This window comes from Vibrio sp. B181a (assembly GCF_030248375.1).
Classification (GTDB): Bacteria; Pseudomonadota; Gammaproteobacteria; order Enterobacterales; family Vibrionaceae; genus Vibrio; species Vibrio campbellii.
In genome coordinates, this window is record NZ_JAHGAD010000028.1 from 1 (window position 1) to 115,343 (window position 115,343).

Consider the following 115,343-nt stretch of genomic DNA (forward strand, 5'->3'; position numbering starts at 1 on the left):
GGAATGGGTACCAAAGAATGGCTATAGAAGTTTTCTAGAAGCGAACCAAGCAGTAACGGATTATCTGGTTGGGTATTACAACCAGCATCGTCCCCATCAATATAATGGTGGATTAACACCAAATGAATCAGAACGACAGTTCTGGTTTCCTCATAAAACCGTGGCCAGTTTTACTTGACCACTACACTAACAGTGCCTTGCATTTGAATAGGGAGAACTATTCTTTGCTAACTTCAGCTCGCCGTTCTTCTACTGATCCGGCGAATGCGAACAATGAGCACTGAATTATTCTCGAATGCAGGACCAGTCCCTCCCCTTTGGCTCAGAGTGTTGAGAGCTTGGATGTCAAAAAAAAGGGAGGATTGGAGGGGTTGGTATATTGAATTACCCAGCCGCTTCGCGCTTCTCTTTGGTGACTAACCAACACATCAGCGAACCAACCGTTACCATTACGACGCCTTGCCAGAAGCTGTGACTTAGAGTGACACCTAGAATAATAGAAGAAAACAGAGCAGAAAAAATCGGCGTAAAGTAAGACAAGGTTGCGAGAAACACCATATTGCCGCCAACAATCGCGATATTCCACAATCCATAGCCACCAGCCATTAAAGCCGCAGACGCAATTAAGTACCCCATTGCTTCCCAACTGAATGCCATTGGCGGCTCATCAGTAAAGGCGTATTTGATCCACAAAGAAATGGCTGTCGCGATAAAGAATAAAGTGATCGCATTGTGCTTCGATTGCTGTCTTTGAGTCAGATTGCAATACACCGCCCAGATGACTGCGCCTGCAAATGCCATGAAGTAAACAATCGGATTGCTACTGATATTAGCCACTAACTGCGTTGGTGATAAACCGCTATCACCACTGACCGTCCACGCCACACCAATGAATGCCAACATAACTGCCGGGTACAGTAACCAGTTCGGCTTTTTGTTACTGCCCAACACAGCAAACAATACAGTCAGTGCTGGCCAAAGATAATTGGCGATCGAGACTTCAATCGCCTGAGAACGAGAATTGGAGTAGCCCAATGCCAGCGCGAGGAAGATCTCGTAGCAGACAAACATCGCTCCACCCAGAACTAAATACTTGGGTGAGAAATACGACAGTTTTGGGATGCCAACCACAATCAACAGGAAAATGGCGCTCAGCGAGTAAAGCATGGCTGAGCCCCCTACTGGCCCCAAGCTTTCGGTCACCAATCTTGCTATGCCGAGTAAACAGCTCCAAGAAAGAATGGCGATACAACCGTAGAGGGTGAAACGAAATTGATAGGATTGCATATTATCTATGTGACCTAGTACTCATGGATGCCAAAGGAAACTGCAGCTTAACTCAAAAATGATCCGCTTCAACGTACTCTTTTTCCAAAATAGGTATAAAAACCACTCTATTAAGCGGTTGGAGTCGATATGAAACATTTTCTACCTTCGAGTGTCATGCTGACACCGTTTGTTGTGCGCTACTATGATGAAGACGACGAGAGTGAAAACGTTGAAACACATTCGGAAACGCGTGGTCTAGATAGTGAAGAACAATCTAAGGAACGCTCAGAGTAAAGGAATCCAATCATGAAAAAAGTCGCAGTTATTTTAAGTGGCTCAGGCGTTTACGACGGTTCTGAGATCCACGAAGCAGTATTGGCGCTCTACGCCATCGAGAAAGCAGGGGCAACTTGGCACTGCTTTGCACCTAACATTGACCAACTCCACGTCATCAACCACCTAACTGGTGACGAAATGGATGAAACACGCAACGTCTTGATCGAATCGGCTCGTATCGCTCGCGGTAACATTGATGATGTCGCCAAACTCAACGTTGATGAATACGATGCCCTACTGCTTCCGGGTGGATTTGGTGCCGCGAAAAACTTAACCGACTTCGCCGTCTCAGGGGCGGAATGTTCGATTAATACTCATGTAGCCCAAGCGTGTCGTGCATTCGCTCAAGCGGGCAAACCTGCGGGTTATTTATGCATCGCGCCAACCATTATCCCTCTGATTTACGACCAAGGCGTACAAGGCACAATTGGTAACGATGAAGCAACGGCTGCTGCATTTGGTCATATGGGTGGAGAGCACGTAAACTGTCAGGTAGATGAGATATACTTCGACGAGAAACACAACGTACTTTCAACTCCAGCTTATATGTTAGCGGAGAATATCTCTCAAGCTGCGTCAGGCATTGAAAAACTGGTTGATAAGTTAGTCAAAATCGCCTAAATCGAAAACGTTTGCTTAAAACACACCATAGCAATCCCCGTTGATAAAGAACATATTAATGGGGATTTTTTATACTTTCGCCTCACTTAATCTAGAAACACACTAGCCCTATCATTTTTGCCAATCGTTTGCGTAATAAATGAATCATTTCCCATCTGTTGATTTAATGTTGCACTAGCTCACTGTGCAACAAGACTAGCATCACATTTTCATCCTTAAAGGTACCTCTAAGGGGGTAATCTTGTTCTAGATCAATCTCAACCAAGAATGGAGTATGCAAGAGTAAATGACAGATTAAGAAAGATTATTAAAAATAACGACGGAGCAATCCAATATGACAAGTGCATTTTTTATCCCTACCGTAAACCTAATGGGCGCTGGTTGTTTGAAAGACGCAACAGACAGCATCCAATCTCAAGGCTTTAAAAAAGGTTTGATTGTTACGGATAAGATTCTTAACCAAATCGGTGTAGTAAAGCAGGTTCAAGATCTACTGGCAGAACGCGACGTGGAAACCGTTGTATTCGATGGCACTCAACCAAACCCTACTATCAGCAACGTTAATGACGGCTTAGCACTTCTTACTGATAACGAATGTGACTTCGTTATCTCTCTAGGCGGTGGTTCACCACACGACTGTGCGAAAGGTATCGCACTTGTTGCTTCTAACGGCGGCAAAATCGCAGATTACGAAGGCGTAGACCAGTCTGCAAAACCAATGATGCCACTTATCGCAATCAACACGACTGCAGGTACTGCATCTGAAATGACGCGTTTTTGCATCATCACTGACGAAGAGCGTCACATCAAGATGGCTATCGTTGATAAGCACACAACACCGCTTATCTCAGTAAACGATCCAGAGCTAATGCTAGCTAAACCTGCTTCGCTAACTGCGGCAACAGGTATGGATGCCCTAACTCACGCGATTGAAGCTTACGTATCTATCGCGGCAACACCAATCACTGATGCGGTAGCAATCAAAGCGATTGAACTTATCCAAGCGTACCTACGCACAGCAGTGAAAAATGGTGAAGATCTAGAAGCTCGTGAGCAAATGGCATACGCACAGTTCATGGCGGGTATGGCGTTCAACAACGCGTCTCTAGGTTACGTGCACGCAATGGCACACCAACTAGGTGGCTTCTACGACCTTCCACACGGTGTTTGTAACGCGATTCTTCTACCTCACGTACAGCGTTACAACGCGCAAGTATGTCCAGAGCGCCTACGTGATGTAGCGAAAGCAATGGGCGTAGATGTAGAAGGTATGTCAGCAGAACAAGGTGCGGCAGCAGCTATCGACGCTATCGTAACTCTAGCGAAAGATGTGGGCATCCCTGCAGGTATCAAGGAGCTTGGTGCGAAGCTAGAAGACATCCCAACACTAGCAGACAACGCACTGAAAGACGCTTGTGGTTTCACTAACCCTAAACAAGCAACTCACGAAGAAATCTCTAAGATCTTCGAAGAAGCGATGTAATCTCGCTAACTAAACAATTCTCTATTGCCTTAATTCAATCCCCGATCTCGTATCGGGGATTTTTTACATTCTGATACTACTCATGCTCTGACAAACGTTCTCTTTTAGTGTTAGCTTTTAAGCAATAATACGATTCATATTGGAAGGAACCATGAGAACGATTGCTGCTGCCCTACTCGCTTGTTTATCCTTTTCTGCCAACGCTGCCGAATACCGCGCTAACGAAGTGGCGAATGGATTTCAGATCCCTTGGGGGATCGAGTTCTTAGATAGCCAACGCGTTATCGTCAATGAAAAGAGCGGTACGGTTTCGTTGCTGGATATCACCACAGGCAAACCTCAAAAGCTGTTTAACGTTCCCAATCTGAACGCCAGTGGACAAGCTGGCTTATTGGATGTCGCGCTAGCACCGAATGCCGATAAGCAAAACCCACAACTCTTCTTTACCTACAGCAAGCGCACGAGCAACGGCAATACGGTAGCGTTAGCGACGGCGCAATTGCAAAACAATCAGCTTCTGGGTTGGAAAGATCTCTTTATTGCTGATGCCATCACCGACACAGGGCGTCACTACGGCAGTCGAATTTCATTTATTGACGACAAAGTTTACTTCTCAATTGGTGACCGTGGCGAACGTGATAATGGGCAAGACACTCAAACCCATGCTGGCAGTATTCTTCGTCTCAACCTTGATGGTTCGGTTCCGCAAGACAACCCATTCAAACCTTCCGAAGCTCGTCCTGAGATATGGAGTTACGGGCACCGCAACCCACAAGGTATGTTTTACGATGAAGCAACAAAACAGCTGTGGTCGATTGAGCATGGACCACGCGGCGGCGATGAAATAAACCTAATCAAGAAAGGCGCGAACTACGGCTGGGCAAAAGTCTCTCATGGCAAAGAATATTGGGGACCATTGGACGTCGGGGAAGCCAAATCGCTTCCCGGAATGGAAGATCCCAAGCTGGTTTACATCCCTTCTATCGCACCCAGTAATATGATTTTGTACCGTGGCGATAAATACCCAGAGCTGGACGGAAAAATCCTCGCCGGTGCATTAAAACTGGCGCACATCAACGTGGTTTCTATTGAGAATGGCAAGCTCACCGAATCAAAAAGATTGATGGAGAATCTTGGTGAGCGAGTAAGAGATATAACCATCAGCCCCGATGGTTATATCTACTTTTCTACCGACAGCGGCAAAATCTTTCGTCTTGAGGAGAAATAGTTTTGTCTGAAGGGATAGCCAAAAAAGCTAGCTCTTTAAACTCACTGCCACTGTTTCATTGTCAAAATCGAGCGTCATGGTCGATCCCAATGGAACGGTGAGCATTGGGTGAGTATGGCAGCTATCAAAGTCATACAAAATCGGTAGTGGTTGACCGTTAAGCACTTCTAGCAACACGTCTATAGGTGCTCGTCCTGTGCCTTTATCGTTGAACTTTTCATGCTTGCCAAGAACAACCGCACTGACTTTATCAAACACACCAGAAAGCTTAAGCAACGCAAAAGAGCGTTCGACCGTTTCAATGCCCTGCAAACAATCTTCCACCAGCAAGATATCGCCTTGTTCGATACTCGGCATAAACTCACTTGCCCAGATGCCTGTCATGGTATTAAGGTTGCCACCAATCAAACGCCCAGTGATCTTGCCTTCGCCTTTGAAATGCCAATGGTTTTGCAAGGTTTGCTTTGCGCGGTCTTGCTCGCCCCACTCTATCCATTCATCCGTCCAACCTTGTGGCATTATGTATTGATGCTCCAAGCCAACTAATGTATTCACTATCGATTCGAACGAAGCGAAGGTCTCGTCCACCAATGGCGGGAATTCACCCAGAGAGGCCACCAAAGCAGGACCATAGAAAGTAACGATGCCAGTTTGTGCATAAATGCCCATGAGCAGAGCCGTCACATCCGAATAACCAACAATAATCTTGGGATCTTGCTTCAGCGCCTCGTAATCAATGTAAGGTAGCAATGAGTTACTGTTGTAACCACCAATGGTAGACATAATACAGCGCACTTCGGGATCACGAATCAGCGCATTCAATTCTTCTACTCGCTCTTGAATCGAACCCGAGCGATATTGGTCAGTTTTACCCGTTAAGCAGCCTGCTTTTACCTGGTAACCATGTGCTTCCACATACGCTTTAGCCCGCTCAAAACGTTCTGGAGCAAATACCGTGGCTGGAGATGACGGAGAGAAAAAGCCGATGGTGTCGCCTTTTTGTAATGGTTTAGGAATGATCATGGCTCGTCCTTGTTTTGTGATACATGGTTGATTTATTTTCGTACAATCTAAGCAGAACAATCTAAACTTAACAATAACCTTTTGTTTTTTAAAACGATAGTTCGGTTAAGTTGTACGAGGTCATTATGAATCCATTCCCTTTACAGCTCGATAAAATTAAAGCCGTGGTGTTCGATTTAGACAACACCTTGGTGAGTTCTGATATGAACTTCGGTGAACTGCGTCGACAGCTCGGTTGTCCGCAGAGTGAAGATCTATTAGATTTTGTCGAAGCACTTGAGCACCCTCATCATCGAGAGCACGCTCATAACGTGATATTTGATTACGAGATTTCTGATGCTGAGCAGTCCGCCCCCATGCTCGGCTGTCATGAATTGCTCGCTCACTTGCATCAAAATGAAATCAAAACCGCTATCGTGACGCGCAACTGTCAAATCGCCACGCAACGCAAGCTAGAACACAACCAAATTTCAGTGGAGCGAGTTATCACTCGCGAGTGTTTCCCGCCCAAGCCAGACCCACTATCTTTGCAGGTATTGGCGAAGGAGTGGCGCTTAATGCCAGATGAAGTGCTTTATGTTGGCGATTATCTTTATGACTTACAGGCTGCGTACAACGCGCGGATGCCCTCTTGCCTTGTTCATCACGGTAATCAAGAAACCTTCAATGACTCAGCCTCGTTGGCGCTTAGCGAACTCAGTGATTTGTTGAACCATTTCCAATCCTTACCGCGAACATAAACACGCACATAAAACACGCAAACAAAAAAAGGGGCACCAACGTGCCCCTTATGACTTATTCCCGATTGTTTCATGCGTTCCCAACGATTGCTTGGGTGATGCGTCGCTTAGCCTTGTAGGTAAGCGTTAAGCATCCACATTAATTTTTCTTGCTCACGGATGTAGTCACCCATCAATGCCGCTGTACCTTCGTCATCTGCTTCACCCGCGTTTTGTAGAATCTCACGCTGTTTTAGAAGTAGAACGCTAAAGCCTTGAACCAGACCGTGTACACACTCCTCACCAGAAGTCGCGTTTTGATGTTCTTTAATTTCACTTGCTTCCAAGTAGTTGCTGAATGCGTGTGCTGGAGTATGACCCAAGGTTAGAATACGCTCTGCAAGCTCGTCGATTTTTGTTTGTAGATCCGTGTAGATCTCTTCAAATTTTACGTGCAGTTCGAAGAATTGCTGACCTTTGATGTTCCAGTGGTAACCACGTGAGTTCATGTACAACACTTGGTAATGCGCTAGTAGCTGATTGAGTTGTTGAGCTAGTTGTGCTGATTGTTCGCTGTCTAGACCAATTAGGCTTACTTGTTTATTCATAATCTTGCTCCTAGAAGGATGATACCAATCGTAGTAACGAACGATTCTCTTACCGGGATTGGTATAAAGTTTAAAAATTCTTTTGCAGTATTTGCTGCCGATGGAGTCATATTACGACTCCGCCTCGGTGAAGAAAATTTGGTTTTAGCTATGATTTAAATAGCCAAATCCAATGAGCAAGTAGACGAATACCGGCGTATCATCCAACAAAAAGCCCAGTATCTTATTGCAAGGTACTGGGCTTTTGCTTTTCTAGATAAAGTTTATGCGGTCTTGAAAGTTGCCATCTGTTGATTCAGCTCAGTAACTTGTTCTTTTACTTGCAATGACGTCTCTGATGCACGTTGACTGTTATTCGAAACTTCGTCCACTGATTGAGTAATATCAGACATCAATCCCGTGATCGAATTGGTCGCATGCGATTGCTGCTCTGCCGCTGCCGCAAGTTCTGCCATTTGCTCATTCAAAGAACCGATTTGCTCAGTAGTAGCGAGCAAACGAGTGACCGCTTTTTCAATGTGCTCTGCACCCTGCTCTGCAAGTGATTGGCTGTGTTCAATTTCCTCAACCACTGAATTAGTCGAACGTTGAATCGCATTGATGATGCCGTTGATTTCTGTCGTCGATTGAGTAGTGCGAGTCGCTAACATACGTACTTCGTCCGCCACAACCGCAAAGCCTCGCCCTTGATCACCCGCACGCGCCGCTTCTATCGCCGCATTCAATGCCAATAAATTGGTTTGCTCTGCCAAGCCTTCAATCACTTCAGTAACTCGACCAATGGCTTCGCTCTCTTTGCTTAACTGCGTCACTTGCGTACTCGCGGTTTCAATGCTGCCGTGCAAGCTTTCCATGGTGACTTTGTTTTGCTCTAAAGCATCACGACCTTGTTCAATCTCGCCTTTTGAATCAGAAAGCTTCTGCACCGATTGATTGGCTTGATCTAGGGTGTTACGCGCGGCTAAAGCGATTTCATCCAATTGGCTTCCCATTTCAACAATGCTGGTCTGTTGCTGCTCTACATTCGATGAGGTGACTTGCGCCGATTTCAACAAAGCTCCCATACTGGTATCCACTTGGTTCGCTTTCTCACTTACCCCTGCCACAATGCTCGCTAACGATTGGTTCATGCGGTTAATCGAATCGGTAAGATCTGCCAATTCATCTTTCCCCACAACCGTGAGCGGAGGCTGAGAAACGTCCCCTGAAGCGATCGTCTTTGCTCGCTCCGATAAGTTTTTCACTCGGCGACCAATGGTATTGCCCATGTATTTTGAAATAGCGACTGCGGAAAACAAAACCAATGCCGCCGCAATCAGCATGGTGGTGAGTACGTTCTTGATCGACTGATTAATGCCCTGCCCGCTTTGATCTGCACGACTTTGCTGCGCCAATACGATCGTCTCTAAGCTTTGGTCTAGTGCATCTGCTGCAGGCAACAGTTCGTTCGCCATCAACAAGTTTGATTCGTTCCATTCTGGTGACTGACGTAATGCAATTACCTGCTCTGCTAAAGGAAAGTACAGTTGTTGCATTTCTTTAAACAGTGACCACAATGATTGGTCGTTATCAGTCAGTCTGTCGAGTTTGCTGTCGATTTCCGCGACAGACTGATTGTGGTACTTAATCAAGTCATGGTATTTGTCCAGATGATCTTGCTGCCCGTACAACAGGAAATCTCGCAGAGCAGACAATGCATTGGCGAGCGAGGTATAGCTGTCGGCGTAGACTTTAAACAGACGCTTTCTGTCTCCACCAAATGGGTTTCCAGACTCTTCGTTGATTAAGCTTTGAAGCTGATCAAGTGCCACTTCTGCAATGGGTGCCGCTTCGTTAATAAAGAGGTTGTGCGCGGGTAAGTTCTCATCACTGTGGCTAAGTTCAATCAGCTTGTTTAGAGAAACTTTTACTGCGTCCCACTGGCTTTGGATCGCTTGAAAATCCTGTTCAGAGATCAAAGCCTGCAACGTTGGAAGTGACTCGTCTGTAGATGCCATGATATTGCGTACGTCCTCACTTAGACGTGCGCTCGCCTCTTCATCGCCACCTAGCAACATGTAGGCTCGAATAGAGGACAGCGACGCTTGAACGGACTGTTGGATACCGCGACTAGTGTCTACGGTCGGTAAATCGGATTTAAGTAGCGAAGAGGCGTATTGCTCTACGGTGGTAACGTTGCGATACGTGAATACCGCTGATGCCATAAAAAGTACGGCTAGCAGCACAAAACTGAGCTGCAACTTCCCTGATATCGTAAGGTTCATCCATAAACTCCTGACAACGATGAGCCCTAAATATAACGAGATTAATAAGAATGTTAAATATATGTATCACACGTTAAACAAAAAAGAATGTATCCGGGTGCTTATCGTAAAAATTGGGGAACCTATTGGCGATTTATTTTACTGATAAAGGAACAGTCAGCATCAAAAGCTGTACTTTACGTTCGCAAACAACAGAGTCGCAGGCGCTTCGCCAAACAAGCTACCACTGCTGCCGTTAAAGCTTTGGATTACTGTAAGTAATTGCCAGTCATTAGCGAGGGAGTAGTTACTCGACATACCAAGGAAATAGGAATGGTCATCGTAGTAGCTGGCCGAGAGCGTGACACGATTTAAAGGCGTTAAATCAAAGCTCATATCGGCATACCATGTATTTCGTGTAAAGCTCAATGTTTTTGCATCGAGAGGAAGGTTCAAATACGCCAATGCGCTCGATGCATCTTGCGGTTCGGAGATAAATAACCACGCTGCGCGCCCCATCCAACTGCGTTCTCCGCCAAAGCTGTAATCCGATTCAAAACTGGCAACCGCGGTCTTTTTGGTCGGTTCACCTTCAAATTCTGGATCAATGGGATCAAACCACGTGAGTTCTCCTCGAAAACCCGCATCAAACACATCCGTTGCAAAACCAGCGCCGAGTACGTAATCCATCCGAGCTCGGCCTGCAATAAACTGGTAATCCCATCCCGATTGATTGGCGAAATAACGCAGTGAGGCACTGTTTTGCCCTGATTCACGAGCAGGCGAAAACACCAAATCGACCCCATCGGCAAAACCCAGCTTCCTGCTCAACATGACGGCATCCGTGCCTGCCCGTTCTTCATAATCAAAATCGTAAATCGAATACGCATTGTAGATATCGTTTGGATTCCATATCGTATTCATCGACCAGTTAATACGGAAGCGCCCTAGTTGCGCTCCCCAGTCATCTTGCAGCCAAGTGAGATACAAGCGATCAAGCTGACTGTTGATGATCACATCATCTTCATGCCAGTTTTTGCTTAAATCCATGTAACCAGAATCCAACGCAACCAAATCGGCATAGCCTGGAAAGTTGTTAGAATCGCCCCAGAGTACTCGATTTCGTAGCCCAACATTCACTCGCAAACTAGAAGAAAAACGGTATTCAAAGTTAAGTCGATTGTGTATTAGGTTATCAAACGTATTATCAGCGCCATCAGGAATACTGTAGGTTGCCATGTATTTGATGTAACCATCCAAATCCCATGACTTTTGTGGCTCTAATCCGGGAACCGCAGAAAAGACGCCACCAGCCTGAAGGCTAAGCAGAGAAAGACTTAACGCCTTGATAAACACTGCACTTGTATTCGTTCTTGGCAAGTAAGTATGTAATCGGAGAGCGTTGGTACAAATCGCAGACAAATGGGAAACAGCTTTATGCATGCGACCTCTCTGCGCGATTATCGATATTACTGAAATCACGCGCTAAACGACCGTCTTCAAACACGATAATTCGGTGTGCACGTTTTATCACTCGCGGATCGTGAGTCGAGAAGATAAACGTCGTTCCTTCTTGTTCACTCAGTTGCTCCATAATGTCGAGCAGCTCCGCGGTGCTTTTGGCGTCTAGATTGGCAGTGGGTTCGTCCGCCATGACAAAACGAGGCTTCGGCGCTAAAGCACGAGCAACCGCAACGCGCTGCTGCTGCCCGCCGGACATATTGCCTGGCACCTTATTCATTTGTTCCGCTAACCTCACTTGTTCAAGCAAGGACGTCGCACGTTCACGGCATTCTCGCTCGGTTTTACCTTGCAGCTGCATGACGAATTCCACATTCTCAAGCGCGGTTAACACAGGTAACAAACTGTAGTCTTGGAAGATGAAGCCTATATTATCGCGACGATAGGCAATCAGTTCTTTTTCTGACATCGATGAAATCATACAACCGTCGATTTCCACTTTGCCAGAGCTTGGGGCATCAATACCGCCAATCATGTTCAGCAACGTCGTTTTACCCGAACCAGATGGCCCCATGATCGCAACGAACTCACCCTGCTTAATCTCCAAGTCTACCGACTGCACTGCGTGCACAGGGAAATCACCATCGGCGTTGTAAATCTTAGTTAGTTTTTCTAGTTTGATGGTCATTAGCTTTTCTCCGCCATGGCATCCACAGGTCGATGCTTCAAAATTTGTCGTGCGGGATACAGGGCTGCGATAAGGCTGGCAACAAAAATCGCGACAATGATCATTTGATATTCCGTTATTGATACCCGTGGATAGAGCAAGGTATCTACGCCATAAGCCCCCAGCCCTTCCGCCATACCAGCCAGCGACAATCCAGTAACACTCAGCACCTTGAGCATAATTGCACTCCCGAGCAACCCAAGCGCACAACCGCTTAATCCGAGGAACAAGGTTTCAAAAACGATCAACAAGCGTATCTTGTGTTTTTGCATCCCGACAGCCATTAACACACCGAACTCTCGTGTGCGTTCAAACACCGACATCAACATGATATTGATGATGCCAAGGGTCATCGCCAACACAAACACCACCAGCATCACTTGGTTGGAAACATCCATTGTGCTCATCATGGTCGAGAGCAAAGGTTGGATCTCTTGCCAAGGTCTCACGCTGAGCAAGTCTTTACTTTCCGGCGGCAAAATAGAGTGAGTGAACGCCAGTATCTGCTTGAGCTCAGTATCGTTATTAGAAGTAAGGAGTATCGCGATTTCGTGTGTGCCACTCAGCCCCGCGACCTTTTCAAGATCTGCTTTGCGGACGTAAACATTACCGTCATCAAACCCTGTCGATGGTGTTTTGAATATACCTCGAACACGAAATGCCGCGCCTGCAACCTCCCCATTGACATCAGACAAAGTGAGTACGACTTTGGAGCCGACACGTAGCTTTAATCGTTCGGCTATCTTGCTCGACACCAAAATCGGATTTCTGCCTTCTTCACTCAACCATTCCCCGTCGACAATATGTTTCGAGAGTGGCGTGATGTTTTGCTCTTGCTCGATATTAACGCCGTTGATGCGAATACCACGTGTGCTGCGCGCCGACGCTATCATGCCATCTGCTAGAAATCGCTCAGAAATGACTTTCACTTCTCGATTAGCCGATAACACTTTGCCTATCTTATTCGCATCGGGAATCACATCTTTTAGCTCAGGATTGACCAAGTAGGACTTTTGCTGGATCTGAAAGTGACTGGTTTGCCAAGAGATAGCGTTCTTGATCATGCTATCGACCAAGCCATTCATAAACCCCATCATGGCAACCACGCCCATCAAGCCAAATACCATCGCACCGAGCATGATTGAGGTTCTCAACTTGTTACGCCACAAGTTACGCCAAGCCAACTTAACCAGCATGAGCACCTCCTTTTAACCCTGCCGCAATAGGCATTCGAAGCATACGAATCATTGGGTAAAGTAAACACAACAAGAGAATGAACAGCACGACGGCGATTTGATTGAGCAGTAAGTGTGGGTCGAGCGAAACGGGCACAATAGGTTCAAAACCACTTTCGCGCATGAGCTTGGCAGCATCGCCGGTAATTTCGATTGGATTAAAATAGAAATACCCCAACACAGGAGCACTAACGATAAATCCAATAATGATGCCAATGACGGACATAAACAGAGACTCTATCGTGAGCAGAAGGGCGAGCTTAGAACGCAGCATTCCGGTTGCCAGCATGACTGCGAACTCACGTTGGCGTTCTAATGTTGTCATCAAGATAGTCGCAAACAAGCCAAAACCAACAATGCCGTAGAGAATATAAATCAAGAAAATACCGCCCGCTTTATCTAAGGCGATTTGCTGTGCCATTTCTGGCGACAACTCTTTCCAATCCTTCACAGCGACATTTTTGCCATACTCGGCTTTAAGTTGTTCAACGGTATCAGGTAAGTCTCTTAGACTCTCAGTATTCAAAACCCATGCGGTAACTTGGCCATCCAATGAATACAGGTTTTGCGCAGTATCGAGCGGCATGTACACCAACTGAGAATCAAGCTGCGGCAAAGGAAAATGAAGAATGCCCGAGATTTGATACAAACCTGCCGCGGTCTGTCCTCGATAACCGGCACCATATAGCACCAGTTCATCGCCAACCTTGAGTTGCAAATAATTCGCTAAACCACCACCAACTAACACTGATTTTTGCCCTGATTGGATGTAGCTTCCCTCAATCAATTTGTCGCTGATATTGGAGTACCGATCTTCAGCTTCAGGCTCAACGCCTAGTACCATCACACCCTTTGAGCGTTCATCTTTTGCGGCTAAAGCAAAAGACTCTACCCGAGGTAATACCACATCAATATTGGGATTGTTTTTCGCCGCCGAAATGAAGGTGTTGGTTTGCGGCAAGACATCATCAATGCTGGAAGAGTCACCAAACTCGGGGTTTTGCAGTTGAATCAGACCCGTATAAAACTTGGCGGCATTTTTGATATTGGACGTATAACTGCCTTCTTGAAACGCTCGTGTAATAAGCGAAAGAAACAACACCAATGCCAACGCAGACGCCGTCAGTAGTGTCCTGCGCTTTTGTCGCCAGAGGTTTCGCCAAGCCAGTTTCACAAGCATTGATTCGTATCCTTCCGTTGATGTTTGATTATCCGTTTCTTCTTTTAGCCGTTCATTTACCCAAACTTAGTCGCGCAGCGATTTCATCTGTTGCTGAGAGAAAAAACCGTCATCGATATCAAAATCAAACTGTGCTTGGTGGGTGATGAGTACGGTTTTATTGTCTGGCTTATCAAGCGGCTGCATTTCCATTCTGGTCGCTAATTTCCTCCCACCGAGTTCTTCCACGTCATAAGTCGTCATCACGTTCACTCGCTCATCAAACTCATCGTAGAATTCTACTTTGCGCTGTAGGTAGGTCGATTTGGAAATCCACAATGTTACTTTGCTCCAAACCACTGGGGCATCTGGCTTTGCGAAGGCGTCTATCACCCAAACCTTGTCGCCATCAAACACATCCTCACCTTTTAGTTGATGCTGATAATCGACCACGATAGAAGACTGGTTGATCAAGTCATCATTGGTGAAGTCTGAGCCCATCCACGATTGGCTCAACATAGATGGCGCAATTTTGATGACGCGTTCAATGCTCGGTACCCAATTCCACATTTCTCTTTGTCGTTTTAGAGAAGCGCTGCCTTTATCTTTGGCTGGCGCCGTAACCAACACCAAAGACAAATCCGTCCCTTTGGTCCAGCTTTTCATGGTCATCGACCGAGTCCAATCAGGACGAATGATCTCCATAGTGGATTCGGTATAACTGGAATCGCCGCGCATTGCCTGATCTGATTTTTGCACGATTTCTAAGGCACTTTCAGCAGCAACGGTAAATGAAGTGAACAAACACATGAGAGATAACAAAGCAGTACGCATAACTGTCCTCGGCACTGAATCCCGACACGATTAGCATCAGAAATAACAATAAAAACAGAGAGTTCAGATCAGTATAGCAAGAAGAGAATAGAGGTCAGCGAGAGCTCGCTCAAAGTTTCACTGAGCTTTACGAAGTAATGGCTCAACTTTGTTTCTGTTAATGATTTGGAACACTGCACGATTCTTCCCATTTGCCTTGCCACGGTACATGAGTTGATCTGCATCTTGCAGGCTTGGTTGTTCATCAAATTTTGGATAATACGCACAGCCTAAACTGATACTCACGCTAATCGTTTGTCCATCCAAAGTCACTGGAGAGCAATGCACTTGGGTGCAAATTGTACGTGCGAGTACTTCAGCTTCTTCAGCAGAGAGCGAAGCTGTCACCAAAGCGAACTCTTCACCACCAATGCGTGCCAACGTCATTCTTTCATCGATCACGGTTCTCGCCGTATTCGCAACGGCGATAATGGCTTGATCGCCAACCACATGCCCGAATTGGTCATTGATGGATTTGAAGTCATCAATATCAAACACCATCACGGTCAAGTTTCGCCTTACGTTACTTAACGTCGCTAAACGCTCAATCAAGTGACGTCGATTATAAAGCTTAGTGAGAGGGTCAGTCAGGGTGAGCTCAAAAAGCTGTTGATTCGCCATAGTGAGTTGCCGCGTGCGCAGAGCCACCGTGCGTTTGAGTGAAAAGATATGGAACATAGCCGCGATAATAAGAGCAAACACAGCAAGGGGCGCTAGATAGGCGGGATAAACCGTTTTAACGTGGATCCAACGACTTAAAATTCGATCTTTGTCGGCTTCCAACACCGTTTCAAATTTCTTGGAGATGGCTTCGATCGACTCTGAGCTCGCCTCTCCCGTCGCGATTCTCAAGCTTTTGCTATAAAGGTGTAATGCAGGCAGGAACGTCACTGCATCTGATGTCGTCGCCATATAGAAATTAGACACTTGAGTATCGACCACAAACAGAAATATCTTTTTGTCGGTAACGGCTTTTAATAATGCATCATTATTCGCAAACTGTTTGATTGCGGCGTTGGGATAACGCTTACGAACGAAAGTCTCTTCGTATCCCCCTTTAACTAACCCCACCTCCATCGCAGACTCCCCAGCCAACACCGAATCAACATCGATGCCTAAAAGGTCGCTGTTCACGTACAGTTGGGTATCAATAGGCATGATCACAGTGCCAAAATTTAGGTACTGGTTGCGCTCTTCAGAAAATATGAGCCCTGCATGAATGTCTGCTCTACCCTCTTTCACTGCGAGCAAAGAGTCTTCCCAATCAAGCAGAAGAAACTGAACATGAACATCATTTCTAACGGCATACTCACGCCAAAAATCAATTAAGATGCCCTTAGGCTCACCATCTGGTGTGAGATAAGAGAAAGGCTTCCACGCTTTTGAATTGGCGATAACGAGAGTCTCTTGCTGGGTCTCATGACCATACGTCACAGCACTATGCAGCACGCCCACTATTAATAGAGCAATGCTAAACGTGGTGTTTTTCCAAACATAAGTACTATAACGTATGAGAGTCATTCCTACTTCTCGCCACCCTGTCCGAAAGAGTTATCTAAGACTTAAATCGAACTAAAGATATAGCAGAGCTTTTAGATATGGGAAGAGACTCTTATTGATATGAATCTAAATTAATACACTTCATCTGAAAAACGGTACTTTATTGCTAGAAGTATTTATTAATTTATCGCGAATTATTATGACATTTATATGAATGAAAGTGCGATAGTACCAACCGTTCTCGATGCAAATCCGCGATAAACGAAACAACACCTGACACAGCCCACAAAATCACATCAAAAAAGTAATGATTATTCGCTCGATAAGAATCACTTTGTTAACTTACGCGCAATTTTTTTGTGACCCGAAATTTTCGCTTTCGCCATGCCTTCTCAATATAGAATTAACAAAATCGTCGAAATTGGCGATACCTTGCATCGCAGTGGTTGTGCACCTTACAAAGTAGAGAAATACACTCAGCACTATGCGCAAAAACATGGCGTGGATGTGATGATTCAAGCCACACCAACCGCGATCAATTATCAGTTTCCTGATGACAACAACGCAGTGGTACTCAAACGCCTGAAACCAGCTTCCATTAACTTGAGTTTGCTGGCCAACACCATTATTCGTATCAATCAACCAAGTAGCGAACCTGTCCCTGAACCTGCGGGATATCCTTCATGGATCATCGCATTGGCAAACATGGGTATTCCACCCGCTTACTTAATGTTGGTTGGCAGTACCCTAGAGGCAGTCGGCTTTGCTTTTATTCTCGGCTTTATGGTCTGGGGATGTCAGCAAGTTTGCCGAGCGAGACGTGCAATTGCGGTTGAGTTTATCGCGGCTTTGTTCACTGGCATTATTGTCGCTTACCTATCCAGCACTGGATTGCCGATTCCAGTATGGGCGCTCTGCATCGCTACGATTGTTTTGTTTGTGCCCGGACTTTCGATCGCTAACTCGCTGGAGTGTCTCGCGTTCAACGATTTGGTTTCAGGAACCAGTTTATTGGGGCAATGCGCCCTCACGCTGATCAAACTGTTTGTCGGCATTACCATGGGGCTTAATATCGGTGAAGCCATTTGGGGTCAAGCGCAATCCATCGCCTACACCAATGCAGTTCCTATTTGGATGCACATTAGTGGCTTGTTCATCATTTCAATCAGCCTTGGGGTGATCTTTAATGCCCGCCCTATCGACATTCTACTTGGCTTGCCGGTGGCAATGTTGGGAATGTGGGGGCCATTTTATCTTGGTTTTGAAAGTGGCTGGGTTGTGGGCACTTGGGTTACCACTGTACTGATAACCCTATACGGGACTTGGATTGCGAAAAAGATGGAACTGACGGGCTCTATCTACATTGTTCAAGGCATTATCATATTGGTTCCTGGTAGCCGTGTATTGGTCAGTGCGAGCCAATCCGTCTTTGAGCAATCGATTTTGCCGATCCCAAGCATTGGTTTGTCTGCGCTGTTTATGTTCTCGGCGATCGTTGCAGGGCAAATCACAGCCTATTCCATTTACTCACCCAAAATCGAACGCTAAGACACCGCATCTCCATAACCTTCAGACAAGAAAAAAGCCCTATTCAAAATCCACATTAGTGAGAACTTTGAATAGGGCTCTTTGCCTCTATGCTTCGCTTTCCGGTTGAAGCTGCCTTTGCCTTTTTTCGCTTTTACAACTCGAGTTCTAAACAGTTGACTGGTGACAACGGCTTTCAATGCATTGTCTTTAATTTCGCCTCTGCCAAATTCGGTATCTTGAACCAATTCATTCGGCTGAGGATTAGATTTGTTCTTCGCCATAGATCCTCCTTAATGGTCGAACCAGATTGGACAATAATTAGGGAAAATAGTCAAATTTGTATAATAAATTTCATTTTGCCTCCCAAAAACTTCACAACAACGTCATTTATTTGAAAAAACATCAAAAATACACCGTATAAAAAGTGACTAGATACAAATATTTGCCCTTGAGAGGTCGATATATGTTGACTATACCCGTAATTAACCTAGACTCGAACACGGCTAGAAAGAAAGTTCTTTGTTTTCACATTTCGTTGGATTACTCGTAACTCCCCCGTCCTGTGGTACGCAATAGCAATTTATTTTTCCACGCTATAAGCGCCGATTAGGCGAGATTTACACAAAATTAGATATTTAGGAAATAGACATGTCTAACAAAGCTACTGGTACAGTTAAGTGGTTCAACGAAACTAAAGGCTTCGGTTTCATCCAACAAGAAAACGGTCCTGACGTTTTCGCTCACTTCTCTGCAATCCAAGGTGACGGCTTCCGTACGCTTGTTGAAGGTCAGAAAGTAGAATTCGAAATCACTCAAGGTCAAAAAGGTCCACAAGCTGAGAAAATCACTCTAGTTTAATCCTTTTAAGATTTTGATATGATAGCCAGCTTTTAGCTGGCTATTTTTTTGCCCTTCATTTATTGATACTTCCTATGGCTCTAAAACCAACAATTTACAAGTTTCGTATCGCTATCTCCGATATGAACAACGATTACTACGATTCAAAAAACCTGACTATCGCCCTTCATCCCTCTGAAAAGCCACAGCGTATGCTGGCTCGTATTTTCGCGTTCTGCTTGAATGCACAGGATGATCTCGAGTTCACTAAAGGTCTCTCTACAACAGAAGAGCCGGACTTGTGGCGTGTTGAGGACGATCAATCCATCACACATTGGATTGAGATTGGTGAGCCAGAGCCAGATCGCATCAAGAAAGCGACCCGTTTGGCTAAGAATGTAAAAGTCTACACCTACAACACCAAAGCGTCAGTTTGGTGGGACAAGATGGCTGGCAAATTTGGCATGCTTCCTGTCGACGTGGCAAGCCTAGATTACGATGCTATCGATTTGATTTCACAGCACCTTGACCGTGGCACTAGCCTATCTGTTATGATTACCGGCACCTCTATTTTCGTTGATATTAACGAACAACACGTCGAAGTGACGGTGAAGGAATTGCAAAGTAATGACGCCTCTTAATGAACTGATCCAAGAAATGGGGTTCAAAAACATTCCCTTCGTTGACGAGCATAAAGCAGCAAGGCGACGCTGGGTAAAAGAACAAGCCCCATTGTTCATTAGAGTATGTGAAAACAAGCCTGACACAGCCCCTGCGCTGCATTTACTCGGGCTTTTGACTAAGTCTCACATCGAAGCCAGTGCGCTGTATGAGCAGCACGCCACATCCACTCACAAAATGCAGCAAGTATTCAGTGATACGTTGGGCGAAGAGCATGCTGAGAAGTTCACTAACCAGTCTGCCGAAGACTTAGTATTGGTCACGCACTTATGGCTATACACTCAAGGCTACCTGAATATGGATTTCAGCCTTGCTCATGATCACGCAGAGCAAACGCAAAATACCTTGCAGCATGAGCTGGTGATCAAACGTATGGACTTAGATGCATTCCGTACAGACCTGATGCAAAGCTTTTATCTCGGTAAAGAAGCGAACCCTGCAAAAGCAAGTGGACTCTTTGGTTGGGTAAAACGTCTTTTTTCCTCATAAAAAACATGGTTTTGTCAAAACCAAACACCTGATAGACTACGCCCTCTCATGCATCGGCTCTTTTCGTTAAACGATTTCGTCACGTCGGTTGTTGCATGAAAGCCAAGGACACTCACCCACTGAACATCAAGGGATCATTATGAAGTTTATCCGCTGGATTTTGGGAAAAATCATTCTACTTCTCAACGCAGTATTCTCACCTCGCGGCGTAAAACGCTCAGCAGAGGCACAGAAAAGCGTTGATGACAAAGCGAAGAACTACGCACTTTACCAATTTGAAGCTTGTCCTTTCTGCGTAAAAGTTCGTCGTGCTATGAAGCGTCAATCTGTAAACATTGAGTTGCGTGATGCGAAAAATGACCCAGTACACCGTGAAGCACTAGAGCAAGGTGGCGGTCGCGTGAAAGTTCCTTGCCTTCGCATTGAAAAAGATGGCGAAACGCAATGGCTTTACGAATCTTCAGACATTGTCGCTTACATTGAAAAAGAATTTGCCTAGTTCCCCCTAAGAACATTGGCGGATGTAAAAGAGGCACCAAACGGTGCCTCTTTTCTTTTATCTCAATGGCTTAAAATGGTGGTTATTGATCGACAATCAGCATCAGCTCCACTCGACGATTACATGCTTTACCACTCGCCGTTGCGTTACTACACTGCGGTACGTATTCACCAAAGCCTCGAGAGAACACTCTTTGGCGTGGCAAGCTAGTCGCAAGTAGCTGCTTTTCAACTTCACGCGCACGTTTCTCAGACAACGAATCATTGAAGCTCGCCGCCCCCGTGCTGTCCGCATGGCCATCAATCACCACATCGACGTCAGTGCGTCCGGCAAGATAATGCCCAAGGCTCTGTATCCAGTCTTGAGATTGCGCCGATAACCTTGCAGAGCCTGTTTGAAAATGAACTTGCTCCTTCAAACGTATCATAAGATGTTCGCCACTGATGGTTTCATGGGCGATCTGATGTCTATTTAAGAACATCTCCAATGACATCACGCCCTGTGACTTTTTTTCCATTGAGCTCGGTACCTGAGCGACATAACGAGGCGCAGAAGAGTATGACTTTGCATAACCCCACTCTGGATGTCTAAGCTCTGAATTAGTGCGAGGAGCGGTGTCTAACATGTTGCCGCCCGGAACCATATCTGAATTAATGCTGGTGCATCCGGCTAAGAAACCACATGCAACTAAAAACCAATGCTTCATACCGTTACCAACGTAGAATGAATTCTTGTTCACTGTGTCGGCTTAAATTGCCCAAACTTTAGTGCCCATTGCTATTTATCTTCATTTAGCAAGCACCTATCGTGCCAAAGATCCAATATGCACCTTCATTTTTCCAATTCTGCGGCTTTCGGTGAATGACTACTCTCCTTTGAAGTGGACGAGATTCGTCTTTTTCAAGCATCAGCACCTTTATTTTCTGCGTCATTGCTCTGTTTTGTCTAAACTTTCTTCGATTGTCTCACTTTAGTTTAACAAGCCGTATTAATGGTTTTCGTCGATACCGTTAACCGATAAACTAGCAATAATTCTACTATTTAGAGCTTTACCCATGTTTAAAACTATTTCTAAAGGTGCAGCACTTTTTGCCGCAGTATTTGCCCTAACGGCTTGTGATAACGGCAATAGTCAGCCACAACAAGGCAAGCAATACGAAGTGTTGCCAGTCTCTCTTGCAGAGTACAACCTGGCTCCTGTTACTGAGGTGTTTTCTCTGAACTGTGGTCACTGCCGTACCATGGAACAATTTGTGCCAAAAATCGAATCTTTGACAGAACAAAAAGTCGAGAAAATGCACGTAACCTTCAATGAGAGTGCACAAATCAGCGCAATCATTTTCTACACAGCAGCAATGCAGGTGAACGGTACGCCTGACAAAGCGTTTATGGAAGAGCTATTCGCGGCGGTTCAAATGGGAGCAGAAGCGACTGCTGATGAGCGTCAAGCAGCGGTAGAGAAAGCATTCGAGTCTCGTAATCTAGTGAGCCCTTATCAACTAGACGATGCTCAACAAGCAAAACTGTTTGAATACATCACTACAGCAGAGCTGATCACGACTCGTGGTCAAATCAACTCAGTGCCTGCCTTCATCGTAAATGGTAAGTACCAAGTGATCACAGGTGGTCATGAAACCGTTGAAGCAATGGCAGACACCATCAACTATCTGCTAAAACAACCAAAATAAGACAAGGAGCTATTGTGTCTAAATTTCTGTTTCCTCTTATTATTTTTGTCCTAGCGGCATTCTTTATCTACCGCACTTGGACGAACCACAAAGTGGCAGACGAAAACTTTTCGAAGGGTCAAGAATTTCTGCTAGAAAATAGCAAGAAAGAAGGCGTGATTACCACTGAGAGCGGTCTGCAATACCTTGTACTTGAAAAAGGTACTGGTGACGTTCACCCAGCTGCAAATAGCAAAGTGAAAGTGCACTACCATGGCACACTGATCGACGGTACGGTTTTCGATAGCTCTGTAGAGCGCGGCGAGCCAATCACGTTCGGTCTAAACCAAGTAATCAAAGGCTGGCAAGAAGGCCTGCAGTACATGGTTGTCGGTGAGAAGATTCGCCTATTCGTACCAAGCACACTTGGCTACGGTAAAAATGGTACTGGCCCTATCCCACCAGCAAGCGTGCTGATCTTTGACGTGGAGCTATTGGACATCCAATAATCCTCAGCAAAAACAAAAAAACGCCGCATCAATTGCGGCGTTTTTTTATTGGGTATAATTTTCTGGCCCGAAGTATTACGCTTTCGGATAAAACACTAACTTATTCTCTTCTACCATCACACAATCCATACCCGCGGCGTGCGCAGCTTTCTTGCCTAACTCGGTATCTTCAAACACCACACAATCTTGTGCGCTCAAACCAAGTTGTTCTGCAGCCATAAGAAACGTGTCTGGGAATGGTTTATGGTTTTCAACGTCAGTAGCCGTAACCACCGCATTCAGCTTTTTCAGGATGCCTGCTTTTGCTAGTAGACGCAGTGCGCTATCGCGCTGGCTACCTGTGCCCACGGCAATCTTCTTGTTGCCAAGATGCTCATCCAAAACGGTATTAGTGCATGAGATGATTTCCCCGTGTTGCTCCATCTCAGCAAACGTGTCCATTTTGAAGCGAGAAACGGTTTTTGGATCGAGAGACAAACCATGCTGACGATTTACTTCGCCAACAATTTTGAAGCTTGGCATGCCACCTAAGCTGTGTAACCACTCTTGGTTGAAAGGGAAGTCGAAACGATCCGCCGTTGCTTGCCACGCCGCCAAATGCGCGGGCATGGTATCAATCAAGGTGCCGTCCATGTCGAAAATTAACCCTTTATAGGGGCTTAAATCTATTGTGTTCATGTCAATTCTTCTATTTGTACATCTCTGATGGTAATTTATCAGCCATCATCCCATTCCTTATTGGCATTTAGTTATCATGCTCAAAATTTCGAACTCCGTCACAATTCAAGATTGGGAAATCCAATTATTGCCTATCCGGGCTCAAGGAAATGGTGGGCAGAACGTTAATAAGGTATCGTCCGCGATACATTTGCGCTTTGACGTACGTCATTCCACATTGCCGGAATTCTATAAAGAGCGACTTCTCGCCCTTTCAGACAGTCGGATATCCAAAGATGGCGTGATCATCATTAAAGCGCAACAGTTTCGGACACAAGAGCAGAACAAAGAAGACGCACTAAATCGATTACAAGCGTTAATACAATCTGCAAGCCGACAAGAAAAGAAGCGTATTAAAACCAAACCAACTCGCGCTTCGCAACGTCGCAGACTTGATAGTAAAAACAAGCAAGCGACAAAAAAACAGCAACGCCAGAAAGTGCTGTACTAACAAACGTCAGAGCTAGCCATTGGGAGCCTTGTTGGGTTCCTTACTTTAGTCAACTATTCAGGACAAACTCTATGACTATAAGGCACAAGCTCTACTCCCTTGGAGTAATTGCCATTTTAGGTATTGTGACCCTATTGGGTACCTCGTCACACTTCGCGAACCAAAGCCAAGAGCTCAATCACGCGATTAAATTGGTTGGCGATCTCGAAATTCGTCTCCTTAACCTACGTCGCAATGAAAAAGACTTCTTGTTACGCAGCAACATCAAATACCTCGACAAATTCAATGGAAACGTCGATAAATTTGTCGGGACCGAACAAGAATTGTCTGGCATCCTAAACCGTTATGACCTCCCTTCTAGCCTCCAATTTAAACAAGACTTACTTGCCTATCAAAAAGGGTTCCAGAATTTGGTTTCCGCTTACGAGCGCTATGGTTTAAATGCCGACAGCGGTCTATTGGCAAGCTTTGAACAGGCGTTGTTGGAAGCTGAACAGAATGCAAACCACCAGCAACTGATGGCGTTAACCAAGTTCGCACAAGGCGTCAAAGCCGGGCAAATGGACGAAGGTCTGTTGCAAGGTTTGTATGTTCCTTCATTAATCGAGAATGCGCGCCAACTTGCTACGCAGAAGCAAACAATTGGAGTGGTATACAACAAAGGTTTACTGGGTGACACTCGTGCCTTATCACACGCAGTTGAAGAGCAATTTAAGACCTTCTCATCTGCGTTGAGCCAAGCGGCAGAAGCTCGTGATGCGCAAAACACCATGGTGAAACAAGTCATCACTGCCGTCGTCTTCGTTGTTATCTTCGCCTTGATTCTGCAAATTTCACGCTCAATCAATACCCGTGTTAGCAGCCTACTTGCGACGATCAAAAATATCAGCGAAAGCAACAATATGGGCTTGCGTTCAGAGTTAGCAGGCAAAGATGAATTGGCGGACATCAGCCATCACTTAAACGATCTGTTGGATAAACTTGAGCACTTGATTCACGGCACGCAAGAGAAGTCAGCACAGCTATCAGCAAGCACCGATAATATGCATCGTGAGCTTGAGGGCGTGATGGAGCAATTCCACGCTCAAGCCGATCATACTTCATCAATGGCAACTGCAGTTCAGCAAATGGTCGCCACTATTGGTGAAATCTCGGAAAGTACCTCTGTAGCAGTAGAAGGCGTTCACCAAGCTGCAAACAATGCGGAACAAGGTCGTAGCGTTGTTGAAACCACAGTAACGAATGTCGGTCAATTAACCGGTATTCTTTCGAATAGTCAGCAGTCAATCGGATCGCTTAACGAGCACGTTGCAAAGATTGGCGGTGCAGTGAACATCATCCAAGACATTGCAGAACAAACCAACCTACTCGCACTAAACGCAGCCATTGAAGCAGCGCGTGCGGGCGAGCAAGGTCGTGGCTTTGCCGTCGTAGCGGATGAAGTACGCGCACTAGCCAGCCGTACTCATCAATCGACAGAAGAAATCACTCGCGTGGTATCAGACATTCAATCGCAAATGTCGATGGTGGTATCAGATATCGATCAGTGTAACGAACAAGGTCAGCAAACTCTTCAAGCATCTGAGAAACTCGATTCAAGCCTTCAGCAGATCATCGCAGACATGCATGCAATTCAAGGTAACTCTGAACGCATCGCTTCTGCTATCGAAGAGCAAGGCATCGTGATGAATCAAGTCAGCGACTCGATTACTGAGCTGAACGTGATTTCTGAAAACAACATGCAATCCGCACAAGAATGTCTACATGAAGTCGATTCTGTCTCTGCTCAAGCCCATGACATGGACGATGCAGTCGCGGAATTTAAAACCCGTAGCGCGTAAGCCAAGTTCGCATATTCAGATTTAAATTAATACCAACAAAAAGCCCGAAGCACTCTCATGCTTCGGGCTTTTCTATTTAAGGTAACTTAGCGCTTATTCGTCATCTAGAGGAACAAGCTTAGTGCTGCCGCCGTGGATCTTTTCACGCTTTCTCTGAACCAGAGCATAGAAGCCAGGTATCAGGAAGGTACCCGCTAGAAGCACACATAACAGACCGCCAATTAGGGAAATACCCAATGAGTTCTGACTCACGTGACCCGCACCAGCAGCGAAGATCAACGGGAAGATACCCAATATGAACGACCAAGACGTCATGTTCACAGCACGGAAACGAAGCTTACCACCTTGCACCGCGGCACTATCGATATCCACATCTTTTTCTTCACGCTCTTGCTTGGCGAATTCCACAATTAGGATTGCGTTCTTCGCCGCGAGCGCTATGAGCAGGACGAGACCTATCTGAGCATACAAGTTAAGCGGCGTTCCGGTTAAGTTCAATGCAAGGAAGGAACCTAACGTTGCCACTGGCACCACTAGGATGATCGCTAGAGGAATACTCCAACTCTCGTACTGCGCCACCATGAACAAGTAGATAAAGATCAACGCCAATGCGAACGCGTAAATCGCTTGGTTACCTGCTAATACTTCTTGGTAAGCCATACCCGTCCACTCGTAAGTGTAACCTTGTGGCAGAACTTCAGCCGCGACACGTTCCATAGCTGCAATCGCGTCACCACTTGAATAACCCGGTGCAGGTTGACCTTGAATGATGGCACTACGGTACATGTTATAACGCCATGCGACATCCGGCTCAAACACCTGCTCGTAGCTCACTAATGTACTCAGTGGCACCATATCGCCGCTCGAAGAACGAACGTGGAAACGCTCAAGATCTTCCATGCTGCTGCGGTGTTCGCTGTCTGCTTGCATGGTCACACGGAAGTTCTTACCAAACATGGTGAAGTCGTTCACGTATAGCGAGCCAAGGTTACCTTGCAATGTTTGGAAGATTGACGACAGTGGAATACCTAACTGTTGTGCTTTCTCGCGGTCGATGTCGACATAGTAATGCGGTACGTTTGCACGGAAGGTACTGAAGGTGTACGCGATTTCTGGCGCTTGGTTAGCAGCCTGAATCATTTCCCCCATTACCATCGACAAATCCGTGCGGCTACGACCTAGCGTGTCTTCCAGTACAAATTCAAAGCCAGAAGCTGCGCCCATACCCGGAACTGCCGGAGGCCCCATGGCAAATACCACCGCTTGAGGAAGTTCCATTGCAGCACGACCGTTGATACGGTTTGCAATAGCGTTAGCAGCGTGTTCACCGTCAAGCGAGTTACGCGTGTCCCAATCATGCAGTTTGATGAACAGAGACGCACCGTTTGATGCTGCGGCGCCTGTCATGAATGAGTAACCATTGGCAACCGTCACGCCATCAACACCCGGCTCTTGCTCAACCATCTTCATCAGTTCATTGGTCACTTCTTCGGTACGAGAAAGTGACGCAGAATCTGGAAGCTGCACGTTCACCAACAAAATACCTTTATCTTCTTGAGGTACAAACGCCGTAGACGTTGTTTTCGCAAAGAACGTTACTGCGGCAACCGCGACGAAGAAGAAAGCAATCAGCAACATAGACTTCTTAACCAAGAAGCCAGCGATCTGACCGTAGCGTGCTGTTACACGCTCTAGACCACGGTTGAACGCTTGGAACCAGTTTGCCGTGTTGCCACCACCCTGCTTCAATACCAGCGAACAAAGTGCAGGAGACAGCGTTAGTGCGTTAATAGACGAGATCACTACCGAGATACAGATCGTCAGTGCGAACTGACGGTACATGATGCCGGTAATACCGGGTAGCATGGCTACTGGTAGGAATACCGCCAATAGAACCAAGGTCGAGGTAATGATTGGCCCCGTTACTTCTTTCATCGCCAGCAAAGTCGCTCTACGCGGTGAAATGGTTGGGTCTTTCGCCATGGTGGTATCGACATTTTCGATAACTAGAATCGCGTCATCTACCACGATACCGATGGCGAGGATCAAACCGAACAAGGTTACCGTGTTAATGGTAAAGCCCGTCGCCTGCATGATAGCGAATGTACCGATAAGGGATACTGGAATCGCAACAACAGGAATTAAGGTTGCGCGCGCACTACCAAGGAACAGGTAAGTAACTGCAATTACCAACAAGATCGCTTCAATCAGCGTTTTCACTACACCCTTGATCGACTCAGCAACGAACACGGTTGTGTCATAACTGGTTTCGTAAGCCATGCCTTCAGGGAAGTTCGTGCTTAAGCGCTCAAGCAAATCCATAACTGCTTGACCACTTTCCAGTGCGTTTGCGTCTGACTGCAGTGACAGAGCAACGATCGACGCATCTTGACCACGGAACTTACCGTTACCGTCATAGAACTTCTTGCCAAGCTCAACTCGAGCGACGTCTTTTAGGTATACCGTAGAACCATCTGGGTTTGCACGAAGTACTACATCCTCAAACTCGCTCACGCTCTCGAGACGGCCTTTGGTCACCAAGTTGAATTGAACTTCTTGAGGGTTGTTGTACGGCGCAGCACCGATACGACCTGCCGCCACTTGTACGTTCTGCTCTGCCAGTGCCGAGTACACATCGGTTGTTGTGAGATTCAGGTTAGCCATTTTTTCTGGGTCTAACCAAACACGCATTGCGTATTCACCACCACCGATAACGTTAACTTCACTGATGCCCTTAACACGCGCCAGCTGGTCTTTTACGTTCAGGTTGATGTAGTTGATAAGAAACTTGTCGTCATACTTACCGTCTGGTGAGTAGAAGTTAAGAACCATCAACAAGTCAGGAGAGCGCTTTTTCACCGTTACGCCTACCATGCGCACTTCTTGAGGCAGTTTTGACTCAATCTGCGATACACGGTTTTGCACGTTAACCTGTGCCATATCTGGGTCAGTACCCACATCGAAGGTGACGTTTAGGCTGTAAGAACCATCGTTAGCACTCTTTGAAGACATGTAAATCATGTTTTCAACGCCGTTCACGGAGGTTTCTATTGGGTCGGCTATCGCCTGCTCCACAACCTCAGCACTTGCACCCGTGTAGAATGCTGTCACGCTCACCGATGGTGGACTGATTTTAGGATATTCTGCAACGGGCAAAATCGCTAATGAGATGGCACCTGCCAACGTCAAGATGATCGAAATAACCAGTGCGAATTTCGGTCTTTGAATAAAGAAACGACTTAACATGGCGCCTCCTACTGTTTGTCTTCAGCAGGTGATTGAATGCGCACTTCTACACCGTTACGTACACGTTGTAGACCTTGTGTAATCACTGTATCGTCCTTGTCCAGACCGTCTTTGATGATGATACCTTGCTCGACTTGAGCACCAACTTCAACGTTACGGCGCTCCGCAACATTACCTTCAGCCATCACCATGACAAAGTCACCTTCTAGGTCCGTTTGCACTGCGCGTCGAGGAATCACGATAACGTCTTTCGCATTCTTATCGCGAAGATTTACTTTAATGTGCTGACCAGGAAGTAGCTTCTGATCCGGGTTTGGCACCACCGCACGCATCGCGATCGTACCAGTCTGCGTGTTAATACGGTTACCCAAGAAGTCCAATTGACCTAGATGCTCAAAGTACTCGCCGTTTTCCAGTTCAAGCTGAACCTCAACACCACTCGACTCTGCACTACCGTCGCCTTTAATACCATCCATACCAAGATTTAAACGCTCACGCTCACTTACACTGAATGACGTATGCACTGGGTCTAGGCTGACTAATGTGGTCAAAATGCCAGAAGATGGTGAAAGCAGATCACCCGTACTTACTTTGCTGTCACTGATGCGGCCGCTGAATGGGGCTCGAATTTGGGTGTAAGAAAGGTTTACTTCCGCAAGCTTAAGCTGAGCGTTTGCCGCCTCTAGCTCTGCACGAGCACCCAGCAACGTCGCCGTCAACGCATCGAACTCAGATTGGGAAATACTGCCACGTGGCAACAAGTTTTTACCACGTTGGTGGTCGAGTTCTGCTTTTTTAAGCGCCGCTTTTGCTTGAGCTAGCGCCGCTTTTGCACTCGCCACTTGCGCTTCAAAAGATGAAGGCTCAATGGAGTACAACAACTGCCCTTTCTCCACCATCTGACCTTCGTCGAAATGGCGGGCTTCAAGATAGCCGGAGACTTGTGCCGTGATATTCGTATCTTCTACTGCTTCAATGCGACCGATGTAAGACTTGCTCGGTTGGTAGTCGATAATTGTGACATCCTGAGTCACAACAAGAGGAGCTGGCGCCCCCTTCTGGGCATTGCTTGCTTCTCCGCATCCCGCGAGGATAGCTGTTGCCGCCATTAGTGCGACGAGTGGTTTCTTTTGCATGTATATACCGTCTTTATAGAACAGGGTTCGTTTGACAATACCCTAACCTTACAGGGTGCTTTGTCCGAAAACTTCAAGAGAAACCGGGGAAAGTGTATCAAAGTGTAAGCCGATGAAACGACTCGCAAACATGGTGATCAGCAGGATAAAATTGTTGCGATCATGTACACGAATCACGCTGAAAATCACTGTGATGTTGTGGTGAAAACATACCGATAAATTAGACAATAATTCATCAGCTTCACGTAAAAATCGAAACTTCATAATTACCGCGAGTGTTTTGACTATTTTTTTAAACTGAATGCGTTATCATGCAGACAATTCAAAGCTTTCGACCGAGAGGATGAGTATGATTTCTAAATGGGAGAAACGGTTCTACCAGATGGCTGAACTTGTTGCGTCATGGAGTAAAGATCCATCCACACAAGTTGGCGCGGTAATCACCAAAAATAACCGCATTGTTTCTGTTGGCTTTAACGGCTACCCACACGGCGTATCTGACAGCGTTGATACAGATGAACGCGAACTGAAATATCTAAAAACGCTTCACGCAGAAGAGAACGCAATTTTGTTTTCGAAGCGTGACTTAGATGGTTGTGATATTTGGGTAACCCACTTCCCTTGCCCGAACTGCGCAGCAAAAATCATTCAAACAGGGATTGCACGTGTAAGCTGCCCTGAACAATCTGAAGATTTCTTATCTCGCTGGGGCGACAAGATTCAAGTGAGCCAAGACATGTTCGACCAAGCGGGTGTGGAAGTAAACTGGCTACCAATCAACGAGATCGAAGAGAAAAGCGTTCGTTAAGACGTTACTCAGCTTTTGTGTAAATGTTCAGACACTCTAAACATTTGCCAAAACCAACCAAAAAGCCCAGACACATGTCTGGGCTTTTGTTTATCTCTTTGGTGAGATTAATTAATTGGCACGATTAACCGTGCTTCTTGGCCGTTAGCTCAGCAATCTTAACGATCACTTGAACAGACTTCTCCATCATCTCTACGGAGATAAACTCATGGATACCGTGGAAGTTGTAGCCACCAGTGAAGATGTTCGGACAAGGCAAGCCCATGAACGACAAACGGGCACCGTCTGTACCACCACGAATTGGCTTAATAAGAGGCTCAACATCGCACACTTCCATCGCTTGTTTCGCCAAATCGATAATATGTGGATATGGTTCAACCATTTCACGCATGTTGTAATAGCTGTCAGTGAGCTTCAACTCAACCGAACCGTGCTTCAAGCCTGCGTTCATATCATCGACTAGCTTCTGCATAAAGGCTTTGCGATTTTCCAGACCTTCACGGTCAAAGTCACGAATGATGTAGCCTAACTCACTACGAGCCACACCAAGTTCACCAGATTTTAGGTGGAAGAAACCTTCGTAGCCTTCTGTGGTTTCTGGCGTTTGATCTTCTGGCATCTGCACTTGGAATTTAGCCGCCAAGTTCATCGCATTAACCAGTTTGCCTTTCGCAGTGCCTGGATGAACACTCACGCCATGGAAAATGACATCCGCACTGGTTGCATTGAAGTTTTCGTATTCCAGCTCGCCTTGAGGGCCACCATCAATGGTGTACGCCCATTCCGCGCCGAACTTCTCAACATCAAACAAGTCAGCGCCACGACCGATCTCTTCATCTGGCGTGAAGCCAATACAAATATCACCGTGTGGGATGTCTGGATTTTCAATCAGCATAGCGACCGCAGAAAGAATCTCAGCAATGCCTGCTTTGTTGTCAGCGCCAAGAAGCGTTGTGCCATCTGTGGTAATAAGGTTGTGGCCATGAAGCTCGTGCAAATCAGGATACTGCACCGGAGAAAGCACTTCATCACCTAGACCAAGTGCGATATCGCCACCTTGGTAGTCTTCAATAAACTGTGGGTTTACGTTCTTACCTGAAGCATCAGGGGCGGTATCCATGTGCGCGATAAAGCCAATAGCAGGCACATCATAATCAACGTTCGATGGCAGTTTTGCCATTAGGTAGCCGTTATCACTTAATGTCACATTGCTTAAGCCAAGCTCTATCATTTCTTTTTTAAGCAACTGTGCAAACACCAGTTGTCCGCTGCTACTTGGACAAGCTGATTCATGGGGATTAGATTGAGTATCGAACGTGACGTAGCGAAGAAATCTTTCAACTAAATGCTTCATAATTATTCTCATTGTTTTGAGCGAAGGATGCCACGCACAGGGATGTAAGGTGTGCGAGGATCCTATCCAACATGGTTCGACAAGTCATGTTACGCTCATGCCACAATAAGAATTTGCTTTGAATCAGTTTTTCATTAGAAAGTGCTGACAGGCTCCATCAGCACTCACATTAAGAGGTTGTTTTATAGAGAATTAATTCAATAAGTCTTCAGCAAGCTCTCGCCATTCACGGACTTTCCCGTGGAAGTGTCGCCACTGTTTATCACTCATTGTTTGGGAAATATCTAGGGTGAATTGATCCGTTAGTGCAATATTATGATCAATATTCTTGGTTAGTTGATCACTATAATAACTTTCTGGCTCAAATAAGAGTTTCATGAATACCTGCTGGTAAACCACGCTGTTACTTTTATTTTCGAAAAGGTATTCGAGTTCTTGAATTATAGAAGAGCGATAGTCACGCCATAGTGGACTATTTATGATCACATCTTGAGAAAGCTGTTTGGCGCGTGCTTTTTGTTGTCTTGATAATTTACCAAGCCATTCTTCCATCCACTCTTCAGTATTCTCTAAGACAACTTCTCGCAGCTCTTGTTCCGTTTTACCTGCGTATTTTTCATCCCGCTCTTTGTAACGTTCTTTGATACTATCGATAAACTCGATTTCTTGTTTGCTGTCGAGCTGCATACTCAGTGAAAACAGGTCTGGTGCCGCTTTGGAAACCAAACGTTGATAGTGGTCGCGCATTTGCTCTCGGTTCGATTGCAAGGCGCCCAACGTAACGCTGTCTTTATTAAGCGCTTCTAATTGTTTTAAGTGATCGATATATAAAGGTAATTCCTCTTCTTTATGCCAATCCGCTAATAATAATATACGCTCTTCCAGCAACGCCTCTTGTTCTCCATCTAGGGAGACATAGTCATCTAAATATTCAATCACTACCCAATCAAGATTACTGTATAGAAATTTTTTAGCACACCCGGCTAACACCAAAATAGATATCAAGATGCATCCATATCGAACCGCTTTATTAGATAAACTTTTTAATTTCATCACCGATCCATATTCCCTTTTTTATTGATTAAGTTCTATACTCAATCTAAATCACTTATTATTGCGGCAAACTTTCGTCAGTCCGGCAAAGTGACATTGCCACTCTTGTAGTATATAGAGTTTGAAATTAACTTTTTTATCACAACTATTCGCAAAAAAGTGAGTTAGGGCGCAATTTTAGGCCAAATCTTGAACGATACAGCGTTCTTTAAATGGCATATAAGTTGCATCAATAACAACTGGATAGTTTATGGAGGCGTAGCATGGCTGCTGCTGAGCAACTTGATACGAGTGTAGAGTACGAAATTCGTTACTTCGAAGAGGGGAAAATCCACAGTATGAATGTCGTCGCGGAAGATAAACGCGCGGCACATCATTACTATTTGGAGTGCGGCAAACACAACAGTGACCTGTACTCAATTCGCCCAGACAAATGAAAAACCGCCCTAACTCGGGCGGTTTTTTGTATCTGGCGTTTTTAGAGTGGGCGCTTAAAGGTTATTTAATTTCACCAAATCGCTCTAGGTAAAGCACGGTTGCTGCTGTACGAGAAGGCACTTTTAGCTTCTTGAGTAAGCTCTTCATGTGCACTTTAACAGTCGATTCAGAGATGAACAGACGGTCGGCGATCTGCTTGTTTCGGAAGCCACGTGCGACCTCCTGCAAGATCTGCGTTTCACGGTCGGTCAGCGTATCGAACACGTCTTCTTGCCCTTCTCGCTCATTAAGGTATTTAGCTACCGCTTGGCTGTATGCCTTATCCCCTTCGTGCGCTTGTTTCAGCAATTCAACCAATTCATCTGGCTCAGTATCCTTTAACAGGTAACCATCAGCTCCACTTCGCACAATGGCTTCGATGTCGGCAGGGCTATCCGATACCGTCAGGATCACGATACGAGCTTCACAACCGTCTGCGCGCAGCGCTTTCAGCGTATCTAGGCCTGACATGCCTTTCATGTTCAGATCAAGAAGTACCAAATCCAGTTCTAGTTCGTGAGCTGTAGCAACCGCATCTGCGCCGCTGCTTGCCTCTGCAACCACTTCAAACTCTGGCTCGAAACTGAGAAGCTGATGAATACCACGCCTCATGAGTGGGTGATCATCCACCAGCATTACTTTACACACTGTCAATGTTTACTTCCTTACTATGTTGGAATTCTAGTCTTACGATACAGCCGCTGTTCGTTGCAGCTTCAATTTGCAAATCTGCATGCAATCTTGTTGCTCGCTCTTGCATGATGCTCATACCGTAATGATTTAATTTTTCGTCTTGCTGCTCAAAGCCTATACCATCATCGGCAACCGTCACTGTGACTTTCCCATCAGAATCAAGACATTGAATCTCGATATTGTTTGCTTGAGCATGCTTGATTGCATTTATCGTCGCTTCTCTAATCAACTGTAGTAGATGGACCTGTTGGTGCGCATCTAATTCTGTTGAAGAAAGCTCATTATTAAGTGAGATATTCGCTGCTGTTTGATCATCAAGCATCGAAACCATCTCCTGCAGCGCCTGACCAAAGCTGCCTTCTTTTATCGTTAAGCGGAATGTCGTCAAAAGCTCTCTTAACTGGGTGTATGCCGCCGATAATCCAGTATCCAATTCAGCAATCACTTGATTGGTCTGAGCAATTGCTTTCTCGTCTGGAATATTCTTCACGCTTCTTTTAAGCAGCGATACTTGAATCTTCAAATAAGACAGAGCTTGAGCCAATGAATCATGTAACTCACGCGCGATAGTAGCGCGCTCTTCCATTAGCAGTAGCTGTTCTGCTTGTCTTTGTGCTCGGTTGTAATATACCGCACGAGATAAGATTTGAACAAAGTTATCAATAAGAGACTCATTCGGGCACGGTAGGCCCGCTTTCCAATGTAGATACCCAAGGTGTACGCCATCTAGCGTTAGTGTTTTGGTGTGACATTCACTGTCACATTCATGACGACACTCCTCCCCTTCAGTAAGTATCCAGTTTGGTTCCCCTATTTGGTCTATTTCGAGCTTAACAGCACGAATTCCTTCCAAACTTGCAATATGTTGTAAAATCGCTTGGAAATTTTCTTGATGGATGCGAGAAGCAGTCAACTCTTTCGACGAATCATACAATACTCTAAGCGATTGGTTTGCGTGTTGCAGCTTACGTGTTTTCTCGTCCACCGCTTGCTCCAAACCTCGATAGAGCTTACCAAGATCGTTCGCCATCCTATTGAAAGTTCTGGTCAAAATGCCCATTTCGTTATCACTTGAAACATTGAGCGAAACGTTAAACGAGCGATTCTGAATTTGCTCACTAGCAAACACCAGCGCACGAAGCGGCCTGACGACTTCTAGCCGAACAAAGTGCACAACGAACATACTCACACACAGTATGCCGCCAAGCCCTAACCCACCAATCCAAGCTAAGTTGATCAGTTTTTGTTCTGAATAGTTCTGTAGCTTAAATACGAAGGCATCAATTTGTTGAACAAAACCAGCGACTAAGATCAGATATTGGTCCCTGTCTTGGCTCTTAAGTACCGATTTCAGTTCATGCCAACGAAGAATCAGTCGGTAGTAGTCTTTTGTAATATCTTCTGGCACTGACCAATGTTGAAGCGCCAGCATTGAATGTGAGTAAATTGACTGCTCAAATAAGTCAATATGTGAAGAATAGTCAACAGATTCACTTTGAATATCATGAGCTAAACGATAGCTCTGCATTCGCATTGAGCCCGCTACGTTTACCGCTTCTGCATCATTAAGGCTCGACGCAAGAGTGAAAATAGCAAAGCCAGTTGTCGCCACTGAAAGAAGCAAAATCAACATCATGGCAGATGCGATTGTGCGTGTTACTGACTTTTTCACATTTTTAAACAACTCTGAACTCCGCTCGTTTGATAACCATGTTTGCCTTTATACAACACGCATTATCTTTCAACTTTATCAATATGTGATCACCTGCGTCGGAATTTATTGATCTAAAACAATATAGCATCCCAATTACCTCCTAAGAGGTATTTATACATATATGTCAAAAACTACAATTTCATGTACTTAAATGACAGTTTATTAATGAAATTGTGGACTATGCTTAGTTTGGGTTTCAATTTCCGAGGTGACTAAGTGGTAGACCTTTCTAGAAGAAGACTTTTTGCACGTAAAACGCAACCGGACAATTCGGTACGTCTTCCTTGGTTAGCTAAGCCAACTCAATTCACAGACGATTGCACTCGTTGCGGTAAATGCATCGAGGCGTGCGAAACTAAAATTATAACAAAAAGCGACGGTGGGTTTCCCGCTGTCGATTTTTCTATTGATGAATGCACCTTTTGTTACCAATGCGCCGAGGCTTGCCCAGAGCCGCTGTTTTTAGCGGAAGCGGAACAGCCTTGGCAGGCAAAAGCAAGCATCAATGATAGCTGTTTAGCAAAACAAAATGTCGAATGCCGAAGCTGTGGGGACATGTGCGACCCGATGGCAATTCAGTTCAAGTTAGAGCTTGGCAAAGTAGCACAACCAAATTTAGACCTTGATGAGTGTAATGGCTGCGGCGCCTGTGTCTCAGTGTGCCCAACTTCATCCATCAATGTGAGCAATATAACAGCCTAGCCGTCAGTGGTCGGCACGAAAGGCGATAAAACGAGAGAGATGTATGTCACTAAACGAAGTGCACATTTCGAGTCTGGTAGTCCATGTTCTGCCTGAACATCTGGCTGAAGTGAAAACCCAGATTGAAGCGTACGAAAACGCAGAGATCTACGGTGACAGTCCAGAAGGCAAAATCGTGGTGGTGCTAGAAACTGAGAACCAAGGTTTCATCACCGACACTATCGATGCGATTAATAATTTACCGAATGTCTTGAGCACAGTACTGGTTTATCACCAAATCGAAACTGGGCTTGAAGAAACGGAAGAAAAAGACACTGGAACACAACATTCCCAAATCGAGGGTGAAGTATGAAAATGACAAGACGTGCGTTTGTGAAAGCAAACGCGGCTGCATCAGCTGCTGCTGTCGCAGGTATTACACTACCAGCTTCTGCAACCAACCTGATTGCAAGCTCTGATCAAACCAAAATCACATGGGACAAAGCGCCTTGTCGTTTCTGTGGTACAGGCTGTTCTGTTCTTGTTGGTACACAAAACGGCAAAGTGGTAGCAACTCAGGGTGACCCTGAAGCACCAGTAAACAAAGGCCTTAACTGTATCAAAGGTTACTTCCTTTCTAAGATCATGTACGGTCAAGACCGCCTAACTCAGCCTCTTCTACGTATGAAAGACGGCAAATACAGCAAAGACGGCGACTTCGCTCCTGTATCTTGGGATACCGCTTTCGACATCATGGCTGAAAAATGGAAAGCCTCTCTAGAGAAGAAAGGTCCAACAAGCATCGGTATGTTTGGTTCTGGTCAATGGACAGTAATGGAAGGTTATGCCGCTGCCAAAATGATGAAAGCAGGCTTCCGTTCAAACAACATCGACCCGAACGCACGCCACTGTATGGCGTCTGCGGTAGTAGGCTTCATGCGTGCATTTGGTATCGACGAACCAATGGGCTGTTACGATGACTTCGAGAACGCAGATGCCTTCGTTCTTTGGGGTTCAAACATGGCAGAAATGCACCCAGTTCTTTGGACTCGTATTACTGACCGTCGTCTAAGCCACCCTCACGTTAAAGTGAACGTGCTTTCTACTTACTACCACCGTTCATTTGAGTTGGCAGACCACGGCTACATTTTCAATCCTCAGTCTGACCTTGCGATTGCTAACTTCATCGCAAACTACATCATCGAAAACGATGCAGTAAACTGGGACTTCGTGAACAAGCACACGAACTTCACTCAAGCAGATACTGACATCGGCTACGGTCTACGTGACGATGATCCGCTACAAAAAGCAGCGAAGAACCCGAACTCTGGAAAGCTAACTTCTATCTCTTTCGAAGAGTACAAGAAGTCAGTTGCACCATACACAGTAGAGAAAGCATCTGAAATCTCTGGTGTAGAGAAAGAAAAACTAATCGAGCTTGCGAAGCAATACGCGGATCCTAACACTAAAGTAATGTCTCTATGGACGATGGGTATGAACCAACATACTCGTGGTGTATGGATGAACAACTTGGTTTACAACATCCACCTACTAACCGGTAAGATTGCGACTCCGGGTAACAGCCCATTCTCACTAACAGGTCAGCCATCAGCATGTGGTACGGCTCGTGAGGTTGGTACATTTGCTCACCGTCTACCAGCTGACATGGTGGTTGCTAACCCTAAACACCGTAAGATCGCAGAAGACATCTGGAAGCTACCAGAAGGTACTATCCCACCGAAACCGGGCTTCCACGCGGTACTTCAAGACCGTATGTTGCATGACGGCGTTCTGAACTGTTACTGGGTTCAATGTAACAACAACATGCAAGCAGGTCCGAACATTAACTCTGAGCGTCTTCCGGGTTACCGTAATCCAGACAATTTCATCGTGGTTTCAGACCCATACCCAACAGCAACCGCGCAGGCGGCTGACCTTGTTCTTCCGACCGCAATGTGGATTGAGAAAGAGGGTGCTTACGGTAACGCAGAGCGTCGTACTCAAGCTTGGTATCAACAAGTAGAGACCATCGGTGATGCAAAATCTGACCTATGGCAGGTAATGGAATTCTCGAAACGCTTCAAGATGGAAGAAGTGTGGCCAGAAGAGCTACTTGCAAAAGCACCAGAGTACCGCGGCAAGACTATGTACGACATGCTGTTCAAAAACGGTCAAGTCGACAAGTTCCCTATCGAAGAAGCGCGTGAGATGAACGATGACGCTCACCACTTCGGCTACTACGTACAGAAAGGTCTGTTCGAAGAGTACGCGACGTTTGGTCGTGGTCACGGTCACGATTTGGCACCATACGATGTTTACCACACAGTGCGTGGTCTACGTTGGCCGGTTGTGGATGGCAAAGAAACACAATGGCGCTTTAAAGAAGGCTCTGACCCGTACGCGAAAGCGGGATCAGGTTGGGACTTCTACGGCAATGCTGACGGTAAAGCGAAGATCATCTCTGCACCATACGAAGCGCCACCAGAAGTGCCAAACGAAGAGTTTGACCTATGGCTATGTACTGGCCGTGTTCTTGAGCACTGGCACACTGGTACTATGACTCGTCGTGTACCAGAGCTTTACAAAGCGGTTCCTGACGCGGTGGTTTACATGCACCCTGCTGATGCGAAGAAACGCAACGTACGCCGTGGTGAAGAAGTTCTGATTGCAAACAAACGTGGTGAAGTTCGCGTTCGCGTTGAAACTCGCGGCCGCAACCGTCCACCTGAAGGCTTGGTATTCGTACCGTTCTTTGATGCCCGTATTTTGATTAACAAGTTGATTCTTGATGCGACTGACCCTCTGTCTAAACAGACAGACTTTAAGAAGTGTCCAGTCAAAATCACGAAAGTTGCTTAACCGTCAAATAACGAATGCAAGGGCCGTCTACTCGGCGGCCTAAAAAGAATTTAAGCCATAAGGCGGAGATGAAATGATGAAAAAATACCTTATCGCACTTTTATCTGTAGGTGCTTTATTGACAGGCGTTGCACAAGCAGAACTGGATAACCCAGGCGGCACAGGCGGTCTCGACTCGCTACGTGGCAGCGCGCAACTTGAAGACACGCGTCCTGCAGATGATTTTAAAGACTTTCCAAAAGACCAAATCGTTGCAGACAGCTATGTATATCAGCCGCCACTGATCCCACATAGCATCCGTAACTACGAAGTGTCTTTGAACGCAAACAAATGTCTAGCATGTCACAGCTGGAAAAATGCTAAAGACGCAGGCGCTACCAAAATCAGTGTAACGCACTACGTTAACCGTGAAGACGCGGTATTGGCAGATATGTCACCACGTCGTTACTTCTGTTTGCAATGTCACGTTCCACAAACCGATGGTAAACCATTAGTGGAAAACGAGTTTAAGGCAGTCGATTCGCTTCAGTAATTGAAACGCGAGTACTAAGAGGTTACTTATGAAAATACTTAAAGCGTTTTGGAAGAGACTGTCGAGCCCAAGCAAAGCTGCCGCTGGTGTAGTTTTGTTCTTAGGCTTTGCTGGTGGTCTTCTGTTTTGGGGCGCATTCAACACGGGTATGGAAGCGACCAACACAGAAGAGTTCTGTTCTGGCTGTCACGCTCCTATCGTCGCTGAAATTCAAGAAACGATCCACTACTCGAACCGCTCTGGTGTTCGTGCAATCTGTTCAGACTGTCACGTACCACATGAATGGACCGATAAAATAGTTCGTAAAGTTCAAGCATCTAAAGAGCTGTTTGCCCACTTCGTAACGAAGACCATCGATACGCCAGAGAAGTTCCAAGCACGTCGTGAGCACCTTGCCGAACGTGAGTGGGCGCGTATGAAGAAAAACGACTCTCTTGAATGTCGCAACTGTCACCAGTTCGATTACATGGACTACTCTCAGCAAGGTAAACGTGCCTCAGCGCAGCACTCTACAGCGTTGGCGTCAGGCGACAAAACTTGTGTAGATTGTCACAAAGGTATCGCACATAAACTGCCTGACATGCACGGCGTTGAAGGCTGGCAATAAGGAGAAATACAGACAATGAGTAATCTTGAATCCTTTATCTGGCACTTCCTTGGATACAGTGCAATGCCAGTCATTATTCTTTCCGGCTTTGTCGGAGTAGCAGCAATCTCTCTATGGCTACTCTCACTAGGTAAGGATAAAGAGGTCTAAACCACCTCAAACCAGTCGACATTTTTGCCTATTTTGTTGACGGAAAACGCCAAGCATTTACTTGGCGTTTTTTCATTGTATCCTAAACAACCCTCGTCACTAACAGGCTCTAAAAGCTCCTCTTCTGACCCACATTCAGAAACCCTAAAGCACAATATCACTGTACCCTTCTCTGCTTTACCCTGAAACGTTAGAAACAAAAAAGGCGACCATTATAGTAGGCCGCCAAATGAGACTGCTGTGAGGAGCAGTTTAGGACTCTTTAATAGGCAAAACTTGCTTTACGTATTGGCCAGGCGCTTCATCAATCACAGGGTTCTGCTCAGAACCTACAGGGAAAGGCTCAACTTGCTCTTCTGGATTGAATTGCAACAACCATTGATGCCAATGCGTCCACCAAGAGCCTTCTTGATGATTCGCGTTGTTAAACCACTCATCTGCCGAGTCATCAAGGTTGTCGTTTAGCCAGTAGCCGTATTTGTTTTTTGCAGGGTGATTGACGATACCAGCAATGTGCCCTGATTCACCCAAAACAAAGGTCTTGTTGCCACCTGTGTTTAGTGCGCCGCGATATGTACCCTGCCACAACGCGATATGGTCTTCTTTGGTCGACACAAAGTAGCTTGGGATCTTAATCTTATTCAAGTCGATCCACACGCCACCGATCTTCACGCCCTTGTCTTGGACTAGCTTGTTCTCTAGATAGAGTTCACGCAATAAGAAGTTATGAGAAGCGGCACTCACGTTCGTACTGTCGCTGTTCCAGTAAAGCAGATCAAAATCAACCGGGCTATTACCTTTCAAGTAATTATCGACATAGTAGTTCCAGTACAGACTGTTTTCGCGGAGTAAGCTAAATGTCACACTCAAAGAACGACCGTCCATGTAACCTTTCGCATTATTCTGCGTTTCAATGGCACTAATAATCGTGTCGTTGATGTACGCTCCAACTTCACCCGGTTGAGAGAAATCGAGTAACGTTGTAAAGAAGCTTGCAGACTTAATGCGCTTCTTCATACGCTTCGCCGCATAGTACGCAACCGTGCTAGCCAGAACCGTACCACCGATGCAATAACCCGCTGCGTTGATTTGCTCTTGACCTGTGATGTCTTCAATTGCAGTCACAGCTTTAGCGACGCCTTCCGTCACGTAGTCACCAAACTCAACGTGAGCTTGCTCTTTACCTGGGTTTCGCCACGACATCATAAATACGCTATGGCCTTGCTCTAATAGCCAACGAACCATGGAGTTCTTCGCCGTTAGGTCAAGGATGTAGTATTTATTGATGAAAGGCGGAACGATCAGCAACGGCGTCGCATTGACTTTTTCTGTCAAAGGACGGTACTGAATCAACTCAAACAGTTCGTTTTGAAAAACTACATCGCCAGCAGTCGTTGCCACGTCATCACCGACACGAAACGCATTATTGTTGGTCATGCGCACTTTGAGAATATCCGCACTCGACTCGACATCTTCTTTTAACTTCTCTAAACCCGTTAGGAGGTTCTCACCATTTTGCTCAAGAGTGAGTTTTAGCAGCTCAGGGTTAGTCGCAATGAAGTTTGATGGGGAAAGTGCGTTGATGGCTTGACGAGAGAAGAAGGTAATACGCTCTTTGGTTTTCTCATCCAACCCTTCGATTGAGTCAAGTGTGTCTAGGTAGGTTTTGCTAAATAACAAATAAGATTGTTTGATAAAGCTGTACATGGCTTCTTGCTGCCAAGCATCGTTTGAGAAACGCTTATCACCCTTCTCTGCTTCAATAATCTGTGTTTGATTGCCTGCGAGAGCGACATTCTGCCAAATTTGAAGCTGCTGTTCCCACCACTCTGCTTGCAATTTCAAGATGGCAGCAGGTTGGTTCGCCGCTTGTTCGAACAGTTTAGCAGTATCCTCGAAGTTCACTTCTTGCATAGCCTTATTCAAAGGAGAATTCACGACTGCCTTGTTCACTTCGAAATCATGCCACCACTGTTGATTGGTTTCCTGAAGTTTTACAAGATAGTCCGAAAAGAAGTGTTGAAACATAGTCTTACTCCTATATTCGGAAAAAACAACGCCGCCCAAGAATGCGGGCGGCGATAAGTGGACATATTACGCAGGAGTAACAGTCTTTAGGTTTTCCGAAGTCATTTGCTCAACGTCTTCTTTGAACTCTTTCGCGATAGCTTGCAGCTTGTTGCTGTCATCCATCATCTGCTGAGAAAGCTTAGTAAGAACGGTAAGTTGTTGGCTGTTGAAAGCGGTTAAAGAAGTCACGTCTTTGATTTCTGACGCCGCTTTCATTTGATTTAGGCCAACTTCGCTGTATGTACGGATTGCGTTCAATTGTAGCTCAGTAAGAACCTCTACGTTCTTTGTCACTAGCTTGTTGAACTTCAAGTATGGTTCTAGATTCTTTTCAGTTTGATCGCTAAAAGTTTTGAAGAAATCAGTGTACATGGTTTATCTCCTAGAGAAAGAATTAAAAATTTCCGTTTAAATAACTATTTAACTGCTTTTACAACCACAGCCGTGCCCATACCGCCGCCCACACAAAGTGAAGCAACACCGTATTGACCGTCTTGTTTGTGAAGTTCGTGTACTAGCGTAACCAGAATACGGTTACCCGACGCACCGAGTGGGTGACCCAATGCGATAGCGCCACCATTAAAGTTGGCCTTATCTTGAATTGAGCTCACTGGTACTTGGTTGGTTTCTGCCAGTTTATGAATCACACCTAGCGCTTGCGCAGCAAAGGCTTCATTCAATTCATAAACATCAATGTCGCTGGTTTTCAGCTCGGCTTTTTGCAGCGCCTTGTTGACTGATTCCACAGGACCAAGACCCATAACCTTAGGATCTAAACCTGATTGAGCATAGCTCACCACTTCAGCAATTGGCGTTAAGCCGTGCGCTTGAACCGCGCTCTCTGATGCTAAAATGATGGCACTTGCTCCGTCGTTTATGCCTGAAGCGTTACCTGCGGTTACTGTACCTTCACGGTCAAACGCAGGGCGTAGCTTGCTCAAACCTTCTAGTGTCGCGTTTGCTTTTGGGTATTCATCCGTATCAAATACGACGGTTTCGCGACGCTGCTTGACTTCTACAGGAACAATTTCGTCTTTGAATTTGCCTGCTTCAATCGCTGCCACCGCTTTTTGTTGGCTTGAGAGTGCATATTCGTCTTGTTGTTGACGCGATAGACCCACTTCCTTAGCCACATTTTCAGCAGTTACGCCCATGTGGTATTGGTTGTAAACGTCCGTCAAACCGTCAGCAATAAGGAGATCTTTCAACTCCATGTTGCCCATTTTGTTACCGTCGCGCACAACGCTAGGCACGATGAATGGGATTTGCGACATGACCTCAACGCCCGCTGCTACAACGACTTCTGCATCGCCACTGCGAATATGAGAAACGCCATCCATGACGGTTTTCATACCACTGCCGCAAACCATGTTGACGCCATATGCGGGTACTGACTCTGGAATACCAGCAAACAATGCTGCTTGGCGCCCAACACCCATGCCTTGGCCCGCAGCAATTACGTTACCAACGATCACTTCATCAACCTTATCGGCAGAAAGTGATGCAGCCTCAAGCGCGCCTTTAATCGCGACCGCAGCAAGATTACCTGCTGAGGTATTTTTTAGACTTCCACCAAATGCGCCAATTGGGGTACGTTTCGCAGCAACAATAAATACTTTTTCCATCATCAATACTCCTTAGTGCATGTATAGGCCGCCATTCACCGACAATGTTTCGCCGGTGATGTACGCGCCTGCATCACTTACTAAAAAGCTCACTGATGCAGCAATTTCTTCTGGCGTCGCCAGACGCTTCATTGGAATTTGACTCGTGATCGACTCAAGCACTTCTGGTTTCATCTGTTCAACCATTGGAGTGCCTGTGTATCCTGGAGCAATAACATTTACTGTGACGCCTGAGCGTGCGCCCTCGTAGGCTAATGCTTTGGAGAATCCAATCATGCCAGCTTTTGCTGCCGAGTAGTTTGCTTGCCCAAACTGCCCTTTCAGACCATTCACAGAAGAGATATTGATGATGCGACCACCACCTTTTTCACACATGGCTGCGAAAAGTGGCTGCGTCACGTTGAACAAGCTATTTAGGTTGGTATTGATCACGTCGTTCCAAGCTTGAGCAGTCATCTTTTTGAACACGCCATCACGTGTGATACCTGCGTTGTTGATAACGACGTCTATTGTCCCTTCTTCCTCGAGGATAAGTGCCAATTTCTCGGCACACTGAGCGGTGTCGGTCACGTCTAATTCAAAAAGGCGAACCTGATCTTTGGTAAACCCTTTTTCATTAAACCATTCCAAAGCACACTCATATTTACCAGTAAAATACGTTGCAATAACGCGGTAACCATCATTCACTAGTTGAGAGGAAATTGCAGAACCAATTCCGCCTTTTGATCCAGTGATCAAAGCGACTTTCTTCATTAAAAAGACTCCATTCTTAACGGCATTAAAAAAGCAAATTAAGACACTGGCGAAATTCTTCGCCAACTGACATGTTAATATATTCTTGTGGCAACAAATCCTCTGCCGCCTTTATTTTTAAGTTAACCTAGAATTGTTACATTTCAAATAAAAAACCAAATCATTTGCATAAGATTGATTTAGATCTCACTCAGAATGAAATGTTATAAAAACGTTAATCTAGGTTAAGTCATTGATAAAAAAGAACTTTAAATAAAAATAGATTACTAAGTTAAAATGTAAACCATCATATATTCAATCACTTAGGTGATTTTTCATCTACGTTACATTTACAAGTAGTTTAAGATCATCTTTCTTTTTTTAACTAATAAATCTCAATCAAATCATTAGATAAATACCTTCAAAGCTTATACTACCAAATGTTAAATATATCATTTACTTACCTATATAATACTTAAAAATAGTGAGTTCAACTTTGATCTTTACTGATAAAAAAGAAATCTATTTGATTAACAATTAATACCAAAAATATGATTCGATTTTATAAATAGAAACACAGAGTCTTATCTATTCTTGCCATTATTTGGTGCAAAGGCGCACTAATATGTCGCACGCATTTAATTGCTATTTAGATTTTATTAAATAGCTGAATGTTAGCCCTATGCTACCCATGACTATTTTCTTTAAAGGTGGCATTGAACGTCACTTTGCACTATCTTTGAGCCCTAACTCATAAATTACATAATCATCAATATTCATGAATACCGCTTTGCTAACCATGTTCATCCCTACCTTCTTCTTTGTTTCGATCACGCCTGGGATGTGTATGACCCTTGCTCTCACGTTAGGAATGAGTATTGGGTATCGCCGAACCCTATGGATGATGGCTGGTGAACTGGTTGGCGTGGCACTGGTGTCTGTCTCTGCGGTATTGGGCATCGCTGCAATAATGCTGAATTATCCTTGGTTATTTACCGCCCTTAAATTAATTGGTGGTGGCTACCTTCTCTATTTAGGCATCGAAATGTGGCGCTCACGAGGCAAACTCGCCATCAACGTTGAGAATGTTGATATTCCGACCAGTGGCAACTGGGATTTGGTTTTACAGGGCTTTGTTACCGCAATCGCCAACCCTAAAGGTTGGGCGTTTATGATTTCCCTTCTGCCACCTTTTATCAATCAAAATGCCGCTCTTGCGCCTCAGCTGATCGTACTTGTTTCGATTATTCTGATGTTCGAGTTCATTTGTATGTCGCTTTACGCCACAGGTGGCAAAGGCTTGAAGCGTTTGCTGGGGCAATCAAAAAACGTCCGCTTGATGAACCGAATCGCTGGCACCTTGATGATGGGTGTGGGTGTATGGCTGTTGATGAGTTAAAGAAAGCGTTTTCGATAGAAAGTCCGAGTTATGAAGAAAATTTTAGATAAGCTCAAACAGGCCATCGGTGAGGTATTGGATTTCCATGCTCGAGTATGGGTAGTAAATGTCTACGCCGGTGAACACAAAGGAGAATCTTATGTGGTCAATGAGGACAGCTTCTCTGAGCCGTTACAGTGGATGAAAAAGAAAGGCTACAAAGATTCCATGCTCACCAAAGTAGAATCAATGAAGCGCTCCCAGGTTATCGAGTTTGATTTGGGCTCAGTCAAACATCGACTGATGAGAGTCAAATAACGCCCTCTTCTATTTTGTTTCTCGTTTCTCGTTTCTCGTTTCTCGTTTCTCGTTTCTCGTTTCTCGTTTCTCTAGATAAAAAAGCGCCACTCAAATTGAGTGGCGCAAGCACTTTTACCTTACACACCAAGTATTATGGTGCAGTGTCGATCTCTACTGGTAGGTAGTGTTTTGGTTCTAGCTTCAACCATTCAGGAAGCACCGTACCAATCGAGATAGATGACCACGTACCAGATAGTACGCCGATAAACATTGCAGTCGAGAAGCCAGCCAAAGCTGAGCCGCCCATAATCCACAGCGCGCCAACGGTGATAAGAGTAGTACCTGACGTCACCATAGTACGTGAGAATGTCGCCAGTACTGCTTCGTCGTTGATTTGCTCTGTTTTCCAGTTTTGCTTAGCCACCAGCAGTTCACGAATACGGTCTGCGATGATGATCGAGTCATTCAACGAGTAGCCAAGAATTGCCAGAATCGCCGCAAACACCGTTAGGTTGAACTCCATTTGCGTGATTGCAAAGAAGCCGAGGACTAAGATAACGTCGTGTGCCAGAGCAAACAGCGAACCACTTGCCAAACGCCACTCAAAGCGGAAACACAAGTAACCAAGAATCGTCAGTACTGAAATCAATAGCGCTAAACCACCTTGATCAAACAGATCTTGACCTACTTGAGCACCAACGATGCTGTTACTTACCACATCAACTTGGTGTGAGATTGGTTTAAGCACATCTGCTACGCTCGGTAGTGTTTGACCTTCTGCAGGTGCAGAGTAACGAATCACCCAACGGCCATCTTCACCTGAACGCGTGACTGATGTTGATTCGCCAAGCTTTGGTTGAAGTGCGTTAAGCAGATCATGGTTAGTCAATTGTTTATCGACTTTCACTTCAGTAACCATACCACCAGTGAAGTCTAGACCTAGGTTAAGCCCTTTCATTCCCAGAGCAACAAGAGCAATAATCGTTAGAACTGCCGATACAGCAGTCGTGAAGTAACGAATCTTACGGATATTTTGTTTTAGCATTTCGACCATGATTAAACCCTCACATCACGACGGCCATCGCGGCCCCAAATTAAATTGATCATTGCACGAGAAGCGAATACGCCTGTAAACATACTGGTCATCAGACCCAAGCCTAGCGTTAGCGCGAAGCCTTGGATTGGACCGTTACCAATCGCGTATAGAATCACAGCAGTGATCATGGTGGTGATGTTGGCATCAAGGATAGTTGCGAATGCACTGTCGAAGCCGAGGTCGATCGCTTGAGCGAAGCTGCGGCCTTCACGCATTTTGTCTTTGATACGTTCGAAGATGATTACGTTGGTATCCACCGCCATACCGACAGTCAGAACCAAACCAGCAATACCAGGAAGCGTTAGTACGGCACCAGGAAGCAGTGCGATTAGACCAAGCAAGCAAAGCATGTTTGCACACAAAGCCACGTTCGCAACCCAACCAAGACGACGGTACCAAAGTGCCATAAATGTCAGGGTTAGACCCATACCTAGTGCTAGAGCAGCAAAACCGTTTTGGATGTTTTCTGCACCTAGAGATGCACCAATTGTACGTTCTTCAACGATCGTCACTGGCGCAGTTAGAGAACCTGCACGCAGAAGCAGCGCAAGCTGTTGTGCTTCATCCATGCTACCCGCACCTGTGATACGGAATTGGCTACCAAGTTGAGACTGGATAGTTGCAACACTGATGACGCGCTCACTACGCTCTGTCATACCACGTTCGTCCGTTTTGTACTCGCGGTATACGGTCGCCATTGGTTTGCCGATGTGTGTTGCAGAGAAGTCACTCATCTTCTTGCCACCCGCGTGGTCTAGAGAGATGTTTACTTCTGACATACCCATTTTGTCGACACCAGCACGTGCGTTTACGATGTGCTCACCCGTTAGTACTGGGCGCTTAGTCAGAATTACTGTACGACCGTCGTTGTCTTTCAAGACAAGGTCTTGGCTACTGCGAGCTTGACCTGCGTCTTTTACTTCATAGAACGCAAGGCTGGCTGTTGCACCGATAACGTTTTTCGCTTGTGCTGGATCTTGAACACCTGGAAGCTCAATACGGATGCTCTCTTTGCCTTGGCGTTGAACCAACGCTTCTGTAATACCCAGCTCTTCGATACGACCACGCATGATCTTCAAGTTTTGTTGAAGTGTCGTGGTTTGGAATTCTTGGATGTTCTGTTCACTTGGTTGAAGCTCAAAGCCGCGATCTGAGCCAGTCATTGTCCAACCAGGGTAGTTTTGACGAATGAATTGGCTTGCCGCTTTGAGACCTGCTTCGTTCTCGCTGTTTACTGCGATGTGGTTGTGCGCTTCTGCACGAACTTGAACACCGCGAATACGCTCTTCACGCAGATTTGCTTTGATCTCATCAACCAATGCATCACGTTGTTCCTCGAACGCTTTGTTCACGTCTACGTTTAGTAGGAATTGCACGCCGCCACGAAGGTCAAGACCAAGTTTGATCGGGCTAAAGCCCATTTCGTTCAACCATTCAGGAGCAACAGAAACGTAAGAGAACGTAATGCTGTCGTCTTTGTCTAGCTGCTCGTTAAGCAATGCGCGTGCTTTACTTTGCGCGTCTTCGCCATCAAAAACGATGGTGGTTTTTCCGTCTTTCTCAATGATCTTAGACGCAGGAATATGATGCGTTTTCAACAGTTGGTCTAGCTGGACCACTGACATCGCACTGTTGCTTTGGTCAGCAAATGTGACCTGAATAGAAGGCTGCTCACCAAACCAGGTTGGAATCGCGCTCAAGGTTAAAATAATAACGGTCGTAATAAGTACGACGTATTTCCATGCTGAGTAATGATTCAGCACTTTTCTGTTCTTTTGTGGTTTTCGTGTTTTCTTCATGTAAACATCATCCCTTCACTGATCAGTGAAGCTTTAAATAATTAAATTCAAGACACGACAAAACGCTTACCTGAACGATATGCAGGTACAGAATCCCCAGAGCTTTAGTGGCCCTGTTGAAGAGTTATCGTGTTAAGAACGCACAAGATGTGCAGAGTGATGGTGCTTACGCAGAAAATTGACTATTAAGCGCGACATACATGGCGTTGGTTTCTTTCCAGCCGGAAAGACGATGGTCGCTAACGAAGTGATTAAATACAGATTGGTTTTGACGCCAACTGATGTCTATTAGGCTATAAGCGTAGCCAGCATCAGCATAAAATGGCGCATTTAAATCGCCAATGAAATCAATGTGTTCGTCTTCGATATTCTCACGCAGGTGCGATGTCCAACGTTGAGAATTAAAGATAGCAAGAGAGTCTTGGAAAGCATGGCTTTCAGAAACTGGAGACTGGGTGCTTTCTTCTGTGAATTCCGCAAAATCTACAGGTGAACTTGATGTAGAGCTGGTTGCCGTAAATGGCTGCAACTTGGAGAAGTGAGGCAAATAGGATTTCTGTTCTGCTTGTGCAGCCGACACCTGCAGTGGCGACAAAGCCATTACAAGAAGCAACAAAAGCAGTTTTCTAACGTAAATCCAAGGCATGATAGCTCACTTAAAACAAAACGAGCCGAGTTCTTCAACTCAGCTCGGTGATAGTATTCCTATTGCTTATACTTAACAACTAAAAAGTTATAAATCTCTGTTTTCAACCATGGAAAGCAATTGCCATAGGGGCTGACGCGATATTCATCGGTAAAATATTTCGCCTTTATCGACATCCAAATAGATTTTGTTTTCTTGCTCTAGCCCGCCACAGTAGATGAAGTACACATTCCGCGTCTTGTATGTCACCGAGCGAACCCAGCCGCCCAATTCTTCAAAATCACTTGGGTCACATGTCTCGTCATCCAGTAACTGCTGGGTTTTGTTTCGAAACATATCGAGGTGCGTTTTTAAATCGTCTGATTTTTGTAAGTAACCATCTAGAATTTCTAAACGCTCATGTTCTTTGATAACAGGTTCCGCATCAGACAACCCTTTTGAATCGACCCATTCTGCTGTTTCTTCCCCACCCTCTTCATACACAATGTAATCCGATAATCGAAACCAGCCATCGACCTTTTCCAGTACAGAGACCTTCTCTCCTTTGTACAATGAGTCAACGACTAACGCTTGGTGCTCAGGCTTGTTATAAACATCAATACGTCGCTCTATTACGTAGTATTCCGTGATCTCGGGTGCAGGAGCCTCTAGGTCCATGATTGGTTTCGGCTTCTCTGCTGGCTCATTCGGCTTTTCTGGTTCTTGCTTTTGTTCAGCAACGGGCTCTTCTTTCTGCATAAAGAAAAAGTAATATGCAGCTCCAGCCCCACCAAATAAGAGCAGAATAACCAGTGCTATCAGGGCCTTCTTCATGTTCTATTCCTTTTTGTTCCTTACACAGCATGACTTAAGCAATAAGTATCGCCATAGTAACTATAATGACAGAAGGTGCATAACAGATGCGTCAACTAACCAACGTGAAGAGAATGATGAATAAGTTCAAATGGATATTGCTACTATTCCCACTTCCTGCTTACGCAAGCATCCAGTGTGATCACGCATCTTGGAATGACAATCTTACCCAATTCAACCGTTTAGAGTCCAACTACAATCAGTATGTTGAGACATTCAATGCACTCTTAACCGAGCACAAGCAACGACAGTTACTCTCACAGACCTTCTCACCCCATGAGCTGACGCTCTTATGGCGCGCGCAAATCAACCAACGCGCTTTCCATAATCAACTCGAAGCGTCAATTCAGTACCAAAGAGAACTCACTGACAAAGCCAACACATTAGCAAAACTCAGCAAAGAATCGACATGGATGGCCAACGGCTGGGAAAAACTCGCCGATAAGTGTGAGATTTCGGATGAAAAAGCGAATCAAATTAGCGCAGAGTGGTATCAAATCAACGCCTCCCAGCTTGCTAAAGACTATAAGCAACTAGCAACACAATATTTGGGTTTAGCACAGCTGTACGCTAAAGAAGCCAGCGCGTTGAAATACGCTCAAAATGTGCCTCAATAACCCTATTCATATTGGGATTGTTCCCGTTAATGAAATTGAGCAATTAATAGGCAAACAGGTCAATTTATAGAGAAGTACGTCACAATAACGCTTTACTTGCGACCAGTTTTTGGGTAATTTACCCATTAACAAAATTTAATATAAAGTCACATTTGGCTGGAGATGATACTAAACCAATGGTTATCAATCGATTAAGTAACAGGGATTGTCCTAATGCTACCAAAGCCAAGTTTTTGTCAGTAGTTAGGCACGTTAAAGAGTTCGGTTCAATCAGTGATTTGGACCTATGCAAAATCTTCGGAGAGACAATTTGGAGCGATGGGAGGGAATACCATTCAGCCGCGTTCTCATTTAAGGTTGATAGACACACAGGTAACTGTGAGATCTCAAAATACAAATACCAATAAGGCTTAAAAGAATATTTCAAACGGAGACAGGAAACTGGCTCCGTTTTTTATTGCGCGCTATTTGATCAGCTTAGGCATCACCACCGTGAAATCATGGTCGGAATACCCCTCGATGAGATAACTCCGCTCACTCAACAGCTTACAATAACGCACTATTCCCTCTTTGTTGTGGGACTCCAACATCCTCATACTTGGCAATTTAGCCTCATCCAACAAGTTAAAAGCACAAGCCAAATTTGCCGCATGATACATTTTGTCAATCATCTCGATCGTATGGTTCGGGTTCGTTGATTGATAGTTCAGCGAGCCTGACGCAACCACATAGTCTACTCTAGGCAAGATAAGTTTAGAAAAGTCACCACGCATAAACTGATTTTCTGTTTGGAAGAGACGTCTGCGTGAATCAGCAATAAACTGCCTCTGCTGATCGATACCCACATAAACGCTCGGTCGATGCCCTGCTTGTTCAATGAACGCCAGCAAATCTCCGTAGCCACAGCCAACGTCAAGAATGCTCGCTCCGTCCAAATGCAAGTCACGACAAAGAGCTTCAAAGCGCGTGATTTGGCTAAAGGTGTCTTGCCAACCTAAGGTTCGAGCTTTGTCGGCACCGAACTGCTTGTGTCTTTTTCGGTGGTAATGAGCGATGCGTAATCTATCGAGCCATTTCATAATGCCTTGCTACCTGAGCGTAAGAGTGATCTGTAAACCGTCGTAATTATGAGTAAACCGGTAAGTTACCGTTGCCTTTAACTTGGCGGATGGCCAGATGAGTATGGATGTCTTTGACGTTTTCAAGCCTTTGCAACTTGCGCGTGAATGCTTCGTAACCCGTGAGATCTTTGCTCACAACTTCTAGCAGATAGTCATACGCTCCGGAAACAACATGGCATGAAATGACCTCTTCCATATCGCTGATCGCTTGCTCAAAGTCATCAATCGATGTTGCCTGATGATTATTGAGGCTAACTTCGACAAACACCGTCATTGCAATTCCTGCTCGCTCCCGAGAAATCATCGCTCGATAGCCACTGATCACCCCTTCTTGTTCGAGGCGTTTGATCCTTCTCGCACAGGGAGAAGCAGAAAGCCCCACCTTATCCGCGAGCTCACTGGTTGTCATCGTCGCGTCTTGTTGTATCAAATCCAATAACAGTCGATCAATTTTATCCATTCCGCCTTCCTTGCCAAATTTCACCACATATTATCCATACCAAGATGAAATTCACTAAGTTTAAGTTTTATTCGGTCATATTTTGCCACCATTGAGCGTCACTTTCATTCAATAATTAACACATCATTTACAAACACTCGGAATGCCTTATGGCACTTGGATACGCTGCAATCATTACAACACTTTTTCTTTGGTCAGGTTTTTTTCTCTCTCTGCGCGGAGGCGCGATATCCGATCTTCAGCCTGCAGACATTGCTTTAGCACGCTTTCTTATTCCTGCCGTGGTATTACTGCCGTTTGTGCTCAAGTCCATGAACAAAATACGCGTGGTGCCAAGTAAGTATTTGCTCGGCATCATTGTAGGCAGTGGGCTGCCTTATCTTCTGATTGCAGGTACTGCGATGCACTATGCGCCTGTTTCTCATGGCAGTGCTTTAATCCCAGGGACGTTACCGCTATTTGTCTCTGCTATCGCTGTCTTGTGTTATCAGCAACCATTGAGTCAACATCGCATTATTGGCTTATCAGCCGTATTACTTGGCATTCTGGTGTTTTTATTGTCCAACTTAGGGGCCGAATACAACTGGCTACAACTTAAGGGACACAGCTTATTTTTGGTTGGCAGCCTGATGTGGGCAATCTTTACGATTAGTGCGCGCGTGGCGAACTTAAACGCCTATGTTTGCGCAGGTTTTGTATCGGTCATTTCTTTTGCCATGCTCGTTATCGCCGTGGGGTTTGGTTGGCTTGATAGCTACCTTGCTACAACGCCTATCAAGCAATGGCCTTGGAATGAATTAGTTGGTCACCTACTGCTGCAAGGGGTTGGCGCAGGTCTGATTGCCTCTTTCACCTTTCTTTATGCCGTTAGAACGATAGGAGCGGAAGCCAGTGCTGCATTTGGGTCATTAACGCCCGTATTGGCAACTTTATTAGCGATTCCAGTCTTTAACGAACAACCTGATTCACTCACTTGGTGTGCGTTGCTGCTTGTCACCTGTGGCAGTATCGTCGCAAGTAATGTCTTGATGAAACAAGATCCTAGCCAAAATTATCGGCCCCCTGTTCACAGATAAGAACAAAAATGCATAACTTTTCATCTCGCCTATTGAAAGCAAAAACAGCGATTTGATAACCTACTGCGATAAGAATTTAAAACGTCAGAAGTTATGCCTTCAACTCACACTAATGATGAACTGCATAAGTTCCTAAAAACAGGAATGCGAGTCTCGATTAACTTCGAGTTTGGTCCGGAAGAAAAGTACATTTATGCTGCAACTTATCTTGGCTTAAAAGAAAACGCGTATATTATTCTCGATATACCCACTCGCTTACTCGAAGAGCAAGCACTAAGAAAGCTAAACAATGTGGACGTTGTTATTCGCGGTGTGTCCGATACCGACCTCGGGCACGTTGTTGCGTTTAAAACCAGTGTATTAATGAACTTGCTACGCCCTTCCCCACTGCTGTTTGTGAGGATTCCAGCCACTTTTGCTACGAAGCCAGTAAGAGGGCATGAGCGATATAAATTGCAATTGGCATGTACTATCGATCACATGAGCAATAGGTACGAAAGCAACTTAGTCGATTTCTCGCTCTCCGGTTGTGGCATTTCCACATTGATTGAACCAGAGTTCGCCGTTGGTGACATCATCACCATCGAATCTCCCCTCAGCGGGCATATCGATGAGGAAAACCGCTGCTCTGTGGCCAATATCAAAAAGCTTCAAAAAGGTTGGATTGTCGGCGTAAAGTTCGCTGAACCGCTCAACATGACCGACGATCTCAAGAACGAGCTCTTGGAGCACTCCTTTTCGGCTAGCACAATTTAGCAATAAGCCTTAATAGTCATGAGTTTGCACAAAATAAAAAGGGAGCATTGCGCTCCCTTCTTCACTTTTATTATTTAACTTCAGGCCCTAACTTATCACTGCCATTTAACCGTTAGGTTCTTTCTACCAAGAAACGTTGTTTGAAATCGACAAACGCCTCATGTAACGCATTCTCTTTAATTGGTTTGAGCATGACATAGTTTGCACCTGCCGCCATAAACGCATCACTGGTTTCTTTCGCGGTGTCTGCTGTGCACGCGTAAATTGGCGTTCCAAGCCTCAAGTTCTGGCGAATCTCGTGCGTTGTCTCAATACCACCAAGGTGAGGCAATTGATTATCCATGAGGATCAGATCGTAGGTGGTATCAGAGAGGAGCTCCATCGCTTCCAGCCCATCTTTCGCCCAATCCACCTGCATTTTATACTTCTTGCAGAAAGCCTGAAGGATAAACGCATTGGTATGGTTATCTTCCACCAGCAGCACTTTCAAACTCTCATCAAACAAGAGTTCTGGCTTAACGCGTTGACTGACCTCCAGAGGCCTTAAGACACGCTCACGATCTTTTACTGGAAGTGTTATAACAAATGTTGTTCCCACTCCCTTGCTACTGCGGACCTGAACATCACCTTCTAACATATCGACTAGGTTCTTAACGATGGTCAAACCTAGGCCGCTACCGCCATATTCGCGAGTGGTTGTCGCTTCTTCTTGCACAAAAGGTTCGAACATTTGGTCGAGCTTATCGCTTTCAATACCGATGCCAGTATCAGTCAGTTCCACAACTAACACGCTGTTCTCCGCACCATAGAATTGTTCCAGTTCTGCGTGCAGTCGAATCGAGCCAGTCGGCGTGAACTTGACGGCATTGCTCACCAAGTTAAATAGAATCTGATTCAAGCGGACTTGATCGGTGAAGATTTCAACATTCGGGTCAAGCTCATTCTCGATGACCAAATCAACCCCTTTATTTGTGCAAATCGGACGATAAATATTTTCCAATGTACGCATGGTATCGGTGAAAGAGAATGGGTGTTTCTGAATATTAAACTTGCCCTGCTCTATCTTTGAGAAATCGAGAATATCGTTCAGTACTGCAAGCAAGTGCTCGCCACTGTGGCACAGGACGTCGATTTGATTCTTCTGCTCTTGTGTATCGACAGAATCTTTCAATAATTGCGCGACACCTAAAATGCCGTTGATTGGCGTACGAATTTCATGGCTCATTTTAGCAAGGAAGTCTGCACGCGCTTGCGCCGATTTTTCTGCTTCTCTACGCGCAATGTTACTCTGCTTCTCGGCTTCGATAAGTGTTGTAATGTCTTGGCCTTGCACAATAATGCCACTGATATCCCCATCAACACGAATTGGCGACAAATTCCATCGGTAGATCTTATTACCAATAGGCACGTTCACCCCAGTCAGCGTCGCACCTTGAGCCGCCATTTTAAGGTGTGGGGTCAATTTCTCTTTAAAGCCTTGGAAGACCGGATGCATGATTTCATGATCGTCTTCGATCACTAATTCTTTTCGCGCGGCAGGGTTCATCTGAATCAGGACACTCTCTTCAGACCAAACCATGATGGGTGATAAGGCAAAATTAAACAGATCTCGGAACGACTTCTTCTGCGCTTCAAGCTCTTCGAATGTACTTTCAAGGGTTGAACCGATGTGATCAAACTCTTCAATATCCGAACCGCCAAATCGTTCAAACCCTTTTTCCTCACGAGCAGAACGGGTGTAAGACATCAAAGATTCTAACTGCGCCGAAACTTTACTTTCAATCCATTCCCTACTCATTAAAGCAATCATGATCATTCCGATGATCGATGCAAGCATGGCTAGAATATGTTGGATTTGTAATGTCACCACACTCTGATTGTCTTGTACCGTCAACAAGCAAAGCTCAGTAGTCACTGCATTTACCACAATTGGCGTTTCTATTACCAACAGCTTATCGAGTCTTTTGTCTGAGCTTTTACGCTGCAGTACATCAGCAACGTTATAAGGCTCATCACCAATCAAAGAGTTTGCTAAAGGCACGCTATTAGCGACCAGCACCACATTGTCGACGTTACTTTCACTCTTGAGCTTTTCCATCAAAGCGAAGTTGTTGTCTAAAACGACGGCATTAAATGAGAAACCAAGCACCTCTCCTGTTGAAGGGTCTAGGATCGGTACACGGCGCACGAGCATGTGTCTAGAACCAATGGAGGTCATGACATTAATGTAATACCAGTTGTTACTGAAACTGACCCGATTGGCAAGGCTATCAAGGATAAGGTCGTTTACGCCGTAGAAATGCGCATTTCCATCGTCCCAAATGATGCCTTTGTGATCCGTTAGAAAACGGAATTCTGGTGTGTGCGACGGATCGCTTTGGTCGATACTGAGGAAGAAAAAGTTGAGCGCATCCATGTCGCGATCAGCGTAAAAATCACGAATGACTTCGCTCTTGGAATTACTGTCATGATGTATTTGGATCGCCGCAAAGTGGCTATCAAATATATTGTGGATCAGTGCAGAGGTTTGCTGTTTGGTTCGGTCTACTTCTTGCCAAATGATTTGCTTGGAGAAGTAATAGCTCTGAATGAAAATCCCCAGAATAATTGGGGCAAGAACTAAAATGATGATCTTTGTTATGAGCGTCGCCAGCGAGCGACGCTTTTTAATGTTTGATCGCGTTGTTGTCATCAATTATCTGAATATCTAAATGCGCGCTTTTTCAGCGCTTCGATTCTCTCCGGTGAATCTGCCTTTGTTACGATTTCAAAGTCACCTGAGTATACGGTCGGAACTGGTTTATCTTCCAAGTCCCACTTAATCGCTTCTGCCATGGCTATGCCAGTATCATCATTCATACGCATGACGGTGATGTCTAAATCACCCTTCTGGATAGCGTCTAACTCAGCAGAGCCTCCTCCCCAACCATTGATCATAATATCTTCACGTCCCAACTCGGCCAGTGCGTCTACTGCACCCAATGCAACGTCGGTCGAACATGCATAGATAAAATCAACATCTGGATGTTTTGCTAAACTCGCTTTCGCAGCATCATAGCCGGATTGCTTGGTTGCCTTCGTGTAATACGCTGATTGTAGCTCAAAGTTATTATCACGGTTTACTTGGTGAATAAAAGTATCACCTCTCACATCGCTAATATAACCTTCAGAAAAGTAGAGCACACTGTAATATGTGTGTTTTGGGAAGAACTTTCCGAATTCTGTTGCTAATTCACGACTGCCTTCTGCGTGGTCAAATCCGACATATAAAAACGGTTGATGTTTGTCCCACTCACGGACTGGTGTAGTGATATTTTGCAAGATCAATTTGGTGTTCGTTGAGTCCAAAACGTGCTCAACAAATTTACGGTGTCTTGTCGTATCAAGCGTGAAAATCAAGTAATCCGATTTGCTCTTTAGCGCTTCCATTAATGACAAGCTTTGTTGCTTGATATCAGCATTTGGACGAGTAAACACTTGGTTCAGTTGGTAGTTAATATTCAACTTATCCAAACGTTTTTCGAATGCTGCAATATTTCTTACCCAGTAATCTGAAACTTGCTGTCCTGGGTAAACCACTGATATTTTAAGCGGGCGTTTTGTCGGTTTAGACAGTGGGACCGGCTGTTCTCGTACTGCTTCTGATAAAGCATTGGTGAGATTTCGTTGCTCGGGAAACTCGTCCAAAAACTCTTGATAACCCCAGTACCCATTCAAAACTTGTGTTGCTTGAGACGCTGGAGAAAAACCGACCATAGAAATCAGGGAAAATAGTAACGCTTTCTTCATCTATTGCTCTTTTAGTTTTTATCGAGCATGGATCTGCTCTTATTTTTGCCTAGCCGAGTCATCCTTTACCCTAATCAATTCATCTTCCATAAATTGCCCGTTTCTATATAAATTTTCTTGATACAAAGCCGAACGGGCATCAACGTATTATGTGGTACAACCGCTCGAAATGATACCCACAACTATTAATAATTCGCCCACACGCGTCAAAAATAAACCGCCATTTAAAGGCGGTTTATTTTTTGTCATTTTGGGTATTCATTCGAGGAAAAATACGGAACGAGTCGCTCAAGTTTGCACGTTTTGACTGCCGAGACCTTTATATTGACTGGCAATACATTGCACTTATGACTACTACACCTAAGCCTTCCCAATAAACGAATTGGCGTGCCGAAACTCATTTACGCGAGTAAAAGACGAATGATTGGTCTTCACCAACTTGAATCGCCGCACTTTCTTGCACCAGTAACTCTTTTTTAGTTTTAGTTAACTGTTTGATGAAGTATTCCGCTTTCATAGCCATGCTTTTGTTTTCAAAAGCACAGGACCACTCAAGTACAAGCGGCCCTTTTCCTTTTAGTGCTTTCGCGCCTTTACCACTTTGGTGCTGATTAAAACGCCTTTCCACGTCATTTGTTACCCCGCAATACAAAGCATTGCGGTTGTTGCGAATCAGATAAACACTCCAACGTTGCTCGGCAGTATCACTCATGAAAGCAAAGATTCAACCTGCTCTTTCAAAGCGGCAAGCTCTTCACGTAACTCTGCGACTTCTTGCTCAAGCTGTGTAATACGTTCAGAGCCCGCAGAAGAAGGGGCCGTCGTTGCTACTGCAAGCTCACTGACATCCACTTCACCGCAGAACAAATGCATGTATCGAGATTCACGCTTACCGGCTTCGCGAGGTAGCTTCACGACTAATGGGCCCTTTTCATCATTAGCAAGGTGCTCAAGTACATTTTCAACTTCTTTAACATCGTTGAAGGTCGCAAGACGGTTTGTGCGAGTGCGAATCTCACCTGGCGTTTGTGCACCACGAAGCAGCATGCAGCATACGATGCCTTTCTCTTGTTCCGTTAGTTTTAGATCGCCAAACTCGGTATTGCAGAATCGATGTTGGTACTTGCTCACGCGACTGTTGAAGCCACTTTCGTCGCTCACTAAACGGCGTTCGATCAACGCATCAACCGCGTCCAGTACGTCAGCTTCGGATAGCGACATTACTGGCTCACGATTGCTCTTTTGGTTGCATGCGTTAGTCAATGCGTTAAGGCTGAGAGGATATTGGTCGGGGGTGGTCACTTCTTTTTCGATTAAGCAGCCAATTACTCGTGCTTCAATTGCCGTTAGCTCAACTTTCATAATGCATTTCCTTATTATTGTTGCATTTGAATTTGGGTATCAGGCTAAAGCATAGCGCATGGACCTGACACCCTTTGCGAATCGGGTTAGGTCTTAATGCTCTGAGAGAATCGACACTTTGGTCATCTTCCCATTCTCATCAATCATCATTATCTTTGAACGGTTCAGTTCAACTTCGGTGATTTCGAGTTGCGTCCTCGCCGCCACATATGCGGCTTTGAGCTTCGTTGCCATAGAGTCGTCATGGGATTCGACATCTTGGTTTTCGACTTGCTCCGCAATAGTTCCAGAGTTCATTTCGAGCTTCATATCTTTATCTTGAATGCTATCGATAATATAGCGAAGGCCCCAGCATGACAACGAGTCCCTGCGTTCAAGTGAGCAACATTCACGCTTTTAACGCGCGATTGTTAATACCACATCAAAATTGGTGGATAAATGTTCAACCCTGCCGCGCGTTTGATCTAAAGACTGTTATGCCACGAGATGTTGTGCTTTAATCGAGTCAGATATTCACAAATTAGGAAAGGGAACCATGAGTAGCGTATTTGAAATCGTGAACCAAGCTCGTCGTAAAAACAAACTAAAACGTGAGCTGCTTGATAACGAGAAAAAAGTTCGTGACAACCGTAAACGTGTAGACCTACTAGAAAACCTACTAGACTACATCAAGCCAGAAATGACTCACGACGAGATCGTTGCAATCATCAAAAACATGAAAGCTGACTACGAAGACCGCGTTGACGATCACATCATCAAGAGTGCAGAAATCTCTAAAGCACGCCGTGACATCAGCCGTCGTATCCGTGAGCTAACAGAAGAAGACAAGCAAACTAGCGGTAAAAAATAAGCCGATTTAGTTGCCATATTCAACCCCGAGCAAGCACGCCTTGCTCGGGGTTTCTTTTTGTCTCTTTGTTGTACAGTGTGTACAATAAACACAATTTCCGTTCCAAAAACACCCATATTTTGTATGTCTTCTACTTCTTCTAATGCCCAACCGACGTTAGCGAAACAACTCTTTACAATGACTTGGCCAATGCTGTTTGGCGTTCTGTCACTAATGAGCTTCCAATTGGTTGATAGTGCGTTCATTGGCCAACTTGGTGTTCTTCCCCTTGCAGCACAAGGTTTCACTCTCCCCCTTCAAATGGTGGTGATTGGTATTCAAGTTGGCTTAGGCATCGCGACCACAGCGGTCATCTCAAAAGCACTCGGCGCAAACAACGCTCGCTATGCTAAGCAGCTAGGAGGCCTAGTGCTCATGATTGGCTCTGTTGGTGTTGCGGTCTTTGGCCTGCTTATTTGGCTGCTGCGCTACCCTATTCTCTCGCTGTTGAGCGCACCTGATACCGTGATGCCAATCATCGACAGTTACTGGCCTTGGTGGCTATTGAGTTCTTGGGTAGGTGCGGTGTTGTACTTCTACTACAGTATCTGCCGCGCAAATGGCAACACCATGCTACCTGGCACCATGATGATGGTCACCAGCGGTGTGAACTTAGTGCTCGATCCGCTATTTATCTTCACGTTTGATTTGGGGATTAACGGTGCCGCTATTGCGACAGTGATTGCTTTTGGCTTCGGTATTTTAGTAGTGGCTCCTCGCGTTCAGAGGAATCATTGGGCTAGCTTTGAATGGCACGATTTGAATGTGGTTAAGAGCGTTACATCCATCGGCAATATCATGGGGCCGGCGATGATCAGCCAACTGTTGCCACCACTTTCTTCGATGTTGGCAACTAAGCTACTTGCTGGATTTGGTACCGCAGCCGTCGCTTCTTGGGCTTTAGGGTCTCGCTACGAATTCTTTGCCATCGTTTCGGTATTGGCATTAACCATGTCTATGCCGCCAATGGTGGGCCGATTACTGGGTGCGAAAAACTACGCTGACATTCAATCGCTGATTTCTATCGCGGTGAAATTTGTTCTTGGCTTCCAGCTTCTAATCGCCATCATCACCTTTGTCGCTGCTGATCCACTTGCTCTGCTTATGACCAGTGATGCTGAAGTGACCAGTGTGCTTGAAATGCATTTGATGATTGTACCTATCAGCTTAGGTTCGCTGGGTGTGTGTATGTTGATGGTGTCGATCTGCAATGCTTTAGGTAAGTCGTACACAGCGCTAACCATCTCCGCTCTACGACTATTTTTGTTCTTCCTTCCGTGCCTTTGGATTGGCGCCCAAATGGGAGGTATTAAAGGGCTGCTTATTGGCGCTTGCCTAGGTAACCTCATGGCAGGTATCGCTGCTTATTTAACATACCGTAAAACCATTCATAAGCTCGTTTCTGCTGAAGCTGCGGCTTAAGAGAGCCAAATAAAACAAAGCCCTCACGATGAGGGCTTTGTTCTTTAGACCATTTAGCATGATGCTGTTTTAAAGCTTTAGAAAAGCAAGCGCCTAGTTTAGTGCGACTTTATCCGCAGGGAATACAACGCCTGTTTGTCTTCTTACCTCAGTCAGCACTTTCGCGACCGTCAATGAACGTTGCTTCATTTGAGGGTCAATCGAGCCAAGTTTCAGTTGCTTAGCAAACGCCTGCGCTTCATAGAACATGTGGTTCTCTTCTTGAGGTAACGTGAGTACTTCTTTGTCCTCACCACGCAAAATGCGCTCAACACCACGGCCTGTGGCAATCATATCCACCAGCAGACTACCCTGTTCACCTTGGAATTCACTTGGGATGAGTGAATCACTCACCTTCGAGTGCAATAGGTTCACATTAAAGCCATCGTAAGCGAGCGTCACGCTGCCACAACCATCAACGCCGGAAGGAAGAACATGAGCACTTGCTTGTACGCTATTCGGCTCGCCAAACAACTCAACGGCAGAACCAACGCAGTAGTAACCAATGTCCATGATGGAGCCATTGGAAAACTCAGGATTGAAAGTGTTTGGGTTCTCACCATTTAGATATTTCTGATAGCGAGAAGAGTACTGACAGTAACTGATCGTAGCATGACGAAGAGGCGCGATCGTCGGTAGACTATCTTTCAATACTTGGAAATTCGGAGTGTATGGCGACATGAAGGCTTCAAACAACACGACATTATTTTCTTCAGCCGTTTTAAACATCGCTTGAGCAAGAGAATAATTTGATGCCATCGGCTTTTCACAGATCACGTGCTTGCCCGCTTTGAGCATCTGCACTGCCTGAGGCGCATGAAATGAGTTTGGGCTCGCGATGTATACTACATCAACGCTTTCATCCGCCCCTAAAGCATCGAGGTTATCGTAATAAGCTTCTGCGTTGTAAGGTGAGCCAAATTCGCGTGCTTTCTCTACATCACGAGAGTAGACGGCGTGAAGATAAAACTCTTTGGTCTGAATCGCCGCTTCAACAAATTGTTGAGAGATCCAGTTCGTCCCGATCACAGCAAGTTTGAACATATTACTTCCTTTTCTTTATCGTTCTGGAAGCCGTAAGGAGTCCGGCTCGCAGACACGATTTAAGCAAGCTTTAGTTCATTAAACAACTCAAACAGTTGATTCGATTTGTAAGGTTTCGGTAAGTAAGCATCCATTCCCGCGGCAAAGCAGTTCTGAATGTCTTCTTCAAGCACACTCGCTGTCAAAGCAATAATGGTGGTCTTCCCACTCCCAACTTCTTTCTCCCAACGGCGAATTTCTTTTGTTGCGGTCAAACCATCCATAATTGGCATCATGCAATCCATAAGAATGGCATCGAACTGTTCCCCTTTCGTGATGGCTTCTAAGGCTTCTTGCCCGTTACTGGCAATCAAGTAATCGTAGCCCGCTTTATCCAAGAAGAAGCTGGCGATCTTTTGATTCATCAAATTATCTTCCGCAATCAAAATTCGACGATGTGTACGAGACTGGTTGATATTGTGGACCATTGCTGACTTCGTGACATCGTAACTTTTAGCATTCTGCTCAACCTGCGCAAGCTCATCAATGGCGTGCCTAAAGCGATTACCGAGAAAAGGTAATGTCAGTACCGCGTGAATGCGTTCTGAGTTTGTATACGTGGTTGCCAAGTGGTGCTGACAAATGATCACTCGGCTTACATCAACATGGTTTTCCAGCTCATCCACTATCGGAGTTAACTCAGCTTTACCATCATGACAATAAAAGATGACATCAGCGTCCCATGAGGATTCAGCGAGTGCGTCAATAGTTTCTACCTCGGAGAGCTGTATACTGGCAAGGCGGCATTCTTTAACAATTTGTACGAAATATGCGCATTTATCACCAATAAGAAGACCACTGCGAATGGTTTCGGAATGCCAACCGACACTTGGTAGTGCTTCCACTTCAATTGAGAACTCGAAACTGGTCCCTATTCCTTTGGAGGACGAAGCAGTTAGCTGTCCACCCATCATGGCGACCAATTGTCGACAAATCGCCAGCCCTAATCCCGTCCCGCCAAATTGACGCGAAATGCCTTCGTCTTCTTGGGTGAAAGGCTCAAAGATGGTGTCCAGTTTGTCCTGCTCTATCCCCACACCAGTATCGGACACTCGGAAGGTCAAAAATACGCTCTTTTGTGTGGTAGATTCTTGGTAATTAACGTCGATATTAATGCTGCCCTGCTCAGTAAACTTCACTGCATTAGAGACCAAGTTCATGATGATCTGTTTGATGCGATGGTCGTCAACTTTAATCCGAGTAGGAATACGTTCGTCTAAATTGATGTTGAGTTCCAGCCGCTTGGACGTCGCTTTGGATTGGAATAAAATCACAGATTGATAAACGACTTCACGAATATCAGTCTCGATTAAAGACAATTGCAAGTGGCCCGATTCAATTTTAGATAAATCCAAAATGTCGTTGAGCAAAGTAAGTAGTGTGTGCGACGACGTATCAATGTCACTCAAGACTTCTTTCTGATGATCCGATAGATCGCTTTGCGACAAGATCTCAGTCATTCCAATGATGCCGTTTAGAGGCGTGCGAATTTCGTGAGACATACTGGCAAGAAAAACGGATTTTGCTCGGTTTGCAGAAATGGCCGATTCTTTGGTTTGCAAAATCTCTTCTGTTTGACGGTTTTGCTCTTCCATCATTCGATTAACTTGTTCCGCAAAGATTGTGAACTCATCATTGCCATCAACCACCACCTTCTCCCCTTTCACATGCTCATGAATCAAGGTGTTGAGAGAGTGAATAATGGAGTCCAATTTGCTGTGCACTCGATACCAAGTACCAAACCCCAGCCAACACAGTAGTACAATGATAACCATCACCGCCGATGTCATCAGCATGATACTTTGTTTTTGAGAACTGACTTGAATGAGGAGCGCGTGCTCGACTTGCTGAGTGAATCCCGCAGTCATTACATGCAAACGCTGAACACGGTGATCAAGGTCTCTCAAGTAGCCTACATAATCCGATTGAGACATCTCTCCTGCTAGCAAACGCCCCCGGGCTTCGATGCTCGATAAATAACGGGGAGAAGTGTATAAACTGAGCAGCTTTTCGACCTGTTCGTCTGACGCACCTAGCTTTATAAAGCCTTCTAAGCTTTGCTGTTGACGCTCTATCGCCTGAAAGAACATATTCTGATTCGGCACACTATTAGGTTGTAACAATAACCGATACGTTAACCAGGCTTCTTTTTGTGTCCAATACGATAGCTGCGCGAGGTAGGCGATGAAATCTTGCATCCAGTGCGCTTCATCACTGTCAAATAAGTGATAGTGCTGCACTAACGCTTCAGACATTTCCTGCAACAAACGAAATGACCAATCCCCCGATCCTACCGTGTCACTGAGATCGCCAGAGATTACGTCAAGCATCGCGCGCTTTAAATCATCCGAATACTCCATCGTATGACTGTTTTGAGTGAACTGATCATAAATAGAAAGCGCTTTGTCGCGTTGCACTTTCACTTCAATCGGTAAAGGCTGCTCTTCTCCATATTGGTGACGCTCTTTCTCCATCTCATAGACAAAATGCGATGCTTCAGAAATGAGCTTTAAACCTTGAATGTTACTAACCGTTTGATTGAGTTGTACGACTCTTTGAGAATTAATAAAGAACTGATTAACAGCAAATACTGCAATCACCACCGCAGGTAGCAGTGCAAGTAGAGCTAAACGTAGTTTTATAGAAAGTTTGATCATCCGTTCGCCCGTATTAAGAAAAGGCTCTCGAATTAATACTAGACTACTTTCATAGATTAAATATGAACTTGTATGAAGTGTTTTATTTGCTGTTTAACTCGCCTAAAGTGGTCAAAACGCCAAAATCACTATTCATTGCCCTGATGTAACCCAAAGTTATGTGAGACAAAAGTGTGATAGCTTGCAAAATTTTGCAGCATCAATTTTAAACAGATTTCGTTAAATTAACTCATTGTAAGGAGAGACTTGGGCATATCTCCTAAAATGGCAAAAGTTGTTTACCATTTAAGTGGTAAAGACAACAAAGATCACATCATTCAAGGCATAGTTCACCTTGTTACATATCATCACTTTGAAATGATCCATTATTGTCGCGAAATAAGCCATGCAGATAGAAAAAGTCAATACCTATAAAAGACCGCTAAAATCACATTAATCAGCCAAGAATTAGACCTTACCCCACACTTTCCACTAGATTTATTTTTCCTAGCAGAATAAGACCTCCACCCGTACAATCCGCACACACAACTATTACAACTTAATTACAAACACCCTCACTTCACGCTCTACCGTTGAGGTACTAGCCGAAAGTAAGGTCAGCCCCCCAAAACGTGAAAGGTCCAAAACAACAATGAGTCCAGAGAAATATCTCCAAGACTGGCAAACTAGCCAAACGATTGCTGAATCTATTTCCCCTCTTATTGGTAAGTTATATCGTCAAAAAGGAATCGAAGTGGTTCTGTTTGGTAAAACGCTTATCAACGCAACAACCATCGACATTCTCAAAACTCACCGTATTGCAAGACGTTACACCGGAAGCCCTCTCTCTCTAGAACAAACCATGCCAATCATCCAAGCGCTTTGCGAAATGAGCATCTCGTCTTGCCGTGTTGATGTTGGTCAGCTTGCTGGTATGTATTGGAAAGATCACGAAGACACAGCCGCACTTAGCGACTTTTTACACACTGCACTTCAAGGTGCTCGTGACGCAGACTCTTCTCTAGCAGCTCGTGATGTGGTTCTTTACGGTTTCGGTCGAATTGGTCGTCTACTTACTCGCCTGCTGATTGAAAAGAGTGGTCCTGGTTACCCGCTTCGTCTGCGTGCTATCGTGGTACGTGGCGGTAAGAAGGGTGATCTTGAGAAGCGTGCAAGCTTGCTACGTCGTGACTCCGTTCATGGACAGTTCAACGGTAGTATCGTGATTGATGAAGAGCGCAAAGCGCTGATCGTGAACGGTAACTACATTCAAATTATTTACGCAAACAGCCCGAGCGACGTGGACTACTCAGTTTACGGTATCAACAATGCGCTAGTTGTTGATAACACGGGCGTTTGGCGCGATGCCGAAGGTCTTAGCCAACACGTGGCGTGTAACGGTGCAGAGAAAGTACTGCTTACTGCACCAGGCAAAGGCGACATCAAGAACGTCGTATTTGGTGTAAATGAATCTGTGATTCAAGAAGATGACACCATCATCTCCGCCGCAAGCTGTACGACTAACGCCATCACACCGGTTCTTAAAGCACTTAACGACAAGTACGGCGTGCTTTCTGGACACATTGAGACGGTTCACTCTTACACGAATGATCAAAACTTGATCGATAACTTCCACTCAGGCGATCGCCGTGGTCGTAGTGCTTCATTGAACATGGTTCTGACGTCAACAGGCGCAGCAAAAGCGGTAGCAAAAGCACTACCAGAACTTGCAGGTAAGCTTACAGGCAACGCAATTCGTGTACCGACTCCAAACGTATCAATGGCAGTTGCAAACCTAAACTTAGGTGAAGATGTCGACCGTGATTCGCTAAACGAATACCTACGTGAAATGGCATTAAACTCTGAGCTTTCTGCGCAGATCGATTACACAGATTCGACAGAAATCGTATCGAGCGATCTAGTTGGCTCTCGCCACGCAGGTGTGGTCGACGGTCAAGCAACCATCGCTCAAGACAAACGCTGTGTACTGTACATCTGGTACGACAACGAATTTGGTTACAGCTGTCAAGTTGTACACTGTATGGAACAAATGATGGGTGTTCGTTACCAAACATTCCCTCGATAAGGTGAACCTTGCTCCACAACGTTAACCACACTGTGTAACGAGCAACACCCCAGCATTTGTTTTAAATAATAAGCGCCTTGCGCATTACTAATATACTTCCCCGCTTATACGCCTGATGACCCTCAGGCGTTTTTTCGTTTTAAGACACTTTGACATTCCTCAGACAAATCGATGTGAAATTGAACGGTATATTCATGTTTCGTTCATGTTCAGCGCAATAATATGAACCCATAGATTGAAAGAGAGGTCATGATTATGAATCGAATTATCGTTACTGCATTGGCACTGATTACTGGCTTTTTTACTTTGGTATTTAGCCTAATCATGGCGATTCCATTGACCATCGCAGCCCTGATTACTGGTAAACGTATTGAAAAACGCGTGAAGCAAATGCAACAAGAAATGCATGAAGAGTATGAATTCAATACGGGTAAGTCCGACGCGATTGAAGGCGAGTTTGAAGAAGTTCGTCGCTAACGTTTCTGAAGGTTCCACACTCCCCCTATGTTCCTGAGCAACCTTCTTTGCTGACATCCTACCTCGTTAAGAGTTAGGATGTTTTTTTTGTTCGCTGTGTATAAGAAAGACAGCATGATAGGGTTATCCCTTCTTAGCCGGCTCTTTTTGTTTAATAGCTGAATCATAGCCATCATCCCACAGCTCTCCATCGATACCAGTGTACGGGTTGGCCTCCTTTGCCTCTCCGGCAAGAAAGGCGCATCTTCCTTCATTTCGAATGTCTTCAACCTTACTTCGTATGAACAGAGACGACTCAGGGTCTACTTTATTCATGTACGCTCGAAACAAAAATGCGCAGCCGATGATAAAGAGAAGCACACCAAAGAACCCGATAAAACTGTTACCAGTTAAGAATATCCAGGCGACTAAGAGTAAGCCAATCAATAGTATGGCAGGAGTCAAGCCAAGTGTTTTTTTCACTTTTCTCTCACTTAAATCAAGATCTTGTTTCAACCCATTTGTGCGGGGGATAAGGAAAATCCATTTGTTCGAACAAGTTATCTAGGTGTTATATGCGACCAAATTAGTCGCCATGTTAAATACACTAGTTGAATGATGATTCTAGCTAGAGACTTCACTGTCAGAGTAGGGAATCTCACCAATAATACCTGATTTATGAACCAAGGTAACATTTATTGATAATAATCTTTTTAACTATGTAGCATGTCAAATGAATGCGAATAATTCATTAAAAAATCAAACTAATTAAACAAAAAAAGCAGCCAACTTAGGCTGCTTTTGAGAAACTGAATGATGATCAAATCGTCACAACCACTCGCACTGCCAGTAGCATTAAAACGATACCGGATAATCGGTCAATCAGTACCGCTTTTGAGCGAATACGGTCCACAACACGCGAGTTAGACAATACCAATGTGATGAAGGTGTACCACAAGCCATCAACAACAAATGGTGTCGCGACGATGATCATTTGGTTACTTAGATCGTTACCTAGCGCTACAAATTGACTGAACAGTGCGATGAAGAACAGCGCAATTTTCGGGCTTAGAATTGAAATAAGGAAGCCTTCTCGCGCCGATTGTAAAACCGTCGTTTCTTCACCGGATTCTAACTTCGCCGCAACCCCACCTTTTGAGCGCAGTGCATTGAAGCCAAGATACGCCAAGTAAGCTGCACCAGCCAAGCTAATAGTCTTAAATAGCAATGGGCTTTGTTGCAGCACTACCGCCAAACCTATCAAGGTAATAAACGCATAAATACCGATACCAAACGCGTGCGCCCATGCGGTAGCCAAACCATTCACTCGACCACCAGCCAACGAGTGCTTAGCGACAATCGCTAAACTCGGACCTGGGGACATCGCCCCTAGTAAACACACGGTAAAAAGTGATAGCCAAACTGTTAGTGTCATAAGAATCTCCCCTCTTTGACGCTAATCTATCAATGGAATAGGTATAATTAGAAATCAAAGTTTTTCATACTAGCTATGATTTCAGATCATAAGCAGTAGATACGCACATTAACGAATGGAATACTCTGAGATTTGCATAACCGAGCGAATCTCCTCTCGCACCCATTTATGCGCCGGATCCGTATCGTACTTTGGATGCCACATTAACCAATACTGATGAGTAGGGGTTTCGAGTGGCAACGCTTTGTGGGCTAAATCCCAATGCTTCGCGAGATTCACGGCAATATGCTCGGGTACCACCATCAGATGCTCACTTGAGACTAAGCGATTGATAGCGGCAGAAAAGAAAGGCACCTTGAAGGTAACGTGGCGTGTATAACCCAGCTCTCTCAATGCCAAGTCAGTATAGGAATCTTTGTCCCCTCCACCGTTCACTTTGATGTGAGAATACGAAATTAAATCTTCGACACTAATATGGTCTTGCTTTGCTAACGGGTGGGAGGCCTTCATCAAACACACGGACGAGTCCTCACCAATCTTCACACTGGATACACCTTTAGGCTGTTCTGGATAAATTGAAGACGCAATATGAATACCTGTCTCATGAAGTTTATCAAGAAAGTCTGGTTGCCAAAGTCGATACGCCATATCCAGCTGAGGAGCAAAACTACTCAAGTGCGAAGCAATGTCAGGGAGTACATATTGCGCGACATAGTCACTCGATGCTAATACTAACTCTCCTTTCCAATCCCCGGGTTCAAAAGGCTTGTCATCGAGAAGGTGATCGAATTCCGCCAATAAGTCGTCCAACTTCTCTTTTAGAAGTAGCGCTCTTGGCGTGGGAATCAATTGGTTACCCTGCCGAACCAATAAAGGGTCGCCGCATAATTCGCGTAACTGCGCTAGTTGACGACTGACCGCGGATTGAGTGATGTGCAAACGCTCCGCGGTTCTGCTCACATGGCACTCTTCAAGCAATACATGCAAAGAGCGCAGCAGATTCAGGTTAATGTTATTCAGCACATTCAACCCATTGTGTGCGCCAATCTGCGGCGGCGTAATCTTCCGGCCAATATTCCACTTGTTTGCAAATTAGCCCATCACGGATGCTGTGAAAAGTAATCACTCTATCTGAGCGAACGCCATCACTAACAATCACATCGGTGACTACTTGATCGCCTTCTCCCACAATACGTTCAATCGCAAAGGTCCACTTACCTTCTGCTGGATAAGCTGAGTTCAGTTCGGCAAAGTTCTTTCTGCCGCGAATGACTTCTTTGGTCAATGGCCAAATTACTTCACAATCAGGCGAAAGACACTCTGCTGCCGCATAGAAATCATTGCTTGCCATTACGTTCCAGAAATTGAGGACGATGTCTTTCTCGGTCATTTTACAAACTTGCTCCCTGTGGTATTGAAAAACTCCGTTAACACGGTATGTGTCATCACATTACGAAGCTCTGGATAACTTTGGATATAGTCTCGAATCTCATTCAAACGGGCGATATTCGGTACTTCAACAAACAGCATCATATCGGTTTCACCACTAATGGCATGACACCATTTCACACCGTCAATTTTGTAAAGATCTTTGGCGTAATTATCGCAGTGATGGCTCGATGCCGACGTATCAAACTTTAGTGCCATATAAGCACAAATCGTCGACTCTTCAGATGTTGCAATATCGGCATGATAGCCAAGGATCACTCGATCATTTTCGAGCTTTTTGATTCGCGCTGTCACTGCTGAACGTGACAAGCTGACTTGCTCTGAAATTTCCGTAATAGAGAGGCGGGCATTCTGCCGCAATAGGTCTATGATCTGACGATCAAATTTGTCCATAACATCACCACGCTTTCCTTAATCTTGTCATTCTACCCAAATACAACTTATTGAAAACCGACAATTTGCGCTTTCTAAACAAAACAACCGTCATTTTGACGGTCGACAACATCATTTTGATAAGGAGAACTTAGATATGCTTGTCGCATCACCTACATAGACGTTTAGAGGTCGTCATGGAACAACTCAAAAAAGACATCACGCTGATCTCAGGCATTGGGCAACTCTCCACCACGTTAATGGGAACGGGTTTATTTATGATTCCAACCATTGCCGCTGGTATCGCTGGGCACTTTTCCCTTTGGGCTTGGATAATCTTATTCGTCGCGATTTGTCCTATTGCGCTTACTTTTGCTCAATTGGGTAAGCGCTATCCAAGTGCGGGCGGCACAGCGTTTTTTGTTCGCAAAGCGTTTAACAGTAAACTGGAAAGCAGCGTAGCGTGGCTGTTTGTCAGCGTCATTCCTGTTGGTGTACCTGCTGCTGTCGCACTTGCAGCCGGCTTTCTACAACAGTTAATACCAGAGCCACTGAGTAACCATCTTTTCGCACAAATTCTTACGGTGGCTCTGTTAATCATCGTCAACCTACTTGGCACAAAATCATCGGGTCGCTTACAAACCGTCATTGCACTGAGCATTTTTGCTTTGGTTGGTGCATTTTTATGGAAAGGTGATGTTGGCCCCGCCGATCTCACCATGCCTACCATCACAATGGATTCAACTTGGTCAATTGCGACAGCATTAGGCGTCATGTTTTGGTGCTTTGTTGGAATAGAAGCCTTTGCGCATATGGGGGAGGAATTTAAGAACCCACAACGTGATTTCCCAATTGCTATTATTGTTGGCTGCTTTGTCGCAGGACTCACCTATTGGGCCTGCTCTGTCGTGATACTCAAATTTGGCGCTTACGGCAGTGCTGAGTTCGACAATGCCTCAATTCCGTGGTTGAGTGCGTATCTATTTGGTGATCACGCCAAATGGCTTATTAGTGTTATCGGTTTCTCAGCGTGTTTCGCGAGTGTGAACCTCTACACTCAAAGTTTGGCGCGAATGGTGTGGGCCCAAGCAAGGGAGCACAAACCAACTAGCGCTATCGCGAGAGTTTCAGTGCGAGGCGTACCAGCGAATGCCACGTTAATCGTCGGCGCTATATTGCTTGCTTCTTGTGTTATTGGGTCACTATCAGGGCTAGATTTGGAGTTCTTCCTAAAGCTCGCAAACGGCATCTTTGTTCTGGTCTATCTATTGGCAATGCTAGCAGCCTACAAACTGCTCAAAGGTTGGGGAAAGGTCCTCGCAGGATTTTCTCTCGTGTTGTGCACCGCAGTATTCATTTGTTTGGGTTGGTCTATGCTGTACGCCGTTACTATTTTTGCAGTGCTCTCCCTACCATGGAAACAGTGGCGAAAAAAGAACACTCGCCGAGTGACTGATTAAGGCTTAGCGTAGTTATTCAAACAACTCAGAAAGCTGTTCAACCAGAGCATCAATCTCACTTAATGCAACATTGCCATAACCCAATACCGCTCCTTGCCAATTTCGCGCTTTAAAATCTGAATGTTCATAAAAACTCAATGGACGCAGCACTATTCCTTTGGATTTAGCTCGTTGCGTCCATTCATGCTCATCAACCCCTTGCAACCACTTTAAAGTGATATGGAGACCAGCAGCCTGACTGATCACCTTAACTCTATCGCCAAAGTGCTTTTCAACAGCCAAACACATCTGCTCATGCTTAGTTTTGTACAATCGGCGCATTTTGCGGATATGACGAATTAACCCACCTTCAGTAATAAAATCAGCCAACGCCTCTTGGGTGTGCGTTGGCGAATCACCGGTTAACGCATCCTTAACCACCAAGCATTGCTCAACTATACGTTCAGGTACCACAAGGTAGCCAAGGCGTATTCCATTAAACATCACTTTACTGAACGAGCCCACATACAGTACGCGATCATCTCGCCCCATTTGAGCCGCTAGCCCTTGTAAGCTGGTATATGGACGATGGGAAAACTGAAATTCACTGTCGTAATCGTCTTCGATAACCCAACGTGATTGCTCGACCGCCCAGTTGATAATCTTCCCTCGCTGCTCGGTATTAAGCGTAGTTCCCATCGGATACTGATTGCTTGGTGTGATATATAGAGCATCGGCATCGCTGCTGGTTACCGCTTCCACATCAAAGCCGAGTTTTTCTCGTACCAATAGAGGCTCAAATTGATATTGCTGGAACTGAATTAGCTTCCGCATTTGCGCGTAACCCGGTTGCTCCATCAAAACCTTATCACCTTGTTTTAGAGCTACCATCGTCGCGATTGACAACGCTTGCTGTGCCCCAGAGGTAATAATGATGCGCTCTGGGGAGCAATTTACTGAACGGCTTGATGCAAGGTAGTCAGCTAAAGCACAACGCAATGCCCAACTGCCCTGAATATCTTGGTTCCCTAGCAAACAGGTACGGGAAAGATGACGAGCAAGTAACTTTTGCCACTGCGCCATAGGAAAAGCTTCTAAATCAGGCACACCCGGAGCAAATGCGCGGTTGATGTCAAAGTTGGTTTTCGGTGATGAGTCCGTTTTGATTGAACTGGGTTCAGGCAGATACTGCTCCGGCAGTTCTACAGCAACATAAAAGCCAGAGCCTTTTTGACTGTTCAAGTACCCTTCCGCCACTAACTGCTCGTAGGCTGCAATCACGGTATTCCTACTGAGTTCAAGGTCTTGTGATAGCTTTCGTGTAGACGGCAATTTCCCATTCTTCGCCCACAGCCCTTGAACAATCTTCTCGCGGATAGCAAAAAACAACGCTTGCTGACGCGTTCCATCACTTTCTTTTAAATGCAGGTCACCGATATCAATCAAAGACAAACTGGATCCATCCATTAGTTAAAACTGGCTCTCTTTAAGCTACCAGTTAAACGCTACATTGCAATCAAAGATTGAGAAACAAGTGCTCGTCCCTGTGAGCAAAAAGGAGAGAAAATGTTGTCCAATACCAACAGAACGGAAATTAAGAAAGGCGCACATAAAGCCATCTCTGATGTCGACAAGCTGCACGCCATCATAGATGAAAGCCTTATCGCTCATATTGCAATAACCAACGAGTCTGGCCCTGTAGTCATCCCCATGCTGGCTTGGCGTGTAGATGATTACGTGTATATTCATGGTGCCAACAACAGTCGATTACTGCGCTCACTCAAACAAGGAGTGCAAACATGCCTAACCTTTACCTTGTTTGATGGCTGGGTATTGGCTCGAAGTGCGTTTCATCATAGCGCACATTATCGTAGCGCTGTTGTCTTTGGCCAGTTTGAGATGGTGGCGGATAACCAAGAGAAAGACAGATTGCTGAATCACTTTATTGAACAAATCGCTCCGGGAAGAACAAAAGACATCCGCTTGAGCAATGAGAAAGAACTCAAAGCAACTATGCTACTGCGTATACCACTAACGGAAGCATCAGTGAAAATCAGCAATTTTGGTGTTAACGACGATGCACAAGACATGGACATTCCAGTTTGGGCTGGCGTCTTGCCGTACCGAACTGTTGTAGGCCCACTGCAAGCTTGTGAAGATTTGTATGAAGGCATTAAAGAGCCAGACTACCGTCGTGCCTACCCTAATCGCTGGCAGGAATAAGCACGGTAAACAACGCGCCCCCTAAGTGGCTCTCGCCGACTGACAGCTCCCAGCCTAGTTGCCTCGCAGCACTAGACGCAATGGCGAGTCCCAAGCCAAAACCTTTGACATCGGCGTTACGGCTTTTATCTAAACGAGAAAACGGAATGAATACCTCTTCACGCATCTCTTTAGGAACCCCTGGGCCATCATCTTCAATATCGACGATCCAGAAGTGCTCTACCGACCGGATCGTCACTTCCACACAAGACTCGCCATAACGTTTTGCATTCTGCAGTAGGTTATCAAGAACCAAATTACCCAACGTTGGTTGCAGGTGGATGGACTGATAAGCCAAAGCATTCTCAACAGTAAGCTTCGCTGACTCTAACCCACGATAATTCATGCGGCTTTTACACCAAAGCGGCAGTTCAATGGTTTCAACAGAATCGGCTAACGAATGGTTATTCACGCTCAAGCGGGAAAGCATTACGATGTCAGACGTTAAATCCGTCACCACATCCACATATCTTTCAATGTCATCGTGCAGTTCCGCTTGCATTTCACCTTTAGTACGCCTTGCCAAGTCGGTAGCTAGCTGAATTCGACTCAGTGGCGTTCGAACTTCATGAGGGATAGCCTGAGTGAAAATGTGTGTTTGGCGCACTTGCCTTTCAATGTCTTCCGACATGTTGTTGAAGCCAGTAGCAAGCTCTCGGACCGGAGAAGAGAAGTGCTTTAAATCCACACGAGTGCTGAGCTCACCGGAGCCAAATTGCTGCTGTGCTGACGTCAATTGTTGAATCTGACGATCAAGTCTACGCACCGGAACATAAACCATGACACCCAAGCTGCATATTATGGTGAGTAACAAGCTGAACACAAAGATGCTTTCTGAGTCTTCATCCCAATCAATATCTGGACTAAAAAAATCTCGCTTTTCTTTAAATACCAGACTTTCTGATGAGTTTGGGAGTGGAAAAACCGCAGCGTAGATATTGCCATCGATCAAGTACACAGGCACACCTTGCATACGATAAAGCAATTCGCAGTCCAAACAAGGAGGCGAACCGTCCCAGTTATTAAAAAGAGTCAGGTCGAAGATGAAAAAATCCTGTTTGCCTGTTCTCGTTAACTGCTTGTAGAGTGAGTTAGGCGTCCCGCGTTGCTCAGTATACTGATCGACAAAATACGTACCATCACTCAAGAAGATGCCAACTTCAGTTTTGCGCATAAACTCGTCACCCATAGTAAAAAACAAGGCGACGGTCACGGCAAGGCCCGTTACCAATCCAACATAGAGCCGAGTAAACAGAGAGAACATCCGCTATTTCCCCGTTAACATGTATCCACGATTACGCACGGTCTTAATGGTAGCGGTGTGAATAAGGGCTTTTGAGAATTTTTTCCTCAAAGAAGAGATTCGCATATCAATTGAACGGTCAGTAATGCAGTATTCAATGCCACGCGCAAGGCGGCAACAGGACTCTCGAGAAACGGGTTTATCGACATTGAGCATTAATAGCTCCAATATTTCGAATTCAGAATCAGTGAGATCGATATCTTGCTCTAAGTAATAAGCTTTAGAGCGACGGGTGCATAAGTCGATGCCATAGCGGCTCAGCTCTGTCTTTTCATCCGTATCTATTTGGCGACGGTAACGGCGTAAAGAGGCTTCAATACGAGCGAGGAGGATATTGCCCTTAATTGGTTTAGTTAGATAATCATCAGCACCAAATTTAAATAGGCTAACTTCACTCATCTCATCATCAGTGGCCGTCAACACAATGATGATCCCATGATAAAACGCCCTAGCCTCTTGGCATATCTCTGCACCATTTTTGCCTGGGAGCATCAAATCCAATAACACCAGATCAGGCTTCAATTCTTTGATAGCGTCGAGTGCATTAAGACCATTGTCGATCACAGTAACTAGGTAACCTTCAGCCTCTAGGTACATTTTGGTTAATCGAGCAATCTCTGAATCATCCTCTACGAGCAAAATTTTATTACCGACCATAATCCATTCACTCTACCTATAAAACAGGAGCAGTATATCGCTCGTTTTATTCCATGCAACCCGTATAAACCGAGCCTCTAGCGACAGAAAGTGCTTACAAACACTTACAAACCATACATTTATAAAAAAGCGCTCTCTACAAAAGACCTGTAAAAGAACAAAAAACCAATTTATAAACACAAGTTAAGATTTAATATCATCAATTAAACCCACTACAAAATATAAAGCCACTAATATTTTAGTTTTGTCGAATTAAAAACCTTACAACAAATAATCAACAGTAATTATGACTACAATTGCTCATGTAGACAGAAAATACTCTTGCAAATAAATTCCTCAGCGAACCTTCAGCCCGTGAGTATTGCAAAGATGAAATTCGCTCAATTAACGCCTCTGGCTTTACTTTGTACAGTAAGCCTAACTGCCTGCGGTGGCAGTGACTCAAATTCAAAGTCACCAACAACCACGCTGCCTCCCAAATCAGCTCCAACATTGAAAACCGTGACGATCCCTAGCGTCGTTTCCAAAAAGTTTCCAGCCAAGCTGCAAGTGGCTGCTGATGCTGGCTTTACCCACTACCTTGAAGTCTCCCTTTCGCAAGACGGGAACAATGCGTCGTTCCACATTATCGCGATGGATGACGGGGCGAATGATGAAAAAATATTTCGTGCCGCCAAAATCGTTCAGCACCTACTCACAAACCAGCCAAATTCGAAATATGGTGCCGACAAATCTAGTATCGCAAAGACACTAGCTGAGCGTGATGCAACATTAATGCTGACAGAAAACGACGACCAGAATGACGAAATGCTCACCAAAATTTTCATCAGTGAGTTGCTTCGTCAAGATAAATTGGACGACGCGATTGCAGATTCTGGCTTACCACAATCCTTTGATACCAGCTCATTAGAAAACTTTATTACAACCATGATGGTGCTTAGTGAAGACGACATGGACACGCTTATCGAGTCCATTGCATTAACGTTGATGAGCAGCGGGGATACACCAAACTGGTTGATGAACAGCCAGTCCTTGATGTACCGCGAACTGACGGTTGAAGGCGATTGTCACTACATGAGTAACTTTGCCGATTACTGTGCCAATCTGGGTGAACATGCCGACCGAGATGCCGCTTTTGAAGAGATTCTACATTTGGTCCAAGCGCAAGGCATTGCTCCTAACGCATCGACTTCCTCATTACAAAAAGCCATTCAAGCGCATGCTCTAAGCATTTATAACGACATCCAATCAGGTAAGCCTACGGTGTGGCGCCCAACCCAGAGTGACTGGGAAGATTGGGAGTCTGACGACTTCGATCCAGAACGCGTTAAGCTAACAGGCCCTTCTTACTCTCACGAATATTTTGCTGCTGCTTTTGAAGCTTACATGGGCGTTGCAAAAGCAAACGGGCATGGTTTAGATGGCTACCAAGCGTTAACACGTGAAGAAATGCAAACCCAAGATCCACAAGCGATTGATTGGATTGGCGGTTTGTTCCACGACTACTTGCAATACACCGCAAGCATCGACTCTGCAGGCGTCAAACTCTACACAGAAAAAACAAATCCAGGCACGGTTCCTACCTTCCGCATGGCGCCAAATAAACATGGTTTAGTAGAAGCCTACACCTACAAGTCTCAATGGCTGACAAAAGTGAAGATCGTTGGCGACGACGCGATGAATGTCATCGGTAATGACCAAGACAACACATTTGAAGGCAACCATAAAAACAATAGTATTTATGGTGAGGGAGGCGTCAACACTTACATCGTGCGACACAAACTGGCGGAATGTATCGTTATCAAAGCGAAAAACGTCTCTGTTGAGTGCCCTAATACAGGCATTGACGAGTTGTACGACATTCAGAACATCCAGTTCACCGATCAAACTCTAGACGTAACCAAGCTATAAACAATGAAAAACATGAAGAAACTTACTCTACTCGCTCCCCTATTCCTTGTTGGTTGTGGTGGCCTTGCTGTCATGGATCGTACTGATGCAGTAAAAGCGCAACCAGAAATGTTGGTGAAAACCGACGGCGACTTTTGGGGATTCGGTGCGGATGGCCATTTTGATTTTGCTGGCAAGTACAAAGGCAAATATTCGCGCAGTGCTTCAAACTCAAGTTGGTTCAATCGTATCTCATTCAAAGAAGGGGCAATGGGCGCAGAAGTGACTCGTATAGACAGCGGTGAAACTTGGCTCCTAAACTGCACCGGCGGCGGCATGTCGGTAAACTACATGGGCCTTGATTTTGGTGGCAACGATCCATACACCTGCGACATCACTCAAGATGGTAAGAAAGTCGGTGAGTTTGCTATGGAACCGAAATCTGCGCTGATCGACATCAGCCTTGAGAAAAAAGAAACGGGCGTAGTTCGCATTGGCAATACCCATTTCAATGTAGAAACCGTTCACACGAGCCCTGATTCGATGATGGCGGTAGATATTCCACTGGGTTACAGCTTTAAGCAAGGGACGCAAGAGGTTGCGGCAGTGCAGACGAATGGCACAATCGCAGTGCAAATGTTGCCCGAGCTTAACGATAAGCAAAAAGACGTGGTTGCCATTGGCGCTGTGGCTAGTGCACTGAGCTGGCGTCCTGAAGAGTAAGCGTTAACGCTCCCAAAAATTTCCAAGCCCTCATTTGAGGGCTTTTATTTGCTGGCAGCACTGGTCATCACAAAGACTATTTTTCCAATCGAGCCGCGTATTGTTTGGGAGTTAAGCCGCGATGTTTTTTGAACATACGATTAAAACTCGCGACATTGGTATATCCGAGACGCTCCGCAATTTCCTCTATACTGACATGTTTGATCAATAAACCAGCTGCAACGTTACTTAATACATAGCCAGATACCGTAGAGAAATTAAGTCCTAACTTGTGCAAGCGTCGCTGGAACTGTTGCTCTGAAAGTCCAAGTAAAGATGAGACACGCTCCAATGTCGGCAATCCATAATGACTACTGTAACTTACTACTTCATAAATCACTTTAAGCTCATCTTCCGGATCGGGCATGTTGAGCAAATCATCCAAATCTGAAAAGCTCATCGCTAGACGGCTGTCTTCACGGTGGCTTACTTGACGCGAAGCGAGGCGGTCATCTCCTGGGATCCAGATTTCTGTTTTTGGCTGACTCCACTCAACCTCACAGCCAAAGTACTCTTCGTATGGTTTGCCATTTTTCCTAGAACCAGAAATCATCACACGTAATGGCTTATAATCTTGCCCCAAAAATTCACGCAAAATCTTGGTCATGAATATCGCGCAGCGAATACTGTCATGTACTTTGACCGAAGTCTCCACAAATGGGTTGTGGTAAGTCCATTTGATGATCTTGCCTGATTGCTCACCCGCTAAAAAAGCGCCTGATTGAAGGTTACTTACGCCATAATTCACGCGTCGAATGGTACTAGCGAGATCATTACCTGAGTATAACCAACGTCCGACTGGACCAAGCTTTTGCAGCTCAATGCCACGGCTTAAACCTAACACCACATCTGGGTCATCAGTCAGTTGTTCAATACGTCGATACCACTCCGAAACAGCCTTCAAAGGTATCAATGTCATCGGGTTGTGAAACACTGATGCAGGGATGCCAAGCTCTTCGGAGCTCAAATTATACTTAGATAACGCGAGGTTATGCATATTTAAAATACCCATCGCGCGAATAAATCGAACCGTTTTCATAACCAATCACATCAAATTTAATCTTCTAGTGATTGAATTTGTCACAAACCCTCACCTATTTCAATTCCAGATCACAATACGCCAACAGTTTGATAGAGGAGTGTTTAATGAGTTTACTGAGTGTCCCATTTGTCGGAACAGGCGCAGATACAGCGTTACATGTTGTCGCTGCCGTCGTTTTAATCGCGAGTGTCGCTGGCGCGTGTTACGGCTTTTGGAAAATCCATGAGTTGCCAATTAATAAGGCGCACAGCAAAGACCATCATCAGATAGGGCTCATTACTGCCCTCACCTGGATAGGATTTGTCTGGCACTGGGTATGGGTGCTAGCCGTGATCTTTGCATTCGTTGATATGGAAAAAGCCATCATCAATCTGCGTGATACATGGAAAAGTAAACCGCAAACAGAAACACAGCCACAAGAGGAGGCATAATGTTAGAAGGTTTAGCGGTATGGGCACTCTTCATCTATCTGCTCCGTTTAGTCGGCATGCCTTGGAACAAAGCAACCAAATCGTTCGCTTACCTAGGCGGCTTGGGTTGGTTAATGTTCGTCTGGGTAGGCCTCATCAACTTCACGCCGATGGATCTATCCGGCGGCTCAGTGGTGCAGTCACCACACATCCAGTTGCGTCCGGATTCAACCAATGTGAAAGGCAAAGTTGACCATATTTATATCAAGCCGAATCAACAAATTGAAAAAGGTCAGCTCATTTACGAACTCGACCCAACGCAATATGAGATCGCATTGAACCAAGCAAATGTGTCGGCAGATTCTGCTCGAGTAGCACTGGCAACAGCACAAGGTGATATCGAGATTGAAGAAGCAAACCATCAAGCACTGGTGCAAGATCTAGAAACATCAAAAAGCCAATTGGAAGCGGCGAAAGTTGACTATAAATTGCAGAAAAAGATGCTGGATCGTTACGTTGAACAAAACCGCGTGGTCCAAAACACCATTACGGCAAGCGACATCGACAAACAATCGAGTGCGGTTGATATGGCACGCCACAACGTGTTAACTCTTGAATCTCAAATCAAGAAGAAACAAGTCGATATCTCACGTGCAAAACTGGCGATTCATAAAGCTGAGCTCGCGGTTGAAACGAAACAGGCTGAACTGCGCCAAGCAGAAGAGCAAATTGCAAAAGCACAATGGGATTTGAACAGCACCAAAGTGCACGCACCAGCAGATGGCTTTGTGACCAACTTTATCCTGCGTGAAGGTCAGCGTGTATCGATGATGCCGCGTATCAACATGTACACTAACGAGAAGTACGTTCTGATGCGAGTGAACCACCAAGCGATTCGTAACATCAAACCAGGTCAACCTGCGGAATTCTCTTCTTCGGTTTACCCTGGCAAGATCTTCTCTGCAACAGTAGAGGGCATTGTTGAAGCGACCGGCGAATCACAAGGCAACCTACTTGGTCTGGATGATTCCGTTCGCGCTACAACCGGTAAGAACTTGCAGAACAAACACCACTTTGTTCGCCTTAAGATTGATGAGCCAGAAGGCTACGATATCCCTGTCGGCTCAGTTGGCCTAGCATGGGTCAGCGGCGAGAAACCAATTGGTTTCCTAGCGTTCTTGGATGTGATTCGTGGCATCATCATCCGAATGAAGTCGCAACTGTACTTCTTCTACTCTATCTAAACTCCCAAACCGCCGGTTCCGCTGGCGGTTTTCTTTTCATTTGTATCCAAGCACGTAGTTTTCCCGTATAACAAATAGTTAGTAAATAACGGAGAAAATTCATGTCGGCAAAGGAAAGAAGCCTACCCACCCATCGCATCTCAAGATTCAGCAAGTTCGCTTCCCTTGCAACCCGAGTCGCAGGCAATGTGATTGCTGAAGGCACCAAACAAATCGCTAAAGGCAATAAACCCAAAGCGAAAGACCTGTTACTAACGCCGCAAAACATTGCGCGTTTAACAGACCAACTGGCCCACTTGCGGGGTGCAGCGATGAAGCTTGGTCAAATGCTCTCTATGGATGCTGGCGATGTTTTGGAACCAGAACTCGCTGATATTCTCTCGCGACTTCGCTCAAACGCAGATCCTATGCCAGCAAAACAACTCAACGGAGTAATGGAAAACGCGCTAGGAACGAATTGGAAAACTGAGTTCCTCTCCTTTAACTTCAAGCCAATAGCCAGCGCTTCCATTGGTCAAGTTCACCAGGCCTACAGTGATGCAGGTGATAACCTCGCGGTGAAAGTGCAGTATCCGGGAGTAAGGAAAAGTATCGACAGTGACGTCGATAACGTGGGGACTCTGCTCAAAGTCGTTGGCTTGATTCCCGAATCTGTTGATTACAAAGGACTATTGGAAGAAGCTAAAAAGCAACTGCATGATGAAGCTGATTACGCACGAGAAGCGCACTTTGCCATTCGTTATCATGACGCTTTGAAGGATCACCCTCATTTTGTCGTGCCGAAAATCCACACCGAGAGCTCTTCCGACGCCGTGCTCGCAATGGAATTTATTGACGGTAGTCCGATTGAACAAATCGAGCATTATGACCAAAACACACGCGACTTTGTAATGCACAGTTTACTCGAATTGCTGTTCCGGGAGCTGTTCGAATTTAAAATGGTCCAAACCGACCCCAACTTTGCCAACTACTTGTATATCGAGAACACCCGTCAAATCGGCTTGTTAGATTTCGGCGCGACTCGCGAATACAGCGAACAATTTAGCACTGGTTATCGCCAAGCTTTTGCATCGGTTGTCAACGACGACGAGCAAGGCTTGAACAATGCGCTTGAGCAGATTGGATTTTTCAGCAAGACCATTATGCCTGCACAGCGCCAAGCGATTCTTGATCTCGTCAAAATGGCGTGTGAACCTATGCTGGTTGATGAGCCTTATGACTTCAAAGCCAGTGGCTTAGCTCAGAAACTCCGCGAGGCCGGCACCATTTTAAGCATGGAACAAGACTACTGGCACACGCCACCAGCAGATGCCCTATTCCTGCACAGAAAAATAGGCGGAATGTACTTGCTGGCAGCTCGCATTGGTGCAAAAGTGAACATTCGCCAATTGGTCTCACCGTACCTACAGATTATTGACGAATAGACTATTGTTTTTCTGCCACTTTCGAGTACCTTGAGCAGCTGCCTATAAGAATAATCTGACTGTCGGGGTGCTCGGTGAGTAAGTTTCAAGACCTCTCCACTCTAATCGAACAAATTGTCCAAGCAGACGAAGCGGATCAAGTTACCGCTTTGAATGATTCTATCGAATGTGGTCTCGAACCCGGTGCCGTGGCACTGATACTCGAGGCTTTCCCGATCGATGAACGTGTACGCTTGTGGCGCGCATTACCTATGGAATTGCACATCGATGTGCTGACTGAAATGCGTGCTGAAGTACGTCTTTCCATCATCGAAGCACTTTCTGAAGTTGAGCTGAAGCTGACCTTAGCCAAGCTGGATAACTTATCGCTGATTGAATGGGCTGACTCGCTTCCTGAAGAGTTCATTAATGAAGCGTTAGAGCTGATTGAGAAAGATGAACTCGATCTCTACGACCAAGCAAACGAATATGAAGACGAAGAACTCGGTCGATGGGCTGAACGAAAGATCATCACTCTCCCTTTTAATATTACCGTTGGTAAAGCTCGACGCTTGATGGAGCGTTACAGTTACGATACACCGCAGCAAGTGTATCTGATCAACCGTAAAAAGCAGTTTCGTGGCGCAGTGAACTATTATGAAATCTTACGTAGTGAAGCGGACGTTCGTCTCAAAACCCTAGCGATTGAAACCGTCACCGTACTCGACAGTAAAATGGAACTGTCTGAAGCCGTAGAAGCACTTGAGCACAGCCCTCTCCCTGCTTTGCCAGTTACGGATGCAGATCAAACCTTGATCGGTGAAGTGGATTGGCAATTCGCACTCAGCACTCAACGTGAAATCTACGAAGCACGTTTGATGGCTGGTACGGGTATGGATGAAGGCGATGACTTGTTCGCGCCAATTCTAAAGAGTTCACAAAAGCGTGGCGTTTGGTTGGGCATTAACTTGCTGACTGCAATTCTAGCATCGGTGACGATTGGCTTGTTTGAAGATGTGATTTCACAAGTGGTCGCTCTTGCTGTTCTGATGCCGATTGTGGCTTCTATGGGGGGTATTGCAGGTAGCCAAACACTGACGCTGATGGTTCGTGCTATGGCATTAAACCAAATTACCCCTGGTAACCGTTTTGCCCTACTCAAAAATGAATTGGGTATCGGCTCTCTTAACGCTTTGCTTTGGGCGCTGATCATCGGTGGTTTAGCAGGGCTTTGGTTCCAATCTCCGGTATTGGGCGGCACCATCGCACTCGCGATCATCGTCAATATTGTTACCGCGGCCTTATTTGGTGTGCTGATCCCAATTGTTCTTGATAAGCTCAAACTCGATCCAGCACTTGCGGGCTCGGTGATTCTGACTACGGTAACTGATGTCGTTGGCTTCTTTGCTTTCTTGGGCACGGCGAGCTTAGTAATGTTGTAAAAAGAATCGCTCTAGTTAATTAATTCATCATTAGCATTATAATTACAAATTGCAAACCGCATTTGCAATTTGCAACTCACAGCAAATTTTAGGCAACCTTTATCACAGAAACCGTGTTTTTTCGGTGGTTTTAAAGTTGGCACACTAACTGCATTGTCTAATGTGACCCTTCTTAAGCCGAGGGTCACCTAGCCAACTGACGTTGTTAGTGAACTCGAATTTGTTCACAAATATATAAGCCAATCGCACAAATTGCGGTTGGCTATTTTTTTATCTGGCCCCTTCAAATTCCTTCTCCACATCCTTACTCCCTGTTGAACTAATTTTATTCACTCAATTTACAATCGATTACATGCGATATTTTCTTAAGTTATCTACAACAAATAGCCATCTAAGAAAAATTGAACAGCATAAACACCAAAATAACCATTAAATAAATGACTTTGCGTTCAACTTATGAACAATCGTTACTATCAAGCTCAAAAAAACGTTTGCTAAGCATTATGAAAATCCATTGAATCGCTATTTTATAAACAAACCACAAAAATATGACGAGATAAAAGAAAGCCACCAATGATACCGATTTCATTACACATTACTGGTCAGATTAGCCGTCAAGTTCTAAACTTTTTTATTTTTCTTAAAAGCTATAACCACATGTTTTTAAAGGATTATAAAAAGACAAATCTATAGGTAAACGTTTAAGTGACAAAAAACTCATTGACTATGAGAGTTACATCACCATAATACGCGCCGTTTGCCCAGAAATTGGGATCTACAATTTGTTTTAATTTTTCTTTGCGGAGGTAAAAATGGCTGCGGACAACAACTACAGTCTTGGACCGGTTCCTAACACTGCCAGAAAAGGCGTGGCATCATTAACCATGGTTATGTTGGGACTCACTTTCTTCTCCGCAAGTATGTGGACGGGCGGCTCGCTCGGTACTGGCCTTTCTTTTGATGATTTCTTCCTCGCTGTTCTCATTGGTAACCTAATCCTCGGCATCTACACTTCTTTTCTTGGTTACATCGGCGCTTCTACTGGTCTCTCTACTCACCTCCTTGCTCGTTTCTCTTTTGGCTCTAAAGGCTCTTGGCTTCCTTCCGCTCTTCTTGGCGGCACACAAGTTGGTTGGTTTGGTGTTGGCGTGGCGATGTTTGCTATTCCAGTAAACAAAGCGACAGGCATCGATACAAACACGCTTATCATCATTTCTGGTCTATTAATGACTGCGACGGTTTACTTCGGTATCTCTGCGCTTATGGTGCTATCTGCGATTGCAGTTCCAGCAATTGCGTTACTCGGCGGATACTCGGTAGTAGAAGCGGTAAACAGCGTGGGTGGTGTGGCTGAACTACAAAAAGTACAACCAGCACAACCTATCGACTTTTCAGTGGCACTAGCAATGGTCGTTGGCTCATTCGTCAGCGCGGGTACCCTGACTGCGGACTTCGTACGATTCGGCAAAAAGCCCAAAGGGGCAGTAATGGTCACTATGGTGGCGTTCTTTATCGGTAACTCACTGATGTTCATCTTCGGCGCAGCAGGCGCTGCGGTAACTGGCCAATCAGACATTTCAGAAGTGATGATCGCTCAAGGTCTTCTGATCCCAGCTATCATCGTGCTTGGTTTGAACATTTGGACAACAAACGACAATGCGCTTTACGCATCGGGCCTAGGTTTCTCAAACATCACTGGTTTGCCAAGCAAATACATCTCTATGGCGAACGGTTTAGTCGGTACATTGTGTGCACTATGGTTGTACAATAACTTTGTAGGCTGGCTAACCTTCCTATCGCTTGCAATTCCACCAATTGGCGGTGTAATCATTGCGGACTTCTTCATGAACCGTAAGCGTTACACAAATTTCGCAGCAGCAGAGTTCCAAACGGTTAACTGGGCTGGCATTATCGCAGTGGCGATTGGTGTTGCAGCTGGTCACTTCCTTCCGGGAGTGGTACCTGTAAACGCAGTACTGGGCGGCACAATCAGCTACCTGATTCTAAATCCTATTCTTAATAAAAAGACACTGGCACAGCAGCCAGCGTAAGGAACCATCATGACAACACTATTGATCAAGAACGCAACGCTTAAGGGACAGGAAGGTCTCCAGCAAATTTTGATTGAGGATGGTCAATTCAAGCGTATTGAAGACAATAATGTAGAACTAAATTACACAGGTGATGTTCTTGATGCGGAGGGCGGCATGGCTGTCGCACCTTTCTGTGAGCCGCATATTCACCTAGACACTACCCAAACCGCCGGTGAGCCGAACTGGAACATCTCCGGTACACTTTTCGAAGGCATCGAGCGTTGGGCTGAGCGCAAAGAGACGCTGTCGATTGAAGACGTGAAATCACGCGCTAAGCAAACGCTCAAGTGGCAGATTGCAAACGGCGTACAACACGTTCGTACCCACGTTGACGTTTCTGACCCTACCCTTATTGCTCTAAAAGCAATGGTAGAAGTTCGTGAAGAAATGAAAGAGTGGGTAGACATTCAAATCGTTGCGTTTCCGCAAGAAGGCATTCTGTCTTACCCGAATGGTAAAGAGCTGCTAGAAGAGGCGGTTCAGCTGGGTGCTGACGTTATTGGTGCAATCCCTCACTTTGAATTCACTCGTGAGTACGGCATCGAGTCTCTGCACTACGTTTTCGAGCTGGCGCAAAAATACGACCGTTTGATCGACGTGCACTGTGATGAGATCGATGACGAGCAATCACGCTTTGTTGAAACGCTTGCAGCACTAGCGCACAAGTTCAACATGGGTCACAAGGTAACTGCAAGCCATACAACGGCTATGGGCTCTTACAATGGTGCTTACGCATCTCGCCTATTCCGTTTGCTGCGCATGTCTGGTATCAACTTCGTTGCAAACCCATTGGTCAACATCCACCTTCAAGGCCGTTTTGATGATTATCCTAAACGCCGTGGTGTGACTCGCGTAAAAGAAATGCTGAATGCAAACATCAACGTATGTTTTGGTCACGATGATGTATTTGACCCTTGGTATCCACTAGGTACTGCAAACATGCTACAAGTACTGCATATGGGTCTGCATGTGTGTCAGGTGATGGGTTACGATCAAATCAACAACTCGCTTGATCTGATCAGCACCAATTCAGCACGCACACTGAACATTCAAGACAAGCACGGCATTGAAGCAGGTAAGCCAGGTAGCTTATTGATTCTTCCTGCGGAAAATGGTTTTGATGCAGTTCGTCGTCAGGTGCCAGTTCGTTACTCTGTTCGTCACGGTAAAGTGATTGCAGAAACACAACCAGCGACAACACACATTCACCTTGGTGAACAAGAGCAAGTGACCTATAAACGCTAATCACTGAGCTTCAAGCACAAAAAAGGGTCTGACTTACATCAGACCCTTTTTTTATTTTTTCAAGCGCTGCGTTAGCTGTCTACGGCAACTAATGACATTCCTAAGCAACGAGGGAGTATTGCCTAAGTAAACAACCTTGCCATCTTCATCGATGATCGCAGGCACAACCTTTAAGCCTTTCATGTCTGCGCCGTATTCCACCAACTTACGCTCTAGCTCATATAAATCCTGCATGCTTCGGACTCAATTTATAATTATTTAATTTCGCGTGAATGCTATCCCTCTGAAGGGGGAATAATATTGATCTACATCACAAAATGTTGATCCAACTTATGCTTACTCAAAGTTGAGACACAGACATGGGCCGTTTGCGATACGTAAGGCGAGGAATAACCCCTATTTGTGAAACGCCTTCAAAGAAAGCTTCACAATACAGACAATTTTCGTAATAAATATTTGCACTGACTCTCAACAAATACTAAAGTTAGGAGGTTGGTTGAGCTTTTAAATAAAAAGCTTCAAATCGCCCAAACTCAGATTTACCACTAACAACGTCAAAATTAGTGCTTATAAAATAAAAAAAAGAAACAAAAAACAGGGTCAACAGCAATGTTGACCCTTTTCTTTACCTATCCACAACCGAGCTCCACACAGAAAGCATGAGCCTTTCAGTAAATAAAAGAACCTACTGATAACTGCTGGTTATCAGCGAGATAAGTGGATTCCTAATCAAACAGCGTTCAATAATAGCTCCGAACCAAACATCTCGGAGTAAACACATGAACCCTTTCAACAAAACAACATTGGTCGCAGCGCTATCTCTTCCCCTACTTGCAGGATGCGTGACTCCGGGAGAAGACGACCCAAATGCGTTAACAAAACAAGGCGCCGCTGGTGGCGCGCTACTGGGCCTTACTATGGGGGCTCTAACGGGTGATGCTGACTTAGCTCTAAAGGGAGCGATTGCCGGTGGTGTCACTGGTGGTGTAGCAGGTGCGAGCGCTGACATTCACAACAACCGTGAAAATATCCGACACGACAGCCGTAACGAAGCGATCGGCGGTATCAACGGAGGTCAGAACACCACAGCAACCAATGCCCCTCAGCAATGGCAAGAAATTGATAACTTTGTGGGTAATTGGAACGTTAATATTCAAAACCACAATCGCGATTTCAAAGGCTTAGACGGTTTGCAAGCGCACGGTTCTTTGGCAAAAACAACAGAAGCGCATGTAAAGGTAACTAACTCACAAGGCGTTGATCTGAATGCTGCGTTCACGTTCGATCCACAAGCGGGCTACCAACTGACGCTGACCAATGAAGCAAAAGATGTATCGGTTGCTTTTGCTGGTGAACAACAATCACAAAACCACCGCTACAACTTCTACCCGATGAACATTAACGACGTCATTTACCAAGGTATTCCTACCGGGGATGTTCGTGTAGAGCTTGGGTTCGCAGGACCAAACGTTTGGACAATCGATAGCTACGCATACATCGACGGAGCAGAACAAAAAGTACAAACATTCCGTTTCACCCGAACTCAATAAAACGACGAGACTTTCTCGTAGCGTCTCAATAACAACGTCTCGTTTGGCAATTTAATAAAGGCTTAGGCATAATCTGTCTAAGTCTTTATTTTTTCAATATTATTATGCCTCAACTCAATAAGTCAGACCTCAGCAAATTTGAACCTCAGTTCCTTCAATTTATGCAGCAAGAAATGCAAACCGACGCGGCCCACGACCTGAGCCACGTCCGCCGCGTAGTGAAAACGGCTCGCCAGCTAGCAGAACAAGAAGGTGCGGATTTAGCCGTTGTCCTGCCCGCAGCCTATCTGCACGATTGCTTCACTTATCCGAAAGACCACCCAAATCGCAAACAAAGCTCCACGATTGCAGCTACCAAAGCGATTTCGTTTCTAGAAAGCATCAACTACCCTGCTCAGTACCATGATGCCATCGCCCACGCGATCGAATCCCACAGTTTTAGTGCCAACATTACGCCAAATACTTTAGAAGCTCAGGTTGTCCAAGATGCCGATCGTTTAGATGCGCTTGGCGCAATTGGTGTGACACGGTGCATTCAAGTTAGCACGTTATTTGATGCCGCCTTGTATAACGAACAGGACATGTTTGCAGAGCATCGAGAATTGGAAGATAAACGCTTTACCATCGATCATTTCCAAACCAAACTGTTTAAAATTGTCGAGACAATGAACACCAAAGCAGCGTATGAAGAAGGTCGGAAACGTAAAGCATTTATGGAGTCTTACCTAGAACAGCTACGCCAAGAAGTAGAAGGTTAATATGTCGGAAAGCCACGACCTAATTAAAGAGCTCAAACGCCAGCTCAAGCTGTCTGGTTTGCATTATGTCGATGTCGCACAGCATTTGGAGTTAAGCGAGGGCTCTGTAAAGCGCTTATTGGCAGAAGGCAGTCAAATTAGCCTCGATCGATTGGAGCGTATCTGTCAACTCATTGGTTTGGAGATGGCTGAGCTATTTAAGCTGGCTGCGGCACACAACAAAGGACTTGAGTCACTAACATTAGCGCAAGAAAAGCAACTGGTCGATGATAAGGGCCTACTGCTTGTCGCTGTCTGTGTAGTCAATGGCTATCGCTTCGAACAGATCATTGAACAGTACACCTTTGATGAGTTAGAGCTGATACAAAAGCTCGCCCAACTCGACCGCCTCAATATTATTGACCTGCTACCTGGCAATAAGATTCGCCTGCGTATTTCCCCGACTTTTCGTTGGCATACCGGCGGCCCTATTCAGCGTTTCTTCCAACAACAAGTTCAAGAGGCTTTCTTCCAAAGCTATTTCTCTGCTGAAGATGAAAAGCTGGTGATGGCAACGGGCTTAATGAGCTTGCCAACTAACAAGAAGATGCAGCAAAAGTTACAAAAGGTCATTGATGAATTTTATCAGGTCTGCCAAAGCGATGACTCATTGGACATGAAAGAGAAGCACGGTACCTCTCTGGTGATAGCGATGCGTCGTTGGACATTCCCGCTGTTTAACCCTTGGGAACGCAAATAGGAAAAATTGATGCTCGATAAACTCAAAAGCCTATCGGTCAAGGCAAGACCTATTCTCCCTTCGTTCGTACTCATTGCGTTTGTTGGTTTTGCGGTGTTCATTGCCACGCTCTTGCAACTTTCTGATGTAGTTAAAGAGTCTCATCTTATTCCGAGTGGCGTAACTGCGTTGTGGGCGCTTGCCGCTTGGGTGATGATCTCGAGCTTTCAGCATGTTCCTGAACTTACGCCAAACCTCGGATTCTTCAAGCGAATGAAAGCTCGCTTTGTCCGCCTATTCTTTTATTTGGTGACATTAGGCTTTATTGGACTCTCTGGTTTTATTCTATTTGTCACATTGCGAATGCTAAGCGTCTGGTTCCGACACTAAGCTCATCTCGTAACGTATAAAAGCACCTATCCGTTCAATATCACAAGTTAATGAAACCAAAAGTATCGCAAAGTGTTACTTTTGGTTTCTCATAACGTAACTCTTTTCTTTACGCTGGTTTCCTAAAGCTCAGCTATTAAAGTGCTCCCATCTCAACGCGATTTTGCCCCTACGGAGCCAGCATGTTTCTTAATAAACGATTCTTCCCCTATTTCGTTACTCAGTGCCTTGGTGCACTGAACGACAATATCTACAAAAATGTTCTCTTGTTGATGGTGACCTACAGCCAAATTGATTCACTACCAATGTCAGTTGACCTTTTTGTTAACCTTGCTGCTGGCTTGTTTATTCTTCCATTTTTTCTGTTTTCTGCCCACGCCGGTGCGATTGCCGACAACATGGATAAAGCCAAGTTAATCCGCCGCTTAAAACTTATTGAATTGGTGATCATGAGTTTTGCTGCGACGGCTATCATGACGCAGAGTGCTATCCTGATGCTGATTTTACTCTTCCTGACTGGCATACAGTCGGCTTACTTCGGCCCTGTGAAATACGCTCTACTTCCTCAAGCGCTAAAATCGGATGAACTAGTGAAAGGTAATGCTTGGGTTGAGATTGGGACTTTCCTCTCTATCCTGATTGGTACATTAAGCGCAGGTATTCTGCTTGCGGTTCCAAACGGCATGATTATCGCCTCTTGCATTGTGATTACGCTTTCACTTTTGGGCTTTTTAAGCAGCGCTAACGTCCCTGCTCTGCCAAGTAAGAAAAGTGACAAAGTAAAATTCGAACCTATTACTGGTTTGAAGAAAACACTCAAACTGGCACAAAAACAACGCAGTATTTGGATGTCTATTCTCGCGATCAGTTGGTTCTGGTTTATGGGTGCGACTTACCTAACTCAATTCCCGAACTTCGCTCGCGAACACCTATTTGCAGATAGCACTGTGGTTTCTCTGCTGTTAGCTCTATTCTCAGTTGGAATCGCGACAGGTTCATGGTTGTGTGAAAAGCTGTCTTTCAATCAAGTTGAACTGGGTATTCTACCATTTGGTATTTTGGGCTTAACGATTTTCAGTGCCGACCTTTTATGGGCAGTACCTGCAATCGAATCTTTCCCAAGTCAGTATTACGATGTACAAAGCTTTGTTACTCAATCTTCGCATATTAGGGTGATGATCGACTTGTTCTTGGTAGGTGTGAGCGGAGGCGTATTTATTGTTCCCCTTTATGCGTTTATCCAGTCGCGTTCAGAAGAAGGCGAATGTGCTCAATCTATTGCGGCAAACAACATCATGAACGCACTGTTTATGGTCGCTTCCGCTGCTGTTTCTATCTTGGTGTTAAGTGTTTTAGAGTTCTCTATTGTTGAGCTATTTGCGATTTTGGCCGTCGGTAACTTCGTCGTGGCCATCTACGTTTACCGTCAAGTACCTGAGTTTACTCAGCGCTTTATTAGCTACTTGCTAAGCCACTGTCTGTACCGAGTTTCGGTAACCGGTCGTCAGCATATCCCGGAGCAAGGCGCTGCCCTGATTGTGGCAAACCATGTAAGCTATGTGGACGCTTTGATTCTAATGGGTACATCAACCCGCCCTGTTCGATTCGTGATGGACAAGTCAATCAGTGAGCTGCCGGTTCTTAAACACGTTTTTCGTCATGCTGGCGTTATCCCAATCTGCTCTCCACGCAAATGTGCAGAGACTTACAAAAGAGCTTTCGAACAGATTGAGCAAGCTCTTAATAACGATGAAGTAGTTTGTATCTTCCCTGAAGGTCGTTTGACCTCAAATGGTGAACTAGGCGAGTTCAGACCCGGTGTTGAGAAGATTTTAAAGCGAACACCTGTACCCGTGATTCCAATGGCGTTGAAGGGCTTATGGGGCTCTTTCTTCAGCCACAAAAATGGACACGCGTTAACTAAGCGCCCGACTCGCTTTTTGTCTCGTATCGAAGTCAATATTGGTGAGCTATTACAACCAACCATGTTAGATCGCCATTTGTTACAAAAAGAAGTGCAAGATTTGCTAATTCGCTGACAGTAGTCTGGCGGAGAATTTAGTAGGATAAAATCAACGTCATAAATCTAGGAGGTATTATGAAAATCATCATCTTACATGGTCTTTATATGCATGGACTGGTCATGCAGCCTCTTAGCCAAAAGCTGAGAAAGCTAGGCTACGAGACCCAAGTATTGAGTTACAACACGGTTTCGATTAACGAAGAATCACTGTTCGGCTCGATCGACAAAGCGCTTAACCCACTGACTGCAAATGTGTTGGTGGGTCATAGCCTAGGTGGCTTGATGATTAAACGATACCTTGCAAGCAGAAAACCATCGTCAAATCTGGTGTCCCACGTTGTGGCAATTGGCTCACCATTGAAAGGGGCATCTATCGTCACTCGCATTCAAGATTTAGGTTTCGGTGCGATGCTTGGTAATTCTCCCTATCATGGTCTTAATAAGCACGAGGATGTTTGGACTTTCCCGCAAAAACTCGGCAGCATCGCGGGAACGATGGCGATTGGTGCAAGGCCGATTCTAATGCGCAGAGACAACACCATGTCTGACGGAACGGTGACTGTAGACGAAACACGCTTAGAAGGCATGCAAGATCATATAGAGACGAAACAAACTCACACTAGCCTTATCTACAGCACCTATGTACCAACGCAGATCGATCACTTCATCAAAACTGATCACTTCAGCAGATAGCGCACTTTTCAATCAAGTAGTTGCAATCTACTTTTCAAGCCAAGGCGTTCGCAGTACTATCTCTACTCCGACCACTCATTTGAGTATCGGAGTTTTTACTTCTGACCTTATTGGTTGGATTCAATGTTCTCAGGGCGGGGCGAAATTCCCCACCGGCGGTATACTCTTTTGAGTGAGCCCGCGAGCGCTCGATTCGTCGAGGTCAGCAGATCTGGTGAGATGCCAGAGCCGACGGTTATAGTCCGGATGAAAGAGAATAAGAAAACATCAGTAGTTTCCTCAACATTCTTTGTTGATGAGCTCTGATGAACTTCTTTTTGGATCGCATTTTTATTGCGTGAGCTTGTGCCATTTTGTGGTAGGCAGCTTATTACGTGCATAAAATGTGACGATCCCTCATACCGCCCTGATTCTGGTGATATTTAGGAGTTAACCATGAATCAGTCATCACTACTTGCCGAATTTGGCGACCCAATTACTCGCGTTGAAAACGCGCTTATCGCACTTAAAGAAGGCCGTGGCGTGCTTCTTCTCGACGATGAAGATCGTGAAAACGAAGGCGACATCATTTATTCCGTAGAGCACCTAACTAATGAGCAAATGGCTCTGATGATCCGCGAATGCAGCGGCATTGTGTGCCTATGCCTGACAGACGCTCAAGCGGACAAATTAGAACTGCCACCAATGGTTGTGAACAACAACAGCGCAAACCAAACGGCTTTCACGGTTTCTATTGAAGCGAAGCAAGGCGTAACAACTGGCGTTTCTGCCGCTGACCGTGTAACAACCATCAAAACAGCAGCAAACCCAAATACAAAACCAGATGACTTAGCTCGTCCTGGTCACGTCTTCCCTCTACGCGCTCGTCCCGGTGGCGTAATGACTCGCCGTGGTCATACAGAAGGCACTATCGATCTGATGCAAATGGCAGGTTTACAGCCTGCTGGCGTGCTGTGTGAGGTGACAAACCCAGATGGCACCATGGCAAAAGCACCAGAAATCGTTGCGTTTGGTCGTTTACACAACATGCCAGTACTGACCATCGAAGATATGGTGGCTTACCGTAATCAATTTGATTTAAAGCTTGCATAATCGACACGTCGTCAATCGCGATAAAAGCCGCTGAATTCAGCGGCTTTTTTGATCGATTTGATTCCTTTTCTAGTAGTTATACTTAGTAAAAACAAAAGGAATCAACATCATGAAGGGAATCACTCTCAACGCACTTATCGCAACACTACTCTTCACCAGCCCTATGGCTTTTGCATCGAGCTGTCCAGATATCTTGCAAGGAAAACAAAGACTTCTCAATTCAACGGAAGAAATAGCGTTGTGTGATGCCTTCAAAGGCAAGACACTGCTGGTTGTGAACACGGCGAGCCAGTGTGGCTTTACTCCCCAATTCGAGCAGTTGGAACAACTACACCAAGCTTATAAAGATCAAAACTTTGCCGTTGTGGGATTTCCTAGTAACGACTTTCGCCAAGACCGCGGCAGCGAAGACAAGACTGCGAAAATCTGTTACCTCGACTATGGTGTCACCTTCCCTATGATGGCTCGCACCTCAGTTCTCGGAGAGAACGCAAATCCAGTATTTGCCGAGATAACCAACCAGGCGGGTGTTACACCAAAATGGAATTTCTACAAGTTCCTCATCAACAAAGACGGCAAAGTTGTTGCGACCTTTCCAAGTTCAACTTCTCCGACAAGTACTACGCTTACTAACATGATTGAACAGCAACTATAAGGAAAGCGGCCATGGCAACTACACGTACGACAATGCTGCAATTGGGCTATTTAGGACTACTGCCATTTATGTTCAGCTTGCTTCTCATCGTTACGGAAAGGACTCTATTCAACTTATCTGGGGAGCAGTTTTTTATCGCTTACAGTGCAGTGATTTTGAGCTTTCTCTCCGGCGTACTTTGGGGTAATGCGATTGATCATTTCTATCATCGACTAAGCCGTAATGCCTTGGTGCTCAGTAACTTATTTGTACTACTCGCATGGGGAGCGCTACTACAAGGCAACAAACACTATGTGATTGCGACGCTGTTACTCGCTGCTGGCTACATTGCCGTTTGGTATGCAGAAAAGCTGATCCGAAAAGTAGAAAAGGAAGCAGAACCAAAAGGTTACCAGATGATGAGAGGAAAGCTCACGACAGGTGTGGTACTTATGCATGGGCTGGTTTTAATTGCTTAAACTGGTCTGTCCACCTACCAGATCACAAAATCAACCAAGTCATATAAAACAATGTTCATTTCGTGAAGCGTGTGTAATTTTGAACACCGTTTTGTTTTAATTATGAATGGATGGTCATATAAGTATCTCAAAAGCATTCACAAAGGATATGAATATGTTTTTTCGTAAGCTTCTTTTCAGTACCGCGGTCATCAACGCAACAGCAGGTTGTGTGTCCTACCAAGCTCAACAAGCCGCGGTCAATACAGTGAACACCACTGGCGTGGTTTTAAACAACGTCGTGAAAACCACGATCGCTCAACCATGTAACGTAGCGGTTACCGTCGCGAGTTTGTTCTACCCAAATGCGATTTTTATGACCGATATGCCAACTGCCGCTTGTACAGCAGTCCTTCGCTAAAGAACAACAGAACATAAAAAATGGCGACCTGATTGGTCGCCATTTTTTCTTCTCGCCGTTAAAGCGTGAGTAGGTAGTTCACCAAATCATTGTACTCATCGTAGCTACGAATCTCATTTGGCAACACAATATACTTGTTGTTCACTACCACTCCAGGAACGCCGGTCAATGTGCTTTGTTTAAACTGCTTATCAAAGCCTTTCTGCATCGAGTTAACAGCGAAGCTGTTGTATGCAGCATCAAACTTCTTACCGTCGACTCCATTATCAACGAAGATTTGCTTCAACTCAGCTTCATTTTGAGGTGCTTGACGCTTCTGGTGAATTTGCGCGAACATCGCTGGCACCATTGTTTTCTCAACGCCTAGTGACACCATTGTCGCGTATGACTTAGCCATTGGTACTGCCATGTCACTCCCCATGAAAGCAACATGCACTTTCTCAAAACTTGCATCTTTTGGCAGAGCAGGCTTTAGGTTATCGATGACAGATTCAAATTTGTAACAGTGTGGGCAATAGAAAGAAAAGAACTCGGTTACCGTCGGTTTCTTCGCCTTCTCCACATCCAATACTTTGTAATGTTTGCCTGCTTCAAATTGCGCAGCGTGAGCAGTGAATGCCAATAATAGAGTGCTGCAAAGTGCAAAAAGCTTTTTCATGTTTGATTCCTTCAGACACAAGTGTGCCGTATTCATTAGTTAATAATTTAAGCATCCAGCAAAGCTGGTCAGGGATGAACAAGAAGGTCAAACAATAGGAGGACGGTAAGGCTTAAAAGCCACAACCACTGTTTTAGGTGTCGGTGATTTATCGATCAGTGCAAGACTGTACGGTAATAAGACGACATCATCTTGCAAGAGATTGGTGGGTATTTTGACGATACAAGAAGAACTGCAACTGGTATGAGCTTGCTTCCCTTTCTCCATCAAGTGATCACCATGGTGTGATTCAATACAGTCCGTATTGTCCACGCCCATTTTTTGATGAAGCTCAGATGCTCGATCTTTGCTTGTACTCACTTCGATTGGTGCCGTTGCTGCACGCACGCTCGACGCAACACCCGTTAGCAACATGGCTAATAGACAGAGCATTGTCATCATGAATGTGCGGTTAAAACTCAGCATATAACTTCTTCAAAATACGGTGGATCTTCATCATACAGAATCCTTCTTTTCATACAAGCCAATCACTTAGTGCCACCTTCACAAACCAGAGGATTCTTACGTCCTATACCGACCGCAATGCCAATAAAGCTTGAAATCACTATGAAACCTGAGTAATAGTTAGATCAGTTTTTGTACAAACAAGGAAAGATTAATGCTTAAAAAGAGATTCTTTAAAACAAAAGATGAAGTCGAAGTCACGTTCGAGCTAGACAAAAACCAGTGGGAGTCGATTCAAATTGCAGGCGATTTCAACAACTGGCAACCAGAATCAATGAAGCTCGTGAAGAAAAGTGGCCAGTTTAAGTTTAAGACGCGCTTGCCGAAGGAACAGAATATCCAGTTCCGTTACCTATTCAACGAAGCCGAGTGGGAAAACGATCCACAAGCAGACGCATACGTGCCAAATGGCTTTGGTAGCGATAACAGCGTCGTATGCACACAAGAGCGAATAGCTTAAGCACGCAATTCAGAAACAAAGGCGCACCGAGTGCGCCTTTTTTATTGTCTAATTTTCATTGAGTTATTGCTCATTGTTGTTATATGACAACAGTGTTTTAACTGAAGTGATATATATCAACAAAACCCATTTCCTTAATATACCTCCATCGCAGCGAGACAGGTGTTATCAACTGAAAGTCGCTCTCGAATAAAAGCTATTCCTAGCGATGGCTACTCTTAAAACAATTAAGGAAACAAAAGATGAAAAAACTGATTGTAATCACAGGTGCAAGTTCTGGTATTGGTGAAGCTATCGCACGCCGTCTAAGCGATGAAGGTCACCCACTTCTTCTTCTTGCTCGTCGTGTAGAGCGCTTAGAAGCACTAAACCTGCCAAACACGCTATGTGAGAAAGTAGACGTAACAGATAAAGCTTCATTTGAAGCAGCAATTGCGAAAGCAGAAGAGAAGTTTGGTCCAGCTGACGCACTAGTAAACAACGCAGGCGTGATGCTACTTGGTCAAATCGACACACAAGATGCGTCAGAGTGGAAACGTATGTTCGACGTGAACGTACTTGGTTTGTTAAACGGCATGCAGTCAGTTCTAGCACCAATGAAAGCACGCAATAGCGGTACCATCATCAACATCAGCTCAATTGCAGGTAAAAAGACGTTCCCAGATCACGCGGCTTACTGTGGTACTAAATTCGCGGTTCACGCAATTTCTGAAAACGTTCGTGAAGAAGTGGCTGAATCAAACGTTCGCGTAACAACCATCGCACCAGGCGCAGTAGAAACTGAACTGCTTTCTCACACTACATCACAAGAAATCAAAGATGGTTACGGTGCGTGGAAAGAAGATATGGGCGGCGTTCTAGCTGCTGATGACATCGCACGTGCAGTTCTGTTTGCTTACCAACAACCACAAAACGTTTGCATCCGTGAAATTGCTCTAGCACCAACTAAGCAACAACCTTAATTTCTACGATTCTAAGACGAAGAAATTCAAAAAGCGGCTCAATGCCGCTTTTTTTGTTTTGAAGCGTTGGAAAACAAATCAATAATTAGCCATCAAAAACTCATATGTCGGAGTCGGCACTAGTGGCTTAATTGAGTCAAAATCTCTTTCTTCTAGTAATTTACGAACTGTAGAAGCACTTATGACTCGCCCACCTGTCGAAATACGTTCAATAATATCCACTTCAATATTGTATTCAGGCAACAGCTCTTGCATTTTCTGGTTGTACTGCTTGGTTACTTTACAAGTTGGCTCATCACCCAAGAAAATCTTGCTAATATTTAATTTCTTAGCAATAAACTCACAAAAGAACCAAGCTTCCATAGAAGCATCAGCCACAACTTCACTTTTTGCATCTTTATCAAAGTAATCTGGATAAGTAAGTTCAGTACAAATAAACTTCCCGCCAGGGAGTACCGTTACATTTTCTAAATGTCGAGAGCTATCATGAACAAGTTGTAAGCGGTCTTTAAACTTAAAGAAAGACAAGTCCTCTTCAATAACAAAAATAAATAACTTATCAACTTTTTTAGAAGCATAATCAATCAAATGCATGTGACCATTTGTGATAGGATTACAATTTACAGCAATGCTACCGACATTAACCCCATCATCTGGCATATATTGCTCTAGCAAAGATAAATAACTTTTCATTTCACAAGACTCTAATGTTCGAGCTACATGCTTAAATAAAAAGTACTTAAAGTTTTCCAAGACTTTATAGAAATCACTCTCATTCTGATTACATTGAAGAGCGCCAACTGATTGAACTGGAGGTAGACTTATTAATTTTGACAAAATTCTATCCCCAACTTCATTCGCCATAATTTCATTCCCTAAAGGAGAAAAATGGCAATTTACTTTATCTAAATCAAGAAAGAACTTGTTACCTCTATCTATCTCGTTTAAATCAATTGATTCAATTCTTGTGTCATTTAGACCGATAAATTCGTTAAAATCAAATAATACAACAATGTCGTTAGGTTTAATCTCGGTCTGAACTAGATTGTTAATAGCCAACAAAAGGTTCATACCAAGACAACCGTGATTTTCTACGATTACATCACCAAAGCGGCTGTTAAAGTACGCTTGCAATTGACTTGCAATTGTATCGCTATCCTTTACACCAAAACTGTAGGTTGTTGAAGACCCAAATAACAAAATTCTATTGACTGCGTTTTCTGGTTGCCCTGTTGTTGTTCTTTGTCCATTTTTTACAGAAACAAAACCATTATCAAAATCGGAAAGTACGATTTTCGTTGCTTTTATTATTGGTGAACTGCATTCGAATATTTTTGATATATTTTCACGTTCACCAGTACTATATAAGCTTTTCACATAATCAGGAGCATTATTTGACTGACACCAACTTTTTCTATCTTGGGTATATAACTTAGAGTTTTTTAACAATTCTACTTCAGTGCTAGACTTGTTACCTAACCTTCGCCCCTTATTAGCTATACATATTAAAGAAGGAATTCCACCTTTAGATCTTACATAGTTTTCAATAAATTCCACTTTATAAGAGTTTGGTATTGATTTATTTATTATATGCATTGAGGATACAATATCACTTCGATAGAAGTCTACTTTTTCCTCTAGATTACTTGCTTCATCCAATTGATTATTTAAAACAAATAGATTCTTAAGAGCAAAATACCAACCTGGATCTTCATCATGATTATATAGAAATTTAGCTTCTCTAATAGCTTTATTTATATCACTATTATTCATATGAATTTCTAGCATTTTTATTTTAGTTTTTATCAATCTTTTTTTGTTAACAAAACAACTTTTAACTTTATACCTAAACAACCTTAGTTTAATTCTAATAGAACTCACGAAACACCCTAAATGCAAGACTCTACAGATTGTAGAGCATTTTTTACTCATAAAGATTAACTTTATAAAATAGTTGAAATTTAATCACACCATGAATGGTTATCAAACAATAGTTTTGTAAGGAGTTGTCATAATAAGTAATAATGCAATTACATTTGTTTCAGCAACTAAACCCTGTGGAGAAAAACAATCAAATGGAGGATTATTTAAATTAATGCAATATTACAAATTATTCCTAGGTAGTATCTCCCTAAAACTCTCCTAACAATACTCTCAATATCTAAATGAAATTTCAGTACTAACAAGACGACAATCTTGTAAAAAAAACGTAAGAAAAAGAGGTTGAAGTGATGAACTAAGAATCCGCACTACAAACTGATTTAAGACTGCACATCAATAACAAAGTGCTCCGAGTTATCTCGGAGCTTTTCTTGTTTTGTCTTGTTAATTTCAATCACTCTCGTCTACAAATCCCTCTCTGACTCTTTGTCTTTATTGAAATCACTGACAAATTTGTTTAAGTTTCAGGGATAATTCCTACAAGCGCATCACGGCTATGAACCTACAAGACACCAAGCAATCACTTATCATCGTGGAAGACGACCCAAAACTGCAGGCTATGCTATGCGAATACTTTGAAGGACAAGGCTTTGAAGTGCGCAGCATAGACAACGGAACAGATGCGCCAGATGCGATCCTGGAAAGTCAACCTGATCTGGTGCTTCTCGACTTAATGCTACCTGGGCAAGATGGATTGAGCGTTTGTCGTCTGATTCGCGAATGCTACAAAGGTAAAATATTAATGCTCACCGCCAGTGACGATGATTTTGACCACGTCGCTGCCCTTGAAATTGGTGCCGATGATTTTGTTACCAAGCCAATCAAACCACGTGTCTTGCTAGCCCGCATTCGAATGCTTTTACGTCGCAAAGAAGCGGCAAATGCAGATTCTGACACCTGTTTAGAAGTTGGGGTTCTATCCCTCAACCGCCTGCGTAAGGCTTGTGCATTCAACCACGAACCGATCGCACTCACCGACGGTGAATTTGACTTACTTTGGGTACTCGCAAGCCATCCTGAACAAACCCTTTCTCGCGAGTGGCTTACTAAAACATTACGTGGTATCGAGTATGACGGCACGGACCGTACCATTGATAACCGTGTGGTAACGTTGCGTAAAAAGCTGGGAGATACGACAACACCACCTCAGAAGATCATTACAGTGCGTGGTAAAGGTTACTTGTTTATGCCCGACGCTTGGAACGCATAATGAAGCGAATTTATTTAGAAAGCTTCCTTGGTTTGATCATTCTTTTTGTCGCAAGCTTGGTTGGGTATGAGGTAATTGTTTATCAACTCAATACCGACTACGACTACTTACTAGAAGAGCACGAAGCACAAGCTTTCCATGAGCTGATTTACCCGATTTATCAGGAAAAAGGCGAAGAGTACACAATTCAGCAACTCGAGAAGTTCGCTACCTCTAGCCATATGTTATTGATTGCCGAGGAAATGAAAAGCGTTCCTTCGCAGATACAACAAGTGTTTGATGAAGATCCCTCCATCAATACTGCCTTTGATGAGGAGCGGGACTTATGGTTCCGCTTCGAGCCCGGTTCACCCACGTTTAAATTAAGTCAAAACCCCAACAGCCCGATCATTCAAGCCATCAACTTTGATGACAACATTGTGTGGCTTTTCTTTCTCGCGGGCTTTGCGCTCTACTGTGTCCTATTGATTTGGTTTTTGAGCCGTCGCGTTCGTGAACTAGAAAAGGTCACCATCGCCTTTGCCTCTGGTGATTTTAACGCAAGAGCAGATACGTCTAGCAGAAAATCCGTTGGCACGTTGAATAAAAGCTTCAACCATATGGCCGATAAAGTATCGCGACTGATCACCACCAACAGAATGCTTACCAATGCGGTAGCGCATGAGCTACGCACGCCTATTTTCCGTCTCCAGTGGCAAGCGGATCTGCTTGCTGATGCTTCATTGAATCAACAACAGCAAAAGTATGTCGACAGTATTGTGGAAGACATTGATGAGATGGAAAGCATGGTTGAAGAGCTACTGTATTACGCGAAGATGGAGCGACCAAATGCCGAAATTCAGACATCATCCATCGCACTATCAAGCTTTACCCAATCGCTTTTACCCAAGTGGCAACGCGACACACAACTTTCTGTCTTGATTGATGACTCGAGTTCACCAATGACGACCATTGAGGCCGACCCCCAATTGCTCAAACGCGCTCTAGATAATCTACTGCGAAATGCAATGCGCTATGCTCAGAACCAAATCGTACTAGAGATCGTCGAGACGCCTGAGAAATCATGCATTCGCATTCATGATGACGGTTGTGGTGTCGAAGAAAAAGATTGGCCCCATTTGTTTGATGCGTTTTATAGTGCCGACAAATCACGTAACAAGAGCACCAGTGGTTTTGGTCTAGGGCTTGCCATCGTCAAACAGATTGTCGAATTACAAAAAGGAGAAGTCTACATTTCGCACAGCCCGTACGGCGGCGCATGCTTTACGATCTGCTTTCCTAAGTAAATTCATAAACTTATCAACAATCGCATTATCGAGATTACAAAAGGCGACACTTCTATACAATCGGCCGACAGTCCCCCCCAATAAAACAGTGTACATTTAATCCATTAATTCACTGCAATAATGGATCAGCGCAATGTATAAACCATTTCTTCTTGCCACTCTTTCTTCCGTACTAACGGCGTGTGCGTACAACCAAGCACCCGTTGTTGATATGACCGATGTCGACCAAGCGCAATACGAACAAGATTTTACCTATTGCCAAGGCTATTCAGAAAAAGTGGATAAAGGCGAAGCAGCAAAAACAGAAGCACAAAATGGTGCAATCACTGGCGCATTAGTAGGTGCAGTTGCCGGCGCACTGGAGGATGGCATCGGTGGTGCTGCTGTAGGCGCGGTGGCGGGCACTGCTGTTGGCGCAGGCGCAGGTGCCGTTGGTGGTGCAAATGACTCGACCAAAACTCAAGCACTTGTTCTACGCAAGTGTCTAGCGAATAAGGGCTACACAGTCTACGACCTAGAGTCATAGGGTACAAATCCGCATCAATTAGACAAAATTTGGTGTCGGTGCGTATCTTTTTCACAAATGTTTCACGCCCGATCCATTAGTTTCATGTTTTCCCAATTCGATGCACTTCTGTCATCAGGGGAGGCTTTATCCCTCGAAGCGCCCCTCTTTTTAGGCTTAGCAGTTAAAAGGCCATATTTTGAAACCAGGTAAAACAGGCATTCGCCGGATATTGGACGCAACCGGCTACTCACTTCAAGGATTGAAAGCTGCGTGGATTCACGAAGCCGCTTTCAGACAAGAACTGGTACTTACACTCGTACTATCTATCTGTGCATTTTTGCTTCCTGTCACCATGCTCGAACGAACAATGATGATCAGCAGCCTACTACTAGTAGTCATCGTTGAATTGATTAATTCCGCCATCGAAGCGGTTGTAGACCGTGTCAGTGATGACTGGCATGAACTCAGTGGACGAGCCAAGGATATTGGCTCAGCAGCGGTTTTCGTTGCGCTTGTTCTCGCCCTATTTGTTTGGGCGTCAATTTTACTTTAGTTACACCGAAGCGGATCAATTATGAAGACAATTGAACTCCCAACTAAAGGTATCTCATATGTTACCTTTACATTCTTACTCGCTTTGTACTTCGCTCTTGTAGTAAACATTCCGATTTACAAAGAGTTAGTACACATCTTCTCAAGCCTTGATCAAGTCAAGATCGGTTTTATTATTACAATTCCTATCTTCTTTTTTGCCGCGTTGAATTTCCTGTTTAACCTATTCAGCTGGCCTTGGATCAGCAAACCTTTCTTTATCCTATTGTTGATAACATCGGGCATGGTGAGCTACGCAAGCTACAACTATGGCACCCTGTTCGATACGGATATGATCACCAACATCGTAGAGACGGACAGCAGTGAAGCCAGTTCATACTTAAGTGCCTACTCAGTTATCTGGACACTGATTATGGGAGTTGTTCCCGCTATCTTGGTCTTCAAGGTGAAACTCAAGCCTATAGAAGGTAAATGGCTTCGATTTACATTAACTAAAGCCGTATCTATGCTGGCTTCATTGGCGATAATCGCCGTGATTGCAGGTTTGTACTACCAAGACTATGCGTCTGTCGGCCGAAACAATAGTTACCTAAAGAAAGTCATCATCCCCACTCAGTATGTGTATGCCATTTCTAGCTATGTAAAAGAAAATTACCTAACGACGCCAGAGCCTTACCGCGAAATTGGTACGGATGCAAAACAGTCCCAACTAGCACTGGAACAAGCAAAAGAAAAACCGACGCTGCTTGTCTTTGTGCTAGGTGAAACGGCACGTACTCAAAACTACCAAATCAACGGTTATGATCGTGAAACCAACCCGTACACCAGCAAGTTAGACGTGATTTCGTTCCAAGACGTCTCTTCTTGCGGGACGGCGACCGCGGTTTCTGTGCCTTGTATGTTCTCTCAATTACCTCGCAGTGATTTCGACCGTAGCAAAGCAGATAACCAAGATAATGCCTTAGATATCATGCAACGCGCAGGCATCGATCTCATGTGGAAAGACAATGATGGTGGTGATAAAGGCGTCGCTCATAAGATCAATAAGATGGATGTGGAGCGCAGCAAGAAAAACACGCTTTGTAACGGCAATACCTGCTACGACATCGCGCTGCTGGATAACTTGGATGAGCAAATCGCGGGCATGAAAGGTAACCGCCTTGTTGCATTACACCTCATTGGCAGTCATGGGCCGACGTATTTCCAACGTTACCCGAAAGACAAAGCTTTCTTCCAACCAGACTGTCCTCGTGCAGACATTGAAAACTGCAGCGTTGAGCAAATCGTTAACTCCTACGACAACACGATTCGCTACACAGACTTCGTCTTGGATCAAACCATTGCGAAATTGAAAACGTTAGAAGACAAATACAATACCGCGATGATCTACGTCTCTGACCACGGTGAGTCTTTGGGCGAAAATGGCTTGTTCTTACATGGCATGCCATATGGGTTGGCACCAGATTTTCAAAAACGCGTACCCATGATGGTTTGGATGTCTCCTGGCTTTAAACAAGCCAAACACATCAATGCCGATTGCTTGGCACAAGAAGCCCAGCAAACAGCAACGCATTCACACGATAATGTATTCCACTCGTTGTTGGGGATTATGGATGTTGAAACCAATGCCTATGACGGTAAGTTGGATATCTTTAAGACGTGCAGAACCTCTTAATGAACTCTTTGTAGGAGTTCGTAATAAGACAATATGAAAGTAAAGCCTGACCACGACGTTAGTCAGGCTTTTTTATGACATCTCGCTCCCAGAAATCCCAGCAGTTAGGGCTATAATATTGGCCTCATTAACAAACAAAGTAGAACCAAATGAAAATTGGCATCATTGGCTTGGGTGATATCGCTCAGAAAGCCTACCTTCCTGTTATCACTCAACTTCCAAACGTTGAGCTCGTATTTTGTACCCGCAACGCGAACACACTTAACACCCTCTCACAACAATATCGAATAGCAGAAACCTGCCAAGACTATCAACAACTGGTTGGTATGGGTGTTGATGCGGTCATGATTCACGCTGCTACCAGCGTTCACCCTCAAATTGCAGCTTTCTTTTTAGAACAAGGCATCCCGACCTTCGTCGATAAACCTTTAGCTGATAGCGCCGCAGAGGTAGAAAAGCTTTACGATCTTGCAGAGCGCGTGAAACAGCCTTTGTATATTGGTTTTAATCGCCGTCATATTCCGCTCTACAACCAGCATATGTTTGGAGTACAGCGAGGCGAACTTTCAGGCCTGAAATCACTGCGCTGGGAGAAGAACCGTCATCAATTACCCGGCGATATTCGCACGTTCATTTTCGATGACTTTATCCACCCTCTCGATAGTGTAAACATCACGGCTAAAGCCGATCTGCAAGACGCCTACATCACACATCAAATGGATGGTGACCAACTGGCGCGCCTTGATATCCAATGGCAGCATGGTGACACACTGCTTCATGCATCAATGAACCGCCACTTTGGTATCACGACGGAGCGTGTTCAAGCTTGCTACGCAAACAAAGCGATGGAGTTTGATTCGTTTGTTAAAGGGAAACTGTGGCAAGATAATCAGGAGCAGAAATTGAGCTTAAAAGATTGGACGCCAATGCTAACCAGTAAAGGTTTCCATTCTATGTTGCTAGATTGGTTTGAAGTGATTCAATCAGGCAACATCGCACGTGAAATCGTCGCACGCAATATTGCTAGCCACCAACTTGCAGAAGCGATTTGTCAGCATATTGAACAATCAGTGCGTCGATAATTAAGCACTAAAACGAGCGCGGAACGCTTTGGGAGCCAATCCCATGGTTTTAATGAACACTTTGCGAAACGCGCTCGCATCTTGATACCCAACTTGGTAAGCAATCACCTCAAACGCTAAGTTACTCGATTCGAGTAAATCACACGCTTTTTGCACACGAAGATGTTGTAGGTATTGATTCAAGTTCAAACCTGTGGCTTTTTGAAAACGTCTTTGTAACGTTCGTTCAGTCAAACAACTGATTTCTGATAAAGATTGATTTGAAATCACATGTGAGAAGTGGTCCGCCATGTAATGTTGAACATTCAGTACCGCACTATCTCCATGTTGCAAATTAGGCATGAACTGCTGATAGAAGCGTTGCTCTCTCGCACCTGTATCTACTACCAGCATCTTTCCCAGTAAACGCATCACCGTCGGCGTACTTAACTGAGAAACAAGCTCTAGCCCCAAATCAAGCCAAGACATCATGCCACCAGCAGTAATAACACTGCCTTCGTTGATTAAAATTGACTCCTGCTTCATTGCCACATGAGGGAATTGCTCTCTAAACAATCCCGCTAATGCCCAGTGCGTTGTGCACGTTTTGTTGTTCAGCAAACCGGCATGAACAAGAATAAAGGCACCAGCGCAAGCTGAAGCGACAATTGCCCCTGCGCTATGTTGCTCCGATAGCCAAGCCATTAGTTGTTGGTTTGGAGCTAAGTAATATTGCTCTTCACCACTAGGTGGTAATAAAACGACCGAGTATTCCTTTTGAGTATACATGCTTTCTCCATTGATCATTTCCGTACAAAAGCGCTTCCCAACCCCTACTTCAATGGCGGCACGATTTGCTGTTTCAAACAGCTCCAGCAAGCCATAAATCGACGCTTTTGAACTGCCCGGATAATCCACAATTGCGATATTAAACTCTTGCATACTACCTGTCATTTTTAACCTAATTATTGCCATTTTAGACATAGCGCAATACTAAGGAAAGCTCAATTTTTACTTTAGAATCTTTTCAAAACAGTTAGAGCCCACTTCAAACTGAGTCAAATCAAAAAAGCTCATGCCTCCTATAAAGCATGAGCTTTTATCGTTTTTAGAGCCAAGTTCAGAACAAAACATCACCGCTTTTAATGCACACCTGCTTATCAGTTAATCACATGCATAAAACGCATAACTTACTTCACTTTTTGTCATTTGTTTCATCCTTTAATAGTCACTAAACTTCGCGCTCATTTTTCTATTTGAGCGCACAATGCATGCTTTTTTCTCAATCCATTTTCGCTCAGGTGCTGAGAATGTCCGTCATGTTGGGGCTATCTTTAATCATCGTCCACCACTCTCCTAAGTTACTGGAGATATTGGCGCAGCAAGCGATTAACAGCGGCTGTCACCAAACAACAGGTGATAGCGAGCATCATGATCATTCTCATCACCACCATCATTAATAAGAGCAAACTATGAGTATTTTCCGATTTCCAGTTCTTGTATGGCTTGGAATAGGGATTTTGATTATTTGTCTAGGGATCAGACAATCGTTCGGCATTTTCATGATGCCTATTTCAGACTACTTCCACACTGGCCGCGAGTTTTTCAGCTTTGCCATTGCATTGCAAAACTTGCTGTTTGGCGTCTTTCAGCCGTTTGTCGGCATGGCGTCAGATCGTTGGGGGGCAAAGCGTATCATTATTTTAGGTGCCATCTCTTACGCTTTGGGTCTATACCTGACTTCTATTGCAGTTGAACCAACCATGATGTACCTATCGCTTGGTGTTTTGGTCGGCTTTGGTTTGAGTGCGACCAGCTATGTGATCGTGCTAGGTGCGGTTGCCAAAGTTGTCCCTGCACAACACGCAGCAAAAGCATTTGGTTTGACAACGGCGGCTGGCTCATTCGGTATGTTCGCCATGATCCCAGGTGCACAAGCATTGTTAAGCGATTTTGGTTGGCAAGGCGCACTACAAGCATTCGCCGTATTGTGTAGCTTTATGGTGATGTTTGCATTGTTCATGAAAACAGCCAAACCAAAAGCCGATACCTCAGCAAATGCACAAGAAGATTCTCAAACACTCAAAGAGGCATTGAAAGAAGCCTTTTCACATAAAGGGTACTGGCTGATCCATGCAGGCTTCTTCGTATGTGGTTTCCATGTCATGTTCATCGCGACTCACCTACCAAGTTACTTGGCAGATAAAGATCTACCCGCATCAACCGCTGCAATGGCATTGGCGTATGTCGGTATCTTCAATATCTTTGGTTCCTACTTCTGGGGAGTGATGGCAGATCGCTTTAACAAGCGTCATGTTATGTCGGCGTTGTACCTGATGCGCACAGTCGTGATCGGTGCTTTTGTGACTCTACCTGTTACCGAGCACACGGCTGCTATCTTTGGTGGTGCGATTGGCTTCTGTTGGCTAGGCACCGTTCCGCTAACGTCTGGCTTGGTTCGTCAGATATTTGGTGCTCGTTACCTTTCAACCTTGTACGGACTGGTGTTCTTTACTCACCAAGTAGGCAGCTTCTTGGGCGCTTGGGTTGGTGGTCGTATCTATGATTACTATGGTTCATACGATCCTATCTGGTGGTCAACCGTTGTGCTGGCGTTCATCGCAGCACTGATTCACCTGCCAATCAACGACAAGCCCGTACCACGCTTAACTATGGCAACAGCATAATTCTAAAGGCTCTTAATATGATACGTTAAGGGCCTTTTCTTTATGAAGCCACCAATGTTCCCCCCTATCTCTTCGATCAATTTCGTTTTTTCATCAACGCATTCTCATCAATGATGGCTTATTTAAGATAAAGTGCATCCATTCATCCTCTGTTAAGATTCGTGTGACATACTTAACACAACGCTATAAATCAAAAAGGGTTTTAAATGAGAACACTCGGCAACATCATCTGGTTTGTATTCGGTGGCGTATTTATGGGTTTGCTATGGTGGTTCTTTGGACTGCTGGCATTCATCAGTATCATCGGTATTCCATGGGGACGTGCTTGTTTTGTAATGGGTAATTTCTCGTTCTTCCCATTCGGTAAAGAAGCCGTTTCAAGAGATGAATTGACCAATGAAATGGACATCGGCACGAGCCCACTTGGCGTCATTGGTAATGTGATTTGGTTTGTGTTTGCGGGTATCTGGCTGGCAATCGGTCATGTGCTTTCGGCGGTGGCATGCTTTGTTACCATTATTGGCATTCCGTTTGCGCTTCAACACCTAAAGCTCGCCGTTATCTCTCTTGCTCCGATTGGAAAAACAGTGGTAACGACTGAAGAAGCCGCTATGGCTCGCTACAACATCAATCGTTAATGCTTTAGCCCTCTAAGCAACCCGCTTAGAGGGTTATTCCTGTCAATAGTAAGCCCATGATCGCCACTGCGTATTCAATAATCATTGATTGTATATTCATATCTATACCCTAAAAATTAAAATTAACACCTAGCTCAATGCTGTTGTCTTCACTCACCTTCGTAGAACCAGAAGACACTCGATGTTCACCAAAGGTGTATTTCACGTAAGGTTCCACCCACTTAGGTTTTAGCGTGACTCGCACCTCGTGATTGGTTCGATGTCCTCCCTCCGTTAGCTTTTTATCGTAGTTGTAAGCATAGCCAAGAGTAATTAAATCAACTGGTGCATAACTGATACCAACGGTATTTTTCCATTCACGATTAGTGTTCTCTAATGCAGGAAATGATTTCCCAAGCGCACTCTTTCGCCACTCGTGAGAGCTATTTGCGTAGACCATCCAATCGTCGCCTAGAGCGGTTCCGGTAAATAGCCCGGCGTCATACACATCAAATAAATCCGCACGTCCGTAGCTAACAAAAGCCTCGGTGTAGAACTGTCCAAGCATAATTCCATACCCTGTACCGAGTTCTAAATAGCCTGTCGAGTCAACTTCCGCAGAGATATTCCATTCTTCTGTCGCTTGCAAATAGCCGCTAGCAGTAACAATCCATTCGTCATCCGTATGAGAAACATCCAAACCAAACTCTGGCATCTTATGGTCAGCAGAAAAACACGGAACAGCAAAAACGGTGCACAGCAGTGTCAAAGACTTGTTCATGAGAAAACCTAATAAGAAGAAATAAAAACAAAAAAGGAGCCACTTTATTCAAGCGGCTCCCTGCTACTTACCCTAATACGATTGGTTTACGAACGCTCAACGCGGTCACGAATCGCTCTTTTAATTTGCTGACGTTGCTCTTGTGACAGAGACTGAACTTTTTGTTTCAGCTCTGCACGCTGTTCTTTGGTTAATTCATTTGCAGGAAGGTTTACCGGACCTTCTATTGGGTTCTCAACATCTGGTTGAATTGGATTTGAGGGTTGTGGCTCAATAGGTTGCATTGGTACATCCATGATTGGATGGCTGATATCTGGGCGGTTCGTGACTCCGGCAAATAAACGACCATCCTCGTTGCGGAATACCACTTCAGTACCGTCCTCTAGACGCACAATGTAGTTGTCACCTTCTTTAGATGCATGACCAATAAGTTCACCATCGGCATTATGGATCTCACTATCTTTCACACTGTAGTAAGCGCCTGTTTCACCAACAATAATATTTACTGTGTCGCTAGAATCTTTGCTGATGACTACATGATTTCCGTTATCTGCCGCTATCACAACAGAACCACCAATATTTGTTATGTCGCCATATGTAGGCACTGTTGTTCCGAAACCCGGATCGACTTCTCCTTCAATCGGATGCTCGATAGTCGGTTTAAACTCCTCCACAACTAATCGACCATCTTCTACACTCAAGTGCACAAAACCCTTGTCATTGACAAACACCAATTCGTTATTGCGAACTTCAATATTACCGACTACGTTACCTGATGCGTCTTTCACGACATCACCATCAGTAAAGTACAACTCACCACCCACATTGAATACCGTGTTACCTTCTACCCCACGGATTGCGACTGTATTGTATTCACCGTTGTCGCCTTGAATGGCCATTCCATCGAAATGTTCACCTTCGAAGGTTTGCACCGATGCCACACCTGTTGGCTCACTAGGGGAGTCCGAAGAACCTGATGAAGAACAACCTGCTAGAAAAGATGCTGCGATAACTGCACTCAGTAATTTAACTTTCATGATTTACTCTCTTAATTTGTCGAAATTCAGGGCTGCCTCTTGCAGAATCAGTGGACTCCCTGCCCGATGAAGAGAAGTATATTGAACAGTGTTTTATGACTCTAATCGCCAAAAAGAAACCCGCACTTAACGGCGGGTTATTAATAAACAAGGGTAGATAGCTTGATAACCGAGGGTTATCATTGTTGGCGATCTCGATCTAGGTGCCCGGTAATAATCTCCGTTACAATATTGCGCAACCAATGCACCATATCATTACGTCGATTCTTATGGTGGTAGTAAGCCAGCAGTGATGGCTCGATCACCATACCGTCGAGCTCAATATCCAGCCTACGGAGCTTATGCAACTTATCGACATTCACCGTTTTTGATGCTGGAAACACCATATCTGAGTTTGCGACCACATCAATAATTGCAGATGGCAGCTCAGAGCGAAACGCAATTTTAGGCTCTACCCCTTTGATCTTCATTATTTTTTCTGAAAATGAAATATTAGAGTTCCAGTCAGCAGCAATCACGGTAGCAAACTCAAGATGCTGGCAGTCTGACACTCGTAAGCGATCACCTTGCAAAGGATGATCTTTTCGAACATAAGCACAGAACGCATCTTTTACGATTTCTTTCGTCAAGAGTTCTTTGGGGGAGTGGTTGATTTCGTAGTTCACTCCCAGCAGCACTTCATCCTTAATAATTTCATCCATGGTAGAACGCGACCAGTTCAGTAAATGAATTTGCACATTTGGTGCCGCCTGTCTGATTGCTTGGAAAATTTCGCTCGCATAGGAGCTAAGGATAAAAGGGGCTAACGCAATCTTGACCGTCCCGTTCATCTCTAATGGGTTAAAGTCTTTTGAACCATTTAACGTTATCGAAATCTCATCAAGTAACGGCGCTAAGCTTTCCGCTAAATCGT

At 44.9% G+C, this 115,343-nt stretch carries 116 protein-coding genes and 1 riboswitch (1 of these 117 running past the window's edge); of the genes, 63 read left to right on the forward strand and 53 right to left on the reverse strand.

What is annotated here, in order from left to right; all coding sequences use genetic code 11:
* A partial coding sequence (locus KIO97_RS14650) for an IS3 family transposase (RefSeq protein ID WP_373417323.1) occupies nt 1-178 on the forward strand: 178 nt, incomplete at its 5' end.
* Nucleotides 179-384: 206 nt separating this feature from the next.
* Here the strand turns inward: KIO97_RS14650 and yddG are convergent.
* Nucleotides 385-1,287 carry an aromatic amino acid DMT transporter YddG gene (yddG, locus tag KIO97_RS14655; RefSeq protein WP_285383177.1) on the reverse strand — a complete coding sequence of 301 codons (903 nt, stop codon included), beginning with the start codon at nt 1,285-1,287 and terminating at the stop codon, nt 385-387.
* A gap of 129 nt (nt 1,288-1,416) precedes the next feature.
* Between yddG and KIO97_RS14660 the strand changes: the two genes are divergently transcribed.
* The 4 genes from KIO97_RS14660 (at nt 1,417) to KIO97_RS14675 (ending at nt 4,937) form a co-directional block, all read left to right on the forward strand.
* Nucleotides 1,417-1,563: a hypothetical protein gene (locus KIO97_RS14660; protein ID WP_196298168.1), complete on the forward strand. Its 147-nt coding sequence runs from the start codon at nt 1,417-1,419 to the stop codon at nt 1,561-1,563.
* 12 nt (nt 1,564-1,575) lie between these two features.
* Entirely contained in the window at nt 1,576-2,226 is a 651-nt protein-coding gene (gene elbB, locus KIO97_RS14665; protein WP_285383180.1) for an isoprenoid biosynthesis glyoxalase ElbB, read from the forward strand.
* 334 nt (nt 2,227-2,560) lie between these two features.
* The gene (gene yiaY / locus KIO97_RS14670; RefSeq protein WP_045381982.1) at nt 2,561-3,709 is read left to right on the forward strand and encodes an L-threonine dehydrogenase; all 1,149 of its coding nucleotides are present in this window, start codon (nt 2,561-2,563) and stop codon (nt 3,707-3,709) included.
* A 151-nt stretch (nt 3,710-3,860) separates the two neighbouring features.
* Entirely contained in the window at nt 3,861-4,937 is a 1,077-nt protein-coding gene (locus tag KIO97_RS14675) for a PQQ-dependent sugar dehydrogenase (protein ID WP_285383182.1), read from the forward strand.
* A 27-nt stretch (nt 4,938-4,964) separates the two neighbouring features.
* Here KIO97_RS14675 and KIO97_RS14680 read toward each other — a convergent pair whose 3' ends face one another.
* The gene (locus KIO97_RS14680) at nt 4,965-5,960 is read right to left on the reverse strand and encodes a S66 peptidase family protein (protein ID WP_285383183.1); all 996 of its coding nucleotides are present in this window, start codon (nt 5,958-5,960) and stop codon (nt 4,965-4,967) included.
* A 125-nt stretch (nt 5,961-6,085) separates the two neighbouring features.
* Here KIO97_RS14680 and KIO97_RS14685 point away from each other — a divergent pair, with 125 nt between their 5' ends.
* Nucleotides 6,086-6,700 carry an HAD family hydrolase gene (locus KIO97_RS14685; RefSeq protein WP_285383185.1) on the forward strand — a complete coding sequence of 205 codons (615 nt, stop codon included), beginning with the start codon at nt 6,086-6,088 and terminating at the stop codon, nt 6,698-6,700.
* Nucleotides 6,701-6,807: 107 nt separating this feature from the next.
* Here KIO97_RS14685 and KIO97_RS14690 read toward each other — a convergent pair whose 3' ends face one another.
* From KIO97_RS14690 to KIO97_RS14725, 8 genes are all read right to left on the reverse strand, one after another.
* Entirely contained in the window at nt 6,808-7,287 is a 480-nt protein-coding gene (locus tag KIO97_RS14690; protein WP_285383187.1) for a Dps family protein, read from the reverse strand.
* A 263-nt stretch (nt 7,288-7,550) separates the two neighbouring features.
* Nucleotides 7,551-9,551 carry a methyl-accepting chemotaxis protein gene (locus KIO97_RS14695; protein WP_285383189.1) on the reverse strand — a complete coding sequence of 667 codons (2,001 nt, stop codon included), beginning with the start codon at nt 9,549-9,551 and terminating at the stop codon, nt 7,551-7,553.
* 162 nt (nt 9,552-9,713) lie between these two features.
* On the reverse strand, nt 9,714-10,973 hold the full coding sequence (locus KIO97_RS14700; protein WP_285383191.1) for a hypothetical protein: 1,260 nt from the start codon (nt 10,971-10,973) through the stop codon (nt 9,714-9,716).
* Nucleotides 10,966-11,679 carry an ABC transporter ATP-binding protein gene (locus KIO97_RS14705; RefSeq protein ID WP_285383193.1) on the reverse strand — a complete coding sequence of 238 codons (714 nt, stop codon included), beginning with the start codon at nt 11,677-11,679 and terminating at the stop codon, nt 10,966-10,968. The genes KIO97_RS14700 and KIO97_RS14705 overlap by 8 nt, the downstream gene beginning before the upstream one ends.
* Entirely contained in the window at nt 11,679-12,914 is a 1,236-nt protein-coding gene (locus tag KIO97_RS14710) for an FtsX-like permease family protein (protein ID WP_182052586.1), read from the reverse strand. The genes KIO97_RS14705 and KIO97_RS14710 overlap by 1 nt, the downstream gene beginning before the upstream one ends.
* Nucleotides 12,904-14,133: an FtsX-like permease family protein gene (locus KIO97_RS14715; protein WP_182052587.1), complete on the reverse strand. Its 1,230-nt coding sequence runs from the start codon at nt 14,131-14,133 to the stop codon at nt 12,904-12,906. The genes KIO97_RS14710 and KIO97_RS14715 overlap by 11 nt, the downstream gene beginning before the upstream one ends.
* Before the next feature lie 66 nt (nt 14,134-14,199).
* A complete protein-coding gene (locus KIO97_RS14720) occupies nt 14,200-14,946 on the reverse strand; it encodes an outer membrane lipoprotein-sorting protein (RefSeq protein WP_182052588.1) in 747 nt (248 codons plus the stop codon).
* A gap of 117 nt (nt 14,947-15,063) precedes the next feature.
* The gene (locus KIO97_RS14725) at nt 15,064-16,506 is read right to left on the reverse strand and encodes a diguanylate cyclase domain-containing protein (protein ID WP_045395511.1); all 1,443 of its coding nucleotides are present in this window, start codon (nt 16,504-16,506) and stop codon (nt 15,064-15,066) included.
* Nucleotides 16,507-16,869: 363 nt separating this feature from the next.
* On the opposite strand from KIO97_RS14725, the gene KIO97_RS14730 reads away from it, so the two are divergent.
* Entirely contained in the window at nt 16,870-18,033 is a 1,164-nt protein-coding gene (locus KIO97_RS14730; protein ID WP_005433427.1) for a threonine/serine exporter family protein, read from the forward strand.
* Here KIO97_RS14730 and KIO97_RS14735 read toward each other — a convergent pair.
* Nucleotides 18,030-18,296: an alternative ribosome-rescue factor A gene (locus tag KIO97_RS14735; RefSeq protein WP_050913074.1), complete on the reverse strand. Its 267-nt coding sequence runs from the start codon at nt 18,294-18,296 to the stop codon at nt 18,030-18,032. The two genes, KIO97_RS14730 and KIO97_RS14735, sit on opposite strands and share 4 nt — an antisense overlap.
* Before the next feature lie 367 nt (nt 18,297-18,663).
* Between KIO97_RS14735 and KIO97_RS14740 the strand changes: the two genes are divergently transcribed.
* The 4 genes from KIO97_RS14740 (at nt 18,664) to KIO97_RS14755 (ending at nt 20,521) form a co-directional block, all read left to right on the forward strand.
* The gene (locus KIO97_RS14740) at nt 18,664-18,873 is read left to right on the forward strand and encodes a cold-shock protein (protein WP_005433440.1); all 210 of its coding nucleotides are present in this window, start codon (nt 18,664-18,666) and stop codon (nt 18,871-18,873) included.
* Between the two features lie 74 nt (nt 18,874-18,947).
* The gene (locus tag KIO97_RS14745; RefSeq protein WP_005433408.1) at nt 18,948-19,493 is read left to right on the forward strand and encodes a YaeQ family protein; all 546 of its coding nucleotides are present in this window, start codon (nt 18,948-18,950) and stop codon (nt 19,491-19,493) included.
* The gene (locus KIO97_RS14750; RefSeq protein WP_043883601.1) at nt 19,480-20,022 is read left to right on the forward strand and encodes a hypothetical protein; all 543 of its coding nucleotides are present in this window, start codon (nt 19,480-19,482) and stop codon (nt 20,020-20,022) included. The genes KIO97_RS14745 and KIO97_RS14750 overlap by 14 nt, the downstream gene beginning before the upstream one ends.
* 139 nt (nt 20,023-20,161) lie before the next feature.
* Nucleotides 20,162-20,521: a glutaredoxin gene (locus KIO97_RS14755; RefSeq protein WP_017819296.1), complete on the forward strand. Its 360-nt coding sequence runs from the start codon at nt 20,162-20,164 to the stop codon at nt 20,519-20,521.
* A gap of 82 nt (nt 20,522-20,603) precedes the next feature.
* Here KIO97_RS14755 and KIO97_RS14760 read toward each other — a convergent pair whose 3' ends face one another.
* Nucleotides 20,604-21,227, reverse strand: a complete 624-nt coding sequence (locus tag KIO97_RS14760) for an OmpA family protein (protein ID WP_045373775.1) — start codon at nt 21,225-21,227, stop codon at nt 20,604-20,606.
* Between the two features lie 349 nt (nt 21,228-21,576).
* Between KIO97_RS14760 and KIO97_RS14765 the strand changes: the two genes are divergently transcribed.
* Nucleotides 21,577-22,209: a thiol:disulfide interchange protein DsbA/DsbL gene (locus KIO97_RS14765; RefSeq protein ID WP_182052589.1), complete on the forward strand. Its 633-nt coding sequence runs from the start codon at nt 21,577-21,579 to the stop codon at nt 22,207-22,209.
* A 14-nt stretch (nt 22,210-22,223) separates the two neighbouring features.
* Nucleotides 22,224-22,697: an FKBP-type peptidyl-prolyl cis-trans isomerase gene (locus KIO97_RS14770; protein ID WP_005433323.1), complete on the forward strand. Its 474-nt coding sequence runs from the start codon at nt 22,224-22,226 to the stop codon at nt 22,695-22,697.
* Nucleotides 22,698-22,772: 75 nt separating this feature from the next.
* On the opposite strand, the gene KIO97_RS14775 is transcribed toward KIO97_RS14770, so the two are convergent.
* Nucleotides 22,773-23,375: a beta-phosphoglucomutase family hydrolase gene (locus KIO97_RS14775; protein WP_038889022.1), complete on the reverse strand. Its 603-nt coding sequence runs from the start codon at nt 23,373-23,375 to the stop codon at nt 22,773-22,775.
* Between the two features lie 76 nt (nt 23,376-23,451).
* Here KIO97_RS14775 and arfB point away from each other — a divergent pair, with 76 nt between their 5' ends.
* Both arfB and KIO97_RS14785 read left to right on the forward strand, forming a co-directional pair.
* A complete protein-coding gene (arfB, locus tag KIO97_RS14780) occupies nt 23,452-23,865 on the forward strand; it encodes an alternative ribosome rescue aminoacyl-tRNA hydrolase ArfB (RefSeq protein ID WP_005433335.1) in 414 nt (137 codons plus the stop codon).
* A 71-nt stretch (nt 23,866-23,936) separates the two neighbouring features.
* Entirely contained in the window at nt 23,937-25,706 is a 1,770-nt protein-coding gene (locus KIO97_RS14785; protein WP_182052590.1) for a methyl-accepting chemotaxis protein, read from the forward strand.
* A gap of 93 nt (nt 25,707-25,799) precedes the next feature.
* On the opposite strand, the gene vmeZ is transcribed toward KIO97_RS14785, so the two are convergent.
* Together vmeZ and vmeY are read right to left on the reverse strand one after the other, a co-directional pair.
* Nucleotides 25,800-28,952, reverse strand: a complete 3,153-nt coding sequence (vmeZ, locus tag KIO97_RS14790; protein ID WP_182052591.1) for a multidrug efflux RND transporter permease subunit VmeZ — start codon at nt 28,950-28,952, stop codon at nt 25,800-25,802.
* Between the two features lie 8 nt (nt 28,953-28,960).
* Nucleotides 28,961-30,088, reverse strand: a complete 1,128-nt coding sequence (gene vmeY / locus KIO97_RS14795) for a multidrug efflux RND transporter periplasmic adaptor subunit VmeY (protein ID WP_285383206.1) — start codon at nt 30,086-30,088, stop codon at nt 28,961-28,963.
* A 349-nt stretch (nt 30,089-30,437) separates the two neighbouring features.
* Between vmeY and KIO97_RS14800 the strand changes: the two genes are divergently transcribed.
* Nucleotides 30,438-30,896 carry a dCMP deaminase family protein gene (locus KIO97_RS14800; RefSeq protein WP_005433321.1) on the forward strand — a complete coding sequence of 153 codons (459 nt, stop codon included), beginning with the start codon at nt 30,438-30,440 and terminating at the stop codon, nt 30,894-30,896.
* A 124-nt stretch (nt 30,897-31,020) separates the two neighbouring features.
* Here the strand turns inward: KIO97_RS14800 and pepT are convergent, their stop codons facing one another.
* Together pepT and KIO97_RS14810 are read right to left on the reverse strand one after the other, a co-directional pair.
* Entirely contained in the window at nt 31,021-32,250 is a 1,230-nt protein-coding gene (gene pepT, locus KIO97_RS14805) for a peptidase T (RefSeq protein ID WP_038889027.1), read from the reverse strand.
* A gap of 192 nt (nt 32,251-32,442) precedes the next feature.
* The gene (locus KIO97_RS14810; protein WP_182052592.1) at nt 32,443-33,303 is read right to left on the reverse strand and encodes a DUF6279 family lipoprotein; all 861 of its coding nucleotides are present in this window, start codon (nt 33,301-33,303) and stop codon (nt 32,443-32,445) included.
* A 263-nt stretch (nt 33,304-33,566) separates the two neighbouring features.
* Here KIO97_RS14810 and KIO97_RS14815 point away from each other — a divergent pair, with 263 nt between their 5' ends.
* Nucleotides 33,567-33,740, forward strand: coding sequence for a hypothetical protein (locus tag KIO97_RS14815; RefSeq protein WP_010643585.1), 174 nt, complete (start codon nt 33,567-33,569; stop codon nt 33,738-33,740).
* 61 nt (nt 33,741-33,801) lie between these two features.
* Here the strand turns inward: KIO97_RS14815 and KIO97_RS14820 are convergent, their stop codons facing one another.
* Nucleotides 33,802-34,434 carry a response regulator gene (locus KIO97_RS14820; protein ID WP_005433412.1) on the reverse strand — a complete coding sequence of 211 codons (633 nt, stop codon included), beginning with the start codon at nt 34,432-34,434 and terminating at the stop codon, nt 33,802-33,804.
* Entirely contained in the window at nt 34,421-36,157 is a 1,737-nt protein-coding gene (narQ, locus tag KIO97_RS14825; protein ID WP_182052593.1) for a nitrate/nitrite two-component system sensor histidine kinase NarQ, read from the reverse strand. The genes KIO97_RS14820 and narQ overlap by 14 nt, the downstream gene beginning before the upstream one ends.
* Nucleotides 36,158-36,403: 246 nt before the next feature.
* On the opposite strand from narQ, the gene napF reads away from it, so the two are divergent.
* From napF to KIO97_RS14855, 6 genes are all read left to right on the forward strand, one after another.
* Nucleotides 36,404-36,889: a ferredoxin-type protein NapF gene (napF, locus tag KIO97_RS14830; protein ID WP_005433342.1), complete on the forward strand. Its 486-nt coding sequence runs from the start codon at nt 36,404-36,406 to the stop codon at nt 36,887-36,889.
* A gap of 43 nt (nt 36,890-36,932) precedes the next feature.
* The gene (locus KIO97_RS14835) at nt 36,933-37,241 is read left to right on the forward strand and encodes a chaperone NapD (protein ID WP_005433349.1); all 309 of its coding nucleotides are present in this window, start codon (nt 36,933-36,935) and stop codon (nt 37,239-37,241) included.
* Complete coding sequence (napA, locus tag KIO97_RS14840) at nt 37,238-39,727, forward strand: periplasmic nitrate reductase subunit alpha (protein ID WP_285383210.1); 2,490 nt, start codon at nt 37,238-37,240, stop codon at nt 39,725-39,727. Before KIO97_RS14835 ends, napA begins: the two co-directional genes overlap by 4 nt.
* A 76-nt stretch (nt 39,728-39,803) precedes the next feature.
* Nucleotides 39,804-40,259 carry a nitrate reductase cytochrome c-type subunit gene (locus tag KIO97_RS14845; protein WP_005537128.1) on the forward strand — a complete coding sequence of 152 codons (456 nt, stop codon included), beginning with the start codon at nt 39,804-39,806 and terminating at the stop codon, nt 40,257-40,259.
* 28 nt (nt 40,260-40,287) lie between these two features.
* Nucleotides 40,288-40,866: a NapC/NirT family cytochrome c gene (locus KIO97_RS14850; protein ID WP_005433285.1), complete on the forward strand. Its 579-nt coding sequence runs from the start codon at nt 40,288-40,290 to the stop codon at nt 40,864-40,866.
* Between the two features lie 15 nt (nt 40,867-40,881).
* The gene (locus KIO97_RS14855) at nt 40,882-41,016 is read left to right on the forward strand and encodes a TIGR02808 family protein (RefSeq protein ID WP_005433365.1); all 135 of its coding nucleotides are present in this window, start codon (nt 40,882-40,884) and stop codon (nt 41,014-41,016) included.
* 252 nt (nt 41,017-41,268) lie between these two features.
* On the opposite strand, the gene phaC is transcribed toward KIO97_RS14855, so the two are convergent.
* The 4 genes from phaC to KIO97_RS14875 all read right to left on the reverse strand — a co-directional run bounded on the left by phaC (nt 41,269) and on the right by KIO97_RS14875 (nt 45,464).
* Nucleotides 41,269-43,044 carry a class I poly(R)-hydroxyalkanoic acid synthase gene (phaC, locus tag KIO97_RS14860; protein ID WP_045382034.1) on the reverse strand — a complete coding sequence of 592 codons (1,776 nt, stop codon included), beginning with the start codon at nt 43,042-43,044 and terminating at the stop codon, nt 41,269-41,271.
* A gap of 66 nt (nt 43,045-43,110) precedes the next feature.
* Nucleotides 43,111-43,458 (reverse strand): phasin family protein, encoded by a 348-nt coding sequence (locus tag KIO97_RS14865; RefSeq protein WP_005433494.1) that lies wholly within the window; start codon nt 43,456-43,458, stop codon nt 43,111-43,113.
* A 44-nt stretch (nt 43,459-43,502) separates the two neighbouring features.
* Nucleotides 43,503-44,711 carry an acetyl-CoA C-acetyltransferase gene (locus tag KIO97_RS14870; protein WP_103414768.1) on the reverse strand — a complete coding sequence of 403 codons (1,209 nt, stop codon included), beginning with the start codon at nt 44,709-44,711 and terminating at the stop codon, nt 43,503-43,505.
* Nucleotides 44,712-44,723: 12 nt separating this feature from the next.
* On the reverse strand, nt 44,724-45,464 hold the full coding sequence (locus KIO97_RS14875; RefSeq protein WP_005433356.1) for an SDR family oxidoreductase: 741 nt from the start codon (nt 45,462-45,464) through the stop codon (nt 44,724-44,726).
* A 757-nt stretch (nt 45,465-46,221) separates the two neighbouring features.
* Here KIO97_RS14875 and KIO97_RS14880 point away from each other — a divergent pair.
* On the forward strand, nt 46,222-46,842 hold the full coding sequence (locus KIO97_RS14880; protein WP_081233995.1) for a LysE family translocator: 621 nt from the start codon (nt 46,222-46,224) through the stop codon (nt 46,840-46,842).
* 30 nt (nt 46,843-46,872) lie between these two features.
* On the forward strand, nt 46,873-47,139 hold the full coding sequence (locus tag KIO97_RS14885) for a hypothetical protein (protein WP_086370118.1): 267 nt from the start codon (nt 46,873-46,875) through the stop codon (nt 47,137-47,139).
* Nucleotides 47,140-47,272: 133 nt separating this feature from the next.
* Here the strand turns inward: KIO97_RS14885 and secF are convergent, their stop codons facing one another.
* The 4 genes from secF to KIO97_RS14905 form a co-directional block, all read right to left on the reverse strand.
* Nucleotides 47,273-48,175: a protein translocase subunit SecF gene (secF, locus tag KIO97_RS14890; protein ID WP_010644862.1), complete on the reverse strand. Its 903-nt coding sequence runs from the start codon at nt 48,173-48,175 to the stop codon at nt 47,273-47,275.
* Between the two features lie 2 nt (nt 48,176-48,177).
* A complete protein-coding gene (gene secD / locus KIO97_RS14895) occupies nt 48,178-50,016 on the reverse strand; it encodes a protein translocase subunit SecD (RefSeq protein WP_285383216.1) in 1,839 nt (612 codons plus the stop codon).
* Between the two features lie 166 nt (nt 50,017-50,182).
* The gene (locus tag KIO97_RS14900; protein ID WP_182052597.1) at nt 50,183-50,662 is read right to left on the reverse strand and encodes a hypothetical protein; all 480 of its coding nucleotides are present in this window, start codon (nt 50,660-50,662) and stop codon (nt 50,183-50,185) included.
* A 144-nt stretch (nt 50,663-50,806) separates the two neighbouring features.
* Nucleotides 50,807-51,475, reverse strand: a complete 669-nt coding sequence (locus KIO97_RS14905) for an SH3 domain-containing protein (RefSeq protein WP_182052598.1) — start codon at nt 51,473-51,475, stop codon at nt 50,807-50,809.
* A 113-nt stretch (nt 51,476-51,588) separates the two neighbouring features.
* On the opposite strand from KIO97_RS14905, the gene KIO97_RS14910 reads away from it, so the two are divergent.
* The gene (locus tag KIO97_RS14910; RefSeq protein ID WP_182052663.1) at nt 51,589-52,131 is read left to right on the forward strand and encodes an ATPase; all 543 of its coding nucleotides are present in this window, start codon (nt 51,589-51,591) and stop codon (nt 52,129-52,131) included.
* 464 nt (nt 52,132-52,595) lie between these two features.
* Here the strand turns inward: KIO97_RS14910 and KIO97_RS14915 are convergent, their stop codons facing one another.
* Together KIO97_RS14915 and KIO97_RS14920 are read right to left on the reverse strand one after the other, a co-directional pair.
* A complete protein-coding gene (locus KIO97_RS14915; RefSeq protein WP_182052599.1) occupies nt 52,596-53,210 on the reverse strand; it encodes a bifunctional 2-polyprenyl-6-hydroxyphenol methylase/3-demethylubiquinol 3-O-methyltransferase UbiG in 615 nt (204 codons plus the stop codon).
* A gap of 46 nt (nt 53,211-53,256) precedes the next feature.
* A complete protein-coding gene (locus tag KIO97_RS14920) occupies nt 53,257-53,712 on the reverse strand; it encodes an Lrp/AsnC family transcriptional regulator (protein WP_005532544.1) in 456 nt (151 codons plus the stop codon).
* A 149-nt stretch (nt 53,713-53,861) separates the two neighbouring features.
* Here KIO97_RS14920 and KIO97_RS14925 point away from each other — a divergent pair, with 149 nt between their 5' ends.
* Nucleotides 53,862-54,788 (forward strand): DMT family transporter, encoded by a 927-nt coding sequence (locus KIO97_RS14925; protein ID WP_211913551.1) that lies wholly within the window; start codon nt 53,862-53,864, stop codon nt 54,786-54,788.
* A gap of 93 nt (nt 54,789-54,881) precedes the next feature.
* Nucleotides 54,882-55,544 carry a PilZ domain-containing protein gene (locus tag KIO97_RS14930; protein ID WP_045382063.1) on the forward strand — a complete coding sequence of 221 codons (663 nt, stop codon included), beginning with the start codon at nt 54,882-54,884 and terminating at the stop codon, nt 55,542-55,544.
* 112 nt (nt 55,545-55,656) lie between these two features.
* Here KIO97_RS14930 and luxQ read toward each other — a convergent pair whose 3' ends face one another.
* The 5 genes from luxQ to KIO97_RS14955 form a co-directional block, all read right to left on the reverse strand.
* The gene (luxQ, locus tag KIO97_RS14935) at nt 55,657-58,236 is read right to left on the reverse strand and encodes a quorum-sensing autoinducer 2 sensor kinase/phosphatase LuxQ (protein ID WP_285383225.1); all 2,580 of its coding nucleotides are present in this window, start codon (nt 58,234-58,236) and stop codon (nt 55,657-55,659) included.
* A complete protein-coding gene (locus KIO97_RS14940; protein WP_038889042.1) occupies nt 58,236-59,333 on the reverse strand; it encodes an autoinducer 2-binding periplasmic protein LuxP in 1,098 nt (365 codons plus the stop codon). The genes luxQ and KIO97_RS14940 overlap by 1 nt, the downstream gene beginning before the upstream one ends.
* A 397-nt stretch (nt 59,334-59,730) precedes the next feature.
* Nucleotides 59,731-60,045, reverse strand: coding sequence for a GIY-YIG nuclease family protein (locus KIO97_RS14945; protein ID WP_045370577.1), 315 nt, complete (start codon nt 60,043-60,045; stop codon nt 59,731-59,733).
* Entirely contained in the window at nt 60,042-60,695 is a 654-nt protein-coding gene (locus KIO97_RS14950) for a YceH family protein (RefSeq protein WP_038889043.1), read from the reverse strand. The genes KIO97_RS14945 and KIO97_RS14950 overlap by 4 nt, the downstream gene beginning before the upstream one ends.
* Nucleotides 60,696-60,788: 93 nt before the next feature.
* The gene (locus KIO97_RS14955; RefSeq protein ID WP_005433391.1) at nt 60,789-60,992 is read right to left on the reverse strand and encodes a hypothetical protein; all 204 of its coding nucleotides are present in this window, start codon (nt 60,990-60,992) and stop codon (nt 60,789-60,791) included.
* A 238-nt stretch (nt 60,993-61,230) separates the two neighbouring features.
* On the opposite strand from KIO97_RS14955, the gene KIO97_RS14960 reads away from it, so the two are divergent.
* Nucleotides 61,231-61,545 (forward strand): DUF496 family protein, encoded by a 315-nt coding sequence (locus KIO97_RS14960; protein ID WP_005373603.1) that lies wholly within the window; start codon nt 61,231-61,233, stop codon nt 61,543-61,545.
* A 123-nt stretch (nt 61,546-61,668) separates the two neighbouring features.
* Complete coding sequence (locus tag KIO97_RS14965; protein WP_285383229.1) at nt 61,669-63,006, forward strand: MATE family efflux transporter; 1,338 nt, start codon at nt 61,669-61,671, stop codon at nt 63,004-63,006.
* 93 nt (nt 63,007-63,099) lie between these two features.
* Here KIO97_RS14965 and KIO97_RS14970 read toward each other — a convergent pair whose 3' ends face one another.
* Together KIO97_RS14970 and KIO97_RS14975 are read right to left on the reverse strand one after the other, a co-directional pair.
* The gene (locus KIO97_RS14970; RefSeq protein ID WP_285383230.1) at nt 63,100-64,089 is read right to left on the reverse strand and encodes a Gfo/Idh/MocA family protein; all 990 of its coding nucleotides are present in this window, start codon (nt 64,087-64,089) and stop codon (nt 63,100-63,102) included.
* A gap of 59 nt (nt 64,090-64,148) precedes the next feature.
* Nucleotides 64,149-66,785, reverse strand: coding sequence for an ATP-binding protein (locus tag KIO97_RS14975; protein WP_285383231.1), 2,637 nt, complete (start codon nt 66,783-66,785; stop codon nt 64,149-64,151).
* A gap of 631 nt (nt 66,786-67,416) precedes the next feature.
* Between KIO97_RS14975 and KIO97_RS14980 the strand changes: the two genes are divergently transcribed.
* Together KIO97_RS14980 and KIO97_RS14985 are read left to right on the forward strand one after the other, a co-directional pair.
* Entirely contained in the window at nt 67,417-68,850 is a 1,434-nt protein-coding gene (locus tag KIO97_RS14980; protein ID WP_005433296.1) for a glyceraldehyde-3-phosphate dehydrogenase, read from the forward strand.
* A 255-nt stretch (nt 68,851-69,105) separates the two neighbouring features.
* Nucleotides 69,106-69,327 carry a hypothetical protein gene (locus tag KIO97_RS14985; RefSeq protein WP_005442428.1) on the forward strand — a complete coding sequence of 74 codons (222 nt, stop codon included), beginning with the start codon at nt 69,106-69,108 and terminating at the stop codon, nt 69,325-69,327.
* Nucleotides 69,328-69,450: 123 nt separating this feature from the next.
* Here the strand turns inward: KIO97_RS14985 and KIO97_RS14990 are convergent, their stop codons facing one another.
* The 5 genes from KIO97_RS14990 to KIO97_RS15010 form a co-directional block, all read right to left on the reverse strand.
* Nucleotides 69,451-69,789 (reverse strand): hypothetical protein, encoded by a 339-nt coding sequence (locus KIO97_RS14990; protein WP_285383232.1) that lies wholly within the window; start codon nt 69,787-69,789, stop codon nt 69,451-69,453.
* A gap of 337 nt (nt 69,790-70,126) precedes the next feature.
* Entirely contained in the window at nt 70,127-70,741 is a 615-nt protein-coding gene (locus KIO97_RS14995; protein WP_005433441.1) for a LysE family translocator, read from the reverse strand.
* A gap of 108 nt (nt 70,742-70,849) precedes the next feature.
* Nucleotides 70,850-71,764, reverse strand: coding sequence for a LysR family transcriptional regulator (locus KIO97_RS15000; RefSeq protein WP_005433503.1), 915 nt, complete (start codon nt 71,762-71,764; stop codon nt 70,850-70,852).
* Nucleotides 71,754-72,131 (reverse strand): nuclear transport factor 2 family protein, encoded by a 378-nt coding sequence (locus KIO97_RS15005; RefSeq protein WP_005433317.1) that lies wholly within the window; start codon nt 72,129-72,131, stop codon nt 71,754-71,756. The genes KIO97_RS15000 and KIO97_RS15005 overlap by 11 nt, the downstream gene beginning before the upstream one ends.
* Nucleotides 72,128-72,583, reverse strand: coding sequence for an Lrp/AsnC family transcriptional regulator (locus tag KIO97_RS15010; protein ID WP_005433287.1), 456 nt, complete (start codon nt 72,581-72,583; stop codon nt 72,128-72,130). Before KIO97_RS15010 ends, KIO97_RS15005 begins: the two co-directional genes overlap by 4 nt.
* A gap of 176 nt (nt 72,584-72,759) precedes the next feature.
* Between KIO97_RS15010 and yjeH the strand changes: the two genes are divergently transcribed.
* Complete coding sequence (gene yjeH / locus KIO97_RS15015; RefSeq protein ID WP_285383235.1) at nt 72,760-74,022, forward strand: L-methionine/branched-chain amino acid transporter; 1,263 nt, start codon at nt 72,760-72,762, stop codon at nt 74,020-74,022.
* Between the two features lie 12 nt (nt 74,023-74,034).
* Here the strand turns inward: yjeH and KIO97_RS15020 are convergent, their stop codons facing one another.
* Nucleotides 74,035-75,468, reverse strand: a complete 1,434-nt coding sequence (locus KIO97_RS15020; protein WP_285383237.1) for a PLP-dependent aminotransferase family protein — start codon at nt 75,466-75,468, stop codon at nt 74,035-74,037.
* Nucleotides 75,469-75,567: 99 nt separating this feature from the next.
* Here KIO97_RS15020 and KIO97_RS15025 point away from each other — a divergent pair, with 99 nt between their 5' ends.
* Entirely contained in the window at nt 75,568-76,224 is a 657-nt protein-coding gene (locus KIO97_RS15025; RefSeq protein WP_045396043.1) for a pyridoxamine 5'-phosphate oxidase family protein, read from the forward strand.
* Here the strand turns inward: KIO97_RS15025 and KIO97_RS15030 are convergent.
* Together KIO97_RS15030 and KIO97_RS15035 are read right to left on the reverse strand one after the other, a co-directional pair.
* Complete coding sequence (locus tag KIO97_RS15030; RefSeq protein WP_285383239.1) at nt 76,205-77,527, reverse strand: ATP-binding protein; 1,323 nt, start codon at nt 77,525-77,527, stop codon at nt 76,205-76,207. The genes KIO97_RS15025 and KIO97_RS15030 overlap by 20 nt on opposite strands.
* A 3-nt stretch (nt 77,528-77,530) precedes the next feature.
* The gene (locus KIO97_RS15035; RefSeq protein WP_285383241.1) at nt 77,531-78,223 is read right to left on the reverse strand and encodes a response regulator transcription factor; all 693 of its coding nucleotides are present in this window, start codon (nt 78,221-78,223) and stop codon (nt 77,531-77,533) included.
* A gap of 369 nt (nt 78,224-78,592) precedes the next feature.
* On the opposite strand from KIO97_RS15035, the gene KIO97_RS15040 reads away from it, so the two are divergent.
* Together KIO97_RS15040 and KIO97_RS15045 are read left to right on the forward strand one after the other, a co-directional pair.
* Complete coding sequence (locus tag KIO97_RS15040; protein ID WP_285383243.1) at nt 78,593-80,134, forward strand: hypothetical protein; 1,542 nt, start codon at nt 78,593-78,595, stop codon at nt 80,132-80,134.
* Between the two features lie 12 nt (nt 80,135-80,146).
* Complete coding sequence (locus KIO97_RS15045) at nt 80,147-80,836, forward strand: hypothetical protein (RefSeq protein ID WP_285383245.1); 690 nt, start codon at nt 80,147-80,149, stop codon at nt 80,834-80,836.
* A 76-nt stretch (nt 80,837-80,912) separates the two neighbouring features.
* On the opposite strand, the gene KIO97_RS15050 is transcribed toward KIO97_RS15045, so the two are convergent.
* Nucleotides 80,913-81,914, reverse strand: coding sequence for an AraC family transcriptional regulator (locus tag KIO97_RS15050; protein WP_285383246.1), 1,002 nt, complete (start codon nt 81,912-81,914; stop codon nt 80,913-80,915).
* A 107-nt stretch (nt 81,915-82,021) separates the two neighbouring features.
* On the opposite strand from KIO97_RS15050, the gene KIO97_RS15055 reads away from it, so the two are divergent.
* The 6 genes from KIO97_RS15055 (at nt 82,022) to KIO97_RS15080 (ending at nt 89,754) form a co-directional block, all read left to right on the forward strand.
* Nucleotides 82,022-82,348, forward strand: coding sequence for an MFS transporter (locus KIO97_RS15055; RefSeq protein ID WP_005433326.1), 327 nt, complete (start codon nt 82,022-82,024; stop codon nt 82,346-82,348).
* Nucleotides 82,348-83,571, forward strand: coding sequence for an HlyD family secretion protein (locus KIO97_RS15060; RefSeq protein WP_005433300.1), 1,224 nt, complete (start codon nt 82,348-82,350; stop codon nt 83,569-83,571). The genes KIO97_RS15055 and KIO97_RS15060 overlap by 1 nt, the downstream gene beginning before the upstream one ends.
* A 101-nt stretch (nt 83,572-83,672) precedes the next feature.
* A complete protein-coding gene (locus KIO97_RS15065; RefSeq protein WP_285383249.1) occupies nt 83,673-84,995 on the forward strand; it encodes an AarF/ABC1/UbiB kinase family protein in 1,323 nt (440 codons plus the stop codon).
* A 74-nt stretch (nt 84,996-85,069) separates the two neighbouring features.
* Complete coding sequence (locus KIO97_RS15070) at nt 85,070-86,416, forward strand: magnesium transporter (RefSeq protein ID WP_285383251.1); 1,347 nt, start codon at nt 85,070-85,072, stop codon at nt 86,414-86,416.
* 812 nt (nt 86,417-87,228) lie between these two features.
* Nucleotides 87,229-88,467 carry a cytosine permease gene (codB, locus tag KIO97_RS15075; protein ID WP_005433460.1) on the forward strand — a complete coding sequence of 413 codons (1,239 nt, stop codon included), beginning with the start codon at nt 87,229-87,231 and terminating at the stop codon, nt 88,465-88,467.
* 9 nt (nt 88,468-88,476) lie between these two features.
* Nucleotides 88,477-89,754 carry a cytosine deaminase gene (locus tag KIO97_RS15080; protein WP_038889059.1) on the forward strand — a complete coding sequence of 426 codons (1,278 nt, stop codon included), beginning with the start codon at nt 88,477-88,479 and terminating at the stop codon, nt 89,752-89,754.
* Nucleotides 89,755-89,805: 51 nt separating this feature from the next.
* On the opposite strand, the gene KIO97_RS15085 is transcribed toward KIO97_RS15080, so the two are convergent.
* Nucleotides 89,806-89,988 (reverse strand): hypothetical protein, encoded by a 183-nt coding sequence (locus KIO97_RS15085; RefSeq protein ID WP_005433443.1) that lies wholly within the window; start codon nt 89,986-89,988, stop codon nt 89,806-89,808.
* Nucleotides 89,989-90,533: 545 nt separating this feature from the next.
* On the opposite strand from KIO97_RS15085, the gene KIO97_RS15090 reads away from it, so the two are divergent.
* From KIO97_RS15090 to KIO97_RS15135, 10 genes are all read left to right on the forward strand, one after another.
* On the forward strand, nt 90,534-91,304 hold the full coding sequence (locus KIO97_RS15090) for a hypothetical protein (protein WP_285383254.1): 771 nt from the start codon (nt 90,534-90,536) through the stop codon (nt 91,302-91,304).
* A 104-nt stretch (nt 91,305-91,408) separates the two neighbouring features.
* Nucleotides 91,409-92,062 (forward strand): HD domain-containing protein, encoded by a 654-nt coding sequence (locus KIO97_RS15095; protein ID WP_011999540.1) that lies wholly within the window; start codon nt 91,409-91,411, stop codon nt 92,060-92,062.
* Between the two features lies 1 nt (nt 92,063).
* A complete protein-coding gene (locus KIO97_RS15100; protein ID WP_285383257.1) occupies nt 92,064-92,801 on the forward strand; it encodes a helix-turn-helix transcriptional regulator in 738 nt (245 codons plus the stop codon).
* Nucleotides 92,802-92,810: 9 nt separating this feature from the next.
* Entirely contained in the window at nt 92,811-93,170 is a 360-nt protein-coding gene (locus KIO97_RS15105) for a hypothetical protein (RefSeq protein ID WP_285383259.1), read from the forward strand.
* A 182-nt stretch (nt 93,171-93,352) separates the two neighbouring features.
* Nucleotides 93,353-95,209: an MFS transporter gene (locus tag KIO97_RS15110; protein ID WP_285383261.1), complete on the forward strand. Its 1,857-nt coding sequence runs from the start codon at nt 93,353-93,355 to the stop codon at nt 95,207-95,209.
* 59 nt (nt 95,210-95,268) lie between these two features.
* Complete coding sequence (locus KIO97_RS15115) at nt 95,269-95,886, forward strand: triacylglycerol lipase (protein ID WP_285383263.1); 618 nt, start codon at nt 95,269-95,271, stop codon at nt 95,884-95,886.
* Between the two features lie 121 nt (nt 95,887-96,007).
* Nucleotides 96,008-96,148, forward strand: a riboswitch (FMN riboswitch).
* Nucleotides 96,149-96,321: 173 nt separating this feature from the next.
* Nucleotides 96,322-96,978: a 3,4-dihydroxy-2-butanone-4-phosphate synthase gene (ribB, locus tag KIO97_RS15120; RefSeq protein WP_011999535.1), complete on the forward strand. Its 657-nt coding sequence runs from the start codon at nt 96,322-96,324 to the stop codon at nt 96,976-96,978.
* A 109-nt stretch (nt 96,979-97,087) separates the two neighbouring features.
* The gene (locus KIO97_RS15125; protein WP_285383265.1) at nt 97,088-97,633 is read left to right on the forward strand and encodes a glutathione peroxidase; all 546 of its coding nucleotides are present in this window, start codon (nt 97,088-97,090) and stop codon (nt 97,631-97,633) included.
* Between the two features lie 11 nt (nt 97,634-97,644).
* A complete protein-coding gene (locus KIO97_RS15130; protein ID WP_047477898.1) occupies nt 97,645-98,091 on the forward strand; it encodes a DUF3429 domain-containing protein in 447 nt (148 codons plus the stop codon).
* A gap of 154 nt (nt 98,092-98,245) precedes the next feature.
* Complete coding sequence (locus tag KIO97_RS15135) at nt 98,246-98,491, forward strand: hypothetical protein (RefSeq protein ID WP_005433479.1); 246 nt, start codon at nt 98,246-98,248, stop codon at nt 98,489-98,491.
* A 58-nt stretch (nt 98,492-98,549) separates the two neighbouring features.
* On the opposite strand, the gene KIO97_RS15140 is transcribed toward KIO97_RS15135, so the two are convergent.
* Together KIO97_RS15140 and KIO97_RS15145 are read right to left on the reverse strand one after the other, a co-directional pair.
* Nucleotides 98,550-99,149: a thiol:disulfide interchange protein DsbA/DsbL gene (locus KIO97_RS15140; protein ID WP_050919097.1), complete on the reverse strand. Its 600-nt coding sequence runs from the start codon at nt 99,147-99,149 to the stop codon at nt 98,550-98,552.
* Nucleotides 99,150-99,236: 87 nt separating this feature from the next.
* Nucleotides 99,237-99,614: a hypothetical protein gene (locus KIO97_RS15145; protein ID WP_010644945.1), complete on the reverse strand. Its 378-nt coding sequence runs from the start codon at nt 99,612-99,614 to the stop codon at nt 99,237-99,239.
* Between the two features lie 193 nt (nt 99,615-99,807).
* Here KIO97_RS15145 and KIO97_RS15150 point away from each other — a divergent pair, with 193 nt between their 5' ends.
* Nucleotides 99,808-100,113 carry an isoamylase early set domain-containing protein gene (locus KIO97_RS15150; protein WP_285383269.1) on the forward strand — a complete coding sequence of 102 codons (306 nt, stop codon included), beginning with the start codon at nt 99,808-99,810 and terminating at the stop codon, nt 100,111-100,113.
* A 242-nt stretch (nt 100,114-100,355) separates the two neighbouring features.
* On the forward strand, nt 100,356-101,075 hold the full coding sequence (locus tag KIO97_RS15155; RefSeq protein ID WP_285383271.1) for an SDR family oxidoreductase: 720 nt from the start codon (nt 100,356-100,358) through the stop codon (nt 101,073-101,075).
* A gap of 78 nt (nt 101,076-101,153) precedes the next feature.
* On the opposite strand, the gene KIO97_RS15160 is transcribed toward KIO97_RS15155, so the two are convergent.
* Nucleotides 101,154-102,848 carry a citrate lyase ligase gene (locus KIO97_RS15160; protein ID WP_285383273.1) on the reverse strand — a complete coding sequence of 565 codons (1,695 nt, stop codon included), beginning with the start codon at nt 102,846-102,848 and terminating at the stop codon, nt 101,154-101,156.
* 664 nt (nt 102,849-103,512) lie between these two features.
* Here KIO97_RS15160 and KIO97_RS15165 point away from each other — a divergent pair.
* From KIO97_RS15165 to KIO97_RS15190, 6 genes are all read left to right on the forward strand, one after another.
* On the forward strand, nt 103,513-104,226 hold the full coding sequence (locus KIO97_RS15165; RefSeq protein WP_050906850.1) for a response regulator: 714 nt from the start codon (nt 103,513-103,515) through the stop codon (nt 104,224-104,226).
* Nucleotides 104,226-105,512, forward strand: coding sequence for an ATP-binding protein (locus tag KIO97_RS15170; protein WP_285383275.1), 1,287 nt, complete (start codon nt 104,226-104,228; stop codon nt 105,510-105,512). The genes KIO97_RS15165 and KIO97_RS15170 overlap by 1 nt, the downstream gene beginning before the upstream one ends.
* Before the next feature lie 133 nt (nt 105,513-105,645).
* Complete coding sequence (locus KIO97_RS15175; RefSeq protein WP_050906848.1) at nt 105,646-106,038, forward strand: glycine zipper family protein; 393 nt, start codon at nt 105,646-105,648, stop codon at nt 106,036-106,038.
* Nucleotides 106,039-106,216: 178 nt separating this feature from the next.
* Complete coding sequence (locus tag KIO97_RS15180; protein ID WP_038889075.1) at nt 106,217-106,573, forward strand: diacylglycerol kinase; 357 nt, start codon at nt 106,217-106,219, stop codon at nt 106,571-106,573.
* 21 nt (nt 106,574-106,594) lie between these two features.
* Nucleotides 106,595-108,247, forward strand: coding sequence for a phosphoethanolamine transferase (locus KIO97_RS15185; protein ID WP_285383279.1), 1,653 nt, complete (start codon nt 106,595-106,597; stop codon nt 108,245-108,247).
* Between the two features lie 149 nt (nt 108,248-108,396).
* Nucleotides 108,397-109,329: a Gfo/Idh/MocA family protein gene (locus tag KIO97_RS15190; protein WP_285383280.1), complete on the forward strand. Its 933-nt coding sequence runs from the start codon at nt 108,397-108,399 to the stop codon at nt 109,327-109,329.
* On the opposite strand, the gene KIO97_RS15195 is transcribed toward KIO97_RS15190, so the two are convergent.
* Entirely contained in the window at nt 109,330-110,250 is a 921-nt protein-coding gene (locus KIO97_RS15195) for a GlxA family transcriptional regulator (RefSeq protein WP_285383295.1), read from the reverse strand. It lies immediately after the preceding gene.
* Between the two features lie 368 nt (nt 110,251-110,618).
* On the opposite strand from KIO97_RS15195, the gene KIO97_RS15200 reads away from it, so the two are divergent.
* From KIO97_RS15200 to KIO97_RS15210, 3 genes are all read left to right on the forward strand, one after another.
* Complete coding sequence (locus KIO97_RS15200; protein ID WP_005433538.1) at nt 110,619-110,768, forward strand: hypothetical protein; 150 nt, start codon at nt 110,619-110,621, stop codon at nt 110,766-110,768.
* Between the two features lie 12 nt (nt 110,769-110,780).
* Nucleotides 110,781-111,995, forward strand: a complete 1,215-nt coding sequence (locus KIO97_RS15205) for an MFS transporter (protein ID WP_050906843.1) — start codon at nt 110,781-110,783, stop codon at nt 111,993-111,995.
* Between the two features lie 206 nt (nt 111,996-112,201).
* Nucleotides 112,202-112,633, forward strand: a complete 432-nt coding sequence (locus tag KIO97_RS15210; RefSeq protein ID WP_005433505.1) for a YccF domain-containing protein — start codon at nt 112,202-112,204, stop codon at nt 112,631-112,633.
* Between the two features lie 109 nt (nt 112,634-112,742).
* Here KIO97_RS15210 and KIO97_RS15215 read toward each other — a convergent pair whose 3' ends face one another.
* The 3 genes from KIO97_RS15215 to KIO97_RS15225 form a co-directional block, all read right to left on the reverse strand.
* On the reverse strand, nt 112,743-113,393 hold the full coding sequence (locus tag KIO97_RS15215) for a hypothetical protein (RefSeq protein WP_233968245.1): 651 nt from the start codon (nt 113,391-113,393) through the stop codon (nt 112,743-112,745).
* Between the two features lie 86 nt (nt 113,394-113,479).
* Nucleotides 113,480-114,430, reverse strand: coding sequence for a hypothetical protein (locus tag KIO97_RS15220; protein ID WP_285383285.1), 951 nt, complete (start codon nt 114,428-114,430; stop codon nt 113,480-113,482).
* A gap of 179 nt (nt 114,431-114,609) precedes the next feature.
* Nucleotides 114,610-115,343, reverse strand: partial view of a LysR family transcriptional regulator gene (locus tag KIO97_RS15225; protein WP_285383287.1) — the 3' portion only. 208 nt of this gene lie beyond the right edge of the window; the window shows 734 of its 942 coding nt (coding positions 209-942); its start codon lies off the right edge, out of view; the stop codon is at nt 114,610-114,612.

Bases quoted from the DNA above. Each gene is read 5' to 3' on its own strand.
- KIO97_RS14710 (WP_182052586.1), bottom strand. From the start codon at position 12,914: ATGCTGGTTAAGTTGGCTTGGCGTAACTTGTGGCGTAACAAGTTGAGA.
- KIO97_RS15065 (WP_285383249.1), top strand. From the start codon at position 83,673: ATGTCGGCAAAGGAAAGAAGCCTACCCACCCATCGCATCTCAAGATTC.
- KIO97_RS15005 (WP_005433317.1), bottom strand. From the start codon at position 72,131: ATGACCGAGAAAGACATCGTCCTCAATTTCTGGAACGTAATGGCAAGC.
- KIO97_RS14660 (WP_196298168.1), top strand. From the start codon at position 1,417: ATGAAACATTTTCTACCTTCGAGTGTCATGCTGACACCGTTTGTTGTG.
- KIO97_RS14945 (WP_045370577.1), bottom strand. From the start codon at position 60,045: ATGAGTGATACTGCCGAGCAACGTTGGAGTGTTTATCTGATTCGCAAC.
- KIO97_RS15010 (WP_005433287.1), bottom strand. From the start codon at position 72,583: ATGGACAAATTTGATCGTCAGATCATAGACCTATTGCGGCAGAATGCC.
- KIO97_RS14905 (WP_182052598.1), bottom strand. From the start codon at position 51,475: ATGAAGAAGGCCCTGATAGCACTGGTTATTCTGCTCTTATTTGGTGGG.
- KIO97_RS15145 (WP_010644945.1), bottom strand. From the start codon at position 99,614: ATGCTGAGTTTTAACCGCACATTCATGATGACAATGCTCTGTCTATTA.
- secF (WP_010644862.1), bottom strand. From the start codon at position 48,175: ATGGTCGAAATGCTAAAACAAAATATCCGTAAGATTCGTTACTTCACG.
- KIO97_RS14980 (WP_005433296.1), top strand. From the start codon at position 67,417: ATGAGTCCAGAGAAATATCTCCAAGACTGGCAAACTAGCCAAACGATT.
- KIO97_RS14730 (WP_005433427.1), top strand. From the start codon at position 16,870: ATGCCTTCTCAATATAGAATTAACAAAATCGTCGAAATTGGCGATACC.
- KIO97_RS14785 (WP_182052590.1), top strand. From the start codon at position 23,937: ATGACTATAAGGCACAAGCTCTACTCCCTTGGAGTAATTGCCATTTTA.
- KIO97_RS14900 (WP_182052597.1), bottom strand. From the start codon at position 50,662: ATGCCTTGGATTTACGTTAGAAAACTGCTTTTGTTGCTTCTTGTAATG.
- KIO97_RS15080 (WP_038889059.1), top strand. From the start codon at position 88,477: ATGACAACACTATTGATCAAGAACGCAACGCTTAAGGGACAGGAAGGT.
- KIO97_RS14735 (WP_050913074.1), bottom strand. From the start codon at position 18,296: ATGGCGAAGAACAAATCTAATCCTCAGCCGAATGAATTGGTTCAAGAT.
- KIO97_RS14775 (WP_038889022.1), bottom strand. From the start codon at position 23,375: ATGAACACAATAGATTTAAGCCCCTATAAAGGGTTAATTTTCGACATG.
- KIO97_RS14965 (WP_285383229.1), top strand. From the start codon at position 61,669: ATGTCTTCTACTTCTTCTAATGCCCAACCGACGTTAGCGAAACAACTC.
- KIO97_RS14885 (WP_086370118.1), top strand. From the start codon at position 46,873: ATGAAGAAAATTTTAGATAAGCTCAAACAGGCCATCGGTGAGGTATTG.
- KIO97_RS14880 (WP_081233995.1), top strand. From the start codon at position 46,222: ATGAATACCGCTTTGCTAACCATGTTCATCCCTACCTTCTTCTTTGTT.
- KIO97_RS14725 (WP_045395511.1), bottom strand. From the start codon at position 16,506: ATGACTCTCATACGTTATAGTACTTATGTTTGGAAAAACACCACGTTT.
- KIO97_RS15030 (WP_285383239.1), bottom strand. From the start codon at position 77,527: ATGTTCTCTCTGTTTACTCGGCTCTATGTTGGATTGGTAACGGGCCTT.
- KIO97_RS14925 (WP_211913551.1), top strand. From the start codon at position 53,862: ATGGCACTTGGATACGCTGCAATCATTACAACACTTTTTCTTTGGTCA.
- KIO97_RS15020 (WP_285383237.1), bottom strand. From the start codon at position 75,468: ATGGATGGATCCAGTTTGTCTTTGATTGATATCGGTGACCTGCATTTA.
- vmeZ (WP_182052591.1), bottom strand. From the start codon at position 28,952: ATGTTAAGTCGTTTCTTTATTCAAAGACCGAAATTCGCACTGGTTATT.
- KIO97_RS15160 (WP_285383273.1), bottom strand. From the start codon at position 102,848: ATGAATAATAGTGATATAAATAAAGCTATTAGAGAAGCTAAATTTCTA.
- KIO97_RS15085 (WP_005433443.1), bottom strand. From the start codon at position 89,988: ATGCAGGATTTATATGAGCTAGAGCGTAAGTTGGTGGAATACGGCGCA.
- KIO97_RS14940 (WP_038889042.1), bottom strand. From the start codon at position 59,333: ATGAAGAAAGCGTTACTATTTTCCCTGATTTCTATGGTCGGTTTTTCT.
- KIO97_RS14700 (WP_285383191.1), bottom strand. From the start codon at position 10,973: ATGCATAAAGCTGTTTCCCATTTGTCTGCGATTTGTACCAACGCTCTC.
- KIO97_RS14745 (WP_005433408.1), top strand. From the start codon at position 18,948: ATGGCTCTAAAACCAACAATTTACAAGTTTCGTATCGCTATCTCCGAT.
- KIO97_RS14995 (WP_005433441.1), bottom strand. From the start codon at position 70,741: ATGACACTAACAGTTTGGCTATCACTTTTTACCGTGTGTTTACTAGGG.
- secD (WP_285383216.1), bottom strand. From the start codon at position 50,016: ATGAAGAAAACACGAAAACCACAAAAGAACAGAAAAGTGCTGAATCAT.
- KIO97_RS15090 (WP_285383254.1), top strand. From the start codon at position 90,534: ATGAACCCTTTCAACAAAACAACATTGGTCGCAGCGCTATCTCTTCCC.
- KIO97_RS15190 (WP_285383280.1), top strand. From the start codon at position 108,397: ATGAAAATTGGCATCATTGGCTTGGGTGATATCGCTCAGAAAGCCTAC.
- yddG (WP_285383177.1), bottom strand. From the start codon at position 1,287: ATGCAATCCTATCAATTTCGTTTCACCCTCTACGGTTGTATCGCCATT.
- KIO97_RS14855 (WP_005433365.1), top strand. From the start codon at position 40,882: ATGAGTAATCTTGAATCCTTTATCTGGCACTTCCTTGGATACAGTGCA.
- KIO97_RS14850 (WP_005433285.1), top strand. From the start codon at position 40,288: ATGAAAATACTTAAAGCGTTTTGGAAGAGACTGTCGAGCCCAAGCAAA.
- KIO97_RS15055 (WP_005433326.1), top strand. From the start codon at position 82,022: ATGAGTTTACTGAGTGTCCCATTTGTCGGAACAGGCGCAGATACAGCG.
- KIO97_RS14720 (WP_182052588.1), bottom strand. From the start codon at position 14,946: ATGCGTACTGCTTTGTTATCTCTCATGTGTTTGTTCACTTCATTTACC.
- codB (WP_005433460.1), top strand. From the start codon at position 87,229: ATGGCTGCGGACAACAACTACAGTCTTGGACCGGTTCCTAACACTGCC.
- KIO97_RS14955 (WP_005433391.1), bottom strand. From the start codon at position 60,992: ATGAACTCTGGAACTATTGCGGAGCAAGTCGAAAACCAAGATGTCGAA.
- KIO97_RS14930 (WP_045382063.1), top strand. From the start codon at position 54,882: ATGCCTTCAACTCACACTAATGATGAACTGCATAAGTTCCTAAAAACA.
- pepT (WP_038889027.1), bottom strand. From the start codon at position 32,250: ATGAAGCATTTAGTTGAAAGATTTCTTCGCTACGTCACGTTCGATACT.
- KIO97_RS14740 (WP_005433440.1), top strand. From the start codon at position 18,664: ATGTCTAACAAAGCTACTGGTACAGTTAAGTGGTTCAACGAAACTAAA.
- KIO97_RS15045 (WP_285383245.1), top strand. From the start codon at position 80,147: ATGAAGAAACTTACTCTACTCGCTCCCCTATTCCTTGTTGGTTGTGGT.
- KIO97_RS14975 (WP_285383231.1), bottom strand. From the start codon at position 66,785: ATGATCAAACTTTCTATAAAACTACGTTTAGCTCTACTTGCACTGCTA.
- KIO97_RS14705 (WP_285383193.1), bottom strand. From the start codon at position 11,679: ATGACCATCAAACTAGAAAAACTAACTAAGATTTACAACGCCGATGGT.
- KIO97_RS15100 (WP_285383257.1), top strand. From the start codon at position 92,064: ATGTCGGAAAGCCACGACCTAATTAAAGAGCTCAAACGCCAGCTCAAG.
- KIO97_RS15095 (WP_011999540.1), top strand. From the start codon at position 91,409: ATGCCTCAACTCAATAAGTCAGACCTCAGCAAATTTGAACCTCAGTTC.
- KIO97_RS15185 (WP_285383279.1), top strand. From the start codon at position 106,595: ATGAAGACAATTGAACTCCCAACTAAAGGTATCTCATATGTTACCTTT.
- KIO97_RS15025 (WP_045396043.1), top strand. From the start codon at position 75,568: ATGTTGTCCAATACCAACAGAACGGAAATTAAGAAAGGCGCACATAAA.
- KIO97_RS15205 (WP_050906843.1), top strand. From the start codon at position 110,781: ATGAGTATTTTCCGATTTCCAGTTCTTGTATGGCTTGGAATAGGGATT.
- KIO97_RS15105 (WP_285383259.1), top strand. From the start codon at position 92,811: ATGCTCGATAAACTCAAAAGCCTATCGGTCAAGGCAAGACCTATTCTC.
- KIO97_RS15150 (WP_285383269.1), top strand. From the start codon at position 99,808: ATGCTTAAAAAGAGATTCTTTAAAACAAAAGATGAAGTCGAAGTCACG.
- KIO97_RS14800 (WP_005433321.1), top strand. From the start codon at position 30,438: ATGATTTCTAAATGGGAGAAACGGTTCTACCAGATGGCTGAACTTGTT.
- KIO97_RS15170 (WP_285383275.1), top strand. From the start codon at position 104,226: ATGAAGCGAATTTATTTAGAAAGCTTCCTTGGTTTGATCATTCTTTTT.
- KIO97_RS14960 (WP_005373603.1), top strand. From the start codon at position 61,231: ATGAGTAGCGTATTTGAAATCGTGAACCAAGCTCGTCGTAAAAACAAA.
- KIO97_RS14755 (WP_017819296.1), top strand. From the start codon at position 20,162: ATGAAGTTTATCCGCTGGATTTTGGGAAAAATCATTCTACTTCTCAAC.
- KIO97_RS14915 (WP_182052599.1), bottom strand. From the start codon at position 53,210: ATGAAATGGCTCGATAGATTACGCATCGCTCATTACCACCGAAAAAGA.
- KIO97_RS15130 (WP_047477898.1), top strand. From the start codon at position 97,645: ATGGCAACTACACGTACGACAATGCTGCAATTGGGCTATTTAGGACTA.
- KIO97_RS15155 (WP_285383271.1), top strand. From the start codon at position 100,356: ATGAAAAAACTGATTGTAATCACAGGTGCAAGTTCTGGTATTGGTGAA.
- KIO97_RS14920 (WP_005532544.1), bottom strand. From the start codon at position 53,712: ATGGATAAAATTGATCGACTGTTATTGGATTTGATACAACAAGACGCG.
- KIO97_RS14845 (WP_005537128.1), top strand. From the start codon at position 39,804: ATGAAAAAATACCTTATCGCACTTTTATCTGTAGGTGCTTTATTGACA.
- KIO97_RS14985 (WP_005442428.1), top strand. From the start codon at position 69,106: ATGAATCGAATTATCGTTACTGCATTGGCACTGATTACTGGCTTTTTT.
- KIO97_RS15040 (WP_285383243.1), top strand. From the start codon at position 78,593: ATGAAATTCGCTCAATTAACGCCTCTGGCTTTACTTTGTACAGTAAGC.
- KIO97_RS14810 (WP_182052592.1), bottom strand. From the start codon at position 33,303: ATGAAATTAAAAAGTTTATCTAATAAAGCGGTTCGATATGGATGCATC.
- KIO97_RS15110 (WP_285383261.1), top strand. From the start codon at position 93,353: ATGTTTCTTAATAAACGATTCTTCCCCTATTTCGTTACTCAGTGCCTT.
- KIO97_RS15140 (WP_050919097.1), bottom strand. From the start codon at position 99,149: ATGAAAAAGCTTTTTGCACTTTGCAGCACTCTATTATTGGCATTCACT.
- KIO97_RS15165 (WP_050906850.1), top strand. From the start codon at position 103,513: ATGAACCTACAAGACACCAAGCAATCACTTATCATCGTGGAAGACGAC.
- KIO97_RS14675 (WP_285383182.1), top strand. From the start codon at position 3,861: ATGAGAACGATTGCTGCTGCCCTACTCGCTTGTTTATCCTTTTCTGCC.
- KIO97_RS15215 (WP_233968245.1), bottom strand. From the start codon at position 113,393: ATGAACAAGTCTTTGACACTGCTGTGCACCGTTTTTGCTGTTCCGTGT.
- KIO97_RS14870 (WP_103414768.1), bottom strand. From the start codon at position 44,711: ATGGAAAAAGTATTTATTGTTGCTGCGAAACGTACCCCAATTGGCGCA.
- KIO97_RS15050 (WP_285383246.1), bottom strand. From the start codon at position 81,914: ATGAAAACGGTTCGATTTATTCGCGCGATGGGTATTTTAAATATGCAT.
- elbB (WP_285383180.1), top strand. From the start codon at position 1,576: ATGAAAAAAGTCGCAGTTATTTTAAGTGGCTCAGGCGTTTACGACGGT.
- KIO97_RS15210 (WP_005433505.1), top strand. From the start codon at position 112,202: ATGAGAACACTCGGCAACATCATCTGGTTTGTATTCGGTGGCGTATTT.
- KIO97_RS14835 (WP_005433349.1), top strand. From the start codon at position 36,933: ATGTCACTAAACGAAGTGCACATTTCGAGTCTGGTAGTCCATGTTCTG.
- KIO97_RS15220 (WP_285383285.1), bottom strand. From the start codon at position 114,430: ATGAAAGTTAAATTACTGAGTGCAGTTATCGCAGCATCTTTTCTAGCA.
- luxQ (WP_285383225.1), bottom strand. From the start codon at position 58,236: ATGACAACAACGCGATCAAACATTAAAAAGCGTCGCTCGCTGGCGACG.
- KIO97_RS15195 (WP_285383295.1), bottom strand. From the start codon at position 110,250: ATGCAAGAGTTTAATATCGCAATTGTGGATTATCCGGGCAGTTCAAAA.
- KIO97_RS14695 (WP_285383189.1), bottom strand. From the start codon at position 9,551: ATGAACCTTACGATATCAGGGAAGTTGCAGCTCAGTTTTGTGCTGCTA.
- KIO97_RS15035 (WP_285383241.1), bottom strand. From the start codon at position 78,223: ATGGTCGGTAATAAAATTTTGCTCGTAGAGGATGATTCAGAGATTGCT.
- arfB (WP_005433335.1), top strand. From the start codon at position 23,452: ATGCTCAAAATTTCGAACTCCGTCACAATTCAAGATTGGGAAATCCAA.
- KIO97_RS14875 (WP_005433356.1), bottom strand. From the start codon at position 45,464: ATGAAGAAAGTCGCTTTGATCACTGGATCAAAAGGCGGAATTGGTTCT.
- yjeH (WP_285383235.1), top strand. From the start codon at position 72,760: ATGGAACAACTCAAAAAAGACATCACGCTGATCTCAGGCATTGGGCAA.
- KIO97_RS14950 (WP_038889043.1), bottom strand. From the start codon at position 60,695: ATGAAAGTTGAGCTAACGGCAATTGAAGCACGAGTAATTGGCTGCTTA.
- KIO97_RS15175 (WP_050906848.1), top strand. From the start codon at position 105,646: ATGTATAAACCATTTCTTCTTGCCACTCTTTCTTCCGTACTAACGGCG.
- napA (WP_285383210.1), top strand. From the start codon at position 37,238: ATGAAAATGACAAGACGTGCGTTTGTGAAAGCAAACGCGGCTGCATCA.
- KIO97_RS15060 (WP_005433300.1), top strand. From the start codon at position 82,348: ATGTTAGAAGGTTTAGCGGTATGGGCACTCTTCATCTATCTGCTCCGT.
- phaC (WP_045382034.1), bottom strand. From the start codon at position 43,044: ATGTTTCAACACTTCTTTTCGGACTATCTTGTAAAACTTCAGGAAACC.
- ribB (WP_011999535.1), top strand. From the start codon at position 96,322: ATGAATCAGTCATCACTACTTGCCGAATTTGGCGACCCAATTACTCGC.
- KIO97_RS14690 (WP_285383187.1), bottom strand. From the start codon at position 7,287: ATGAATAAACAAGTAAGCCTAATTGGTCTAGACAGCGAACAATCAGCA.
- KIO97_RS14815 (WP_010643585.1), top strand. From the start codon at position 33,567: ATGGCTGCTGCTGAGCAACTTGATACGAGTGTAGAGTACGAAATTCGT.
- KIO97_RS15125 (WP_285383265.1), top strand. From the start codon at position 97,088: ATGAAGGGAATCACTCTCAACGCACTTATCGCAACACTACTCTTCACC.
- KIO97_RS15135 (WP_005433479.1), top strand. From the start codon at position 98,246: ATGTTTTTTCGTAAGCTTCTTTTCAGTACCGCGGTCATCAACGCAACA.
- KIO97_RS14970 (WP_285383230.1), bottom strand. From the start codon at position 64,089: ATGTTCAAACTTGCTGTGATCGGGACGAACTGGATCTCTCAACAATTT.
- KIO97_RS14680 (WP_285383183.1), bottom strand. From the start codon at position 5,960: ATGATCATTCCTAAACCATTACAAAAAGGCGACACCATCGGCTTTTTC.
- KIO97_RS14765 (WP_182052589.1), top strand. From the start codon at position 21,577: ATGTTTAAAACTATTTCTAAAGGTGCAGCACTTTTTGCCGCAGTATTT.
- KIO97_RS14750 (WP_043883601.1), top strand. From the start codon at position 19,480: ATGACGCCTCTTAATGAACTGATCCAAGAAATGGGGTTCAAAAACATT.
- KIO97_RS15200 (WP_005433538.1), top strand. From the start codon at position 110,619: ATGTCCGTCATGTTGGGGCTATCTTTAATCATCGTCCACCACTCTCCT.
- yiaY (WP_045381982.1), top strand. From the start codon at position 2,561: ATGACAAGTGCATTTTTTATCCCTACCGTAAACCTAATGGGCGCTGGT.
- KIO97_RS14760 (WP_045373775.1), bottom strand. From the start codon at position 21,227: ATGAAGCATTGGTTTTTAGTTGCATGTGGTTTCTTAGCCGGATGCACC.
- KIO97_RS14910 (WP_182052663.1), top strand. From the start codon at position 51,589: ATGATGAATAAGTTCAAATGGATATTGCTACTATTCCCACTTCCTGCT.
- KIO97_RS14685 (WP_285383185.1), top strand. From the start codon at position 6,086: ATGAATCCATTCCCTTTACAGCTCGATAAAATTAAAGCCGTGGTGTTC.
- vmeY (WP_285383206.1), bottom strand. From the start codon at position 30,088: ATGCAAAAGAAACCACTCGTCGCACTAATGGCGGCAACAGCTATCCTC.
- KIO97_RS14865 (WP_005433494.1), bottom strand. From the start codon at position 43,458: ATGTACACTGATTTCTTCAAAACTTTTAGCGATCAAACTGAAAAGAAT.
- KIO97_RS14715 (WP_182052587.1), bottom strand. From the start codon at position 14,133: ATGCTTGTGAAACTGGCTTGGCGAAACCTCTGGCGACAAAAGCGCAGG.
- KIO97_RS15115 (WP_285383263.1), top strand. From the start codon at position 95,269: ATGAAAATCATCATCTTACATGGTCTTTATATGCATGGACTGGTCATG.